Raw genomic sequence first — 115,343 nt, forward strand, 5'->3', positions numbered from 1 at the left:
CTTCAGGTTTTTTGTAATCCGCCAACAGGCGGTCTATGAGTTCGTTGCTTACGGTCATTTCTCTTCCTTTGAAGATGAAGGCAGTTTCCTGCCATTAGACCGTTTACACAAAATCTAGGACACGCCCTAATTGAAGGTTTCAAGCAAGGTGATTTCCCAAAGCTGGAAGTCTGGCGTTCGGCGGTTGATAAGTCGCCACTGTGGCCCACTTTGCCCGGTGTCATCGCCATGGCTACAGATGACACAGTAGCGCCATTAGGCATGCCTGTTTTGACGTTATCCGACATAACGCGCATTGCTGATTTCGTTGTCGAACATGCTGCAGTGAACATTGCATCCTGCATTCACTGAACTAGTCTTAATGAACTGATCGGTGCCCAGTATTGGCCAGTAGCAGGCAACCTTAAAACTTGGCCGCTCCTGATCAGCACAAGCGAATACAAATCCCATCCCGCCATGCACCGCTTTGGCGCATGTTCCTTGGCGCGTGTCTTGCTTGACTCAGCACATGTCCATACACGCCGCACTCCACCACGTCACCCACTACAGCTACGACCGTTTGGTTGAACTCGGCCCACAAGTCATTCGCCTGCGTCCCGCACCTCACTGTCGCAGCAACGTAATTTCTTATTCACTCAAAGTGGAGCCTGCGCATTTCATCAACTGGCAGCAAGACCCGTTTGCCAATTACCAAGCGCGCTTGGTGTTCCACGAAAAGACCACCGAGTTCAAAGTCACGGTCGATTTGGTGGTCGAAATGGCGGTCTACAACCCTTTTGACTTCTTTTTAGAGCCCCACGCTGAAAAGTTCCCGTTCAACTACAGCAAAGCCTCGGCCACCGAGCTGGCGCCCTATTTGGTCAAGCAGGGCTTGAAGCACAAACTCAAGGCCTACGTTGCATCGCTGGACCTCAAGGCCCTCAAACGCGCGCCCATTCGCACCATCGACTTTCTGGTCAAGATCAACCAAAAGCTGCACAACGACATTGCTTACACCATCCGCATGGAGCCCGGCGTGCAAACGCCCGAACAAACGCTGACGTTACGCAGCGGTTCCTGCCGTGACAGCGCTTGGCTGCTGGTACAAATGCTGCGCCACTGCGGCTTGGCGGCGCGTTTTGTATCGGGCTACCTGATTCAACTCGCCCCCGATTTGAAGTCGCTTGACGGCCCCAGTGGCACCGAGGTGGACTTCACCGACTTGCACGCCTGGTGCGAGGTGTATTTGCCCGGCGCAGGCTGGGTGGGCTTAGACCCCACCTCGGGCTTGCTGGCCGGCGAAGGCCACATTCCATTGGCATGCACGCCGCAACCGTCGAGCGCCGCGCCGATTGAAGGCTTGGTGGACGAAGCCGAGGTCGAGTTTGGCCACGAAATGAAAGTCACTCGCGTGCTCGAATCACCCCGCGTGACCAAGCCCTACACCGAAGAACAGTGGACAGACGTGCTGGCCCTGGGCGACGAGGTGGACCGCCGCTTGGTGGAAGGCGACGTGCGCCTGACCATGGGCGGCGAGCCGACCTTCGTCGCAGTGAACGACCGCGATGCACCAGAATGGAACACCGATGCCCTCGGACCGACCAAACGCGGCTTTGCCACCGAATTGGTGCATAAACTGCGCGCCGAGTACGGCGACGGCGGTTTCTTGCATTTCGGCCAGGGCAAGTGGTACCCCGGCGAGCAACTGCCACGCTGGGCGCTGGGCATTTACTGGCGCACCGATGGCCACCCGTGCTGGCACAACCCCGAGTTGTTTGCCGACGAGCGCGTGCCCAGCCACTACACCTCGGAAGACGCAAAGCGCTTCACCGAAACCCTATCGCACAAACTCGGCGTGGGCGATCAGCACATCACGCCCGGCTATGAAGACACCTGGTACTTCTTGTGGCGCGAGCGTCGCTTGCCCGTCAACGTCGATCCGTTTGACGCCAAGCTCAGCGACGAGATGGAGCGCGTGCGTCTGCGCCGCGTGTTCAGCCAAGGCCTCGACAAAACTGTAGGTTACGTGCTGCCCCTCAAACCCAGCGAAGACGGCCAAGGCCCACGCTGGACCAGCGGCCCTTGGTTCTTGCGCGACGAGCGCATGTACCTCGTGCCCGGCGACTCGCCCATGGGTCTGCGATTGCCGCTCGACTCCCTGCCTTGGGTCAGTGAGGCCGATTACCCCTACGCCATCGAGCAAGACCACTTTGCCGAACGCCAAGCCCTGCCCCATTCAGCCGCGCTGAAAGCCCAGTACTCGCACCACGCCCGCCACACGCATTTCAACGCCCACGTTGCTGGGGGCGGCATGGCACAAGGTGGCACCGTGGGGCTGCAAACCGGCATGGGCAAAGACAAGTTTGTGCCTGGCACCCCGCATGCCGTGCCCGCCAAAGACCAATCGGCCCACTGGATCACCCGCACCGCCATTTGCGTGGAAGTGCGCGATCCTGCACGTTCGAACGGCCCCTCGGTCGAACTCAAAGCGATGGAGAACCCTCAAGGCGTGATCTACGTGTTCATGCCCCCGCTGGGCAAGCTCGAGGACTATCTGGAACTGCTCAGCGCCATCGAAGCCACCGCCGAAGAACTGGACGTACGCATCGTTTTGGAAGGCTACCCACCGCCACGTGATGTACGCCTGAAAGTGCTGCAAGTCACGCCCGACCCCGGCGTGATTGAAGTCAACATTCACCCCGCGCACAACTGGCCAGAAATCGTCGCAAACACCGAGTTTTTGTACCAAACCGCGTTTGAGTCGCGCCTGTCCGCCGAGAAGTTCATGACCGACGGCCGCCACACCGGCACCGGCGGGGGCAACCATGTGGTGATGGGCGGGGCCACACCGTCCGACAGCCCGTTCTTGCGCAAGCCTGAATTGCTGGCCTCGCTGATCTTGTATTGGCACAACCACCCATCGCTGAGCTACTTGTTCAGCGGCATGTTCATCGGCCCCACCAGCCAAGCGCCGCGTGTGGACGAAGCGCGCAACGACCAAATCTATGAACTCGAAATCGCGTTGGCCGAAATCAATCGCAACCGCGAGAAGTTTGGCGCAGACATGCCCCCATGGATCGTGGACCGCACCTTGCGCAACCTGTTGATTGACGTCACCGGCAACACGCACCGCAGCGAGTTTTGCATTGACAAGCTGTACTCGCCCGATTCGTCCACCGGACGTTTGGGCTTGCTTGAGCTGCGTGCGTTCGAGATGCCGCCGCACGCCCGCATGAGCGTGGTGCAGCAGCTGTTGCTGCGTGCTTTGGTGGCCCGTTTCTGGGAGAAGCCTTACCAAGCCCCTGCCACGCGCTGGGGCACCGAGCTGCACGACCGCTTCTTGCTGCCGCACTTCGTCAAGGCCGACTTTGACGATGTGCTGACTGAGCTGGGCGACTGTGGTTTTCAGTTCGACCCCGAGTGGTTCGCGCCGCATTTTGAGTTCCGTTTCCCACGCGTGGGCGACTTGCAAACGCTGGGCATCAACCTCACGCTGCGCAACGCGCTGGAGCCGTGGCACGTCATGGGCGAAGAAGGCTCAAGCGGCGGCACTGTGCGCTACGTGGATTCGTCGCTGGAGCGCATCGAAGTACATGTGGCGGGACTCAACCCCAGCCGCCACACCATCACCGTCAACGGCCGCCCCTTGCCGCTGCAACCCACGGGTACCGTGGGCGAGTACGTGGCGGGTGTGCGCTACCGCGCTTGGGCACCGTCGTCGGCCCTGCATCCCACCATTGGCGTGCATGTGCCGCTCACGTTTGACGTGGTCGACACCTGGATGAAGCGCTCGGTTGGGGGTTGTCAGTACCACGTCGCCCACCCCGGTGGCCGCAACTACGACAGCTTCCCCGTCAACGCTTACGAGGCGGAAAGCCGTCGATTGGCGCGCTTCTTCCCACTGGGCCACACACCGGGCAAGTTGGATGTGCCGCAAGCCACGGTGGGTGTGCCCGCCAGCAAAGAGTTCCCGTTCACCTTGGACTTGCGACGCGCGTGAGCACCGCACATTGCGACCACGCGCCAGTGAGACAATGCCCCCACTGTGCCCACGCCTGACCCAACCCCCGCGGATGTCCCCTCTTCACCACGTTTGGTCGACGTGCTGAAGGGATTGGCGCACCCAGCCGCAGCGGGGCACTTCGATGAGTTGCAAGGCGCCTGCTCACCCTCACCCACCTTGCCCACTGGGCACGCCAAAGCGCCAGATGCCGAGGCCGCCACCCAAAGCCTTGCCGCCCCTTGGCAAACCTTTTTCGACCAGTTGGGCACTCTGGGTCTAGACGACCTCGACCGTCGCACCCACACCTTGGCCCGCCAAGTGCGCGACAACGGCATCACCTACAACGTGTACGCCAGTCAAGGGGGCCCGCAACGGCCATGGGCGCTAGACCTGTTCCCACTGATCATCACGCCCGAGAGTTGGCAGCAAATTGAAGTGGGCGTGCAACAACGCGCACGATTGCTCGAACGTGTGATGGCCGATGTCTATGGCCCACAGCAACTGCTGCGCGAAGCCCTGATTCCGCCCGCCTTGGTGCAAGGCCACCCCGGCTACTTGCGCGCCATGCGCGGCGTGACACCCGTGGGCGACACGCATTTGCACATTGCCGCGTTTGACTTGGCGCGTGGCCCCGATGGCCAATGGGCCGTGGTGTCGCAGCGCACGCAAGCGCCTTCGGGTTTGGGCTACTTGCTGGAAAACCGGCTGCTGATTTCGCGCCAATTCCCGCAAGCGTTTGAGGCCATGCACATCCAACGCTTGGCCGCGACCTACAGGGTTTGGGTGGAATCGCTCAAAGCGCACAGCCCTGCGGGCGTGAACGCCCATGTGGCCTTGCTCACGCCAGGCCCCTACAACGAAACCTATTTCGAGCACGCCTACCTCGCCCGCTATTTGGGTTTGAGCTTGGTCGAAGGCAGCGACCTCACCGTGCGTGACGAACGCTTGTACCTGCGCACCCTGCGCGGCTTAGAGCCCGTACATGTGCTGCTCAAGCGCTTGGACGACGAGTTTTTAGACCCACTGGAATTGCGCGCCGACTCCACCTTGGGCATCCCCGGTTTGCTGCAAGCCGTGCGGGCCGGCAACGTGGTGGTGGCCAATGCGCCGGGTTCGGCGTTTTTGGAGTCACCCGCCTTGCTAGGCTTCTTGCCCGCATTGAGCGAAAAGCTGCTGGGCGAAACCCTGAAATTGCCCGCGCTCGACACTTGGTGGTGCGGCGAGCGTGCCGCGTTGGCCTCGGTCTTGCCCCAGCTCGACAAAATGGCCATCAAGCCCACTTACCCCGGCATGGCCAGTCATGGCAGTTTTGATGCCGCCTTGGGCCGCACGCTGAGTCAAGCGCAACGCGACGAATGGGTGGGCCGCATCACCCGCCAGCCCGACCGCCACACGCTGCAAGCCTACGTGCCGCTGTCGCAAATGCCCACTTGGAAAGATGCACAAACCGGTGTGGTGCAGCGCTCGGTCATGCTGCGCGTCTTTGCCTTGCGAGACGGTGCCAACTCATGGCGGGTGCTGCCCGGTGGCTTGGCACGCATTGCCGCCCCCAACGCGCAAATTGCCTCCATGCAGCGCGGCGGCAGCAGCGCCGATGTGTGGGTGCAAACCGATGCCGATGTCGACCGAACCACCTTGCTTAACAAGAGCGCAACAGCCTCAACTTTCACGCATCGCCAACGCATGGTCACCAGCCGCGCCGCTGAAAACCTGTATTGGCTAGGCCGCTACACCGAGCGCAGCGAAAACATGGTTCGCTTGGTGCGACTGTGCCTCGAAGCCCTCAACAGCGAAGACCCCGCCTCGCCCAGCCTCTGGTCATGGCTGCAACAACTCAGCCGACGCCAAGGCCTCATTCCGGCGGGCGTTCCCTCGGCGCAAGGCTCGACCGCTGAGGACGCAGCCAATGCATCCACCCCTAGCATGGGCGCACGCCGACGCGTGTTTGAGCGCACCCTCATCGCTTGCCTCGACGACGACACGCATGCCACCAGCGTGGGCTACAACCTGCGCGCCTTGCAACAAGCCGCAGCGTCGCTGCGCGAACGTCTGTCGCCCGAACACTGGAACGCCATCGTGCATGGGGTCGAGCAGTTCAGCACCGACTCCGCGCACATCGTGAAGCAACCCGAGTTCTCGACCATCCAAGCATTGCAAGCCTTAGACGCTGCCAGCTCCGCCTTGGCTGCCATCACAGGCGCACAAACCGACCGCATGACGCGCGACGACGGCTGGCAACTGCTGAGCATTGGCCGCCATGTAGAACGCCTGGGCTTTTTATCTGCCGCGCTCGACTTGGCGGTGGAAGTGGGGGCATTTGAGTCGCCACACCACGACGCTGCGCTTCACATGAGTACGGAAAACAGCTCGCACTTCACCGCCTTGTTGAGCTTGTTTGACAGCACCATCACCTTCCAAGCGCAGTACCAACAAAGCCGCGAACTGGCCCCGTTGATTGAACTGTTGGTGCGAGACAACGACAACCCGCGCTCTTTGGCATGGGTCACGCGCAGCCTGCGTTCGCGCTTGTCCAAGCTCGCGGCCACGCCCATGGGCGAGCCCGATGCGCTGGCCCGCTTGGTGCCCAACTTGCAATCCAACAACGTGAACGATCTTCAATTGCCGAATTCGTTGGCGTATTTGTGCGAGGCAGATGCGCACGGTCACCACCCGCATTTACGCGCCACGCTGACCGAATGCATGCAAGCGGCGTGGCAAGTGTCAGACGCCATCTCGGCCCGCTACTTCAGCCACACACAAGACGGCGACAGCGTCGGCGCTTGAGCCCCAAGGCTTCTTTCACATGCTGCTGCACATCACCCACACCACCCGCTACCACTACGCACCGCAGGTGGAGACTGCGCAGCACATGGCGCATTTGCTGCCACGCAGCCTGCCCTCGCAAACCGTGCGTGCAACAGAGTTGGTCATCTCGCCCAGCCCGCACGCGCGCAGCGACAGCGTGGATGCATTTGGCAATGTGCGCACATTTTTCTCGCTGCCCCAGCCGCATGAGGTGATGCTGATTGAAGCGCGCAGCACGGTGGACACGCACTTCATGGACTACCCACCTGAAAACGCCCAACTCACCCCCGCATGGGAAAACGTGCGCCACCATTTCTTGTACCACTCCGGTTCCGCGTGGGATGCCGCGACGGAGTATGTGTTCGCTTCCACCTACGTCGAGCCCCACCCTGACTTTGCTGACTACGCCCGTTCCAGCTTTATGCCCGCCCGCCCCGTGCTGTTGGCGGCGGTGGACCTGATGTCGCGCATTCACCAAGATTTCACCTACGCCAGTGCCAGCACCGACATCAACACGCCCGCCTTGGAAGCCTTGGAGCGCCGAGAAGGTGTGTGCCAAGACTTCGCCCACATTCTGCTGAGTTGCCTACGCACCCAAGGTTTGGCGGCGCGTTATGTCAGCGGCTATTTGCTGACCGAAGTGCCTGAAGGCCAAACCCGTTTGATTGGCAGCGATGCCTCGCATGCGTGGGTGTCGGTCTATGTGCCCGACGCTTTGCCCGACGGCCACGAGGGGCACAAGCTGGGCCTGCTCGCCACTCAAGGCCAATGGTTTGACCTCGACCCCACCAACAACCGCTGGGGCTTGAACTCACCCGGCATCGACTACGTCACCTTGGCTCTAGGCCGCGACTACGCCGATGTGTCGCCGGTGCGCGGCGTGATTCACGGCGGTGCCAGCCACACGCTGGATGTTGGGGTCACGGTTCAACCGGCGACGGAGTTGGCCGCGAAATTAGCGACGGCGATGGGCGGGCAAAAGCAAACGCAAACGCAAACGCAGTCGCAGTCCCAGTACCAGTCGCAATCTCAAAATCAGAGTTCCAAGCTCTGAACGGTTTTGTGCGCTGCTTGAGTGCCATCAAGCGCTCATAAAATTGCGGCATTCAAAACAAGGAACCTTCCATGAGCGTGTACGACCAACTCCAAGCCCTGAACATCACTCTTCCGCCCGTGGCGATCCCCGCCGCAGCCTACGTGCCGTTTGTACAAACCGGCAACTTGGTGTTTTTAAGCGGCCACATTGCCAAGCAAGATGGCAAGCCTTGGGTGGGCCAGTTAGGCAAAACCATGCAAACGGCAGAGGCCACTCAGGCGGCACGCGCCGTGGCCATCGACTTGTTGGGCACCTTGCACGCGGCCGTGGGCGACTTGAACAAGGTCAAGCGCATCGTGAAAGTGATGAGCTTGGTCAACTCCAGCACCGACTTCACCGAGCACCACTTGGTGACCAACGGCTGCAGCGAGTTGATTGGCCAAGTGTTTGGCGACAAAGGCGCGCATGCACGCAGCGCATTTGGTGTTGCGCAGTTACCACTCGGTGCTTGTGTGGAAATCGAGCTGATCGCTGAACTGGGTTAATCAGCTCACTCGTCAAAGTCCCACATCTGGTGCAGGTCTAAGCGAATCAAGGCCTGCAACTCGACAGCCTCTAACTGCATACGCTGCGCTGCATGGAGGTTGTCGCTGGCCAAGCGGTCCATCATCAGCACGTCCGACAAAGTGCCCTCGCCCAAGGCATAGCCTTTGCGCGCTTTGTCTGCGGCTTGCGCTTGGCGGACAGCTGCCGATTTCAACAACTCGGCGGCGTTGCGCTTGTGCAGCAATTGCTGCCACATGCCGTCAAACGTGGCGCCCAGTTGTTGCTCCGTCCAACGCACTTGATCTTCAGCAGCTTGTGCATCGGCAGCAGCGGCCACGGCGTTGAGCGAACGTGCCTCGCCAGACAAAGGCATGGACAGCATGACGCCCGTCACTTGCTCAGAGCCCGCCCGCTCGCGTGCGGTGAACAGGCCCACCGTCGGATCGGGCAAGCGGTCACGCGAGGCCCGTTGCGCAAACAAGCGCAAACGCTGCGCATCGACGCGCAACATGTTGAGCTCGTGATTTTTCTCTAAAAACTCTTGGCGCTTGTCGGCCATGGCCACGTTGGCACCTTCGGGCCAAGCAGGCAATGCGGCAGGGTTGATCACAGCTCTGGAGGGGGTGCCCGTGGTTGCAGCGCGTGATTTATCGCCCAACTTATCGTCCGCTTCGGCACTCAAACTATTCATGTCCGAGCGAGGCAGTTCGATGGTCGGGTAGCGCCTAGACAGTGCAGAAGCTGTCGTAGCCAATTGCGCCTGCGCCACGGCGCGTGAGGCGCTGATGCGGTCTAGCTCGGCTTGGGCTAACTCGGCGTCCATCTTGGAAATTTCACCTTGCTTGAGTTGGCTTTGTGTGAGGCGCTGCATCTGCGCGGCCAAGGCGAAGGTGGTTTGTGCATTCTTCACATCAGCTTGCGCGCGCAAGTGTTCAAACCAAAGCTTGAGCAACTCGCGGCTGCCTTCGTGCACAGCATCGGCATAGGCAATTTCAGCCAAAGCCTGGGTTTGCGCGGCCAAATCAGCGTCCATGCCGCGCTTGCCCCAAGCGCGTATCGGTCGCTCCAAACTGAGCATGGACTCTTGCACACTCACGCCCGGCCCCACCTCACGGCGACGTTGCGCGGTGGCTCGCACCGTGAACTCAGCTGTACCCACCGCAATGCCTCTCGCCCGTGCAGTTAGCGCATCGCGACGCGCGCGCGCGCCTTCGATCAAAGGGCTTGCCAGCAACGCATCTTTCACCGCAGCTTCCATAGGCAAGTAAGACTGCAATACGGCATCGGCAGAAAGAGCGACCTGAGCTTGTGCTTGTGCTTGTGCTTGTGCTTGTGCTTGTGCTTGTGCCAAGCACATGCCAAGCGTCAGCAACACGCCCAACGCAGGGCGTGGCAAAGTGCGATTTTTTGCAAGATGTGTCAACGTCAACTTCATGACTTTCTCCAAGGCAACACGCGCGCCAAGCGCGACCAAGGCACAGATGCCACACCCCCAAAACGCTCAAACAATTTGGGCAACAACAACAAGGTCAGCAAGGTGGAGCTGAGCAAACCACCGGTCACCACAATCGCCAAGGGCCGTTGAATTTCAGAGCCCGGTCCGGTTGCAAACAGCAGCGGGATCATGCCTAAAGCAGTGATCACCGCCGTCATCAGTACAGGGCGCAAACGGCGCTCAGTGCCCAGGCGCACCACCACGTCCATGGCTTCGCCGTCGAGCAACCGCTCGTTGAAATGCGTCACCATCACCACGCCGTTGAGCACGGCAATACCCAGCAAGGCGATGAAGCCCACCGACGCCGGCACCGACAAATATTCGCCCGACACGGCCAGCGCCACCACACCGCCCACCAAAGCAAACGGGATGTTCAAGAAGATGATGCCCGCCTGAATGGCCGAGCCAAAGGTGAACACCAAGATGGTGAAGATCAGCACCATGGCCGCCGGAATGACCAGCCCCAAACGCGCAGCGGCACGTTGCTGGTTTTCAAACTGACCGCCCCAGACTACGCGCAATTCGGCGGGCAATTTCAAAGCCGCCACGGCCGCTTGCGCGTCTTGCACAAAGCCCGCCAAGTCGCGGCCATCGACCGACACTTGAATGCTGGTAAAGCGCGCGCTTTGCTCGTGGTTGACGCGAATGGGGCCATCGACCATGCGAATGTCCGCCAAGGCACTGGCAGCCCAGACACGGCCATCGGGCGCTGCCAACGGCAAGTTTTTGAACGCTTCCGCGCTTTGACGCGTGGCCTCGTTGCCTTTAAGCATGAGCGGCGTGCGCACCCCGTTTTGCAACACGTAGCCCAAAGCTTCGCCTTCGACTTGGTTTTTAAACGCCTGCTGCAAACCCTCCACGCTAAAGCCCGCTTGGCCGATCGCCGTGCGGTTCAACGCCACCGTTAAATATTGCAAACCTTCCGCCTTGGGTGCGATCACTTCGGCCGCGCCGGGCACTTGGCGCACGGCATCGGCAATTTGATGGGCAGCGGTGTTGATGGCAGTGAGGTCGGCACCAAAAATCTTGATGGCCACATCGCCGCGCGTGCCGGTGAGCATTTCAGAAACGCGCATTTCAATTGGCTGGGTGAAACCGTAGACCAGGCCAGGAAAACCATCCAGCACCGTGCGCAGGCTGTTGATGATGTCGTCTTTACTACCGCGCCACTCAGATTTAGGTTTGAGCACCAAGAAGGTGTCGGTCTCGTTGAGCCCCATCGGGTCCAGCCCCAACTCGTCTGAGCCCACGCGCGCCACGATGGACTTGACCTCGGGCACCGCTTGCAAAATGGCTTGCTGCACACGGGTGTCGATCTCTAACGACGCATCGAGCGAGATGGACGGCGTTTTCTCCAGCTGCACCAAGATGTCGCCCTCGTCCAGCGTGGGCATGAAGGTCTTGCCGATCTGGGTGTACAGCCCCGCCGCAACCACCAACGACAGCAGCGACACGCCATACAGCCACTTGGGCGAGCCCCACACGCGCTCACGCAAGCGCAGGTAGCCCGCGTGAATTTTTTGCATCAACCAGGGTTCGTGACCGCCCTCTTCTTTCAGCAGCATCGAGGCCAACGCTGGAATCACGGTGAACGCCAACAACAGCGACGAGCCCAGCGCCATGATGATGGTGATCGCCACCGGCGCAAACAACTTGCCCTCTAAACCTTCTAGGCTGAGCAAAGGCAAAAACACCACCGCAATGATGAGCACGCCCGCCACCACGGGCTTCACCACTTGACGCACCGCTGCCAGCAATATTTCAGTCTTTGACAAACCGTGGCCGGGCTGGTGCGCGGCAAATGCGGTTTCGATGTTTTCAACCACCACCACGGAGGCATCGACCAACATGCCCAGTGCAATCGCCAAGCCGCCCAAGCTCATCAAATTGGCGGTCAACCCAAAACTGCGCATAAGCACGAAGGTGGCCAACAGCGAAAGCGGCAAAGCCACCGCCACGACCAAGGCTGCACGCATGCCGCCCAAAAACACATACAAGGTGATGCACACCAACACGGCGGCTTCGATAAGGGCGTTGATCACCGTGTCGGAGGCACGGGTGACCAACTCGCCTCGGTTGTAAAAGGTTTTGACCGTCATGCCCTTGGGCAAACGTGGCTGCATCTCTTGCAACTTGGCGTCGACCTCTTCCACCAACTGACGGGCGTTCACGCCACGCATGCCGAGCACCAATCCCTCCACGGCTTCGCCGAGGCCGTCTTGAGTCACGGCGCCGTAGCGCGTGAGTGCGCCCAGCTTGACAGTGGCCACATCGTCGAGCTGAACGGTGCTGTGGCTGGCGGTGGTCAGGCGCAGCGTGCGCAAATCGTCCAGTGTTTGAATGGCGCCTTGCACGCGCACCACCAAGGCTTCGTCGCCTGCTGTGAGGCGGCCTGCGCCATCGTTGCTGTTGTTGGCCAGCAGCGCTTGACGCAAGTCGCCCATGCCAATGCCCAGAGCCGCCAATTTGGCGTTGTGAGGCACCACCTCAAAGGTTTGTACCTCACCGCCCAAAGCGTTGATGTCGGCCACGCCGGGGATGGTGCGCAACTCTGGGCGAATGACCCAATCGAGCACACGGCGCTTCTCGGCCAAGCTGAAGCCTTCGCCTTCTAAGGTGAACATGAACACCTCGCTCAGCGGCGTGGTGATGGGGGCCAAACCGCCGCTCACGCTGGCAGGCAGGTCGCGCAACATGCCATTCAAACGTTCGGAGACTTGTTGGCGCGCCCAGTAAATGTCCACGCCTTCGTCAAAGTCAATGGTGATGTCGGCGATGCCGTATTTCGAAATCGAACGCACGATGCGTTTGTTGGGAATGCTCAGCAGCTCTTGCTCAATAGGCTTGACCACGCGCTGCTCCACCTCTTCGGGGGTCATGCCGGGTATTTTGAGAATCACCTTCGCCTGCGTGGGCGAAATATCGGGAAAGGCATCAATGGGCAAATTCAGCCACGCGTGAATGCCCGCCACGAACAGCAAGCCCGCACACGCCAGCGTGAGACTGCGAAAACGCAGACTCCAACGGATGAGGGTTTCAAACATCACTCGTCCTTTTGCAACAAGGCGCGCAACGAGGCGATGCCCGTGGTGGCCACTTGCGTGCCTGCAGGCCAAGCCGCCTCAACCAGCGACACATCGTCGGTGGCTGAAATCACGTTCACAGCTTGCGCGTCAAACCCTTGTGGGTGGACCACAAAGAGCCACGGTTTGCCGCGCCACTGCGTGATGGCGCGCGAGGGTACCAACCATTGCGATTGCCCCGCCGTCAAAGGCTTGGATTTCGCGTGCACAGTGACCGCGACAAACTCGCCCACTTGCAAATTGCCGCGTTGCGTGACCACGGCGCGTGCGCGGGCCGATTGCGAAGCGTCCACCGCACGGCTGACGGCCAAAATTTTGGCTTTGGCGTCGCGTGTCGCTATGCTGACCTCGTCCCCCGCTTGCAGCTGCGCGGCTTTGTCGTTGGAGAGTTGCAACTCCAACTGAAGCTGACTCGTATCGGCCAATTTAAACAACACCGCGCCAGCTTCGACGCGCTGGCCGACCGCTGCAAAGGCCTCCAACACCACACCCGACAAAGGCGCATTCATGACCCCCGTGGCGTAACCGCCTGAGGCACCGTCAAAGCGCAGGCCCGACACAGCCAACTCGGCCTCACGCGATTTCAAAAGCGACAAGGCCGCCTCTTGTTTAGCGCGGCTCAGTTGCAAACGCACGGCAGGAATGATGCCTTCGTCCAACATGGCTTGGTCACGCTGCGCTGCGGCGCTGGCGGTTTTGTAGTCGATGCTGGCTTCGTTCAGGAGCCGACGCGCATCACCCAACATGGGGCTGGTGAACTGAGCCAGGGGCGCGCCGCTTTTCACCGCATCGCCCACACCGACCATCAAACGCGAGATTTGCCCGGCATAGGGAGCCGACACGGTGAAGGCTTTGCCAGGCGGTGTGACCACCGTGGCGCTGACCAACACTTGGCCTTTGCCAGAGGCTTGCACCGGTGCTACTTGTACCCCCAACGCCGCTTGCTGCTTGGCGTCCAACAAGAGACGCGTAGGCGGCAAAGACTTCTCGGCGGGTGCTGAACTTGGGACTTGCGCATGCACCATGGCACCCAAGACGCACAGCGACAACAGTGTTAATTTCAAAGGGTGGAGCATCACGTATTCGCCTCTACATGTTCAAATTTCAAAACACTGCACGCACCCCAACAACTGCGCGCAGACCGTCAATCACATGAAATGCAAAGGTGGCGCATGGGCCATGCGAGCCAAGGTTTGCTTTGGCACATACCCATTCTAAGTCTGCGTGTGACAGGGCGATGAAGTAGTATGGCTTGCCGCCTTGACTGATTTATGACTTCAATTCCCCTCTCCGCCTTCCTCAGTGTTTGCGTGGCGTTTGGCATCGGTCTTTTGATCGGCGCGGAACGCGAGCGTCGTAAAGGGGACGGCCCCAACCGCCGTGCAGCGGGCATCCGCACCTTCACCGTCAGCAGCGTGCTAGGGGCCGTGGCCATGCTGCTGGGTGACACCACGTTGCTGTGGCTCACCACCGCGTTCATTGGCAGCTTGATGCTGGTGGCTTATCTCAGAACACACACCGATGACCCAGGTGTGACCACAGAAATCACGCTGGTGATGTGTTGCCTCTTGGGTGGTCTAACCGTCACCGAACCGGCGATGGCAGCAGGCATCGCTGCTGGCATTGCCTTGCTGCTGGCCAATAAGCAGCAGTTGCACCGCTGGGTGGGCAGCTGGCTGAGCGAGCAAGAGCTCCACGATGTGCTGGTATTTTCTGCCGTCGCCTTGATCGCACTCCCTTTGGCGCCGAACAGATTCATGGGACCATTCGATGCCCTCAACCCACACGCACTCACGATGTTGGTGGTGTTGATCATGGCCATTCATGGCTTGGGTTATGTGGCCCTGCGTGCCTTAGGGCCCACGCGAGGTTTGCCTTTGGTCGGTTTTGTAGGGGGATTTGTGTCCAGCACAGCCACCATCTATGCCATGGGCTTGCGCAGCCGCGAACACACAGCCTCAATGCACACGGCACTAGCAGGCGCCACACTTTCGAATGTGGCAACCGTCATTCAACTGGCTGTTTGGACCCTTTTGATTGCGCCAAAAGTGATGCCTCACTTGGCTTGGCCCTTGGTTCTGAGCGCGGTGGTCTCCGTCGCTTATGGGGGAGCGTTTTATGCGCTGTCTAAAGAAAGCGAGGGGAATGGAAATGCACCGGTAAAACAAGGCAGAGCGTTTGATTTGAAATCAGCCGTGGCGTTCACCGGTTTGCTGACAGGCATCTTGTTGGTGTCAGCGGCTTTGCATGCATGGCTTGGATCGGATACTTTGTGGCCCACGGCTGCAGTAACGGGCTTGGCCGATGCACACGCTGGCGCACTTACCGCGTTATCTCTGGTGGCCAATCACAAAATCACGGAGGAGCAAGCTGTTTGGCCGATATTGATCAGCCTGTCAGCCAACGCTGTATCGAAGGCGTTGGTGGCTTTTCAAAGCGGGGGGTTGCCCTACGCGGCTCGGGTGGTGCCGGGGTTGCTGTGCTTGATTGGCGCAGCTTGGGCGGGAGTTGGGCTGGCTTAGATTAGGCTTTCGCAGCTCGGAAACCCGAGTAAAGACGCGATGCAGGACGGCTGCGTTGCTCTGCATCTTGCGCCAATTGCGCACGAATACGGTCAAAGGTGGCTTGAATGCCCGACTTTTCGGATGAAATAGATTTGAAACGACGCTCCACCGCAACATCGGGTGGCTCAATGCGAAACACTGACTTGTCCATCATGGCTCCTCAGAACTTAGTGAACAAACAACGCCTGACCTCGCTGTTCGGTGGACAGTTGGCATAAAAAAATTCAACTATTTTCAAAGCGCGTCTTGATGAAGACTTAAAAACGCTGTAAGTCATTGATTCATAAGGACCCACAGCGTCATGCTGAGCGCCAAGCGCTGAGACTTCTATAATTTTTTACTCACTTTGCGATCGCACGTCTTGTCTAAACTTATTTTTTCTCTTTTTAATCATAAAAATAGCGCCTTTTTGCCATGGATTTGGCTGCTGCTCTTACTGCATGTGGGTGTTTGGGTGTTGGCCCATGGCATCAGCGACACCAACCTCGATGGCTATGCCGACATGTTGGAAAACTTCGCCTGGGGGCAAACGTTTGAATGGGGCAGCGCCAAGCACCCGCCCCTGTTTGCGTGGATCACAGGGGCTTGGTTCAGCGTTTTTCCAACCTTGGATGCGGCCTATCACCTGCTGTCTTATGCCAATGCAGCCCTCGGTTTGTTGGGTGTGTACCGCTTGGCACAAGGCATTGGCCGAGATGATTTAGCACTGCCCTCTGTATTGCTGCTGTGCATGGCGTTTCCGTACAGCACACTGGCGGTGAAGTTCAATGCGAACGCGATTTTGCTGAGCCTTTGGCCTTGGGTCGCTGTGGCGTGGGTTCACAGCATTCAACGTGAGGGGCGACGTGGCTGGTGGTGGTCGATCGGACTAGGCGTGCTTAGCGCATTGGCGATGCTGGGAAAGTACTACAGCGGTGTTTTTTTGTTGGGCATCTTTTTGACCACCTTGGCCAATGCCGACAGCCGCCGCTGGTTCAAAACCGCAAAACCCTGGCTCGCTTTGATGGTGTTTGGTTTGTGTTTGATGCCACATGTCCGATGGCTGGCGGCCCATGATTTTGTGACCTTGCACTATGTCGGCGACCAAGGCGGCGAAGACGGTATCAGCTGGAGCATGGTGGCCAAGTTTGCGATCTCGCCCTTGGCCTATTGGCTTTTTCCGTGGATGCTGTGCACATGGTTTGTCGCCACCGGACAACCGAGTTTGAAGCAACGCGCCTTGACGTGGCACACACGCATGTGGCGCAGTTGGTGCGCACATGGCTGGGATGACAGTTTGTTTTGGTTCGCCATGCTGCCGTGGGCCATCACCTTGGTGTTTGGCGTGACCGGCTTTGTGGAGCTTTCCTTGCCTTGGGCCATTCCGATTGGCTATGGTTTTTCGTTGCTGTGGTTGCGCAATTTGAGCGTAGAGGGCACCGACCTGCCTTGGGCAACCGCACGGCTGCGACTCAGCGTGGCAGTTTGGTTGCTTTTGGTGTTGGCCATCAGCCCTTGGTATGCGTGGCATCAAGCCCAAAAAGGTACCGAAAACCACTACCTGCCACGCCGAGAAGCCGCACACGCAGTGCTCAAAGGCTGGCAAGAACGCCACCCCGATGTGCCTCTGAAATGGGTAGGTGGTCAATGGGCAGAGAACGCGTTGGTCGCTTTTTACGGGGACTCCCGACTGCGCGTGGTGTCAGGTGTGCCCGATCAATTTCCAGCCACCGTCAATCCGCTCGTAGGCTGGCAACAACAAGCGGGTGTGTTGCTGTGTCCTTTGGGTCCCATCGACAAAACGCAAGAAAGCAATCTGTGCGCGGAACAAATGGCATCGTGGCTCTTCAAGCAAGGCCAGCCACAAGACCCCATCGAAATCAAAGTAAAAAGCGAAGGTCTGCGCTTTCCTCTGAGCAAACCCTTCGCTTACTTGGTGTTTGACTACGTCCCAGGCCAAACCAAAGCCAAATAACAAAAGCCACCCGCAGGTGGCTTCTGAACTCAAGCGTCACAGCGCGCTTAGCGCACCACAGCGATTTGATCGCGCTTACCGGCTTTGTAGGTGTAGAGCGTCAAAGCACCATTTTTGATGTCGCCTTTGGCGTCAAACGCGATGATGCCGGTCACACCCTTATAGCCAGGGGTCTTGGCCAACTCGGGCAAATACTGCGCGGGGTTGGTCGACTTGGCACGCTGCATCGCATCCACCATTACATAGACGGCGTCGTACACATAAGGCGCGTAGAGCTTGACGTCATCGTTGAAGCGTTTTTTGTACTTCACACCAAACTCGTCCATGCCTTTTTTCTGGGCACCTTCTACGCCACCAGCCTCCGCGCAAATGACCTGGCCATCGGCCATGGCGTCACCGGCCAACTTGACCAACTCAGTGGTGCAAATGCCGTCGCCGCCCATGAACTTGGCGTTAATCCCCAGCGATTTCATTTGCTTGAGCATGGGGCCGCCCACAGCGTCCATGCCACCGAAGAAGATGATGTCGGGTTTTTTGCCTTTGAAGGTGGTCAAGATGGACATGAAGTCCGTGGCTTTGTCGGTGGTGAACTCATGGCCCACCAAGTTGCCACCTGCTGCTTTGACGGCTTTTTCAAACTCTTCGGCCACGCCTTGGCCGTAGGCCGTGCGGTCATCAATCACCGCAATGGCTTTGCCTTTGAGCTCTTTCACCGCATAACGGCCCAAAGTGCCGCCCAAATGCACATCATCGGCCACCACACGGAACGCGGTTTTATAGCCTTGGCGGGTGTATTTGGGGTTGGTCGCAGAAGGCGAAATCTGGGGAATGCCGGCATCGCTGTAAATGCGTGAGGCGGGGATGGTGGTGCCTGAATTCAGATGCCCTATGACGCCGCTGATGTTGGCATCCACCAACTTTTGAGCTGCCGCCGTGCCCTGCTTGGGGTCGGAGGCATCGTCCTCGGCCAGCAACTCAAATTTGATCTTTTTGCCGCCAATGTTCAAGCCTTTGGCATTGAGCTCTTCGATGGCCAAACGCGCGCCGTTCTCATTGTCTTTGCCCAAATGGGCAATCGCACCACTCAAAGGGCCCACATGGCCAATTTTGACAACTTGCTCTTGCGCCAGCGCCAAGCCACTGAGGGCAGCCAAGGTGGCCACAACGGTCAATTTGAAGGGGGTGTTCATACGGAAGGTCCTTATTGAGGGTGGATAAAAAGTCAGAAAAGTAAAAAATCAAACCAATTTCAAGCCGAAGATTCTTTCAGCTTCAAATCATGGCGTGTGATGGCATAACCCCGTTCGGTGTAATGCTTCCAACGCTGGCGGGCCAACTGGCGGTCTTGGTCGTCCAAGCTGACCACCTCAATGGCTCGCTCAAAACGCTCAAACCCCTCCGCCACAACGGTTCCCAAATTCAACAGAACTTGGTGATGCGGCAAATCAGGGCCACCGTCAATCTGCGGGGCCAGCACGATGGGCGATGCCATGCGCTGCTCGATGGGGCTGTCTGCACGGCAATGGGGCAAAAATTCGAGCGCTGAGAAGGTCCACAACTGTGTGTCCAAGGCCTGCAAACTGGCCGTACTGCCCGTCACCACCACCTTGGCACCGCTGCTCACCGCTTTGCGCAGCAAGCGGCAGGCGTAGGCCAACTTGTCGGGCGCGTTGAAATGAAAGGCGATTTCAGTCATAGCCGCGATCAAGCGGTCAACAAATATTGCAGCAACAAGCCCACGGGGCGGCCAGTCGCACCTTTGGCTGCGCCACTCTTCCAAGCCGAGCCTGCAATGTCTAAATGCGCCCACGGGTAGTCTTTGGCAAAGCGCTGCAAGAACTTGGCCGCCGTGATGGCCCCACCTTCGCGTCCGCCCACGTTGGCCACATCGGCAAAGTTGGACTTGAGGCCTTCGGCATACTCGTCGTCCAAAGGCAAGCGCCAGCAGGGGTCGAGCGCGGCTTCGCCGGCAGCCGACAGGGCTTGGGCCAACTCGTCGGAGGGCGAAAACAAACCGCTGCGCACATGGCCCAACGAAATCACGCAAGCACCGGTCAAGGTGGCGATGTCAATCACCGCGCGGGGTTTGAAGCGGGTGGCGTAGGTCAAGGCGTCGCACAAAATCAGGCGGCCTTCGGCGTCGGTGTTGAGCACTTCAATGGTCTGACCGCTCATGCTGGTCACCACATCGCCGGGTTTCAAGGCCAAGCCATCGGGCATGTTTTCACAGGTGGGAATCAGGCCCACCACGTTGATGTTGGGCTGCAACAAGCCCAGCGCCTCAAAGGTGCCCAGCACGCTGGCTGCGCCACACATGTCGAACTTCATCTCGTCCATGCCTGCGCCGGGTTTGAGCGAAATACCGCCCGTGTCAAAGGTGATGCCCTTGCCCACCAACACGGTTGGCGCAACAGTTTTGGCCGCACCGTTGTAGTGCAACACGATAAAACGCATGGGCTCACGCGAGCCACGCGCCACAGCGGCGAAAGAGCCCATGCCCAAGGCTTCGATCTCTTTGGGCCCGAGCACCTTACAGGTCATACGTTTGTGCTTGGCCAAGCCTTGCGCCACCTTGCCCAGATGGGTTGGCGTGGCCACGTTGGCGGGACGGTTGCCCCACTCTTTGGCCAAGGCCACGCCTGCCACTTGGGCGCAGGCTTGCTCAAAAGCGGGCTTGGCTGCTTTGGTCAGTGCGGCCGTGGGCAAGGCCAAGACCACGCGTTTCAAGACTGCTGCTTTGGCCGAGGGCTTGGTGGCAGTGTAGGTGTAACTGGCGTCGGCCACGGCTTGGGCTGCGGCTTGCAAGCTCTGGGCGTTGGCATCGGGCAGGCACACGGTGACGTGTTTGGGTGAGGCAGCTTTCAAGGCCCCCATCGCCGCCGTGACGGCTTGACGCACACGGGCGGCTTGGCCGTCACCGGTGGACACCAAGACCAAGCGAGTGGCTTGCACGTCTTGCGGATGCCACAAGGTCAGCAGCTTGCCGGCGGTGTCGTCCAGATCGCCCGCTTTGCGCGCATCGGCCACCCATTTGGCGAGTGCACCTGAGGCCAACTTGGTGTCTGCGGAAAGCAGGACAATCAGGGCATCGGTTTTGTGATTGGCAGCGGCCGCTGCATCCAGTGTCTTGAGCTCAAAGTTCATAATTGCCTCTTTATTCTGCTCTGATGTTATTCCATTCCTCCATTCGCAAAGAGCTGTCCCGCAGCTTCGGCGCCACGCTCGTTGTCTTGGTCACCATCGTGATGACCATGATGCTGATTCGCACCTTGGGCCAAGCCTCACAAGGCAGCGTGAATCCGTCTGAAGTGAGTCTGGTGTTGGGTTTCACCATGTTGGGGCACTTGCCCACCGTTCTAACCATGAGCTTGTTCATCGCCTGCGTCGGCACGTTATCTCGCACGTTTTTGGACAGCGAGATGGTGATTTGGCTGGTCAGTGGCCGTGGCTTGCGGGCTTTCCTCAAACCCATGTTGCACTTTGCGTGGCCCATTTTTCTGGGCGTCGCTGTTTTGGTTTTGTTGGTATGGCCGTGGTCTAACCAGCAAATCAGTGACCTGAAAGAACGGTTCGAGCGACGTGGTGACTTAGAGCGCGTCTCGCCCGGGCAGTTTCAAGAATCGGCCAATGGCTTGCGTGTTTTCTTTGTCGACAAAGACAGCGTCGAGAACAAACAAGGTAAAAACGTGTTCATCTCGTCCACCGACCACGGCAAGCAAGCCATGACCGCGTCCAAAGGCGGTCAGATCGATGTGATCGACGGCGAGCGATTTTTGCTCTTAAGCCTTGGCCAGCGGGTGGAGCAAACCGTGGGCGAGTCAGACCTCAAAATCAGCGAATTCAAAACCTACGGCACCCGCATTGGCAACGACGTCAAAGCGTCCTCCAACATCCCCGCCAAAGCTACCCACACGCTGCAACTCTTGCAAAACCCTACCCCCATCAACCAAGGTGAGTTGGCGTGGCGTCTGGGTTTGGCATTGGCCGCCATGAACTTTGTCGTGATTGCGCTCGCCATTACCAGCGCCAACCCACGCGTGGGACGCGGCGGCAACTTGGCTTTGGCGCTGTTCATTTTTGTGGTTTATTACAACTTCATCAACCTCGGCCAGAGCTGGATTTCGGCTGGCAAGATGCCTTTGCTGCCTTTCATGTTGGTGTTACACGGCGGCGTGTTAGCCGCAGCCGCGTTGTGGCTCACCGTGCGCCACAACAGCTGGACGTGGCGACAACTGCTGGGTAGCAGCAAGCCCCAAGGGGCCACTGCATGAAAACCATACGCCGTCTCATTTATGGTGAAGTGTTGGTCGCCGTGGCATTTGTGGCTGTTAGCTTTTTGGGCCTTTTTTTCTTCTTCGACTTTGTGGACGAGCTGCAAGCCGTGGGCAAGAACAACGGCCAATACCAACTCAAACACGCCCTGATCTTTGTGCTGTTGTTGGTGCCCAGCCACTTGTACGAGTTGATGCCCATCTCTGTCTTGATTGGCACCATTTTTGTCATGGCACGCTTGGCCCAAAGCTCCGAATTCACCATTTTGCGCACCAGCGGCCTCGGCCCGACCATGGCCCTGCGCAATTTGATGGGCCTCGGTTTGGCGTTTGTCGTGCTGACCTTTGCCGTAGGCGACTACCTCTCACCGCTGTGCGACCGGTATGGGCAACTGCTCAAGTCGCGCTACATGGGGCAAATCACCGTGGGACAAACGGGCGCATGGTTGCGCGAGCGCCAGCCCGAGCGCAGCTATGCCGTGAACGTGACCACCCTCACCCCCGAAGGCAATCCGCGTGGCATTCGCATTTTTGAGTTCAACAACGACGGCCAATGGGTGGCACTGACCAAGGCCGAAGTGGGCCTGCTCGACCATGAAAATGCGTGGGAGCTGCAAAAAGTCGAGCGCGACGAACTGGTGCGCAGCAAAACCGCAAGCACCTTGAACCGCAGTTACCGCGACACTTGGACTTGGCCCACCGGCATCACCTCTGAAATGGTGTCGGTCGCACTGCTCAAGCCCGACCGCATGGGCACCATCGACTTGTTTCAATACATCCGCCACTTGAGCGAGAACGGCCAAAGTACGCAGCGCTTTGAAATTGAATTCTGGAAAAAAGTGTTCTACCCCTTGAGCTGCTTGGTCATGGTAGTTCTCGCCCTTCCCTTTGCGTATTTGCACTTTCGCAGTGGCAACATTGCCAGCTATGTGTTTGGCGGCGTGTTGGCCGGCATCAGCTTTTTCTTGCTCAACAACGTGTTCAGTTACGTGGGCAACCTCAACAGCTGGGCACCATGGTTTGCCGCTGCTGCGCCTGGGTTGCTTTACTCCATGGCATCACTGGCGGCCTTTGGCTGGCTGGTGCTGCGTCAATAAGGTCTTGTCATGCACGCCATCATTTTGTTTGCCCACGGTTCGCGTGATCCGCTGTGGCACAAACCCATTCAAGCCGTGGCTCAGCGCATCGAACAGCGCGTGGCCCTTGACAGCGCGAGCACCGTGGTGCGCTGCGCCTACCTGGAATTGACCGTCCCCGATCTGCCCACGGTGGCTCAGCAACTGGTCGACAAAGGTGCCACCAGTTTGGACGTGGTGCCTATGTTTTTGGGCGTGGGCCGTCACGCACGCGAAGACTTGCCCGCCCTCATGCAAGCCCTGCGCGCGGCGCACCCCTCGGTCGACATCAGCTGCCAACCCGCCGTTGGTGAACGCGAGGCGCTACTGGATTTACTGGCCGACATCGCGTTAGGACACGCTGAATGAACCTGCACCAATTTCGGTTCGTCCAAGAAGCGGTGCGACGCAACCTCAATTTGACCGAGGTGGCCAAAGCGCTGCACACCTCGCAGCCCGGTGTCTCGAAAGCCATCATTGAGCTGGAAGAAGAGCTGGGCATTGAGGTGTTTTCGCGCCACGGCAAACGCCTCAAGCGGGTCACCGAGCCCGGCCAACATGTGCTGCGCAGCATTGAAGTGATCCTGCGCGAAGTGGGCAACTTGAAGCGCATCGGCGAGCAGTTCAGCGCTCAAGACAGCGGCACCTTGTCCATCGCCACCACCCACACACAAGCGCGTTATGTGCTACCCGTACCGGTGTCCAAATTGCGCGAGGCCTACCCCAAAGTCAACATCAGCTTGCACCAAGGTGCGCCCGCGCAAGTGGCGCAAATGGTGTTGGATGAAGTGGCCGAAATTGGCATTGCCACCGAATCACTGGCCGATTACCCCGAACTCGTCACCCTGCCCTGTTACGAGTGGGAGCACATGCTGGTGATCCCCAAATCGCACCCGCTGGCCTCTAAGGTGCGCATCTCACTGGAAGATTTGGCCGCCGAGCCCATCATCACCTACCACCCCTCGTTCACGGGCCGCACCCGCATTGACAAAGCCTTTGCAGCCAAACAACTCACACCGCGGATCGCCCTCGAAGCCATCGACTCTGACGTGATCAAAACCTACGTGCGACTGGGTTTGGGCGTGGGCATCGTGGCCGAAATGGCCGTCAAAGAAAGTTTGGACGACGACCTGGTGGCCCGACCTGGCGCGCAATTGTTTGGTAAAAACGTGGCCCGCGTGGCCTTCAAGCGCAACGCCTACATCCGCAACTTTGTGTACGATTTCGCCGCCTTACTGAGCGACCGCCTCGACCGCAATCTCATCCTCAAGGCCCTCGAAGGCCATGCCAACGACTACGACATGTAAACAGCCATGACCACACCGCACCTCGACACCAAATTCCCAAAAATCGGCACCACCATCTTCACCGTGATGTCGGCGCTCGCCACCGAAAAAAATGCCGTCAACCTCGGCCAAGGCTTCCCCGACTTTGACTGCGATCCCAAGCTTGTGGCCTGCGTGAACGACGCCATGACCCACGGCTTGAACCAATACCCACCCATGAGCGGGGTGGCCGTGCTGCGCGAAGCCGTGGCCGATAAGATCGAATCGTTGTACCAATACCGCTACGACCCAACCAACGAAATCACCATCACGGCGGGTGCGACCCAAGCTATTCTGAGCATCATTTTGGCCATCGTGCGCGCGGGCGACGAAGTGATTGTGTTGGAGCCCTGCTACGACAGCTACATCCCCAACATCGACATGGCCGGCGCCGTGGCCGTGCGCGTGCCGCTCACCCCCGGCACCTTTCGCCCCGACTTTGACAAAATCGCGGCGGCCATGAGCCCCAAGACCCGCGCCATCATCGTCAACAGCCCGCACAACCCCAGCGCCATGGTCTGGACCCGCGAAGAAATGCTGCAGCTGCAAGAGCTGTTGGCCCCCACCAACATCGTGCTCATCAGCGATGAGGTGTACGAGCACATGGTCCACGCGCCCATGCAGCACCTCAGTGCATCGAGCTTGCCTGGCTTGGCCGACCGCGCCTTCATCGTGTCGAGCTTTGGCAAGACTTTCCACGTCACCGGCTGGAAAATTGGCTACGTGGCCGCGCCTGCAGCGTACACCGCCGAGTTTCGCAAAGTGCATCAATTCAACGTCTTCACCGTCAACACGCCGGTGCAATACGGCTTGGCCACCTACCTCAAAGACCCTCAGCCGTATTTGCAACTGCCTGCCTTTTACAGCGCCAAGCGCGACCTGTTCCGTGCGGGTTTAACCAACACGAAGTTTGAACTCCTGCCTAGCCAAGGCAGCTACTTCCAATGCGTGCGCATCGACAAACTGGCCGTGCCCGAGAAAGACTTGAGCGAAGCCGACTTCTGCAAATGGCTGACCACCGAAATTGGCGTGGCTGCGATTCCGCTCTCTGCGTTTTATGCCGATGGCTTTGACCAACGCGTGGTGCGCTTTTGCTTTGCCAAAAAAGACGAAACCTTGAAACTTGCACTGGGCCGCTTGGCGCGACTCTGAACGCCCTGTTTCAACACTAACAAGAGATGCAAGCCTTGCTCAACGCCATCGCCACGATGGCCCTGCCCACAGACGCCCAACGGGTGTTTCACGGTCGAGGAGGCATGTACCCAGGTTGCGAACATTGGGCGCTCGACGCCTTCCCGCCCGCCTTTGTACTCACCAGCTTTCAACCAGCCAGCGAGGCCGAGTTGGCCGCTGTGCATGACACGTTGACGCAACGCTGGCAACAACTCGCCCCCGATCAGCCACTGAACTGGGTGTTTCAATGCCGGCACGACAGCCAAGCCGAAACGCGCCTCATGGCGGGCAGTGTGCCCGAGCCCCATGTGGTCACCGAGCAAGGCGCGCGCTTTCGGGTACATGTGCTCAAAGGCCAAAACCATGGCCTGTTTCTGGACATGGCCGAAGGCCGTCGCTGGGTGCGTGAGCATGTGGCCGCACACCCCAAACTCAAAGTGCTCAACCTGTTTGCCTACACCAGCGCCTTCTCGGTCGTGGCCCTACAGGCCGGTGCCAAAAGCGTGATGAACTTGGACATGAGCCAAGGCGCCTTAGCCATTGGCCAGCAAAACCACCAACTCAACGGCATCACTACCGGTGCCAGTTTCTTGGGTCACGACATCTTCAAGACATGGGGAAAAATTACACGAGGCGGCCCATACGGACTCATCATCGTGGACCCACCCAGCTACCAAAAAGGCAGCTTTGTCGCCACCAAAGACTACGCCCGTTTGATGCGCCGTTTGCCAGAGCTGCTGGCCCCCGATGGCCATGCACTTTTGTGCCTCAACGCGCCTGAATTGGGCTTGTCTTTCTTGCAAAACCACATGCAAGAACTGGCACCTGAGTTGCGCTACGTTCAGCGCATCGCCAACCCTGCGGTGTTTGCAGATGTGTCGGAGGAGCGGTCGTTGAAGGTGTTGGTTTATAAGTGCTCTGCTCTTAAGTGAGTTGAAGCACCGCGCAAAACATAGCGTTACTTCTTGAAATTCAGCATATAAAAAAGCTGTGGTGATACTTGCCAAGGCAGCAAGCATCAACCACAGTTCAGATGAGATTAAAGATTAAGGCTGAAAGGAGATTGGCCCTAAGTTGATGCCGTTAGGCGCATCCCCTTGCGTGTAGTAATTGGCCTTGTAAAGGCGAACACGCACAGAACCGATAGGTTGAGCCATGAAGGCTGACGTTGTCATCGTAGTTCCACAATTCTCGACAACAGTGAACGTGCTCAAAGCTACGTTGTAGGTAGCGGCATCTGCACCTGCACTGACAGGCGTCAGTGGCGTGCCTTCGGCTCTTGGATAACAACCATTTGTAGCTGCCAATTGGATCACTGGCGTAAAGCGTGGTGAGCCCACCAATTGATCGTTACCCCAAACAGCGATGCGAAGTTTCGTTTGGCCCGTAAGGGTAACTGTTGCGTTACTTGGTGCATTCACCCAACTTTCCATGTAGTCTTGATCTGACTTACCTTTGCCGCCCCAATAGAAGTTAGGAACTGCATCAGCAGAGGCAACGCCCGACCACCAGAAATCACTGCCACCCCATCCGTAAGTAGCACCGTTGGCAACAGTCCAATTGAACGCACCGCCCTGAGTCGTGAGGCCTTGATAGGCGTAACCCACATCAGCCGCATTTACGGCGGTATAACCACTTGCAAAAACGAGAGCCGCCGTGTTACTAGTGCTGTTATTGCCACCACCGCTTGCTTGGTCCGACAAAGCCAAATCGTCAAAGTAGAAAGTTTTAGCAGCGCTTGGTTTGCTACCGAAGTGCGGAAATACGCTAACTTTATTGAATGTGTACGCAAGATTTAGCGCCGCTGTTCCAGTGGCTTGCTTACTGAAATCGAAGCTCAGAGTTTCCCACTCGTTGGCTTTTGTGGTGCTTACTTCCACTTCAACGGTATGGGTGTTGTCAGATGCATCCTCCAACTTCAACCGAACGGGTAATCCGGCAGCAGGGCTATAGACACGAAGGGTCAAAGTCTTTTTGGTTTGACTCAATGGAATTTGAGTGACGGCTTGATTCGCGAGTGTAGACAAGGTCACACCTGCCCACGTCTCGTTTTCAGCCATTTTGACAACCTTGAGTACCTTTCCATTGCCACCTGCGGGATCAGTAACGATCGCCAACTGGTTAGCGCCTTCTAAGCCACCAAAGCCAGTCAAGGCAGCCGCCGTCGCCTCATCAAAACACAAGAGAACACCCGTAGAACAGCCCGCTGTAGAAGTACCGCCATTCGTCAAGGCGCCCACCATAGTGTCGAGATCAGCAGGCTTAATTGCAGTCGTAGACGCATAAGCGGTTTGAAGTGTGCTCGCCATCGCAGTCACACTGCTCAGCACCGCTGTCGCAGTTTTGTCACCCGTCAAGCTCAATTTGCGCGCCAGCACTTTTGCAACGTTGTGGGCTTTGGTGTCTTGTGTAGCAACAAAATCTTTGTCAAATGCAAATGAAGCGTCTGTGATGTTAAGGCTTGCTTTTGCACTGGCCTTGGCTGTGTTCATATCTTGGCCATTGCGCATGTGGCTAGAAACGACCGTTGTCAACGGCGAGACCACAGCCGCCATAGCGGCGGGTGATTGCAATTGATACTCCTTGCCTACAGCAGCACCGGTATCCTCATCAATCGCTGTTGCTGGCACCTTAGCAATCAAATGCAATGCGCTGACATCCAATTCTTTGGAAATTTCTAGTTTGTAGGCACCACGATCTCCCGTGGTTGCGGATGGTTCACCGGTATCACATGCGCCGTTTCCGTTTGTGTCCAAACAGACCGTTGCACCTTTCAGATAACCATCCATGACAGCACCAGACAAAGTGCTTCCTGTTGTACCGCCCCCGCCACAAGCGCTCAAAACGGCAGCCATCAAAACGCTCAATGACGTACCCATCGCACCGAAGCTACTGCGGGTAGCGCCCTTACTGTTGTTCACCATAGTTGTCCCCTTGATTCTTTGAAATTTGACCGTGGATAAAGCGCATCATGAAACCGCTTTCTGAAAGCGCTTTCATGAAATATAAAAGAAAGAACCAGAACCGTCAATATGAAATCTTAGGGATATACCCTTGCAGAACTTAAAAAGTACAGGTCACCCAAATTAAGACGTGCAGGATATGGATAACTTCGTCATCGAAAAAGGGCTTTGAGCAGTTGACTCTCTCACAATTAATTCGGCTTCAACGATCTGTGAAGGTGGATTTTTTTTGTTGATCAAATCGAACATAGCCTTTGCCGCAGACACCCCAATTTCATAAACAGATTGACGCACCGAAGTGAGAGGCGGTAGCGTAAACGCTGAATGTGGCAAGTCATCAAAACCAATGAGGGAAACATCTTCGGGCACGCTCAAACCAGCTTTGTGGAGTGCCAACCGAGCGCCATAGGCCATTTGATCGTTAGCAGCAATGATGGCCGTGAATTCTGTTTTATTGGCTAAAAGTGAATTAACCGCACGAAATCCACCTGACTCAAGGAAGTCACTCTCAATCACGAGGTTCTTGTCACTGAACATTTTCAAACGCTTCAATTCTTTTTTAAAGCCGTGTAGGCGTTGCTTAGCATCGGGGTGATCCAAGGGCCCCGATAAAAAGGCCACCTTTTGATGTCCCAAACGATTCAGATGCTTGACCGCTTGGGCCGCACCTTCGGCATTGTCGAAGTCAATACTGAATAAATTGATTCCGCTAAGTTGGCGACCTGTCACTACAACCGGAATTGACTTTGCGAGTTCAATCAGTGTGTCATCTGAGAGCTTGCCAGTTAAAACAATGATGCCATCTACTTTTCTATCAAGCAAAAGTTGGATGCGTTTTTGCTCTTCTGCCTCGTTCCAGTGACCACTTACAAAAAGCGGCGAGTAATGCGCATTGTTGAGCTCATCTTCAATCCCACGCAAAGCCTCACCGTAATAGGGGCTATCGATAAATTGCGTGAGGACACCAATGCTCATGGTGCGTCCGCCAGCAAGACTCCGCGCCGCAGGGTCAGGTCGGAAACCAAGCTCCTTGATCACTGCCTTTACTAGCGCTTTTTTATCATCACTGACCTGTGCTGTCCCATTCAGGATTCGAGACACCGTGCTAGGTGACACCCCAGCTTTTTTTGCCACCATACCCAATGTGGCGCGGGGAGTTATGGCTGTAGTTGAGGGCATGATCTATAAAATTGACAGGTTATGAGTTGCATGCGTTCTAAAGTTATGACTTTTGGAAGCAACACCTATTGTCAATCATGAAGGCGGTTGCCAAACTTTCACATAATCGACTTTCATGGTCATGTTTGGCAAGTCTCCAGCATTGAAAACGCCTCCTAAATTACCGCCTACGGCGACATTCAAAAGAACAAAAGCAGGCTGCGAAAAAGGCCAATTATCTGAAGTTGCATTTGCGGGCCTCTTAAATGAAAACGTCGGCGTACCGTCCACACCCATCAAAATTTCGTTAGCACTCCAATGCAATTGAAATTTGTGAAACTCGGTGCACATATTCGCAACGTTGGCCTTGGCATATAAAAGACCAGCCGAAGTACCCCAATGGTTGGTGGTCGAATGGACACCCGACTGAACTTGGTTAGGTTGTGCTGTGAATTGGCCGCCAAACCATTCCATGATGTCGATCTCACCGCGCGCAGGCCAAACTCCTGCCCTGCCCATCATCCAAATGGCTGGCCAAGCGCCTGCCACACATGGAACTTTTGCACGAATTTCATAGAACCCATACGGTGTTGAATTCAATGCCGCGAAATAACTAGGCGTATTGGTGTGCATTCGCGCTGAAGTGACGCTAACACCACGGGCTTGTATGGCGCTCAATACATCAGGTTGGTTAGCAGAGTCACCCTTAGCCATGTCATCAGCAGTAATTCCCACAACCGGCTGGATCACCAATTGACCATTTGCATCAATGAACGAGTTCTTAGCTTGAGCGGTGTAATACTGTTTTTCAGCATTCCCCCAAACCGATCCACCCAATAATGGGGATCCAATGTCATAAGACCAAGTACTACTCGGACTTCCGGGCAATGAAAACTCATCAGACCATTTCAATATATAGGCACTGGGAAGCGTCAGATCAAGACTAACAGCTGTGATGAGATCACCACCACCACCACCACCACCACAAGCTGTCAAACTTGCAAGGCTGAGAATTGCGAGCTTAAATTTAGAACGTGTAAACAAGACCCACCCCTGCCCAGTTCCCTGATTTAGCGACGCGTGAGTCGACACCTGTGAAAGCTGCGTGCCCGGGCATGCTCAAAGGTGCTAAACCTTTGTGGCCGAAATTCACCATGCCACCAAAACCGTAGACAGAGAATCCTGGTTCAATTTCGTAACCAACACCTAAAGTATTGAGCATCATGCTGTTCGATTGGCCACGTTCGACCGGGTTGCTGGTGTTGGCTTTACCCAAATAAACCACGCCTGTATTCACGGACCACTTGGGCATGAACTTGTAAACAACACCCAAGCTGAAGTCGGTGGACGTCGCGCTGTAACTCGGTCCTGTGAGGCTGCTGATGTTGAACATGTCGTTCCACAAGTCATTGCCTTGTGCATCTTGACCTAACCATGTCGCTTTGTTTCCGCTCCAGCGATTGAAACGAATGCCAGTCAAGACCTCGGTCTTGGCGTTCATCTGATAGCGAGACATCAACATCACAATGGATTGCTTGTTGCCCTCGGCAATCAAATTTTCTTTCGAAGCATCATTGGTGATGCCTTTGAAAGGTCCATGCCCCCAAGCCATGGGCATACCGTTCGTTGCAGACTGTGCTGTGGCATCCAAAATCAACGGACCATTCACGTATTTGGCATAAACCTCGTAAAACTGTGGTTTGTGCTTTGAATATCCTGCACCGCCTTGGTCGTAAGTCAGCTCGAGGTGCAAGTCACCGCCGTTGACATCCATCAGTGGCAAACCGTAACGAACCGCATTGGTTAACAAACCATACCCGGCACCACTAGAAGCCCACGGATCTGCAACACCAAATTTTGTCCCATAAGGAAAGTCCGCAACGCTCCATCCTCTGGTGGGAAATGCACCAACTTGCAAACTGCCATAGTCTTCGTGCAAAAGAGTGGCATTTTTTTCGTACCAGACGCCAGGAATGTCGACCTTGCCATCACGCCAACGTTGACTGAGCAGCCCTTTGACTTTGAAGCCCTGCCCCAAATCAAACTCTTTGGTGCCGATATAAGGTTGTGCGAGGCTGACGTTCCCCCCCTTGGTTCCATACACTTTGCCATTGGCAATCTCATCAGCCCAAGGGCGGTGGCGGGCTTCGTTTGGAAACAATTGACAGTCCGAACATTGATTAGTCGCACGGGATGTTTCAATTTTGACAAATCCATTGAGAGTCAATGGCCCAATGTCGACCGCACCAACAAAGGCTGGAATAGTCAGTGCTATGACCCCAGAGATTTTTTTATAGAGTAAATTCATTTTTTTCCTTAATGAAAGCGCTTTCATGGAAACATATTTGAGCGCAACAAACTTGTTAGAAAGATTGTGGTTTTCCCTTAATTCAGAAAGTATTTCAGGGTGAAACCGTGAGAACTAAAGGTAGAGCTTTCAAGACTTGCCCATCGCTGAAACGAACATCCACAGGCGACCTTGTCGGGTTGTAAGCCATGTAGGTGCGCTTGCCATTGGCTGCTTTAAAACTGGCATAAAACTTGGTGTTCGCCGTGATGCCCAAGTCAGGTGTACCCACTTCATTCAGAAAAAACAACCAATGTTGCGCATGCGTTCGGGTGTCTCCAAGCTCGATAGAACCCCATTCTTTCCAGAGCTCAAGGCCTTTTTTAGGATCGACCAGCGCAACGTATTTGGCAAACAAGTCTTGCCAAATATCGTCGGGCTTTGCGCGCTTACCCCTGCCCTGATAAATGTCAATTTCTTGCTCCAAGGCCGCCATATTTTTGTGCGTAAAAGCAGGACTCGCAGCCAGGTAAGTCGACGATGCGGTCAACGGCAACAAATTGATGCCGTGAATTTGTCGTGGCTCATCAATCCACCATGTGTTGTGCGCCAACTTGCCACCAAACAGCATGCTGACTTCGACGTTTTTGTACTCAGGCGGTAAGGTCAAGCCATGGATGTCAAACCAGTAGTGGTTGATGGATTGAATTTCCGTGGCGTACAAATAAGTGCCCAGATCAACCAAATCTTGACGCCCCTGCAAGCTACCCCACAACATCAACCCCACCCACGCATTGATGGCTTCAGACGATGACTCTTGGTTGTTGCCATCGGGTGACATCCCCGTACCCGACGCCCAAGAGTGCCCTTCATACGGGTCAAAGTTACGCAAATAAGGAAAGTCTTTTCGGCCACGTTGTGCGGTTGCGATGTCGGCCACCAGCAGATCGATCATGCCGCCCCACTTCTCTGCCTTGATCCACTCAGGGTCTCGCATGCCAATATCGGCTGCTGCACGAATCCAGTAACCGTAGTGGAAATGGTGGTCATTCATGTCCTTGACGGCATCGTATTCCTCGGGATAACTCGCCACCGTGCCCAGTGTTGGGCTGTAGTGAAAGTAAGTACGGTCGCTTTGCCCTGACAGCCATTCTTCCGCACGTTTTTTAATGAGCGCTAGTAATTTATCGCGGGTTGCCGTTTCGCCTTGCACATCGGCCACCGTCATCAACTGGCTGATACGCTGAAGACCCTTGCCTTGCCAATAGGGACCTTGACCGATTTCAAGCATCATGCGTCGCGCACGGCTCGATTCTTTGGACAAGTTAGACACAATCGCTTGGCTACTCTTCGGGTCTTTGACGCCCGGCCAATACGGCACAAAGCCCTGAGAAACATGTCTCGTTGTGAAACTATTTGAGGCATAAAACTTCAACTCACCACGAATGCTGGGCAATGTACCAACTGCAACGGACGGAAGCTCTTTGTTGCCAAAGTAATGGTGCGGATAGAGACCTACGATGGTTGGCGCTTGTGCGCCTTCTTTGGTTTGAGTCTCTACATGAAATGAAGTCACCACTTCGCTCTTGTCTTGGTCGACACGAAACTCTGCTTTGGTGTTGCTGATGTGGCTGTAAGCGCTAGCCAAGAACTGATGCACTGTGCCGTCAAGCTCATTGGGCATGACCGCTACAGACATGTAGCGTTTGGCCGCTGGCAAATTCAAAGTCCAAGCTCGCCCTCCCTGTTGCCAGGTACCCCCCGTGGGGGCAAAAGCAGCATATGTTTTAGATCCGCCCTTGATGATCAAGACGCGCGCATCTTTGGACCAAATATGTGCTTGCAAATCAGCACCGAAATCTAACCCCAAATCACCCTGACTCAAAGTTGCAAACACGAACGGACTGCCATGCGCAATCGTCGTTGTGAGCGACTGATCTTTGCTGGGGAAACGAATGTCAACGGACCAGTCACCATGGCCCGCTAGCAATGCCGCTTCAGGTTGAAAGCTCAAAGGTCTCAGCGTGATGTCTGCTGCATGCGGGTAAGTCACCTCAACGTCTTTGCGGTCTGTTGGCGTGATGACCTTTTTAGGGAACCCAATCTCTAGGCCCTTCTCCGTTGCTTTGGCCGTCAAAGGCAAAGCATGCAAGACCTCAGACCAGCGTGTGAACATCACCGACGAATACCACTGGTTTGTGGGCGCGGCGCGTTGCAGCATCTCTGGGGTGCGAAATGGCGCTTCAGGTACTTTTTGATCGGCTGTACTGGTCTGAGTTCGCCAGCCACCCGCTCCCACCTGAACGACACCTGTGGAAGCATGAGAAAGCGCGGCTGTCAATAACAGCGTCGCCACGAGTGCATTGAGTTTTTTCATCACGGTATGTTTTTCCAATGTTGGCCAGGTCAATGCACCAAGCATCCCTGTGCATCAAAGACCAATAAGTTTTTCCAATCCGGGGACAAGTGAATCGTCTGCCCCATGGACATGGCGCCGGCGTCATGTGTGAGCTTGACAGTGAGGAGTTCTGGCAAGTGAGGCATGCGCACATAGACAATCGTGGCGTCGCCTAGGTTCTCCATGAACTCAATCACTCCTTTCAAACCTGTGTCGGCAATCGTGAGGTTCTCAGGCCGAACACCCAGCTTTGAACCTTGCATCAACTTGTGTTTGATCACAGCGAAGTGCGCATTCGCAGCCAAGACGTCTGCTCCGATCTGAATTACATCGAGAGATGTATCCAAGGTGTAGGGCAGCAAATTGATTTTGGGCGTGCCCAAAAATTGGGCCACAAACGTGTTGGCTGGTGAGGCATAGAGCTCCATAGGACGCCCAACTTGCTCAATGCGACCTTGGTTAAACACAGCAATGCGGCTGCCCAATGTCATGGCTTCTGTCTGATCGTGCGTCACGTAAATCATGGTCGTCTTGAGATCGGCGTGCAGCTTGGCCAACTCAATACGCATCTGAACGCGCAGTGCCGCATCCAAATTAGAAAGTGGCTCATCAAACAAGAAAACCTTGGGCCGTCTCACGATGGCGCGACCAATCGCCACCCGCTGGCGTTGCCCTCCAGACAACTGCTTGGGATAACGCTTGAGCAAGGGGGTCAGGCGCAATTTTTCGGCCGTGCTCAACACCAACTCTGAAATGGCGGCTTTTGACAAACCTGCCATTCGCAAACTAAAACCCATGTTTTCTTCCACTGTCATGTGGGGATACAAGGCATAGCTTTGAAACACCATCGCGACCCCACGGTCAGACGGGCTCTTTTGATTGACGATGTCACCACCAATCAAAATATCACCCGATGTCATGGACTCAAGACCGGCAATCATGCGCAGCATGGTGGATTTGCCGCAACCTGATGGCCCCACAAACACCATGAACTCCCCGTCCTGAACCTGCAAATTCAGTTGGGGAATGACCACGGTTTCTCCAAAACTTTTGGAGATATTTTTCAGTTCAATGTGTGCCACTTTAGTTACCGCCTAAAAACTTTTGGTACCACAGCGCGCTGTTTTTCAAGGTTCGCTTCTGAGTGGTGTAGTCCACATAAACCAGTCCAAATCGCTTTTCATAGCCACTGGCCCATTCAAAGTTATCCATCAAACTCCAAGCGAAATAGCCAGTCACAGGGACGCCTTGCGCCATGGCGTCTTGGGTTGCAGCAATGTGGTCGTGAAAGTACTTCACGCGTGATGCGTCGTCGACCACACCATCAACCAATGCATCTTTGAACGCAGCACCGTTCTCGGTGATCATCACGTCAGGCAGTTCGTAGTCCTTGTGCAGGCGACACAGCAACTCAGTCAACCCTTGCGGATAAACCTCCCAACCCATATCAGTCACTTCATTGCCCGTGCTTTTGACATCCCAAGGGTTGCCTGTCGACGAGAAATTACGTGTGTAGTAATTCACGCCAATGAAGTCGAGCTTTTGGTGAATCATGGCCATGTCACCCGCTTGCACTTCTGGCATGTCACTGCCCAAATGCGCGATGACATCCTCTGGATAAAAACCCCGACTTAAGGGGTCCATGTACCAGCGCAAATTCAGACCGTCATCCAGATGAGCTTTCGCGACATCAGCAGGATCAGCACTGGCTGGGTAAATCGGCGATAGATTGAGCACAATCCCCAAGGGGGTTTGAATGCCCATTTCGCGCATCGCTTTCACAGCCATGCCGTGGCTGAGCAACAAATGGTGCGTGGCCATCATCGCAACAGCACGCGATTTAATGCCCGGCGCAAAGATGCCATGTTCGTGCCCCAAGATGGCCACCACCCAAGGCTCGTTGTGCGTACAGATACTGTCGACCAGATGCGAAAAACGACGCGCAACTTCTGTGGCATAGCGAACAAATTTTTTGCAAATCTCCCGATTGGCCCAACCGCCCTTGTCTTGCAAGGCTTGCGGCAAATCCCAGTGATTGAGGGTGAGATGTAGCTCAACACCGCGGCTTTTGAGTGCGGTCATCAAGTTCTCATAAAACTTAAATCCAGCCTCGTTCCACTCGCCCTCACCATCGGGTTGAACACGGGGCCAAGACATTGAAAACCGATAGGCGTTCACCCCCAATGAAGCGATCATGTCCACATCTTGTGGCCATAGGTGATAGTGGTCGCACGCGAGGTCACCGTTCGATTGATCGGCAATGTTTTTGGGGTCTTCACAAAACGTGTCCCAAATCGACTTGCCCTTGCCATCCGCTTGGTGAGCACCTTCAATTTGAAAAGACGAGGTCGCAACCCCCCATTTAAATTCAGCTGGAAACTGACGGCGATGAATGGTGTTTTTATACATTTTGAAATGACTAAGGTTCAACCGCGAACCGCGCCAGACGTCAATCCGTCGATGAGTCTGCGCGATGAAAAAACAAAAATGATGAGCAGAGGAATCACCGCAATGGCAGAGCCCGCCATCAACGCGCCCCACTCCGTATCAACGGGGCTTTGCACGCTGCGCAAGGCAAGAGGAAAGGTGTACATCTCAGGGGAACGCATCACCACCAGCGGGCCAATAAAGTTGTTCCAAGAGGCAATGAACGCAATCAAACCTAACGTGCCAAAGGCTGGGCCAAGCAAAGGAACAACCACACTCCAATAGATGCGCAACTCGCCACAACCGTCCATCCGTGCGGCTTCGATCAACTCTTTAGGAATCGCTGAAGAGATGTATTGACGCATCAAAAAGATACCCATCGCTGGTGCGGCGCCCGGCAAGTAAAGCGCTCGTGGTTGGTCGATCCAGTGGAGCGCATCCATGATCAAAAACGTGGGGATCATGCCCAAAAAGGCAGGCACCAACATCGTGCCCATCACCAAGGAAAACAAGGCGTTTTTGAACCGAAACTCGTAGACTGCAAACGCGAAACCCGCCATCGAACAAAACAGCAACGTCAAGCCCGTGCTCATGATGCCCACGTAAAGCGACCAGCCTAGGTTGGTCCAAAAAGGGATCTTCTTCATCAAGATCCCCATATTCGTGAAGAAATGGTCGCCAAAAAACAGGGGCGGTGGCACGCTGAAAATCTCGCTTCTAGGCAGTGTGGCAAACACAAACATGAAATAAAACGGGCCAAGCATCAGGGCCGCACCCAGCAAAAGCGCAATCCACCCGCCCCACCCCAATGTGCTGTCATCGCTTTGTTGCACATGACTCATGACTGCCCCTCTTTGCTTTTGAATGCCCGGTTCGTCAAGACGGTCATGGCAAGAATGATGATGAACAGCATCCAAGAAATAGCGCTCGCTAGTCCATAGTCGTTGTAATCAAACGCCGTTCTGAACATGTACATCGCGGTGGTCATGCCTGCGTACTCCATGCCGCCCTTGCCTCCCGTCAAGATGAACGGCTCTTCAAATAACTGCAAGCCACCAATGATGGTGAGCGTGACCCCAAAAAACATGATGGGCTTGAGTTGAGGCAATGTGATGTACCAAAACTGCTGCAAGCTTTTCGCACCATCCATGCGTGCTGCCTCGTATTGGTCGCGTGAAATGGCTTGCATCGCAGCCACATACAAAATCACGTTGAACCCGAGATACCGCCAAAACACGACAAAAGCAACAATCGGCTTGATGGTGCGCGGATCGCCCAGCCAATCCACATTTGCGCTGGGCAAGAGATGTTCAAAAACCTGTGACTTAGCCAGAGATGTGAGCATGGCATTCACCATGCCGTAATCCGTAGAGAACAAGGTGCTGAACATCATGGCAATCGCCACCGTTGAGGTGATGTAGGGCAAGAAATACGCACCCATCACCGCGTTGCGCCATCGACCTAGCTTTTCGTTGATCAGATAAGCCAACGGGATCGCAACAAGGTGCTGCGGCAAACCCGAGACAACCGCGAGCCAAAGGGTGTTGCCCAGCGAGGTCCACACCAAAGGATCTTCCAGAGCAAAAGACACATTCTCAAGCCCCACAAACTCCATCGATGCCAAACCTTTGACCGGGTCCCAACTGTGAAACATCAGCACAAAGGAAAACAAAATGGGGAACAAGCCAAACACCAAAAACAAAATGATGAATGGGCTGATCAGCACATAGGGCGCAACCGCGGGCTTGATGATGGGCTTCATCAGCGTCTCGCACGGCGTTGAATTTGGCTGTCTGCATCTTTGATCGCCTGCTCCACAGCTTTGCCTTTGGTCAGCACCAAATCCAACTCAGCGTTGACGATTTCTTCTGCAATCGTGTCGTTCTTAAAAACGCGTGTTGGCTTGATTTGCGCCGCAGTGCTGCGCCACTCCATGCGTGCCTTTTGTCCGCCTAAAAAGGCAACAGGTTGCTCAAAAAATGCGCCAGATTGCGCGTCAAGTAATGCAGGAAATGCGTTGAACTTTTCAAAAGCCAACTGCTGCTGCTGACGATTGAGCGTGAGATAAGCAATCAAATTCCAAGCCAACTCTTTGTTTTGTGCTTTTTTTGGAATGGCATAAAAGGTCCCACCCCATGAGGTGGCCGCCCGCTCGGGCAGCACCGTAGAGCGCCACATGCCAGCCGTGTTGGGTGCCAGCCAGTTGGCTAAATGCCCACCCAGCCACGCACCCATCATTTGCACTGACACCGTGCCACGCTTGAGTGACTCGCCCCACTCACCTGACCATGCATTGACTTTCGCATCCAAGCCCTCGGCCCTGATTTTTTTAGCCAACTCAAAACCTTTTTTGAAGCGCGGAGATGACCCCACCACCGACTGCCCCTTCGCATCAAAGTAAACCCCTTCATCCGCTGGAATACCCGTGCGAATGACGATATCTTTGACATCACGAGCATGCGCCACCAAATAAGCACCTGTGGCTGACTTGATCTTTTTGCCACTCTCAATAAAGCTGTCCCATGACTCGGTCAGATCGGTATCTTTCACCTTGGCTTTTTGGGCGAGATCGTGTCTAAAAAACATGGCACCGGGACCAATATCAGTGGGCATGGCCGTTTGACCTTGGCTGTCTGTATGCCCTTGCGCCATCGCAAAAGATACGACTTTTTTAGACGCATCCAGGGCGCGATAAGGCGGCTGACTCAAATCCTCCAAGGCTCCGCTTTGCGCGAAACGCCCCAAGTAACCATATTCAATCGTCATCACATCCGGCAATCCTGTGGCGGTTGCCAACGCCGTGGTCATCGCCGTGTGATGGTCCGCGTACTCACGCCCCACCACTTTGACATCGACATCCGGGTGGCTTTTTTGCCACGTCACTAGCGCCGCCTTCACGATTTCATCCACCGCTGGGTAGGCCGCAACGGTCAAGGTTTTTCTCTCAGCATGTGCGCTAAAAACCAGCAGCATGGCAAGAATGGACAACGAAAATTTTTTCATACAACCCCAAAATGAAAGCGCTTTCATTTTAGACGATTCAAGAAAAAAATAGTCCACGTTTACCCTGAGGATGGGTAGAGAGTTGCTAGCGACACCTAACGCAGTCAAGTCGCAAAATTAGCGGTCTTGGGTATGGTCTGAATCGATCAGAAGTTAGTAACTCAACTGCCCCCAAGCCTTATCCAGCCGCTTCACACTCACAGGCTGGGGCGTACGCAACTCTTGCGCGAAGAAGCTCACGCGCAGCTCTTCCAGTAGCCACCTGAACTCTTGCATGCGCGCGTCGGTCACGCCTTTGCGCTCAGCCACCAAGCGCCAATATTTTTGATCCAGCGGTTTGAGTTCGGCCAGTTTGGCGGCGTCGCGTGCGGGGTCAGCGCGCAGTTTGTCGAGGCGCAAAACCACGGCTTTGAGGTAGCGGGCTAAGTGTTGCAGTTGGGCGAATGGGGTGTCGGTGATGAAGCGCTTGCCCACCAAGCGTTGCAGTTGCTGGGCAGCGTCGGCCACGCTGTCGGGGCTGGTTTTGGTGTCTTTGACTTTGCGGTTGGCGGCGGCGAACTCGGTCAGCACGATGGCGGCCAAGCGGGCCACTTCGTTGGCAATGAGGGTGAGTCGGCCACGGCCTTCGTCGAGGCGGCGTTTGAAATCGGCCTCGTTGGCGGGTAAGGGGTCGAGCAAGAACGCACGGTCCAAGGCCACGTCCAAAATTTGCTGTTTCAACTCTTCGGCCGTGCCACCGCCCGAACCATCGGGTAACTTGCCGACCAACATGTAAGCGACCGAGATTTTTTGCAGGTCGGGTAAGTTTTTCTCCAAATACTTGAGCGCATCTTTGATCTGCATGGCAAACAAGCGGCGCAGGCCCGCGCGGTGTTTGGTGGCTGCCACTTCGGGCTCATCAAAGACCTCAATGCACACAGCATCACCCACATCCACCAAGGCGGGAAAGCCAATGATGGTTTGGTTGCCTTTGGTGATTTCCATCAACTCGGGTAACTCACCAAAGCTCCACGTGGTGTAGCGCTGCTCGGCGGGGGCTGATTTTTGGCCTGGGCCTGGTGCAGCACCATTTGCGCCACGCGAAGCGTTAGCCGGGCCACGCACAGACGCAGCAAAGCCCTGCCCCTGCGCGCCCGAAGCCTGCGGCCCACCTTGACCCGCATCCGTCCCGTCAGACGCCACCGACAACGTGCCCACGCCTTTGAGCGCCGCCAACGCCTGAAACGCGCCACGTGCTTGAGTGCCCAACTCGGCCTTCAACGCGCCCAGGTTGCGGCCGTGGCCCATTTGCCGACCGTGCTCGTCCACCACCCGAAAGTTCATGAACAGGTGCGGGGCCAGCATGTCGACTTTGAAATCTGCACGTTTCACGTCTACCTGCGTGGCGTCGCGCACCAGCTTGAGCAAGGCGTCCACCAAGGGGCCTGAGCCAAACGCCACATCAGAAGACAAGGCCTCGGTCAAGCGAGCGGCGCTGTCAGGCAAGGGCACCAAGCGCGAGCGGGGGCGTTGGTGCAAGGTTTTGAGCAAGGCATGAATTTTTTGGTTCAGCATGCCCGGCACCAACCACTCAGCGCGTTCTTCGCTGACTTGGTTCAACACAAACAGGGGCACGGTCACGGTCAAGCCGTCTTTGGCATCGCCGGGTTCGTGCAAATAGTCGGCCGGGCAGTCCACACCGCCTAGGCGCAGCGTCTTCGGGAACGCTTGCGTGGTGATGCCGGCTGCTTGGTGTCGCATCAGCTCTTCGCGGCTGAGGTGCAGCAGTTTTGGCTGGCGTTTCACCTCTTCGCTGTACCACGTTTCCAGCGTCACCAAACCGCACACCTCGGCGGGCAGTTGCTGGTCGTAAAAGGCGTAAATCAGCGCATCGTCGACCAGCACGTCTTGCCGTCGCGACTTGTGTTCCAGCTCTTCCACTTGCGCGATGAGCTTTTGGTTGGCGGCCAAGAACGGCAGTTTGGTGTCCAGCTCACCCGCCACCAAGGCTTCGCGAATGAAAATTTCGCGGGCACCCGCCAAGTCCACTTTGCTGTAGCTGACGCGGCGGCCGTTGTAGACCACCAAGCCATACAAGGTGGCGCGTTCTAAGGCTTTGACTTCGCCCGCTTTCTTCTCCCAATGCGGGTCGAGCAATTGCTTTTTGAGCAAATGGACGCCGACTTGCTCCAGCCACTGCGGCTCGATAGCGGCGATACCACGACCAAACAGGCGCGTGGTCTCGACCAACTCGGCCACCACCACCCAGCGCCCTGGCTTCTTGCGCAAATGCGCGCCGGGGTGTGGGTAAAACTTGATGCTGCGCGCCCCCAGATATTCGTAGCTGCTGGTTTGTCCTTGGGCGGGCTCAAGCTTGAAACCCACGTTGCCCAACAAACCCGCCAACATCGACAAATGCAATTGCTCGTAGCTGGCGGGCAAAGGGTTCAAGCGCCACTTGTGCTCGGTCACCACGGTCAGCAATTGCGAGTGGGTGTCGCGCCATTCGCGCACACGACGCACGTTGATGAAGTTTTGTCGCAACAGCGCTTCGTATTGGCGGTTGCTCAGCTTGTGCTCGGCATGCCCAGTGACACCCACGCTGGGTTTGCCTTTATTGGGGGTCAGATCCCGATTATTTAATTGGGATCTGACCCCGATTAATGGATTTGCCGCAGTTGGCAGGTGTTGCTTGCCACCGCGTGAGTTGTCTAGCCACTTCCACAGGTTGAGGTAGCCGCTGAATTCGCTGCGGTCGTCGTCAAACTTGGCGTGGGCTTGGTCGGCGGCGGCTTGCGCTTCCATGGGCCGGTCGCGCACGTCTTGCACGCTGAGGGCCGAGGCGATGACCAGTACTTCGTCCAAGGCGTTGCGGTCACGCGCTTCCAAAATCATGCGGCCAACACGGGGGTCTAGGGGCAGTTTGGACAGCTCGCGGCCCATGGGCGTGAGTTCGTTGTCGTCGTCCACCGCGCCGAGTTCGCTCAGCAGTTGGTAGCCGTCGGCGATGGCTTTGGGGCGCGGGGCCTCCAAGAACGGGAACTGCTCCACGTTGCCCAAGTGCAGCGCCTTCATGCGCAAAATTACACCGGCCAGCGATGAACGCAAAATTTCGGGGTCGGTAAAGCGCGAGCGGCCGTTGAAGTCCACCTCGTCGTACAAGCGAATGCAAATGCCGTTGGCCACACGACCGCAACGGCCTGCGCGCTGGTTCGCCGCAGCTTGGCTGATGGGCTCGACCATCAACTGCTCCACCTTGCTGCGCCAGCTGTAGCGCTTGACGCGGGCATTGCCAGCATCAATCACGTAGCGAATGCCAGGCACCGTCAGCGAGGTTTCGGCCACGTTGGTGGCCAACACAATGCGGCGTCCGCCACGGGTGTCAAACACGCGGTCTTGCTCGGCGCTGGACAGGCGTGCAAACAGCGGCAGCACCTCGGCGCTGCGCATCACGGGCGAGTGGCTCAGATGGGCGCGCAGGTGGTCTGCCGCTTCGCGAATCTCACGCTCGCCGGGCAAGAACACCAAGATGTCGCCCTGCTGCGAGGGGTTGCTCCACAGCTCGTCGACGCCGTCGGCGATGGCGTTGTTCAAGTCGTAATCACGGCTTTCTTCAAACGGGCGGTAACGCATCTCCACAGGGAAGGTTCGGCCCGAGACCATCAAGACCGGGGCGGGGCCTTTGGCAGAGGCGAAGTGTTGGGCAAACCGGTCGGCGTCAATCGTGGCCGAAGTGACGATGATTTTGAGGTCCGGCCTACGCGGCAAGATTTCGCGCAAGTAGCCCAGAAGGAAGTCAATGTTCAGGCTGCGCTCGTGGGCCTCGTCAATGATGATGGTGTCGTAGGCCTTGAGCAGCGGGTCGTTTTGCGTTTCGGCCAACAAAATACCGTCGGTCATCAGCTTGACCGAGGCGTCCTTGCTCAGGCGGTCTTGAAACCGCACCTTGAAACCCACCACATCACCCAAGGGCGTGTTCAGCTCTTCGGCAATGCGCTTGGCCACCGAGCTGGCAGCAATGCGGCGCGGCTGCGTGTGACCAATGATCTGGCGGCGCGGCCCACGCCCCGAGGAATTAGAAGAATTGGGGTCAGAACCCAATTGTTGTGAAGCCTGCTTTTGCCCGCCACGCCCCAGCATCAACGCCATCTTGGGCAGCTGCGTGGTCTTGCCCGAACCTGTTTCACCACACACGATGATGACTTGGTGCGCCTGCATGGCGGCCATGATTTCGTCGCGCCGCGCCGAGACGGGCAAGCCCTCAGGAAACTCTATCTTCAGCGGCTTGGCCACGCGAGCGGTCTCAGCCGCAGGCGTTGAAGGCGGGGTGGCGTTAAGTGGCAGTGAATTCGGCGAGGCATTCAAAGGTGAATTCGGCAATGCGTTCGGAGTTAAGGGGTTGGACAAAACAGGCGATAACTTGGGTGACAATCCGCAATTATCCCAGCCCGACCCAGCTGGCACCCTCTTTACCCCCACACGCCATGTCCGCTGTTTTTGATTTCACGTTTGTGCCTTGGTTTCGCTCGGTGGCACCCTACATTCACACGCACCGTGGCAAGACGTTTGTGGTGGGCATTGCTGGCGAAGCGATTGAGGCGGGCAAGCTGCCGAACTTGGCACAAGATTTGGCGCTCATCCAAAGCATGGGCGTGCGCATTGTGCTGGTGCACGGTTTTCGCCCCCAAGTGAACGAACAGTTGGCCGCCAAAGGCCATGTGCCGCAATATTCACACGGCATGCGCATCACCGACGGCGTGGCCCTCGACTGCGCGCAAGAAGCTGCCGGCCAATTGCGCTACGAAATTGAAGCGGCGTTCAGCCAAGCCCTGCCCAACACGCCCATGGCAGGTGCCACGGTGCGGGTGATTTCGGGCAACTTCATCACGGCACGACCCGTGGGCATCTTGGACGGCGTGGACTTTCAACACTCTGGGCTGGTGCGCAAAGTGGATGTGGCGGGCATCACCCAAACGCTCGCAGCGGGCTCGATGGTGTTGCTCTCGCCATTTGGCTTTTCGCCCACCGGCGAAGCGTTCAACTTGACCATGGAAGAAGTGGCCACCTCGGTCGCCACGGCCTTGCAAGCCGACAAGCTGATTTTTGTGACCGAGACACCGGGCATTCGCATCCACCCCGAAGAGCCAGCCAGCGAAGACAACCCGATCGACACCGAGTTGCCTTTGGACGCCGCAAAAAAACTCCTGGCCACCCTGCCCGCCACGTCCAACCCCTCAGACATCGCGTTCTATTTGCAGCATTGCGTGAAAGCCTGCGAAACGGGTGTGGAGCGTAGCCACATCTTGCCCTTTGCGGTGGATGGCGCGCTGTTGCTGGAGGTCTACATGCACGACGGCATCGGCACCATGGTGGTGGACGAAAAGCTCGAAGAGCTGCGCGAAGCCACGCACGAAGACGTGGGCGGCATCTTGCAACTGATTGAGCCATTTGAGAAAGACGGCACCTTGGTCAAGCGCGACCGCAACGAAATCGAGCGCGATGTGGGCCAATACACGGTCATTGAGCATGACGGCGTGATCTTTGCCTGCGCAGCGCTCTACCCCTACCCCGAAGCCAAAACGGCAGAGATGGCCGCGCTCACCGTGTCACCCATGTCGCAAGGTCAAGGCGACGGCGAAAAGATTTTGAAACGCATGGAGCAACGCGCACGCAACAAAGGGCTCAAGAGCTTGTTTGTGTTGACCACGCGCACCAAACATTGGTTCTTAAAGCGCGGTTTTGTGCAGGTCGATCCCGAGTGGTTGCCCGAAGCGCGCAAGCGCAAGTACAACTGGGACCGCAAGAGCTTGGTGCTGGTCAAGCACCTATAAACGGTACCTCTTCTTTTTTGCCGTTCGCGTCAGCGTCTGCGCTGACGTCTGCACTGGCGTCTTGCAAGCCATCCTCCCCCAAATCTAATGGCGCCCGCATGGCTCGCCAAGTGGTCAACAGCGCCAGCACGGCCATGGCACTGAACGCCACAAACGACCAGTTGGCAATCGAGCCACCCAAAAACGTCCAATCCACCTTGGCGCAATCACCGCCACCTTTGAAAATCATGGGGATGGCGCGCTTGAGGGGGAAGGTTTCGATCATGCCGTAGAAGTCGCGGCCACACGACACCACCTCGGGCGGGTACCACTGCAACCAGCTTTGACGCGCCGCTACATACGCACCGCCCACCGACAACAGAACCAGCCAGCTTCCCACGATCAAACTGGTTTTACGTCCCGGCAAGCACACGCCCAACAGCGCCAGCAAAGCCACCAAAATCATGGCGTAACGCTGCACGATGCACATGGGGCATGGTTCTAAGCCGACGACGTGTTGCAGGTACAAGCCGAACGCTAGCAGCCCCAGACAAGCGGTGAACAACAAGCCCCAGACACGACGCGGTTGATTCAAAAGTTCTAAGGTCATTTGCAGCTCCTACGTGACAAGTTTGACATTGTCGCTGTGAAACAATTGCGCCATGACGCTCAGCTTGCCCTCTCTCGCTCACACGCCCGATTTGCAGTCCTTTGTCTCGCAGATGAAGGCCTTGCTGGCCACACATGCCGACGAAACCACGGTCCTTCAACAAGGTCAGGTGCTGCTCGAAAACTTGCTCAAAAAAGACGATTGGCTACCCGACGAATTTGCCCAACCCAACCCCGAGCGCTACCAACAGTACCTGCTATACGCAGACCCTGACGACCGCTTTTCGGTGGTGAGTTTTGTGTGGGGCCCCGGCCAATCCACCCCCATCCATGACCACACCGTGTGGGGCTTGGTGGGCGTGTTGCGCGGGGCAGAGTTGGCACAGCCTTTTGCTAAGAATGCACAGGGCCAATGGGTGGCCAGCGGCCCCCAAACGCGGATCGAAGCGGGACACGTCGAGGCCGTATCGCCCACGATTGGCGATGTGCACCGCGTTTGGAACGCTTTGGCGGACAAACCCTCCATCAGCATCCATGTGTACGGTGCCAACATTGGCAAAGTCAGCCGCCATGTGTTTTTGGAAGACGGCACAGAAAAGACCTTCATTTCGGGCTACAGCAACGCCACCTTGGCAGACGCTGCGCAACCAGCCCCAGAGTTTGCGGAACGCCCCTTTGCCGACATTCGCCAAACGCTGCTGAACCGCGAAGAAATCGCCATTCTGGATGTGCGCGAAGAAGACCCGTTCGCCCAAGCTCACCCGCTGTTTGCAGCCAACATGCCCTTGGGCCGCATTGAGCTTGAAGCATGGTCACGAATTCCAAGGCGCAACACCCCCATCGTGGTCTACGGCGACTCACCGACGGGCGACGACTTGGCCTTGCCCGCCGCACGCATGCTGCGCCGCTTGGGTTACACCCACGTCACCCTGCTGGCAGGTGGTTTGCAAGGTTGGCACAACGCGGGCGGTGAGTTATTCCGCGATGTCAACGTGCCGAGCAAATCGTTTGGTGAGCTGGTGGAGTCCAAGCGCCACACGCCCTCGCTGTCTGCCAAGCAAGTCAAAGCACTGATCGAAGCCAACGCCGATTTGGTGGTGATGGACGCACGCCGTTTTGACGAGTACCAAACCATGAGCATCCCTACGGGCATCAGCGTGCCTGGTGCTGAGTTGGTGCTGCGTGCGCGCACGCTGGCCCCTAATCCGGCCACGCGCATCGTGGTGAACTGCGCGGGCCGTACCCGCAGCATCATTGGCACGCAGTCGCTCATCAACGCGGGCATTCCCAACCCCGTCACGGCCCTGCGCAACGGCACCATTGGGTGGACGCTGGCGGGTCAAGAACTGGTGCAAGGCGCCAACCAACGCTTCCCTGAAGTGACTGAAGAAAACCGCCAAAAGGCAGCGGCCATCGCGCAATCGGTGGCCATACGCGCGGGTGTCAAACGAGTGCTCATGGATGAGCTGCGCACTTGGCTGGCAGACAACACGCGCACCACTTACTTCTTTGATGTGCGCACGCCCGAAGAGTTTTCGGCTGGTCACATCGCTAGCGCACGCAGCGCCCCAGGCGGCCAACTGGTGCAAGAAACCGACCACCAAGCAGCCGTGCGCGGCGCACGTTTGGTGTTGTGCGACACCGATGGCGTGCGCGCCAACATGTCAGCCTCTTGGTTGGCCCAAATGGGCTGGGAGGTCGCCGTGCTGCAAGGCGCCGCGCCCGAAGACTTCAACCAACGCATGCTCAAAACCCCAAGGCCCGAGCCTTTAGAAACAGCTCCTTACGCCACCCCCGAGCAACTCAAAGCATGGCTGGCCGACCGCAACAGCCACACCGTGGTGCTGGACTTCAGCACCAGCGCCCAATTTGTCAAAGGCCACATCCACAGCGCGTGGTGGGCACTGCGTTCGCAGCTGGCTGAAAGCGTGAAGCGCGCTTACAAAGGCAACCGCTATGTACTGACCTGCACCGATGGCAGCTTGTCACGTTACGCCGTGGCCGAGCTCAAGGCATTGGTCAAACCCAGCGTGGAGATACTGCTGTTGCAAGGTGGCAACCAAGCGTGGGGCTACGCGGGCAACAAACTGCAAGTCAGCGAACACCAGCTGGGCGCCGAGCGGATTGACCGCTACCGCCGCCCGTATGAGGGCACCGACAATCCCGTGGCCGCCATGCAAGGCTATTTGGACTGGGAATTCGGCTTGGTCGAACAACTGGGCCGCGACGGCACCCACCATTTCAACGTGCTGTGAGCCCCTGCCCGTCAAACGGGCAGAGAAAAATTGCTACAGTCCCACCCCAATTGCAACGTTTATTTCAAAGAAAAAAATCACCATGGCACGCACTGTTCAATGCATCAAACTCGGCACCGAAGCTGAAGGCCTCGACTTTCCGCCCTACCCTGGCGAGCTGGGCAAACGCCTGTGGCAATCGGTCAGCAAACAAGCGTGGGCTGAATGGATGAAACAACAAACCATGCTCGTTAACGAAAACCGCCTCAACTTGGCAGACCAACGTGCCCGTGACTACCTCAAGCGCCAGATGGAAAACCATTTCTTCGGCGACGGCGCTGACGCCGTGCAAGGCTACGTGCCCCCCAACGCCTGATTGGGCGTGACGCCCACGCCTCCACAAGCTTCGTTGGCCCAAGCTTGGCACGCGAAGTCTGAGCATGGCCATGCTTGGCAAGGCCACACCAGCTGGTGCGTGGCGCAAGGCGACCTCAACCTTCCCGCTTTTTTAGCAACATGGCACGCTTGGACGCTGGACCCGCAGCGGCCCACCCATTTGCATGTCTTGGCACTGAGCCACAACGCTGCATCTGTCCACGCAGCGTGTCGTGTTGCAAGAACCACGATAGCCGCCTACGCCCCCCCGATTGGTTTGGCCTCTGCCATTGCCACCCACTCAAGCAGTGGTCAAGCTTTCCATGCACTCGCTGACCTGCTGCAACAAGTGACAGATCAGTGCTGGGGCTTGCTACCCGGCATGCACCGGCTGCGTTTTGCGCATGGCCACGTCACGCTGACACTGTGTGTCGGCGATTCCCCAGAATATGCAGCGCTCATGCGTCAACACCCCACGGGACCTTGCTTGCCCCCTGCTGATTTAGGTTCTGAAACAGCGCGCACCGTCACCGTCATTGGCTCAGGCATTTCTGGTGCAGGCACCGCACGCGCTTTGGCCGAACGCGGCTGGCAAGTCACCGTGTTAGATGCTGGCAGCACACCCGCCGCAGGTGCTTCGGGCGTGCCCGTGGGCGTGATCGCCCCGCACACCTCGCATGATGACAGCACCGTCTCGCGCCTCACTCGCGCAGGCGTGCGCTTGATGCGCCACACCTTGCAAACGTGGTTGAACGAAGGTAACGATTGGGTGTCGACTGGGGTGCTCGAGCGTCGCTTGCCCGGCAAAACGCGGCGCGGTGGCGTGCCTTTGAGTTGGCTGAACGAACTCGCTGAAGTGGCCCAAGACTGGACCCACAAAGCGCCGCATCCTGCCCCAGACGATGCCTATTGGCACGCCAAAGGCGCATGGCTGCGGCCTGCACAGCTGGTGCGTGCGTTGCTCGACCACCCGAACATCCGTTGGCAAGGTCACGCCAAACCGGATGCCTTGAAGTACGTGGCTAGCCATTCAAACGGCACAGCACTGGGCGACGAAACGCCATTTCCGGCAACATGGCAGGTCCTGCAAGCGGGCACCGTGCTGGCGGAGGCTTGCCGCGTGGTGATCGCCGCAGGTCCGGGCTCTGCCGCCTTGGTCGCCAGCGCCACCACAGACGGCAGCAGTCCACTCATCAACCCTGTACGCGGCCAAATTTCGTGGGGCTTGATGGCCGATTTACCCCATGGCACGCCGTTGCCTGCTTCGCCCGTGAACGGCAATGGGGCTTTTGTGCACAGCGTGTCCACCGATGAAGGCCCTGCTTGGTTTGTCGGCTCCACCTTTGATCGACTCAACGACCAACCTGATGTGCTGGCTGACGATCACCAAGAAAACCACAGCCGCCTTGCAGCCTTGCTGCCCGACACGGCACACGTGCTCGCGCCGCTGTTTGGCGTGCCCAACACCGCACAAGGCGAGCCCACACACGCAGTGGCCAACGGACTCAAGACCGCACCTGACGCCCCATACACCGTCCGCGGCTGGGCTGGCATTCGCTGTGGCACACCCGACCGGTTTCCGGTGGTGGGCGCCGTGCCTCACGCGCCCGAGGGTTTGTGGATCAACGCCGCCATGGGCTCGCGCGGCCTGACCTTGGCCCTGCTGTGTGGCGAGATCTTGGCCGCCCGCTGGCAAGGAGAGCCGCTGCCTGTGGAAGCCAAAATGGCCAAAGCCATGGACGCCGCGCGTTTCACATTCAAGCCATAAACGGCTTGACCGACGGTTACCCGCTCCCCACGCGATACTTCTGGCATGACCGATTCCGCAAAGCCCACAACCTCGCACCAAACAGCGCCAGCCCCCGTGAGCTTGGCCGAAGGCTTTTGGTTTTGGCTCAAGCTCGGCTTCATCAGTTTTGGGGGCCCTGCGGGGCAGATTGCCATCATGCACCAAGAGCTGGTCGAGCGACGCCGTTGGATTTCTGAGCGTCGCTTTCTGCACGCGCTGAACTACTGCATGGTGTTGCCAGGGCCTGAGGCGCAGCAGCTGGTGACCTACATAGGCTGGCTCATGCACAAGCGCTGGGGCGGTGTGGTCGCAGGCGCGTTGTTTGTGTTGCCCTCGTTGTTCATCTTGATCGCGTTGTCTTGGGTGTACATCGCGTTTGGCGAGGTGAGCGTGGTGGCCGGTTTGTTCTACGGCATCAAGCCTGCGGTGACAGCCATCGTGGTGCAAGCGGCGCATCGGATTGGCTCTAAAGCTTTGAAAAATCAGGTGTTGTGGGCCATCGCAGCGGCTTCGTTTGTGGCCATCTTTGCGCTCAATGTGCCGTTCCCGTTCATCGTGGCTGGTGCCGCGTTGGTGGGCTATGTGGGCGGACGCTTGTCGCCCCACACCTTTGAAATCGGCGGTGGGCATGGCGCGAGCAAAACATCGTCCGGGCCTGCGCTGATTGACGACCACACTCCCACGCCCGACCACGCGCGCTTCAGCTGGGCGGGCTTGATGCAGGTGCTGGTGGCGGGTGCCGTGTTGTGGAGCGTGCCGATGGGCGTGTTGTGCGCCGTGTTTGGCTGGGACCACACCTTCACGCAAATGGGCTGGTTTTTCACCAAAGCCGCCTTGCTGACCTTTGGCGGCGCCTATGCCGTGCTGCCTTATGTGTACCAAGGCGCGGTAGACCAATTTGGCTGGGTCACCCCCACGCACATGATGGACGGCTTGGCCTTGGGCGAAACCACACCCGGCCCGCTGATCATGGTGGTGGCCTTTGTGGCGTTTGTGGGCAGTTACCTCAAAGCGCTGCTGGGGCCAGACCACCTGTTTGCGGCTGGCGCTTTGGCAGCGTGCTTGGTGACGTGGTTCACCTTTTTGCCCTCGTTCATCTTCATCTTGGCGGGCGGCCCGCTGGTCGAGAGCACGCACCGCAACCTCAAATTCACCGCGCCCCTCACCGCCATCACCGCCGCCGTGGTGGGCGTGGTGCTGAACTTGGCGCTGTTCTTTGGCTACCACTTGTTGTGGCCCCAAGGCTTTGGCGGCGCAGACGCGCAAGCGTTAGGCAGCGGCCAATGGCAAGACCCGCTGTGCATGGGCTTTGACTGGCGCTCGGCCTTGATCGCCTTGGGCGCAGCCCTGGCCCTTTTCAAATACAAACGCAGCGTGATGCAAGTGATCGGCGTGTGTGCCTTGATCGGTCTGGCCATCAAAACCCTGACACTTTGAAGCTTTGACCATGCACACCCTCTCGCAACTCCGGGCTGGAGAACTCCACGGCATTACCCGACTGCAATTGCGCGAGGGTTTGACCACGTTCCCACCTGAGATTTTTGAGCTGGCCGACACGCTGGAAATTTTGGACCTGTCGGGCAACCAACTCACCGCCCTGCCCAACGACTTGCCGCGCTTGCACAAGTTGCAAGTGATCTTTGGCTCGGACAACCCGTTCACCGAATTGCCCGAGGTTCTGGGTCAGTGCCCCAACCTCACGATGGTGGGTTTCAAAGCCAACCGCATTCGCCACGTCTCGGCAAAGGCGTTGCCGCCGCGTTTGCGCTGGTTGATCTTGACGGACAACCAGATCGACACCCTGCCTACCGAACTCGGGCACTGCACCGATCTGCAAAAACTCATGCTGGCTGGCAACCGCTTGAGCCAGCTGCCTGAGACGATGGTGAATTTGCAGAAACTGGAATTGCTGCGTATCTCGGCCAACCAATTCACCGCCCTGCCCAAATGGCTGCTAGAACTGCCGCGTCTGAGCTGGCTGGCGTTTGCGGGCAACCCGTTTTGCGCGGACCTTGAAGCTTCGGCGCTGGCCAATGCGGCGACCCAAGCCATTGACTGGGCCGATTTAGAGGTTGAAGCCTTGCTGGGTGAAGGCGCATCGGGCTTGATTTACCGAGCAAACTGGACACCCGCCAAAGCGCATCCAACGCGCTCGCAGCACGTTTCATCGAGCGCGACTATTTCCACTGATTTGGCCGCGCCTGTTTCTGCATCAACACCACTGGCGGTCAAAGTGTTCAAAGGCAGCCTCACCAGCGACGGTCTGCCCTTGAGCGAAATGGCGGCCAGCTTGCATGCGGGCAGCCACCCCAGTTTGGTTGCGGTACACGCGACCGTGACTGGCCATCCCAACGGCAAACAAGCTTTGGCCATGCCTTTGGTGACGCCTGATTTTCAAAATTTGGCGGGACCGCCCAGCTTGGCGTCCTGCACCCGAGATGTTTACGCCCCTGAGACCCGCTTCACTTGGGACGCCTTGTTGCGACTGGCGCACCACATCGCTTCTGCGGCACAGCACCTGCACGCGCGCGGTCTTCACCACGGCGATTTGTACGCACACAACATCCTGTGCACCACAGACGGGCGTGCCTTATTGGGCGACTTTGGTGCTGCTGCATTGACTGACCCGCATCAACCCGAAACGGCCTTAGCCCTGCAACGACTGGAAGTGCGTGCTTTTGGTTGTTTGCTAGAAGAGTTGTTGGATCGTACCGACTTGGCTCATCCGAACACAAACTCGGCACACGCACAACAGCAACAGCAACAGCAACAGCAAATTTTGCAAGCCCTCCAAATCGCCTGCATGCAAGCATTGCCCAGCCAACGCCCTTTGTTTGTGCAAATCTCGCACACCTTGAACCAACTGGTGAGCGCTTAAGGCAAGCGGCCGAAATACGCGCACCAAACCGGGTCAAAAACCCTCCGAAGTGGCACCATGCGCATGGCCCAGCCCTTGCTAATTGGATTGAAACACCAGTTAATTAAAGGGCAAGCACCATGAACCGCAAGGACGTGACAGAAAAAATCATTGGCACCAAAGTGTCCAAAGGCATCAAGTGGGAAGATGTGGCCAAAAAAGTGGGTCTATCCAAAGAATGGACCACCGCCGCCTGCTTGGGCCAAATGACCTTGGATGAAAAACAAGCCAAAGTAATTGGCAAGATCTTTGGCCTCAACGCCGAAGAACAAAAGTGGCTGCAAGTCGTGCCCTACAAAGGATCGCTGCCCACGCCCGTGCCCACCGACCCCTTGATTTACCGTTGGTACGAGATCGTCAGCGTGTACGGCACCACCATCAAAGAGCTGATTCACGAAGAGTTTGGCGACGGCATCATGAGCGCCATCGACTTCTCCATGGACATCGTGCGCCAACCCGACCCCAAAGGCGACCGCGTGAATGTGGTGCTGTCGGGTAAGTTTTTGCCTTACAAGCAGTATTGAGCGCTAGACCAAATAAAAAACCCTCACTACATGACGTAGTAAGGGTTTTTTAGATTGAAAAACTGTGACGGATTAGCGAGGCAATTCGCACTTTTGCTGCATCATCATGTTGGTTAGGTGAACTTTACGGTTGTCAGCAGCTGAGATAGCCTCGTTTGCATTCATGTGCGTCCCAACGATGGCAGGCCAAAACAGCAAGCGCGCAACGTTGCCACCTGTTACGCCTTTTTCAGCATCGGCTTCTTTCTTGAAGCGCTCAGCTTCTGCAAGCTCGTTTTGTAATTGAGGACACGTCAAAGACGAATCGTTGGGTTTGATGGTTTGAACCACAGTGGGCGAAGCGCAACCTGCTAGAACGACCAACAATACTAAAGTTAATTTTTTCATGATACTTTTGTGTTAAAAAAATTTAGTATATATCTTTAAATTAATTTCTTTTAGTCCAAATTAAGAAAAAAGGGGCTGACCCCCAACGGTGTCAGCCCCTTTGTCGCATGCGGCAATCGGTTTATTTGTAAAACGCTTCCACTTTGCCCTTGATCTTAATAACCAGCGGGTTGCCCTTGCGGTCACGGGTTTTAGCCACAGGCACGCGGACCCAGCCTTCGCTGATGCTGTATTCCTCCACGTCAAAGCGCTCTTTGTCGTTGAAGCGAATGCCAATGTCGTGCTCAAACACGGCGGCAATGTGGTGGGGGCTGCGCGGGTCGACAGACAGGCGGTCGGGCAATTCGGGGCGGGTGGTAGGTTCAGTCATAACCGTTGATTTTCCATGATTTACAGGCCTACTTAGCCGCAACCGCCAAGCCTGCCAAGCCCCTTATTCTCCAAAAGCATATATGTACAACGAAAAAATCGTTTGTTTTGGCATAAAGAGCCCCTACAGTCCGTGCCATGCAAGATTTTGGATTTGTCTTTGCCGGCTTCTTTGTCGGCCTCATCGTGGGTTTAACAGGCGTGGGCGGTGGCTCATTGATGACGCCGATTTTGATTTTCTTCTTTGGCATCAAGCCTTACATGGCCGTGGGCACCGATTTGTTGTTCGCGGCCTTCACCAAAGCGGGCGGTACCTTTAGCTTTGCGCGCCAACGCTTGGTGCCTTGGCGCGTAGTGATGGCGTTGTGCGCTGGCAGCTTGCCAGCCTCTGCAGCCACACTGTGGGTGCTACACAACGTAGGGCCGTCTGACCCCGCCGTGCAAAAAGTGATGACCTTCACCCTCGGCCTAGCGCTGTTGTTGACTGCCTGCGCCATGCTATTTAAGGTGATTCGCGGCAAACAAGCCCCGGTGGTGCTGGCCGAGGAAAACTTAAACGCAGCCACCCAACCCCGTCATTGGGCCCTGCCCCTGTTGTTTGGCGCTGTGATCGGCACTTTGGTGACCCTCACGTCTGTCGGCGCAGGAGCCATTGGCGTGACGGTGCTTATGATCCTTTACCCGCAATTGCCGCTGTCCCGTATCGTGGCCGCTGACATTGCTTATGCCGTGCCACTGACTTTGGTCGCTGGTTTGGGCCATGCCTCGTTGGGCTCGGTGGATTGGTCGTTGTTGTCGCTCTTGTTGGCAGGCTCTTTGCCCGGCATTTGGGTGGGTTCACGGCTGATGCACAAAACCCCCGAGCGGGTGATTCGTTCCATCCTTTCTGTGTTGCTGGCTTGGGCTGGCAGCAAACTGGTTTTCGCTTAATTTTTTGCCTGAGTTTCAGATGTACCAATACACCGACTTCGATCAGCAGTTCATCCAAGCCCGCGCGGCGCAGTACCGCGACCAATTGAGCCGCCACTTGGCTGGCAAATTGCCAGACAGCGACTTTCGTCCTTTGCGCTTGCAAAACGGCTGGTACGTGCAACGCTACGCCCCCATGTTGCGCGTGGCCGTGCCTTACGGCGAACTCAACAGCGTCCAATTGCGCGTGTTGGCCCAAATCGCACGCGACTACGACACGCCTTCGGCTGAATTGATGGAACGTGCCCAAAGCACACAAGACAAGATTGGTGGGATTGACGCGCCGAAGCTGACCACCAACTACGGCCACTTCACCACCCGCCAAAACGTGCAATTCAACTGGATTCCGTTGGACAAAAGCGCCGACGTGATGGAACTGTTGGCCAGCGTCAACCTACACGGCATCCAGACCAGCGGCAACTGCATTCGCAACATCACCAGCGACGAACGTGCCGGCATTGCGGTGGACGAAGACGTCGACCCACGCCCCTACGCCGAAGTGCTGCGCCAGTGGAGCACCTTGCACCCCGAGTTCGCCTACCTGCCTCGTAAATTCAAAATCGCCATCACCGGCGCCAACGAAGACCGCGCGGCCATCGAGTGGCACGACATTGGCCTACGCTTGCTGCGTGACGACGAAGGCAACGTGGGCTTCAAAATTTTCGTGGGTGGCGGCATGGGCCGAACGCCCATCATTGGCACGGTGATTCGTGAGTTCTTACCTTGGAACCAAATCATCAATTACCTTGAAGCTGTGGTGCGCGTTTACAACGGTTGGGGCCGCCGCGACAACATCTACAAAGCGCGTATCAAGATTTTGGTGAAGGCCGAAGGCCAACGCTACTTTGACGAAGTCAATGAGGAGTTTGACCGCATCTTGGAAAGCGGCGCCCACCACACCATTCCACAAACCGAGCTGGACCGCGTGACCGCTTGCTTCGTCTCGCCCCCTGTCGACGTGGTGTCCGACGAAGCTCAAGAAAAAGCCGAGCAAGCCTTGTTGGCACAAGCCAAGGCCGACAAAGAATTCACCCGCTGGTTGCAACAAAACGTGACCAGCCACCAGAACCCTGGCCTGCGCGTGGTCACCCTGTCGTTCAAACGTTTGGGCCAAGCCCCAGGCGACGCCACCGCTGACCAACTGGCCACCGCCGCTGACTTGGCTGAGAAGTTCAGCGCCGGCGAAGTGCGTGTGAACCACGATCAAAACTTGGTGCTGCCTTGGGTGCGCATTGACCAATTGGCCGATTTGTACCAAGCCGCCAAAGCAGCTGGCTTTGCCCGCGCCAACGTGCATTTGCTGACCGACATGATTGCCTGCCCTGGCGGCGACTACTGCGCCTTGGCCAACGCCCGTTCGTTGCCCATCGCAGCGGCCATCACCGAGCGTTACCAAGACCTCGACGAGTTGTTTGACTTGGGCGAGATTGACTTGCACATCAGTGGCTGCATCAACTCGTGCGGCCACCACCACAGCGGCCACATCGGCATCTTGGGTGTCGATAAAGACGGTCAAGAGTGGTACCAAGTGACCCTCGGCGGCTCGGACGGTTCGTTCTTGAGCGGCCCCTCCAAAGCCGGCAAAGTGGTCGGCCCCTCATTTGCCGCTGCCGAAGTGGTGGATGTGGTGGAAGCCATTTTGGACGTGTACCGCGACAAACGCGAGGGCGCAGAAACCTTCGCACGCACGCTGAACCGCGTCGGTATGGACGACTTCAAAGCCGCCGCCAACGCTGCCCGTAACACCACGGCGCGTGCTCACTAAACAAGCGGTCTAGAAATACACGACCTGAACCCGATCAATAGAATTGCCATGACCCTGCAAATCATCACCCATCACACGTCTGAAGGTGCCAACGCCCGCGCTTTGGCCAACGACGTAGACGTGCAAACCCTAGACCTCGAAGGCTTGGAACGCATCGACCTGAACTTTCCGAAATTCACCGATGGCCGTGCTTTCAGCCAAGCCTTTGTGCTGCGCCGTCGTGGTTTCACAGGCGACATCCGCGCCCACGGCGATGTGTTGATTGACCAACTGCTGCAAATGCAACGCAGTGGTTTCTCAAGTGCCGTGCTGCGCGAAGACCAAGACGCCCTCCACGGTGAAAAGCTGTTGGGCTTGTACACGCGCTTTTACCAAGGCGATGCGGTACACGCCACACCACTCTTTGCGGACGCGTCCTAAGCACGGTCACCCTTTCAAATTTCACGCACCCAGTGTTGGGGCCCGCAGCTTTCGCGGTGCCCTCAGCCGCTGTATTGCCCATTGAAAATTTTATGAGCACCTCCTCTTTTATCTCTGCGGGCAACGCCTCCAAAGCCACCACGCTGAACGCCCGCGCCAGCGACGACTTCGCCGCCAAATTGGCCGAAACCCAAGCGCTGCTGCAACGTGCAGCGGCGGAGTTTGCCCCCGTCACGCAAGCCTCCAGCCTCGGTGCGGAAGACGTGGTGATCACCCATCTCATCAACAGTTTGCAGCTCGACATTCCTGTGTTCGTGCTCGAAACTGGCGCGCTGCACACCGAGACTTTGGCTTTGCTGGAGCGTACCGAAGCCACCTCACGTGCGACCATCAACGTGTATCGCCCTATGCATGAATCGGTCATTCAGTTCGTGCGCACAGAGGGCCAAGACGCGATGTATAAAAGCATGGAGCTGCGCAAAGCCTGTTGCGGCATTCGCAAGATGGAACCCCTCGCACGCGCACTCAAAGGCCAACGCGCCTGGATCACCGGTTTGCGCCAAGAGCAATCGAGTGCCCGCGCCGATGTGCCCTTGCAAGACGACAGCGAAGTCGCTACCAAGAACTTAAGCAAATTCAACCCCTTGGCCAAGTGGACATGGGGTGATGTGTGGCACTACATCGCCACGAACCACGTCGACTACAACCCACTGCATGACCAGTTCTTCCCCAGCGTGGGCTGCGCGCCTTGCACACGCGCCATCGCCATGGGCGAAGAGTTTCGGGCGGGTCGCTGGTGGTGGGAAGACGAAGCCGCCAAAGAGTGCGGCTTGCACGTGAAGAAATAAAAAAGAACTGAGAACCGTATGAACGCCACGACACAAACTGAGTTGCACAGCCTTAGCAACACCCACCTCGACGCGCTGGAAGAAGAAACCATCTTCATCTTGCGCGAAGTTGCCGCCGCTTTTGAACGCCCCACCCTGTTGTTCTCGGGCGGTAAAGATTCGTTGGTGATGCTCAAGTGTGCTGAAAAAGCGTTTGGTGCGGGCCGCATCCCTTACCCATTGTTGATGATCGACACAGGTCATAACTTCAAAGAAGTAACCGACTTCCGTGACTCACGCGCCAAAGAGTTGGGTGCTGAACTGATCGTTCGCAGCGTCGAAGACTCGATGAAAAAAGGCACGGTGCGTTTGGCTCACCCCGGTGAAAGTCGCAACGTGCACCAGTCGGTCACGCTGCTTGAAGCCATTGAAGAGTTCCGCTTTGACGCGTTGATTGGCGGCGCTCGCCGTGACGAAGAAAAGGCGCGCGCCAAAGAACGCATCTTCAGCCACCGCGACAGCTTTGGCCAATGGCAACCTAAGGCACAACGCCCTGAGTTGTGGACCCTGTTCAACCACAAGTTGCAGCCCGGCGAACACTTCCGCGTGTTCCCCATCTCCAACTGGACCGAGCTGGACGTGTGGCAATACATCGCCCGCGAAAAAATCGCACTGCCTTCGATCTACTACACACACAAGCGTGAAGTGGTCGACCGCCGTGGCCTGTTGGTGCCCGTGACCGAACTCACCCCACCCAAAGACGGCGAGGAAGTGGTGGTGCGTGACGTACGTTTCCGCACCGTGGGCGACATCACGTGTACGTGCCCGGTGGAAAGCACCGCCGCCACGCCCGAGCAAATCGTGATCGAAACCTTGGCTGCCGATGTGAGCGAGCGGGGTGCGACGCGCATGGACGACAAAACATCTGAGGCTTCGATGGAGAAGCGCAAAAAAGACGGGTACTTTTAATATGCAAAATTCTGAACATTCCTCCGCCCTGAAATTCATCACCTGCGGCTCGGTGGACGACGGCAAAAGCACCTTGATTGGCCGCTTGTTGGTCGACACCAAAGCCGTGCTGCAAGACCACTTGGCGGGCGTGCAACGCTCGGGCGAGACCGACCTCGCTTTGTTGACCGACGGCCTCTCAGCCGAGCGCGAGCAAGGCATCACCATTGATGTGGCCTACCGCTACTTCAACACCGAAGCCCGCAAGTTCATCATTGGCGACGCCCCCGGCCACGAGCAATACACCCGCAACATGGTGACTGCTGCCTCCAGCGCTGACGCTGCCGTGGTGTTGGTCGACGCTATCAAGCTGGATTGGAAGAAGCCCGCTTTGGAGCTGCTGCCCCAAACCCGCCGCCACTCCCTGTTGGTCAACCTGCTGCGCGTGCCTTCCATCGTGTTTGCCATCAACAAACTCGACGCGGTGGACGACCCTGCGCTGGCCTACCAAAACATCGAAGCTGCCTTACGCAAGTTCGCCACTGAGGCGGGCATCACCATCACGGCCATGGTGCCTGTCTCCGCCCTCAAAGGCTGGAACGTGGTGGACACCACCAACGCCGATCAAGCCGCTTGGTGCGGCTACACGGGCCCTAGCCTGCTGAGCATCTTGGAAGCCTTGCCCAACACGCCTGCTGAGACTGAGGTGGCCTTTAGCTTCCCCGTGCAGTGGGTGGAAAAATTCCACGACTCCGGCGTGACCACCCAAGGACGCCGTGTGTTCTGGGGCCGTGTGGCCACGGGCAGCGTCGAGCCAGGCCAAACCGTTCAAGTCTTCCCAAGTGGCCAAACCGCTGTGGTGTCGCAAGTGCTGTCCGCTACACGTGAGCCGCAAAACAAAGCCGCAGGCCACAGCGCAGGCATCGTGCTGGACCGTGAAGTCGATGTGTCGCGTGGCGACTGGCTGCTGGCAGAACTTGGCTCGCCCGAAGGCCAACGCCAGCTCAACACCACCATCGCCTGGATGGACGATGAGCCTTTGGTCGCTGGGCGTGTTTATTGGGCTTTGCACGGCCACCGCTGGGTCAAAGCCAAAGTGCAACGCGTGGAGCACCGCCTGAACGTCAACACCTTGGCCAAAGAAGAAGCCACCGAATTGGCCCCCAACGCCATTGGCCACGTCACTTTGGCGCTGCAAGAGCCTTTGGTGACGCTCCCGTTCAAGCAGTCGCGCATCTTGGGCGCTTTGGTGTTGGTCGACACGGCCACCCACAAAACCTCGGGCGCAGTGTTGGTGAACTGAGCGCCAGCCCAGCCCCCAAACCAAGCCGTTTAAAATCTGGGGTCGCGGCCAGAGCTTGGCTCTGACGCCCACCCCTTTCCTTACTGATTGAATTGTCATGACGCACGTTGTCACCGAAGCCTGTATCCAATGTAAGTACACCGACTGTGTGGACGTTTGTCCCGTCGACTGCTTCCGCGAAGGCCCCAACTTCCTCACCATCGACCCCGATGAGTGCATCGACTGCGCGGTGTGCATTCCCGAATGCCCCGTCAACGCGATCTACGCCGAAGAAGACGTGCCAGACGGCCAGCAACACATGACCAAGCTCAACGCCGAGTTGTCCTTGATCGGCTGGCCCAGCATCACCAAGCGCAAAGCCCCCATGGCCGACGCCGACTCTTGGAAAGACAAGTCCGGCAAACTCGCCGAACTCAAGCGCTAAGCAGCGCTGCACGCGCGCGCACCCCGATGTCGGCTCTACCGATTCACGCCGACGCCGTCATTGTGGGCGCAGGCCCTGTGGGCCTGTTTCAAGCTTTCCAGCTGGGCCTGCAAGACATTCGTTGCCACATCATTGACGCCCTCCCCCACGCGGGCGGCCAGTGCATGGAGTTGTACCCCGACAAACCGATTTACGACATTCCCGGCATCCCGTTGTGCACGGGCCGTGAGTTGGTGGCGCAGCTGCAAACCCAAATCAAGCCCTTTGCCCCCACGTTTCACCTCAACCAAGAAGTGACAGAAGTCACGCGCTTGGACAATGGCTTGCTGGCCGTGCACACCTCTGCCGACCAACACTTTGTGTGCAAAGTGTTGGTCATCGCGGCAGGCGTGGGTGCCTTTCAAGCCCGCAAACTGGCTGTTGACGGTGCGCCTGCCTTAGAAGGCACACAGGTGCATTACCGCTTGGGCGACACATCGCGCTTTACGGGGCAAGACGTGGTGGTGCTGGGCGGCGAAGAATCTGCCGTCGTGGCGGCGTTGCAACTCATCCATGCAAGCCAAGTCAACGTGTCAACCCAGTCCCTTACCACATTTCAGGCTCCACGCAGCGTCACGCTGATGCACCGCCGCGATGTGTTCACCGCTGACCCCGTACTGCTTCAAGCCATGCGAGACGCGGTGGCTGACGAGAGCATGCAATTGCAAATTGGCCAGCCGACAGGTTTACTCGTTACCGATGGCCGCCTTCACGCGCTGCAAATCGCAACCCCTGATGGCAGCACCGTGGAACGCCCCGCTCAGCAACTGGTCGCCCTCTTGGGCCTCTCGCCCAAACTCGGGCCCATCGCCAACTGGGGTTTGGCCATGGAGCGCAAGCAGCTGGTGGTCAACACCGAAACCTTTGCCACCGATGTGCCCGGCATCTTTGCCGTGGGCGACATCAACACCTACCCTGGCAAAAAGAAACTCATTTTGTGTGGCTTCCACGAAGCCACACTCGCCGCCTTTGGCGCAGCCGCCATCGTGCACCCGACCCGCAAGACCTTGCTGCAATACACCACCACATCCACCGAACTGCACCGGCTTTTGGGGCTGGTTTAAAATTCATACCGCGTTAGAAGTAGCGCATTCGCTAGGGGTGTTGAAGCCGTCACCGACTTCGACTGAGAAAGTCCCTTTGAACCTGATTGAGGTAATCCTCGCGCAGGGAAGCTGGTCTACACAGAGCAAGCACCGTTCATGGGCTCGCTCAGGCCTCGCCGAACTGCCATTTACTTGAGACAAGCAATGGCAAACACCTCACACATCATGTCGGCCCTCGCATGAACGGCCTCATCTCCGAACTGTTGGCGTTCATAGCACGCCCCACGGTCAGCGATGAAGACTTCAACGCCCTCTCGCTGAAGCTGTTCGCGCACCAGTTTGAACACAACCGCCCGTTTCAAAAGTTTTGCCAAGGCCGTGGCAAAACACCACGCGTGGTGAAAAGTTGGCAAGACATTCCTGCCGTGCCCATCAATGGCTTCAAAGACCTGACGCTCAGCTGCGTGCCACCCGAGACATGCGCACGCACTTTCATGACCAGCGGCACCACCCGCGGTGATGTCAAAGGCCGTCACTACCACCCGAGCATGGCGGTGTACGACGCTTCTATGCTGCGCAACTTTGCGCAACATGTCATGCAAGGCGATGCCAAGCTGCGCATGGGCATTTTGTTTCCTGACGAGGTGTTGATGCCCAACTCGTCGCTGGCTCACTACCTCGCGCTGGCAGTCGAACACTTTGGCACACCAGACAGTGCCTACTACTTGGACGACCAAGGTCTGCGCATCGACGCTTTGTGCGAGGCCCTGCAAGACGCCCAAAACGCGGGCGAACCCTTTGCGCTTTTGGGTGCCAGCTACAGCTTTGTGCACTTGATGGACGCCCTGCAAGCGCGTGAGCTGCGCTTCACGCTGCCCCAAGACAGCCGCTTGCTCGACACTGGCGGTTTCAAAGGCCAATCGCGTGAAATTCCGATGGACGCGTTTTACGAACAACTGAACGCCACCTTTGGCGTCAGCCGTGATCAGTGCCTCAACATGTATGGCATGACCGAGTTGAGCACCCAGTTCTACGACGCGGGCAACCGCACCGTGCCCTCGGTCAAACGCGGCCCGCACTGGATTCGCTCACGATTGGTCGATCCACTCACAGGGCACGAGGTGCCCACTGGCGAGCGCGGCATCTTGGCGCACACCGACTTGGCCAACTTCAATTCGGTGGTCACCATCCTGACGGAAGACGTGGGGTTGGCCACCGAAGACGGTTTCGTGTTGCTGGGCCGTGCTGAAGGTGCTCAGGCCAAAGGCTGCTCCATGGCTGTGGACAACTTTTTGAAGGCAGCCCAAGCATGACCCACAGCGTGTTCAAAGCGGGCTACCTACCAGGCTTAACCGATGCCGACGTGTCGTGGCATCGCTTGAGTGTGGGCACGGGCACAAGCACGGGAATCCCTGAGCGAATGAACACGGACATCAGCTTGGGCACCCAGCCAGCGCCATTACAAGTCGATGTGCCCCAACTCACCACAGCGCAAATGAAGGCGCTCGCGCAACGTGTGCAAGACGCCAGTCGCAGGCATTTGAAAACCATGCCCGTCTCCGACATCATTCGCGTGCTCGACAAAGCCACGGCCCGTTTGCTGGATGCCAACGACAGTTATCGGCAACAGCTAGAACGCCTGCTGCCCCAAGCCACAGGCTTTGACGCCGAGATGGTGCGCCTAAACTTGAACGCTTATTTGCAAACCTTTCGCGGCTTGCAATTGCAACGCTTTGTGGCCGAAGACTTTGCCAACCCCAAAGTGCTGGACGAATTTCAGCCTCGCACCCAAGGCGGCTGGACACGCGCCTTTGGTCCTGAGTTGCTGGTGCATGTGTGGGCTGGCAATGTGCCCGCCTTGCCAATGTGGAGCTTTGTCTCTGGGCTCTTGGTCAAGGCAGGAAGCATCGGCAAAGTCTCTAGCGCCGAGCCGGTGTTTGCCACGTTGTTCGCCCGCCTGTTGGCCGAGGTCGAACCGCGCTGGGCCGATTGTTTTGCCGTGGTGTGGTGGCCCAGTGGGACATTGGCGCAAACGCACAACATCGCTGAACATGCGCCAGACTCAGCCGAGGTCTTTGCCACGGAGCGAACCACATTCGCCTTGGCAGACGTGGTGCTGGCCTATGGCGGCAACGAGGCTTTGCAGGCCATGCAAGCCCATGTGCCCGTGACTACCCGCTTTTTGCCACATGGCCACAAGCTGAGTTTTGGCATGGTGTCGGCCGCCGCGCTATCGGTGCACAAGGCTCCAAGCGTAGCGCGTCAAGCAGCGTTGGATGTAGCGCGCTACGACCAACAAGGCTGCTATTCACCGCATGTGTTTTACGTGCAACGCGGTGCGCCAGTCAGCCCGCATGACTTTGCGCAACACCTGGCCCACGCGCTGGCAACCTTGCAGCACAAGCTACCCCGCCGTGTGTTGTCGCTGGAAGAAGCCGCCCAGGCGGGTACTTGGCGCGAGGCCCATGAGTTCGCATCATTCAATGACGACGCGCAATGCCACACGGAGAACAGCAGCACCGTTTTCAGCGACACCCCCCTGAACGACAGCGCACCACACGCGCCCTTGCATGCCGTGCTGGGCAGCACCGAGGGGCTCAGTACCAGCACTGTGGTGTTCAGCGAACGCCCCTTACCTCTCAACGCAGGCCCGCTGAATCGCCATGTGTTGGTGGTTGCCGTGAACACGTTGGATGACGTGATGCCCCTGATTGCGCCACAACGCGATTACCTGCAAACCGTGGGCCTAGCAACGGCCCCCGAAGAGTTGTTGCATCTGAGCAGCAGCTTGGGCCAAGCGGGTGTCACACGCATTTGCGCGTTAGGCAGCATGACCTCCCCCGAAGCCGGTTGGCACCACGACGGGCGTTTCAGCTTGCTGGACTTGGTGCGCATGGTGGACATCGAAGCTTCCACCGAGCGTGAGGCCGAGAGCTTCACGTCCTACGAGGTGTGATGCTTTGAACACTTTCGCTGTGAACACGTCACCCATGCACTTCTTGCAACTCAACGCGCTGCACTTCGCCTACCCCGACCGGGGCGAGGTGGTGCGCGATGTGAGTTTGCACATCGCACCCAGTGAAATTCATTGTTTGATTGGCCGCAGTGGCTGCGGCAAAACCACGGTGCTCAAACTCGCGGCGGGCTTGCTCACGCCACAACAAGGCCAAGTCCAACTCAAGGGCCAGACTGTGCTGCAACCCACTTCAGACATGGGCTTTGTGTTCCAGTCCCCCACGCTGCTGCATTGGCTCAGCGTGCTTGACAACGTGTTGCTGCCGCTCAGCTTGCACGGGGCCGTCACACCCGCCCAACACGCGCATGCCGAACAGCTGCTGGCGCAAATGGGCTTGGCAGCTTTGCGTGACGACAAACCTCATCAACTCTCGGGCGGGCAACAAAGCCGCGTAGCGATAGCCCGTGCCTTGATCACCCAACCTGCGGTGTTGTTCATGGACGAACCATTTGCCGCCCTAGACGCCATCACGCGCGAAGACTTGCAGCGCGACTTTTTGGCGTTGTGCCAAGCCCACGGCACTGCGGTGCTGTTTGTCACGCACGACATAAGCGAGGCCGTGTATTTGGCCGATCACGTCAGCCTCATGCACCAAGGTCGGATGCAAGCGCCGCTGCACATCGCCTTGCCGCGACCGCGCCAAACTGAGATGCGCTACACCCCCGCCTTCAACGCGCTGTGCGAACAGCTGCGACACGCCATGGACGCCACACTTTGATGAAACGCGACGCCTTTTTCTCTGTCGTTTTAGGCCTCGCGGTCTTGCTCGCTTGGGAAGTGGTTGTGCGCGTGGGCCACACCTCGGCTTTGGTGCTGCCTGCACCGTCTGTAGTGGCGCTGTCCCTTTGGCAAGGCTTGGACAGCGGGTACTTGTGGCCGCACATCCTGCACACGCTGACCGAGGTGGTGTTGGGCTTGTTGCTGGGCGCCTCGATGGGTTTTGTGGGTGGCGTGCTGCTGGGCGAGTCGGCGCGTTTGCGAGGCATCTTGATGCCCTATGTGGTGATCAGCCAAGTGGTGCCCAAGCTCGCGCTGGCCCCACTGTTCATTGTGTGGTTTGGTTTTGGCATGTTGCCCACGGTGGTGATGACCGCTTTGATTTGCTTTTTCCCCTTGCTCGAAAACACCGCCACCTGCATGCAACAAGTTGATGCCAACAAGCTGGAGCTGTTTCGCATGCTGCGCGCCAGCCCTTGGCAAACCTTGTGGCGCTTGAAGCTCCCTGCGGGCTTGCCCAGCATCATGGCGGGCTTGCGCGTGGCCGTGGTGCTGGCTTGGGTGGGCGCGGTGGTGGGCGAGTTCATCGGTGCCAGCCGTGGTTTGGGTGCCTTGATCATCGCCGCGCAAGGCTCGATGGACACGCCGCTGATGTTTGCGGTGCTCACCGTCATCACGGTGCTCGGGCTCATGTTTTACAAAATTTGCGAATGGCTAGAGCGCCGTTTGCTCGGTACCGCTTCAACACTTTCAACAAAGATTTCGTCATGACTTGTCGCAACACTTCGCATACATCCAGCCCTTGGTTGCACCGCCTCACGGCGCATTTACGTGCCGATCTTCGCGCCAACGTCAGCACCAATTTACGCGCCCATTTAAACGCTCACGCACGAGCCCTTGGCGTCATTTGCGCCTTGGCGCTCTCGGTCGTCACCCCTACCACGGGCTGGGCACAAACTGCACCAAAGCTCGACAAAGTGGTGGTGGCGGGTTGGAGCAAGCCCATCACCGAAATCACCAACTTGCTGGTGGAAGAAGACAAAGGCTTTTTCAAAGCCCGCGGCATTGACCTGGGCTACGTGCCGGGTACTGGCGGTGGCGACGCGTTGCGCAACTTGCTCAGCGGCCAAGCCGATGTGGCCTTCACCGACCCGGGCTCCTTCTTCACCGCGCTAGACAAAGGCGAGAAGCTGCGCGCCATTTACGACATCTACCCACAAAACGTGTTCAACGTCGTGTCCCTCAAATCGCAAAACATCCTCAAGCCCGCCGACCTCAAAGGCAAGCGCATTGGCGTCTACAGCTTGGCCAGCGGCACGCGCCAAAACTTGCAGGTGCTGTTGAACCAAGCCGGGCTGACCGAAGCCGATGTGACCGTGGTGGTGACGGGCTTGTTGAACTTTGCCCCCCTCATGCAAGGCCAAGTCGATGCCACAGCCGCCACCGACACCGGCTTGCTGGTAGGTCGCCAAAAGGGTTTGGGCGGCGTGAACGTGATGGAAATTAAAAATCACCTCAATATTTCCAGCGACTTCTTTGTGGTGCGTGAAGACACCTACCAGCAGAAAAAAGAAGTGCTCAAACGCTTCTTGCACGCCTACCAAGACAGCGCCAAGTGGATGATGCAGTCACCTGAAGAAGCGGCCAAGCTCGCTGTGAAGCACGCCATCGACGGCCAAAACGCCAGCATGAACTTGGACATCATTCGACTGCGCAACGAGTCCAGCGTGTCGGCCATCACCGACCAACGCGGCTTGGGTGCTTTTGATATGGCTGGCCTGCAAAAAGGTGCCAACGCCTACAAAGCGTTTGGCGTGATTCAGCGCGACATCAAAGTGAGTGATGTGGTCAGTCAAGACTTGCTGCCAAGCCACACCCAACCTGTAGCGGCCAGCGCGAACAAAGCCGCAAAAACCAAAGTCACGTCACAACCCAGCGCCAAAACGGCTGTCCAGCAATGAACCCGACACCCCGCAACTTTGCAGGCCAAGTGGTCTTGGTCACAGGCGCCAGCCGCGGCATTGGCGCGGCCATTGCCAAAGCGTTTGCACGCGAAGGTGCGATGGTGCTCGTGAACTACCTGAACAACCATACCGCCGCCGAAGACGTGGTGGCCCAATGCCAACAACTCGGCGGCGATGCGTGGGCGCTGTCAGCCGACGTGCGCGCGCCCGAAGCGGTGAACGACATGGTGGCGCAGGCCTTGCGCGAAACTGGCCGCATCGACGTGGTGGTGAACAACGCGTTCAGCCCCTACACCTTTGACCCCGACCACCGCCAACGTTTTGGCGATGTGTCTTGGCAGTCTTACCAAACCCAGTTTGATGGCGCGGTGCATGCGGCCTACAACGTGTGTCAGGCCGTGTTGCCGCACTTCAAACAACGCGGGCAAGGCAGCATCGTCAACTTGAGCAGCGACTTGGTGGACCGACCCAGCATCGCCTACCACGACTACACAACGGCCAAAGCCGCACTCGTGGGCTTCAGCCGCAACCTGGCCGCCGACTTGGGGCCCTTGGGCATTCGTGTGAATTGCGTGGCGCCGGGCTTGGTCAGCCCCACCGACTCCAGTCGCGCCACCAAAGAATCGGTCAAAGACTTGCTGATCGCGCAGACCCCACTGGGCCGCCTAGCCACACCCGACGATGTGGCGGGGCCGGTGCTGTTTTTGGCTTCGAACTGGAGCCGTTTTGTGACCGGTCAGGTGTTGACGGTCGACGGCGGATTGGTGATGCGATGAAGCGGCACAGGCGCAAACCCATGATTCAACGGACCATGGCCTTGGCCCGTGGTCACGTCTGCACCTTGCGCAATCGCGCCCAAGATGAAGGTGCGTGCCAGGCGCACTGCGTCGCTCAAGCCATGGCCCAAAGCCAAGTGCGCCGCAATGGCCGACGACAAGGTGCAGCCGGTGCCGTGCACATTGCGGCTGGCAATACGCGTGGACGCCAAGCGTTGCGAAGGGCCGTTGGCCTGCACCAACAAATCGACCACCTCATCGCCCGCCAAGTGCCCGCCTTTGAGCAACACAGCGTTCGCGCCCATGGCGAGCAAATCTTGCGCGGCCGTGTCCAAGGCTTGGGCATTGGGAATGTCGCGGCCCAAGAGCAAAGCGGCTTCATCCAAGTTCGGCGTGATCACACTAACGCGCGGGAACAACTCGCGCACCAGCACTTGCACGGTCTCGCTGGCAATCAAGCGGTCGCCGCTGGTGGCCACCATGACGGGGTCGAGCACGACATTCTTGAGTTGGTAATGGTCGATGGCCCAGGCCACCACGTCCACAATGCCGGGCGCATGCAGCATGCCGATCTTGATGGCGTCGACACCGATGTCGTCCAGCACGGACTGAATTTGCGCTTTCAAAAACTCGGCGGGTACAGCGTGAATGCCTTGCACGCCCACGGTGTTTTGCGCGGTCAAAGCGGTGATGGCGCTCATGCCGTAGCAGCCCAAGGCCGCAAAAGTTTTCAAGTCGGCTTGAATGCCGGCACCACCGCCACTGTCAGAGCCAGCAATGGTGAGCACGCGTGCGTAGCGGTAAGAATTGTTCATGGGCGGCATTATCCGCAAATCACAAAGGACCTCATTCAATGAGCGCACAACTTTCAAGCGTGGTGCTAGGCGCGGGCCTGATGGGCCGTTTGCTGGCCCACACCTTGGCGCAACTCGGCCACCACGTGACGGTGTACGAAGCCCAAGGCCCTGATGCCCAAGGTGCAGCGGCGCGTGTGGCGGCGGCGATGTTGGCACCACTGGCCGAATCGGCCATCACCGAATTGCCCGTGGTGCAGATGGGCCAGCACGCGCTCAAGCGTTGGCCCGAGTTGATCGCGCCGTTGTCGGAGCCGGTGTTCTTTCAGCAAAACGGCACGCTGGTGCTGTGGCACCGGCAAGACGCGGCCGAGGCCAAACGGTTTGAACAACTGCTGCACCGCACGCAGCAACAACTGCCCAGCTTGCCTGCGGCGCAAACGTTGAACGCAGAAGGTTTGCTGCAACACGAGCCTTCGTTAGAAAACCGTTTCAACCAAGCCCTGTACTTACCCGGTGAAGGCCAGCTCGACAACCGCCAACTGCTGGCCGCCTTGCTCAAAAGCTTGGAGCAGCAAAACGTCGCCCTGCACTGGAACAGCCCCCGCGCGCCCGAAGATTTTCAACCGGGCCAGATTGGCCAACCCGATTGGGTGTTCGACTGCCGCGGCTTGGGCGCACGCACCGAATGGACCCAACTGCGCGGCGTGCGCGGTGAGGTGATTCGCTTGCATGCCCCCGAAGTCACGCTGGAGCGCCCCACCCGTTTGATCCACCCCCGCTACCCCATCTACATCGCGCCCAAAGAAGACCATGTGTTTGTGATCGGCGCGACCGAGATCGAGACCGAAGATTTATCGCCCGCGAGCGTACGCTCTACGCTGGAGTTGCTCAGCGCGGCTTACACCGTGCACAGCGGCTTTGCCGAGGCGCGCATCCTGGAAGTCGCCACACAAGCACGCCCGACCTTGACCGACAATTTGCCGGCCATCCGCTGTTTGGGCGAGCGCACTTTGCAGATCAACGGTCTGTACCGCCACGGTTTTTTGATCTCGCCCGCCATGCTCGACGTGGTGATGGAGTGGGTGCACCACCACACCACCACTTTGGCAGAACAATTCCAATTGAAGTTTGAACATGTCTGACACGACCCTCGAAGTGCTGATCAACCACGCACCGCACACCTTGCCGCAAGGCGCCACATTGGCCGATGCCGTGGCCGTGTCTGGCATTCAGCCCCCCTTTGCAGCCGCTGTGAATCTGCAGTTTGTGCCGCGCGGGCAATATGCTGCGCACGCGCTATGCGACCACGACAAAATTGAATTAATCTCCCCCATCACAGGCGGATAAATAGACCATGACCACACCCACACTGCACGCCGATCCACTCACGCTGTACGGCGAAACATTTCAAAGCCGCTTGATGCTGGGCACCTCGCGCTACCCATCGCCTAGCGTGTTGCTGCAGGCCATTGAGCGCTCGCAACCGGCCATGCTGACCGCCTCGCTGCGCCGTCAAACCGGCAGCGGGGGTGAAGCCTCACAAAGTTTTTGGAACCTGCTGCGCGAAGCCAAAGTGCCCGTGTTGCCCAACACCGCCGGTTGCCACAGCATGCAAGAAGCCATCACCACCGCCGAGATGGCGCGTGAGGTGTTTGAGACCGACTGGATCAAACTCGAACTGATTGGCGACGACTACACCTTGCAACCCGACACACTGAACTTGCCCGAGGCGGCCAGCCGCCTGATCAAGGCTGGCTTCAAAGTGCTGCCCTACACCACCGACGATTTGGTGCTGTGCCAACGCTTGGTCGATGTGGGCTGCCAAGCCGTGATGCCTTGGGCCGCCCCCATCGGCACGGGCAAAGGCCCTATCAACCCGCACGCCTTGCGCACCCTGCGTGACCGCTTGGATGTGCCCATGATCGTGGACGCGGGCTTGGGGCTGCCCTCGCACGCCTGCCAAGTGCTGGAGTGGGGCTTTGATGCCGTGCTGCTCAACACCGCCGTGGCCTTGGCGCAAGACCCCGTCAGCATGGCCGGTGCCTTTGCCGATGCCGTCAACGCAGGACGCGCCGCCTACCGCTCGGGCGCCATGCAAGCGCAAGACAGCGCTCAGCCCAGCACGCCCGTTCTGGGCACTCCGTTTTGGCACCAAGCATGAGCTTGCACTTGAACACTGCACAAGACATTGCCCAAGCACTGGCCACCCAACACGCGGCCATGTTGGCGGGCGATGCCTCGTCCTACGCACAAGCCGTGCACACCTCCGATGCGACGCTCAGCACACAAAGCGCAGGCGTGCTGCAAGGCTGTCGCATGCTGGGATTTTTAGAGCATGACGCGCAGTGCGTGGCGCAAGCTTGGGGCCTTCAAACGAAACGCACAGGACAGTTCTCGGTCAACGACTGGCCTTGCACCCCGCAAGATTTCGGCATTGCGCCCAGTCCTCGTGCCAACGCATTCCCCACCTGCCCTCACGCGCTGGGCCTGTACGCCGTGCTACCCGACGCCCAATGGGTGGGCCGCATGGCGCGTGCCGGTGTGCCCACGGTGCAACTGCGCTTCAAGTCAGAAGACGCAACAGCCATTCGCCAAGAAGTTCGCGCCGCGGTGCAAGCCGTGCAAGGCACAGGCTCGCTATTGTTCATCAACGACCATTGGCGAATCGCCATTGATGAGGGCGCTTACGGCGTGCACCTCGGCCAAGAAGACATGGACGACGCCCCGATTGAAAAAATACGTGCTGCTGGCCTTCGGCTGGGTTTGAGCACCCACGGCTACGCCGAAATGATGCGTGCCGATGCGGTCAGCCCCAGCTACATCGCTTTGGGCGCGGTGTTTCCCACCACCCTCAAACGCATGCAAACCGCACCGCAAGGCACGGGCCGCTTGTATGCCTACGCCAAGCTCATGCAGCACAGCCCCTTGGTGGCCATTGGCGGCATCGATGAAGCGCGCATTCCTGTGGTGATGCAAAGCGGCGTGGGTTCCATCGCCGTGGTGCGCGCGATCACAGGAGCCGACCACCCAGAAGCCGCTGCACACACTTTGCAAGACTTGATGCGATGAATCCCTGCGCACAACACCACGCCCTCCACCACGTTCACAGCGCAACAGCCGTGGCGGTAGCCCTGCTTTTGAGCACGGGCTTGGGTTCTGGTTTGGCTAGTGCGCAGACGGCCTTGGACGAAGTCACGGTCACCGCACAACCGCCGTTGGGTGTTTCTGGGTTTGACGATGTCCCCGCCTATGCCTTGCCTCTGAGCGTCAGTACCTTTTCTCAAACCGACTTGCGCGACATCGGTGCGCAACGCGTCAGTGATGCGATGCTGCTCGACGCCTCTGTGAGCGAGAGCTACAACTTGCCCGCCTACTGGGACCAGCTCAGCGTGCGTGGGCTCACTCTGGACAACCGCTACAACTTCCGACGCGATGGCTTGCCGATCTCGGCACAAACCATCATCGGACTCGAAAACAAAGAACGCATCGAACTGCTCAAAGGCACCAGCGGCATACAAGCAGGCACCAGTGCGCCGGGTGGCTTGGTGAATTACGTGGTCAAGCGCCCCCCCATGCGTGACACCCAAAGCATTCGCAACGTGACGCTGAGTTACGGACCTGGCGACACCCGATCGGTAGCCCTTGACTTGGGCAACCGATTCGGCGAGCAAGCGCAATGGGGCTACCGCCTAAATGTGGCGCACACCGATTTGAACCCTGTCATCCGCGACACGCAAGGTCAGCGCGAACTGGTCGCCTTGGCCATGGACTGGCGCTTAGATGCAAAAAACCGGTTGGAATGGGAGTTTGAACAAAGTCATGTCGAACAAATTGGCGTGAACTTTTACAGCTTGCTGGATAACGGTCCGAACGCCACGCCCACCCTGCCAGCCCCTGTGGATGGCACACGCAACATCACGCGCCAACCCAACGCCCGCCCCGGTGTGTTTGATGGACTCACGGGCAGCCTGCGCTTCAAACACCAGCTGGAGAACAACTGGTTGTGGACCACGCAGTACGCAGTGCAACGGCTGCGTGCAGACGATCGTTTGATCTATGCCTCGGGCTGCAGCGCCACGGTGCAAGACCGTTTTTGTGCCAACGGCAATTTTCAGATTTACGACTACAACACAGAGAACGAGCGACGCAACAACGATGTGGTGCAGACCGCGTTGAATGGTCAAATCAGCTGGGGCGGCTTGGAACACGATGTCACCTTGAGTGTGATGCGCCAACGTTTGGTGGATGACATGCCACCCACCCAAACCAGCCCGCTGCTGGGCACAACCAACAGCATCAGCGGAGGTCTCACGCCCCCTGTCCAAGCCGCAGACAGAAGCGGCTTGATGAGCAACACCCGCGACGCCAGCACCGAATGGGCTTTGAAAGACCGCATCAAACTCAATGACCGCACATCGACCTGGCTGGGCGTTCGCTACACACAACTCAAACGCCAAACAGCGATGACCGATGGCTCATTGCCCACACAAGACCAACGCAACTTCATGACCCCTTGGTTGGCCGTGAGCCACCAGCTCGATGCAGGCCCCATGGTGTTTGCCAGTGCGGGGCAAGGCATTGAATCAGAGGTGTCGCCCAATGCACCGTGGACCAGTTACAGCAACGCGGGCCAAGCACTGCCCACGTTACGCAGCCATCAACACGAAGTGGGCATCAAGAGTTTTGCCTATCAAACCAACTGGCAAGCCACGTGGTTTGACATCACCCGTCCCGTGTCGGGTGACTCCGCAGGATGCAGCAACGGTGGCACTTGCGTGCGCCAAATGGATGGCCAAGCCCATCACCGAGGCCTAGAGCTCAATGGGCGCACGGTTCAGGGGAGCTGGACTTGGGGTGGTTCAACCACCTGGCTGCATGCGCGACGTGAAAACGCGACCAGTGACCCCACCCTCAATGGCGAACGCCCCATCAACGTGCCCAGGTACATCATGCGTGGCTTGGCCGAATACCGTTTTACCGGCATCGCCGGACTGCGTACTGGCTTGCGTGTATCGCGCGAAGGCGATCGCAACGCGATGGAGCATGGAGAAATCGTGTTGCCCGCATGGACCACGCTAGATTTGACTGCCCACTACGACACCCGCTCTGACCGACAGCCAACGACTTGGACATGGGCAATTCAGAACTTGACCAACAAGCACTACTGGCGTGAATCGCCGAAGGCGCATCATCAATATTTTTTAAATCCGGGAGCGCCCAGAACCCTTCGTGCCAGTGTTCAGTGGCACCTCTGAAAATGGCGTAAAAATGCTGACGTTGGTAATTTTTTCTGGATTTAAAAAAGTATGAACGACAAAAACGGAAAGTATTTAGGAAGTCTTCCAAAGTTCTCGCGGGCAGCCGTTGTTCGGGAGTTTGGTAAGCCACTGGAAATCAAAAACGTACCCATCCCTGACAAGGTGGAGCCACGCGCACTGATTGTCAAAACCACCGCATGTTCTATCTGTGGGACAGATGTGCACTTATCGCGTGGCAATCTTGCGCTCAAGGTGGATCTTCCAGTGATCCTCGGACACGAGATGGTTGGCAAAGTGGTGGCCATCGGCGAGGGCGCCGACCGTGACAGCGTGGGGCAACCCGTGCGCTTGGGCGATCGCATTCTTTGGACGCATACCTCTTGCGGCTCATGTTATTTCTGCACGGTCGCCCAGCAGCCCACGTTGTGCGACAACCGTCGTGCGTATATGTACGAGAGCAGTGACAAGTATCCGTATCTCTTGGGTGGATTTTCTGAATACGGGTATGTGCTTCCCGAGTCTGGTCGGGTACGTGTGCCCGACAACGTGGACGATGCCGTCGCCAGCCTGTGCAGCTGCGCCTTTCGTTCCGTGATGAATGCCTTCGACAATTTAGGCCCGATCGATCCGAGCGAACACGTGGCCATTCAGGGGGCAGGTCCGCTGGGGATCTTGGCTGCTGCAGTGGCGCGCGTTGCTGGTGCACGTAGCGTGACGGTGATTGGCGCACCTGCGAATCGACTGGCCCTGGCCAGTGAATTTGGTGCCACCCATACGCTCAACATTGAGTCCACAACGCATGAAGAACGCCTGCAGAAGATGAGAGAGATCACGGAGGGCCGAGGGCCAGATATGGTCTTGGAATTCACAGGCTTTCCAGGTGCTTTTAACGAAGGCCTTGATCTCGTGCGAAAAGGCGGTCGCTACCTCACCGTTGGACAACTTGGGACGGGCACCACCACTTTCAGTCCCTCCATGATTGTGAAAAAAAACATCCGGATCATTGGCTCTTTTTCTGGTGATGTGAAGTCCTATTGGAAAGCCCTGCAATTTGCATCCGCGCACATGGACCGCATCCCATTCCGAAAAATGATATCTGGCCAATACGCTTTAGAAGATGTCAACATCGCTTTGGACAAGATGCATCGTCTGGAAGAAATCAAACCATTGATCTTGATGGAGCCTTGAGGCCATGCGCGTCGAGGTCTAGACAGTGACACCCCAAAAATGCCTGGCATCGGCTTTTAAAAATGGTGATTTCTTTGCTATACTATCGATCTCTGTGAAGCGTTGAACGCTTTACATACCGAATATTCCTCGATAGCTCAGTCGGTAGAGCGCCGGACTGTTAATCCGTAGGTCCCTGGTTCGAGCCCAGGTCGAGGAGCCAAATAAAAGCCCTTGCATTCAATTGCAAGGGCTTTTTTCTTTTCTGGACAGTTTTCTATCTCCCAACGAGCCAGGGAGCGTCAGACTGCGCTACGAAACGTGTCTGGAGGTACTAAGGAATGCCACTAGCCTAAATCAGAGGACCAAGGTTCCGTTACAGTCTGAGTGGGTGCTGTTTTATTTCAGCAGGTTCATGCGAAGGTCGGGCCGCCTCGCGGATCTTTTTATGCACAACCTATGGTCAATATCCAAAGCCCTTTATCGGCAACCTTCGAGCGTTTCTTCAATTCGGAGAAATCCAGTGGAATTCTGATTCTGCTCTGCACCCTTGTTTCACTGGCCATTGCCAACTCGCCTTTCAGCGAACCCTATTTGCATTTCTGGCATCTCCAAATTCTTGGCCTTAGTGTTGAGCAATGGGTCAACGATGGCTTGATGGCTATTTTTTTCTTGTTCATCGGCCTTGAACTTGAGCGTGAGTTGTACAGCGGCGAACTGTCGGACTTCAGAAATGCCTTGTTACCCATTTTTGCCGCTGCAGGTGGCATTGCACTACCAGCGCTCATTCACTTCGGCTTGAATATGGGCATGCCAACTCAGGTTGGCATGGGTATCCCAATGGCTACAGACATTGCATTTGCACTGGGTGTTCTGGCGTTGCTAGGAGGCCGCGTTCCTGTCTCGCTGAAAATTTTTCTAACAGCTTTAGCGGTCATGGATGATCTGGGCGCGATCATTGTTATTGCCGTGTTTTACACCAAAAGCTTATCAACCGCGCATTTAATGGCTGCCATTGGGGTCTTTTTCTTAATGGTTTTAATGAACCGCACACTGCGAATCATCGCCCTGCTGCCCTACTTAATTGGTGGAGCAATCATGTGGTACATGATGTTGAAATCAGGCGTGCATGCAACGATCGCCGGTGTGATGCTTGCATTTGCAATTCCATACTCAATCAAGCAGGAGGATAGAGAGTCGCCCTCTCACAAGCTTGAGCATCTTCTCCACAAGCCAATAGCCTTTTTTGTATTGCCGATCTTTGCCTTAGCAAATACTGGAATCGTCATCGGCTCAAGTTGGGCGGAAGATCTAAGTAGTGCAAACAGCATAGGGATCGTGTCTGGTTTGGTCATTGGCAAACCTTTGGGAATCACACTGCTTGTCTTCATAGCTGTATTGCTCGGGATCTGCCGGCTTCCATTCGGCATGAATTGGAAGCATGTATTTGGCGCAGGACTGCTGGGTGGCATAGGCTTCACGATGTCAATTTTTATCACCAATCTGGCCTTCACTGGTGAGGCTGAATTGATCAATGCATCAAAGATTGCCATATTGCTGGCATCTGTGACAGCGGGCAGCATTGGATTTTTGTGGCTTACGCTGTTTGGGGGTAACGCCAATTTGTCATCTAAGCAACGCGACCCAGCGCCCTAGATAACGTTGATGGGCTGGAATAACCAGTTCGCGTTGCAATTTGCTTCAGCCCGATACCGGTGTCAACCAATTGCCGCGCAATAGCTAAGCTCAAGTTTTCTAAATACTTTCCTGGTCATCGTGCAGCTTGCGCGTCCTGACGTTGAATGCTAAACTTCATTAGCATTAATGATGAAAAGCCTAATATGACTAGCCTAATTGACGAGTTGCAAGGCGTTCGCACGCAGTTGGGCATGACTCAAGCGGACTTAGCCCACGCGGCCGGCGTGAACCGAATGACGGTATCCCGAATCGAGGCGGGTTACGACCCGCGCTTGTCCACGTTGAATGAGCTCATCAGAGCTTTGGGCATGGATGTCTTGTTGGTCCCCAAGGAACTCAAACAAGAAGTCAAAGGCTTCATCCAATCAGGCGGACGTGTCATTGGTCAAGCGCCTGGGATTGACGCGCCCAAATCTGTCGTGGAATTGTTGGCTGAGCCTTTGCGCAAATGAGCACCCAAATCAAATACCTGAGGCTTTACCTCCACAAGCCGGATGGTGCCAAAAGGGCCATCGGGTATCTGTCTGCGTACGGAGACATCTTGCGGGTGTCTTTTGATGACGACTACATCCAAGACGCACAGCGCCCCGCCTTGTCGCTCAACTACCGAGGCGCCACAGAGCCAGACACCCGAGCAATCTTGAGCGCGCCACGCGACCGACGCTTGACCAGCAACGACGGACGCTGGCCCGCTTACTTTCAAAACTTGTTGCCCGAAGGCCACAACCGCGACCGCTTGGCCAAAGAGCGCGGGTGCGACAAAGACGATGAGTTCGAATTGTTGGCGGCAGCAGGCCATGACCTGATGGGGGCGATTGAAGTTGAGCCTGTACCTCGCGACGAGAGCATTCCCCAGAGCGTTCACCATTGGCACGTTGCCATGGGTTTGGATGTTTTGGAGCCTGGCTTTGTTGAGTTTCCGGTGGAAGACGCGGCTGCCCTGCCGGGTGTAGTGACCAAGTTCTCGGCCATCCAGGAGGGGCGGCGCTATGTCGTCAAGCGGCATGGTCGTGCAGGCAGCTACATCCTGAAGTTGCCCAGCACTCGCCACCCTGACTTGGCTGAGATTGAAGCCATGGGTTTTGCGCTGTGTAACAGCTTGGGCCTCGATTGCGCACACGCCCAACTCATCTCGCGAGAGCAGGTTCAATTGCCAGAGCACATCCAGTTTGAGCACTTGCTGGCGGTCAAACGTTTTGACCGCACCGATGATGGCCGGCGCGTGCACATGGAAGAGTTTGCACAGGTGCTCGGCTACACACCCAAGCAAAAATACGGCACCGACATGTTGCGAGACTACGGCCAGATGTTGCGCGTGTTGGACCAGTTTTCCAGCCACCCGGCTCCCGACACAAAGGAGTTTTTGCTGCGCTTTGTGGCTTACATCTTGATGGGCAACACGGATGCGCACCTGAAGAACTGGGCGCTCATTTATCCGGACGGCACAACGCCTCGGCTTGCACCGGTCTACGACCCGGTCAGCGTGTCGAGCTTTTTTGCGGGCGCCTCACCGCAGGACTATGCGCTCAACCGGGCGATTGACGCCAAGCTGAGTGGCCTGTCTTGGGCGGATGTTGAAGGACTCATGAAAGTAGGTGGTTTGCGGCGAACCAGCAATTTGCTACGGCAATGCAAGGCTTTGGTTGCGCAAGCCAAGGCCGACTGGCCCGCCATACTCAAAGATGCACCACCCGCTATGGCGGCAGAAGTGGTGGCGCGTTTGGGCGGGAAGGTGGTGGTGTGTGGTTAAAGAAGATCAGTTGGAGAGGCACAAACCCTGGCAATCAGGAGGCCAAGCACCTGTCAATGGCTTCAATTAGGCACGACAAAAACTGGGGTTATTCCTATAGAGCGTCGAGTTCCAAACAGCGATAGTCAGTCGGTTCTTGACTCAAAAGTACCCTCATGAAACTCAATTCCATCAGCCTTCTGGCTCTTGGTGTCATTGGCGCCACAACAGCTTTGGCGCAACCCGCAGAAACCATCCTGACACAGGGCAAGATCATCAGCGCCAACGAAAAAGAGACTATTTTTCAGGCCTTGGCCATTCGAGATGGAAAGATTGTGGCCCTAGGCAAGTCCACTGAGATGAAATCTTGGCAAGGCCCGAACACGCAAGTCATCGATTTGAAAGGTAAGACTGTCATTCCAGGGCTGATTGACTCTCACATGCATGCCATTCGTGCAGCCCTCAGTTACAGCACAGAGGTGCATTGGTTTGGCCTCACTTCTATCGATGCGGCGCTGGGCAAGCTCAAACAAGCTGCAGCGCTAGCTAAACCGGGCGAATGGCTTGTCGTGGCAGGAGGTTGGACCGAAGAGCAATTCAAAGAGGGACGCCGCCCCACGCAGGAAGAACTGATTCAAGCGGCACCCAACAATCCGGTTTATGTGCAATGGATGTATGAATGGGTCATGCTGACGCCTGCTGCCTACAAAGTTTTGAACATCCAATCAGAATCTGATTTACCTGGTGGCGGCAAGTTTCAACTTGATGCAAATGGCAAACCCACGGGAGCAATTGTGGGCGGCATCGTGCCCTTGTTTGACAAATTGCCAAAGCCCACTTTTGATGACAAAGTCACGGGCACACAAAAATTCTTTGGCGAACTCAACCGCGTGGGCGTCACGGGTGTGATCGATCCGGGCGGTTTCAACATGGCGCCATCCGAATATGCCCCACTCTTCAATGTGTGGCGCAATAACAAGCTAACTGTCCGGGTGAATTACAGCTACTTTGCACAAAAGCCGAACAAAGAATTTGATGAGTTCAAGGAGTTGACACAACTTTTGCCCATGAAATTTGGCGATGACATGTTGCGCTTCAACGGCATTGGCGAACGCGTGACTTTCAGTATGTACAACAACGACAAAGCCACACCCGCAGACCAAGCCAAGTTATACGAAGTGGCACGGTGGGCCGCTCAAAATGGCTACACGATCACCCAGCATTGGCATGAAAATGCTTCAGTAGCGTCCTTGTTAGACGTATTTGAAAAGGTGAATCAAGAATTCCCCATTGCAAAACTTCGCTGGTCTATTGCTCATTTAAACAACGGGACCGAGGCCACCTTCAACCGCATGAAGGCCTTGGGTATTGGCTGGGCCATGCAAGACGCCATGTATTTAGATGGTGACAAAGCACTCCATCGCCATGGCGAAAAGAACCTCGAGCGCATGCCGCCCATCAACACGGCACTCAAAGTGGGCATCCAAGTTGGTGCTGGCACGGATGCGCATCGCGTTGCCGACTACAACCCTTTCATTGCACTGCGGTGGATGCTAGATGGGAAATCGGCATCTGGCCGAAAGCTCAGGGGCAATGAAGAAATTCCGACCCGCATGCAAGCTTTGAAAATGTACACATCAGGAAGTGCTTGGTTGGCACATGATGAAGCCAAGCGCGGCACGCTGGAGGTAGGCAAGCTGGCCGATTTGGCGGTGTTGAGCGAGGACTACCTCACCGTACCGATTGAGAAAATGGCCAATATTCATTCAACACTCACCATGGTGGGTGGAAAAATTGTTCACCAAGAAGTCGGCAAATAACACTCAAATTTACCGAGTTGAATTTTTTGCGCGCCCTACTTTCACGCTGAAAAATAATTGAGAGAGGAAGAAGCTGTGCAAGTCAAAACCTTTGTTTCGGTCTTGGCGTTTGTTACTGCTTCGGCACAAGCCGTTGAATGGCAACTCATCTCCACCAGTTCGGATTTGGAAAAGAAAACCTATTGGTATGTTGACCCAGCTAGCATCGCCATTCAATCGAATGTCGTGCAAGCTCGGCTTCGTACCGTTTGGTCCACCATGCAGTTCGGGCCCGACCGCATTGGTTATCAGTCCACCACTTACCTGAATTATGTGGATTGCAAGCATCGCACCATTGCGTTTACAGGCAACACCTATTTCCAAGATGTGGCATCAACAAGTGAGCCAGTTCACCGGGAAGTCGAACTACCACTGAGTGAGCTGAAATTTATTCCTGTCCGACCCGGTTCATCTGGTGAAGTACGGGTGAATTACCTGTGCCGTTCGCGCAGCGAATCGTCAAACAGTTTGACTTAAGCCTACTGCTCATCCAATCAAAATCCTGCTGCTTACAGTGCTTTGGAAACGCAGTATTTGGGTCATGTAGGGTCAGGTCATTACTTACAAATACTCAATGACAGTTGCGTCCCAAGGCGCGCGGGCTTGGAGGGTGTCCTCACTCGCTAAGATATGGCCAAATTCATCAAATGTGAGACTATTCATTGATCTTCCCAACCGATCTTGCCTCGTTCCTTGAGTTGTTGCGACTGCACGGTGATGAGGCCTACGGACTGATTTTTGCGTTCGCTTCTTCGCACAGCTTGCTGCTGACGCTTTTTGCTGGCTATGCCTCCAGTTCAGGCGCGCTGGATCTTGGCACCCTCATTGGCGTCGTCTGGGCAGGCAGTTTTCTGGGGGATGCGTTCCGGTTTTGGATCGGACGTCGTTTCGGCAACCAATGGCTGTCACCCTTTCCACGGCTTCACCGCACCAGCGAGATCGTGGTGCGGTTGGTCGATCGCTACTACGTTTGGCTGATTCTGTTTCATCGCTATCCGCACGGCATTCGCGGCGTCGCAGGTTTTGCCTACGGCATGTCTCAGCTATCTTGGCCGACCTTCATGGCGTTCAATTTCGTCGCTGCTGGACTTTGGTCAGGTGCCATCATTTCGGCTGGTCATGCGTTTGGCCAAGTTTCGGAAAAGCTGATGAGCGATGCTTTCTCGGGCCTTGGCATGGTCATGCTGCTTGTTTTCCTCGTGCTGTCGTGGGTTCTGAGCAAAAAACTAGAACGCGTTGCCGAGCAAAGTTAGGCTAATCACTGAGGGCTCTGCGCTCTAACAGCACCAGGTTGTTCTACCAACAAATCCGCCACCACTTTCAAAAATTCTTCGTAGCGAATAGGCTTGGCGATGTAGGCGTCGCAGCCAGCTGCCCGTATTTTTTCTTGGTCCCCGCGCATGGCAAAAGCGGTCAACGCCAAGATCTTGATAGGCTGTGTTGCAGCGTCGGCCTTCAGTAAGCGCGTGGCTGCCAGACCGTCCATTCCCGGCAATTGCACGTCCATCAAGATCAAAGCGGGCAAGCGCTGGCGGGCGATACGAATACCTTCCTCGGCGTCGGACGCTTGGAGCACGTCGTAGCCTTCTTTTTCGAGCAGGAACACTGCAAGCTTCATGTTCGAAGGGTTGTCCTCAATGACCAAAATGGACCCCATATCAGCCGCCTTTGCCCCGCATCGCCCGCTTGACCTCATCGATGAATAGGCCGTGCTTGAACTCCGATTTTTGGATCACCTTGAGCACGGCGCCCTTGAGGATGGCGCGGTCTTCGGCGGTAATTTGCTTGGCTGTGACGATCACGATAGGAATGCTGGCCGTGCTCACATCGCCCTTCAAAGCCTCAACGACCTCGAAACCACTGACCTCCGGCATCATCAAGTCCAACACAATCAAATTCGGGCGCTGCTGACGGGCCACATCAATGCCTTCTTGTCCGCCAAAAGCTGACAGCACCCGGTAGCCGGCTGGGGTGAGGTAGGCGCCAATCAACTGCACCGCCTTGGGGTCGTCGTCCACCACCAGCACGGTACGCTGGTGCTTTTCGGTGTCGGGCTCCACAGGAAAGCCAATGGCGGCAAGCGCCCGGGAAAATTCTTCGCGACTGACTGGCTTTTGCAGCACTTGGCTCGCGCCCAAAGACAGACCTCGGCCTTTGTCGGCCACGATAGAGACGATGACCACCGGCACGCCGGCAAAGCGCTCTTGGCTCTTGAAGCGTTCTAAAAACTCCCAGCCATCCATGCCAGGCAAGTGAATGTCCAACGTGAGCAGATCAGGAATCTCCAGCGCTGCCAGCTCCAGTGCGGCTTCGGCAGCGGCCGTGCGCACGACGCGAAAGCCGGTGCCTTCGAGTTGAAGGCGCAGCAGCGCAGCAGCGCTGTCATCGTCCTCCACCACCAGTGCAAGAGGTTGCTCACTGCCCGCCGAACGGACGGTTGCGTCTGTGCCGGTCACAGCAGCAGGCGTTGGCAACGCCACGGGATTCTCCACAGCGATCGGCGCGTCTGCTTGCTTACGCCAAGGCAACCAAACCGTGAAGGTCGAGCCTTTGCCCAATTCGCTGTGCAGACCGACGGCGCCGCCATGCAACTCTGCCAAGCGCTTGACCATCACCAGGCCCAAGCCTGTGCCTGCGTATCGGCGCGCCAGGGTGCTGTCTATTTGGATAAAGGGCTGGAACAAGCGCGCTTGGTCGGCCACCGCAATGCCGATGCCGGTATCGCGCACGCTCAATTCGAGGTAATGTTCAAAGCGTGCGTTGGGGACGGCTTCGCCCCCAACCTGTCGCGCCTTGATATGCACTTCTCCACCATCTGGCGTGAACTTCACAGCATTCGACAAGAGGTTGTAAAGGATTTGCTTGGCCTTGCGCTCGTCCAGCCAGATGTCGCCCGGCCCGTCCAAACCCGACGCCAGTGGGTTGGTGATCTCGCTGAGCTCGGTCAGCAGGCGAATGCGGTGGGCAATCGCCTTTTCTCGCACCACCTGCAGACTGGACTGCATGAGCGCATCCAACTGAAGGGGCTCAAGTTCGAGGGTCATCTTGCCGGCCTCGACTTTGGAGAGGTCAAGGATGTCGTTGATCAGCGACAACAGATGGGTGCCGCTGGTGAAGATGTCGGTGACGAATTCTTTTTGCTGGGGTGCCAGTTCACCCAACAGGCCGTCGCGCATCACCTCGGAAAATCCGATGATGGCGTTCAGCGGTGTGCGTAACTCGTGCGACATGTTCGCCAAAAACTCCGACTTCATGCTGCTGGTTTCTTCGAGTTGGCGGTTCTTGATCACGATCTCTTCGCTGCTGGCACGCAGCCGTTGCGCCAACAGCTTGAGGTCGTTGTACTGGCGCAAGTTGTCCAAGGCGACACCCAAGGTCACAGCCAGTCGCTCCAAAAACACCCGATCGCCCTCGACCAACACATGACTGGCCGCCACCACCAACACCGCAAGACGCCGCTCTTGGTAGCCGACCGGCACCATCAAAACTTGAGCCGGGGCGAAGTCACCCAAACCGGTTTGCAGCGACAGATCGGCGCAGTCCAAAAGCGTTGATTGATCGTCGCTGGCCGCTTGGCCGAGCATGCCCTCGCCCAGGGCGAACGCGCGCGTAGCCGCGCCTGAAAGCCCGTGTGATGCCTCGCACTGATAGCGACCACTCCATTCGTCAAAGCCATAAATGGCCGACACAGGTAACGCGTGCTGGCTGGCCAGCAGCTTCAGCAAACCATCCAAAATTTTGCTGCGGTCAAAGCCGGACGCAAACAAAGCCAAGGCCCGTGCATGGGTCTCGTCAAAGCGCGCCGTGGCCAGCATGTGTTGTTCGCTGCGCTTGAACGCTGTCACGTCCACTTGGACGGCCAGCGCACTGACGGTGTGACCTGCCAAGTCGCGAATGGGCATGGCGTGGCTGGCAATGGTCTTGCGTGTGCCGTCAAAGCAGCGGATGTCCATCAACTCGTCGCGCACAGTTTCACCCGTCTTGATGGCGCGATGTAAGGCCCATTCTTCAGGCGCCAGTCGTTGACCGGTCTCCGGCCAGTACGCGACGTAATCGCCATACAGCACCCCCTCCCCGCGTTGCACGCCACCCCACAGGGCGCGGGCGGCGGCGTTGATCTGCGTGACTTCGCCCACAGCATCGGTCACAAAGACACCCACTGGCAGAAGATTGATGATTTGCTTGAGCAAGTCGCTTTCGTGCATCAGCGCGTCCGCCTCTTGGCGTGTTTGCATCTCACGCCGGATACGCCACCACAACACGGCCAAGCCGATGAGGGCCAGCACGACCACCAAAGCCCCTACAGCCTGCGCTTGACGAGCATTGCTTTGGGCCTGGGCGATGCGTTGCAACAAGAGGGCGCGCTCCTCTTGCTCAAACAGGGTCGACTGCTTCTGCAAGGCCTCCCTGCTGAGCAGTGGAACAGCGGTCTTTAAGCGCTCGCGCGCTGCGACAAAACCCTCGCTGCGGTAGATGGCGACATTTTTGTCCAGGATCAACAGGCGATCTTCGACCAATTGGGTCAGCGTTTTGATGCGCGATTGTTGGTCAGCACTGTCATCCGTCAGCGCCACGATGTCGCTCAAGGTCGCACGGATGCTTTCCAAAGCTTGTTGGTTGTCCGCCAGATAGACCGTTTCACCTGTGATGATGTAGGCGCGTTGGCGGCTCTCCAAGTCGTAGAGTTCCAGCATGGTGCGGTGCAGCGCGTCCAGCACTTTGTACGATTGCGTAACCCAGCGTGCGGTCTCGTCGTAACCTTGCAGACTGCGGAACATCTGCGCGCCAGACAGCAGCAACAGCAGCAAGGCGATGGCAAAGCCACCCGCCACCCGGTAGCCAATGCTGAGCTTTTTCATGCCGTGCCGCCCTCCAGCGCATCGGATTGGATTGGATTAGACATTGGCATGGCTTTCGTAAATTTCGGCAAAGCGCTCGGCCTGCGTGGAGAAACAAGCCAACACCTTCGGGTCAAAATGACCAGGATGGGTGCGCCCGTCTCCCTGCTGAATGATGGCCACCGCTCGCGCATGGTCCAAGGGCGGCTTGTAAGGCCGCCTGCTGCGCAACGCGTCATAGACATCGCAGATTTGCATGACGCGTGCAGCCCAAGGAATGTCCTCGCCTTTGCGACCCGATGGATAGCCGCTGCCGTCCCAGCGCTCATGGTGGTTGAGCGCAATCTCAGCGCCCATGCGGGTGTAAGGAGACGTGCCGCTGGAGAGAATGCTGGCACCCAGCGCGCAGTGGGTTTTCATGATGGCCCACTCCTCGGGTGTGAGGCTGCCGGGCTTGAGCAACACATGGTCAGGGATGCCGATCTTGCCAATGTCGTGCATGGGGCTGGCATCGCAGATGGTGTCTTGCAACTCAATCGGTACGTGCATGGCGGCAGTCAATGCCCTGCAGTAGTGGCTGATGCGCCGCACATGTTGGCCGGACTCCGCATCTTTGCGTTCGGCGGCTCGCACAAGGGTGAACATGGTGTCGCGGTAGGCTTCTTTGAGTTGCGCTGTTCGCTCTGAAACCTGCTCTTCCAAAATCTGGTTGTGATCGGTGAGGAAGTCGCTGTATTCCTTGAGCCGCAGCAGGTTACGTACCCGCACGCGGAGTTCAGAGCTTTGCACCGGCTTGGACAAAAACTCTTCCGCGCCCGCTTGCAAGGCCCGCAGTTTGGATTCGCGGTCATCCAGGGCGGTGACCATGATCACAGGCACGGGCTGTGTACGCGGGTCGGCTTTGAGGCGCGCCACCGTCTCAAACCCATCCATGTCCGGCATCATGATGTCGAGCAGAATCAGATCCGGTTTGTTCGCGACCGCAGACACCAAAGCTTCCTTGCCGTTGCTCGCGGAAATCGTGGCGTGCCCGTCGGCATGCAGCAGCGTCTCGAGTAGTTTGACGTTACGTACTTCGTCATCAACGACCAACACGAGCGCCGAATGGGGCAGATGGCTGGTATTCATGTCATGGAAGTTCTTTGTGGATGGATCGTGTCTGCATGGGATGGCTGGGATCCGAGACTATTTGAAAATCCATTTGCCATCTGTGCGCTTGCGCACTCACTTGAATCACGTTTCACTTAGACTTGGGCGCTCATCAATTCAAGATTGCCTATGAAATTCAAAATGGCTGAAAAGTCGCTCTTTGCCGCCTTGTTGCGTTCTCCGTGGTGGGTCAGTTTTTTAGTGATGCTGGCCGTCGCCTTGGTCGCTGGCGCCTTATTGCCCGATCCCTACAAAGTAGTGGGCATGGTGAGTGGATTCCCGTTTTTGGTGATTGGCGTGATTGCGGCATGGCAACAACGCAACGCGTTGTCCCCTGAACGCCTCCAAGCTTTGACTGAGCAAGCGCGCAACTTGGGATGGACGGACTTTTCCAGCTTGATTGAAAAAGGTTTCAGCCGGCAAGGGTTTGTAGTGCAACGTCTTCAAAACAGTGCTGCAGATTTCCGGCTAGAAAAAAATGGGCGTATCACCTGGGTCAGCGCCAAACGCTGGAAAGCAGCCACTGTCGGCGCAGAGCATGTGCGAGATTTACTTCAGACGCTCGAACAGCATGAAGCCGGGTCGTGCACACTCCTCAGCCTGGGTCAACTCAGCCAGGCTGCCATCACCTTGGCGAGCCAAAACCATGTAGATTTAATGGGTCCCAAACCTATTGCCCAGCTCGTGCACGATGGATTGAGCCCTCAAAAAAATTAGGGCTCCGTTTACTCATCAGCCTCGGTTTCTAAGCAAAGAAATCGACCCATTCGCTTGCATCAAAAAACAGCATGCTCGCCCCTGTCTGGCGCGGCTTGGCCACTGACCCACTTCTCATACGCCTCAAATAAAGTGTGCGTACCGTGTGAAGGGGTGAGATCGGCGTCATAACGATGCGTCGAAGGATTCCACACCAGCATGGACTCTGTCGCGTAATAACGACCGATTCGAGCGAACTCTGCCTTATCCGCTGCGGCAGGAATGAGTTTGCCAACCCAACTCAGCGTCCCGATGATGAGGTCCATGAAACCGACGGGCACGCTTTTGAAACGTGGTGCCTTGCCCAGCAGCTGAAACAGGTACTCACCTTGCTGGCGCGGGGTGATGGCAGGACCAGGACCGCCAATGGGCAAGATTTGGTTATGGCGGCTCGGCTCAGAGATGCAGCGCGCGATGAAATCACCCAGATCATCGTCACTGATCGGCTTGCAGGCTGTGAGCTGGCCGTCACCAAAAATCAAAAAGGGTTTGCCTTTTTTGACTCTTTCCAGTTGCCCCGACAAAGACTTGAAAAAGGCGGTCGGTCGCACGATGGTGTAGGTCAATCCTGAGTCGATCAATGCTTTTTCAAAAGCAAGTTTGGCATGCTGAAATGCCAACAACGGTTTTTGAACACAGATCGCCGAAAGCAACACAAAGTGCTTAACCCCAGCAGCTTGCGCCGCTTCGAGTGCGAAAACATGCGCTTGGTGATCCACGCGCCAAGCATCTCGTGGGGTACCCGTTCTTGAAGCCATGCATGAAATGACCGCATCAAAACGATCGTTGGCAAAACCATCTCGCGCAAGAGAGGTTGCATCGGTGGGGTCACCGTGACGGATCGTGACGCCCTCTAAACCAGATAACTTGAGGTTTTTTGAAAGCTCTGCCTTTGCACCTGGGCGAGGACGAACCAAACACACCACGTCATGCCCTAGTCGCACAAGGGCTCGCGCCGTTGCCATTCCGATGGTGCCCGTGGCACCTAGTAAGAGAACTCGCTGGGATGGGGCAACTGTCCACTGAGAAGGCAACTCTGTCGCGGTCATGGCCTTGGCTCTTTCATCGTTCAGTCAAAAAACCTTATCCAGCAAACTGTAGGGCGGCCAAACTGGCATACAAACCACCGCGTGCAATGAGCTCGGCATGCGTGCCCTGCTCCACCATGCGCCCTTTGTCCAGTACCCAAATGCAATCTGCACGTTGTACCGTGGCCAAGCGGTGCGCGATCACCAGCGTGGTTCGTCCCAGCATGGCGGTTTCAAGCGCCGCTTGCACCATGCGTTCGCTGTTGGCATCTAAGGCGCTGGTGGCCTCGTCAAGCAACAGGAGTGGAGGGTTTTTCAAGATGGCCCTAGCAATGGCAATGCGTTGGCGCTGCCCGCCTGACAAACGCACACCACGGTCCCCTAAATAGGTGTCGTAGCCCTGTGGTAAGTCGGCAATGAATTCTTGCGCAAATGCAGCGTTGGCTGCGGCCATGACCTCGGCCAGCGTTGCATCGGGCTTGCCATATCGGATGTTCTCCAACACGGTGCCCGAAAACACCACGGCCTCTTGCGGCACCACGCCAATGCGCTGACGCAAGGCATGCAAATCCATTTTTTCAATCGGTACACCGTCTAACAAGACGTCGCCTTGCTGGGGCGCGTAAAAACGCATCAGCAAAGAAAACAAAGTCGTCTTACCCGCACCACTTGGACCCACAATCGCCACCGTTTGGCCCGCACGAACTTCGCCAGTCAGTCCATTCAAGGCCTGCTGGGTGGGCCGGGAGGGATAATTGAAATCAACACCACGCAACACCAAGCTCGAGCCATTCGCAGGCCACGGCGCTTGTTGGGGGTGCTGAGGCGAGCTCACATCTGAGCGGGTGTGCAGCAACTCCATCAAACGCTCGGTGGCGCCAGCGGCACGCAGCACATCGCCATACACCTCACCCAAAACAGCAAAAGCACTGGCTAACAAAATGACATACACGATGGTTTGACCCAACTCACCCGCGGTGGTGTTGCCGGCACGCACCGACAACGTGCCCAAATACAAGCCCCATAAAAGCGCAGCACTCGAGGCCATGATGATGAAGCCCACGAGCAGAGAGCGCGCACGCGTGCGGCGCAACGCAGTGCCCAACGCTTGCCCCGTGGAGGCCGTGAAGCGGTCGGCTTCTCGTTTTTCTGCGGTGTAGCTTTGCACCACCGAAATGGCGTTGAGCACCTCAGACGCGATTGCGCTGGAGTCGGCTACCCGGTCTTGGCTGGCCCGCGACAAGCGACGAACCCGACGCCCCAAATACACACTCGGAAAGACGACCACCACCAAAACGCCGATCACTTGCAACATCAGCATCGGATTGCTCCACACCAACATGCCAATAGCGCCCAAGCCCATCACCAAATTACGAAGGCCCATGGACAAAGAAGATCCCACCACGGTTTGAACCAACGTGGTGTCGCTGGTCAGCCGCGACAGCACCTCACCGGATTGCGTGGTTTCGAAAAATGTGGGGCTTTGTTCGAGCACATGGGCATAGACCTTGTTTTTAACGTCTGCCGTGATTTTTTCACCCAGCCAACTGACCGTGTAAAAACGACCCGCCGAAAACAAAGCCAATGCCGCAGCCACCAAAAACAATTCAAAAAACTTTTCGGCCAAGGCATCGGAACTTGACCCGGCCACCAAGCCTTGGTCAATCAAGAGTTTCAGGGCCAATGGAAAGGCCAATGTGGTTCCCGCAGCGAGCAATAAAAACAAACCCGCCAACACGACCTGCGTGCGGTAAGGACGAATGAAAGGGCGTAAACCTGATAAAGATTTGGGAGAGGATGTCATAGGTCCAGTTTATCTCTGCATGACCTGAGAAAACTGGCGACGGATTGAAACAACCAATGGGACGTAATCAGGTTTTGGCCATGCCAAAAAGGTGTGCCAAATCTTTGAAAAAGATACGCACGTGCGCCATGGGTTTTTTCCTCACCAACACTTTGTTCATGTAAGACTCAAACGTGAGTTGCTGCACGTCTTTGTCTTCGCAAATGGTGACAAATTTTTCTCGGCGCTTGTCGTTTTGGTACCAGAAATATTGCATGATGCCCAGCACCCAAAACACCGTGCCATGCTGTTTCATGAATGTTTTGCGTGCTTTTTTAAGACAAGACACATTGCCAGTCTTCAAGGCCTCTTCGACCGCCTCCGCAGCCATTCGACCGCATGCCATGGCGTAGTAAATGCCTTCGCCAGAAGCTGGAGCCACGACGCCTGCGGCATCCCCAGCCAAGACCACATCTTTGCCGTTGTCCCAATGAGGCAGGGGCTTCATCGGAATGGGGGCACCTTCGCGACGAAGCGTTTCGGCGTTGTGCAAGCCTGCAGTTTCTCGCAGTCTTGCCACAGCCCCTCGCAAGGAAAAACCTTTGTCAGCACTACCCGTGCCAATGCTCATGGTGTCGCCGTGTGGAAATACCCATCCATAAAAATCTGGCGACAAGGCACCGCGGTAATACACATCACATCGGTCCGCGTCGTAACCCGCTTGCTGGGTCGGGGCGCGCACAATTTCGTGATACGCGAACACGTACTTGGTACGCTCAGCGCCTTTGACAGTTTGGCGCGCCACCTCGGACTTGGCGCCGTCTGCACCAATGACGAATCGCGCCCGAATACTCTTGGTTTCAGGGGTGAATGAATAAGCTGCAGACAAAGACGGCGATTGCAAAGAAATGTGAATGCGTGCAATGCCATCGTCATCACGGGTGAGTTTTTCGAATGAGCCTCTCAACCGTTCGGCGCCATGCGAGCGAGCGCGTTCACGCAACCATTCATCAAACTCATTGCGGTTGACCATGCCCACAAAACCGTTCTCAATCGGGATGTCGACTTTGTTATCTCCGGGTGAAATCATGCGAGCGCATCGGGCTTTGGCCACCAACAAATGGTCCGGAATTTCAAAGTCTTTGATCAATCGTGGCGGAATCGCACCGCCACATGGTTTGGTGCGACCTTGGCGGTCTAACAACAACACATGCCAACCGCGGCTTGCGAGATCATCGGCCGCAGTGGCGCCAGAAGGCCCGCCACCGATCACGACAACATCAAATGTTTCAGTACTCATGGCTCAAGTCCTTTCTGTGGCCAACACCAAATTGGTGTGCCGTTGCTCGACAGTTTTAAGGTCATACCGACCCACCCAAACGGCGCACGCTGCAGCCATGACAAACATGACTGTTTCAAAACCAAACACACAGGCATAGGCAGTGCCTTGCTCGCCCAAAACATAGTGCGCCAAGTCACTGGCGGCTGTGCCAAGCAAGCCGCCCAGACCAAAGGCAATGGCTTGAGAGGCTCCCCACAAGCCCATGCGCGTTCCTGCATGCTGCTCGCCACCCTGGGTAGCGAGGCGCATCATGGTGGCAATGGCCGCAATGGAAAAACTGCCATTGGCAACGCCAAGTAAAAATACATTGGCTTTCAGTGGCCAGGGCGGACCATAGGCAGCCGCCAAGCACAAGCCCAACATCCCCAGGCCCGAGACCAAGCAACCGCCCACCATCCAACTTTGAATAGACCCTAGGCGTCCCGCCACTCGTCCACTTCCAGCCAAGGCGACAGCTAACATGCCGCATAAAACCGCGGAGTGGTGCAAGCCCGACAACTGGGTGGTCTCACCCGGCGTGAGTCCAAACAAAGCGCCAGCAAAAGGCTCCAAGATCAAGTCCTGCGAGCTGTAGGCCAGCATGGAGAGGAAAACAAATACGGTGAAGGCCTTGGCCTGTGGTTCTGACCAAACCGTCTGTAACGTTTTCTTGAAATCGAGTTTCTGCGCAGGCTGCACCTCATTGAACGACTGGGCGCTTGACGCCTCCGCCACCGTCACCCGCCCTTCTAAATTCCAAAGGCAAACGAAGGAGATGAACACCACCAACACGCTGAGGCCGCCACTGATCTCCAGCAAACGCTGCGGTGTGTAGGGATCGAGCAACTTACCCACCGTGATCGCGGTGACGGCAAATCCAACAATCATCATCATCCACACGGCAGTCGCCGCGGGTGCGCGACGCGTGTCGGCGACACGCTTAGACATCAACACCAACAGCGAAGTGCCGCATGCACTGACCCCGAACCCAATCAACATGAATGCAAAAACCGCCAAGGCAATGCCTTGGCTCAGTTCCTGAGCCATCCAAACCGTGGCAAGGCTTGCCAAGAAGCCACCGAGCGCCAGAACAGAGATGCCGCCTAACATCCAAGGAGTACAGCGCCTGCCTTGATCTGCGCCAAAACCCATGCGGGGGCGCACCATTTGCACCAGGTAATGAAAGCCGACCAAAAAGCCTGGCAGCAAAGCAGGAAGCGCCAACTCCACCACCATGATGCGGTTGAGCGTTGATGTGGTCACCACCACCACCGCGCCCATACAAGCCTGAATCAGACCTAAGCGTGCGATGTGCAACCAACCGAAAAAAGGTAACGCGTTCATAAAGCTGCCTCCTCAAGCGCCCTCAAGGCCCAAGCACTCACCATCATGCCGCTGACAAACAAGGGCACGCCAAAAGCACTGACACTCAGCGCCTTTTCAACGGGACTTCGCACAAAGCGGATCATCAATGGCAGTTGGCAAAGACTCAACACCAGCACAGCCAAAGCAGACAGGGGTGAACCCCACACCCACAACAAGATGGCCACAGCCCACTGCGCCACCAACATGAAGGTACATGCACTGCACGCTGCATGGGTCACGCCCAATTGAACGGGCAATGAGCGCACACCCATCTGCGCATCACCCTCCACGGCTTTGAAGTCGTTCAAAGTCATGATGCCGTGGGCTCCCAAGCTGTAAAGCAAGGCGAACACGATCGTCTTTTCAGCGGGCATCTCACCCCCCAACATCACGGCCGCTCCAGTGACCCAGGCCAAGCCTTCATAACTCAACCCACAAGCCGCATTGCCCCACCAGCCATTGTTTTTCAAGCGGATCGGCGGCATGCTGTAAGCCCATGACAACAACAAACCCAAACAGGTCGCCGCAAAACCCCAGGTCCCGAGCGGCCAAGCCCAAAGCAAGGACAACAGGGTCCACAACACAGCGATATAAAACCCCCAACGGCCTGGCATGCGTCCCGACGGTATGGGTCGGTTGGGCTCATTGATGGCATCGACATGCCGGTCAAACCAATCGTTCACGGCTTGACTGCTGGCACAGACCCAGGGACCGGCTAACAAAATTCCCCAAATGATCAAAAACCAGTTGTCTGCAAGCGGCTTACCTGAGGACACCACACCACACGCAAATGCCCACATCGGTGGAAACCAGGTGATGGGCTTGAGAAGCTCTGCGACAGTCGAAAGTTGAGGGCGGTCCATGTGCTAATTTTGTCAGGACCACCAAAAGTGTCAACTAGGGTTTACACCTTTGAATGTCATATTAAACCTTCAAAAACATTTGCTGGATCGCATGGCGCGTTGTGTCGATGTGCGCACTTTCAGCGTTGTGAAGTTCTCGCAAAGGTCCATTCAACATTTTTTTCATCAACCCCAAGGAGAGCGACTCCAGCACGGCTTGCAAGTCGTCACCTCTCTCAATTTGTTTTCGCGCTTTACCCAATTCCGTCTGCCTCCAAGCATCGGCTTGTAAATTCAATTCACGAATCAAAGGCACATGCCGTCGGTGTTCAAGCCAAGTCATGAATTTTTGAACCCCTTCGTCAATGATGACTTCTGCATCCAAGACGGCAGCTTGGCGATGAGACTGACCACTGTGAATGATGTCTTTGAGGTCATCCACGGTGTACAAATAAACATCGTTCAACTTTTTTACTTCTGGCTCAATGTCGCGAGGCACCGCAAGGTCGACCATAAAAATAGGCCGATTTTTCCTGGCACGAAGTGCGCTTTGAACAGCCCCCAAACCAATCAAGGGCAAGGTGCTGGCTGTACAGCTGATGACCACATCGAATTCGTGCAGCTTTTTAGGCAGGTCTGCCAATGCAATGCATCGTCCGCCATGCAGCGATGCCAAAGCCTCTGCACGTTGCGCCGACCGGTTGGCAATGGTGATAGAACGTGGGGACTTGGACGCGAAATGGGCCACGCACAGTTCAATCATTTCCCCCGCACCGACAAACAAAATATTGGTGTCTTTGATGTTCTCAAAAATACCACTGGCCAAACGCACACACGCAGCCGCCATGCTGATGGAATGGGCACCAATTTCAGTGCTGGTCCGCACTTCTTTGGCGACCGCAAAAGAGCGTTGAAAGAGTTGGTTCAGCGTGGTGCCCATCGACCCAGTGTCTGTGGCCAACTTCACCGCATCTTTGAGTTGTCCCAGAATTTGAGACTCGCCCAGCACCATCGAGTCCAGTCCGCTGGCCACCCGAAAGGCATGGCGCGCAGACGCATCGCCTTCGAGTCGATAGGTGTGAGAGGCCAGCACATCGATTTGTGTTTTTCCTGCCTCTGCGAGCCAAGCCAGCGTTTGAGGCAAGTGCGTTTCATCGCCCGCGCAGTAAATTTCGGTCCTGTTACAGGTCGACAGAATCGTGACCTCTTTGTGCGTCTCAAATTTTTGACGCAAACCCTGCAACGATTGTTCTAACTTTTCTGAGGCAAAAGCAAAGCGCTCACGCAAATCAATGGGGGCAGTGCGATGGTTCAGGCCCAAGGTCCAGACAGCCATTCAAACGACCCTTCTTAGGATGGGGGATGCCTCGGCCGCAGGCCAACGCGCCTCGATGCGCTGTTGTATCCCGCTTGCAGTGAGCCCGTATTGCTGCATCAGCACACCAGGGTCGCCATGCTCAGTGAACACATCTTCAAACCCCATGACCAGCACTTGGCGAGAAATTTCCATGTCTTGCAAAGCCTCGATCACCGCTGAACCCGCGCCACCCATGCGCGTGCCGTCCTCCAGCGTGACCAGCCGCTCATGCGTCAAGGCTATTTTGCGCAGCATTTGTAAATCAAGGGGCTTTGCCCAGCGCATGTTGACCACGGTGGCATTCAACGCTTGCGCCACTTTGAGACCCTCATAGAGCAGAGGACCAAAGCACAGAATGGCAAGACCCTCCCCCTCTCGCACGACCTCCGCTTGCCCGAAAGGCAGCGGCGATAAGTCCTCTTGGACAGGCGTTCCCACACCTGCGCCGCGAGGATAGCGAACGGTGACCGAATGGTCTTGCGCATAAGCCGTGCTGAGAAGCTGGCGGCACTCGTTTTCGTCCGCTGGACAAGCCACGCTCATGTTGGGAATACAACGGACAAACGCAATGTCAAACATCCCTGCATGCGTGGGCCCATCGGCGCCCACCAACCCAGCCCGGTCCAATGCAAAAACAACGGGTAAGTTTTGCAAGGCCACATCGTGAATCAGTTGGTCATAGGCGCGTTGTAAAAATGTGGAGTAGATGGCCACCACGGGCTTCATCCCCTCGCATGCCAGACCGGCTGCAAAGGTCACGGCATGTTGCTCAGCGATGCCGACATCGTGGTAACGATGGGGAAACCGTTGGCTGAACGCCACCATGCCAGAACCCTCTCGCATGGCGGGCGTGATGGCCACCAATCGCGGGTCTTTGGCCGCCATGTCACACAGCCATTGGCCGAAGACCTGGGTGAATGTGGTTTTTGAATTGACCGCACCCACCACCCCGACGGAGGGATTGAATTTTCCGGGGCCGTGGTACGTGACCGGATCCATTTCGGCCTTTGCATACCCCTTACCCTTGCGCGTGACCACATGTAAAAACTGTGGTCCTTTGGCTTTGGAAATTTTCTCCAGCGCATCCACCAACCCATTCACGTCATGGCCATCGATGGGTCCCACGTAGGTAAAGCCGAGCTTTTCAAAAATGGTGTTCGAATGCACCAGCGTCTGTGTTTGTTGCTCAATGTGTCTGGCCAAAGCAAACAGGGGTGGCGGTGCATTGCGCAACATCTGCCCACCTAATTTTTTCGCCTCAGCATAGAAACGACCCGACATCAATTCAGCCAAATATTGGTTCAAAGCACCGACGGGTGGGCTGATCGACATGTCGTTGTCATTCAAAATCACCAACACATCGGTGTTGCTGGCGCCAGCGTTGTTCAAGGCCTCGTAGGCCATGCCCGCAGTGAGCGCCCCATCACCAATGATGGCGACGGCCTTGCGCTGACTGCCTGTGAGTTGTGCGGCGACGGCCATGCCCAAAGCCGCAGAAATACTGGTTGATGAATGTGCCGTACCAAATGCGTCGTAGATACTCTCCTCACGACGTGGAAAGCCGCTCAAGCCGCCTTGTTGTCGGATGCTGCCCATCTGCGCATTACGACCGGTCAAGATTTTGTGCGCGTATGTTTGATGACCGACATCCCAAATGAGTCGATCTTCAGGCGTGTTGAACACATAGTGGAGCGCGATGGTTAATTCAATGGTCCCCAAGTTGGAGCTGAAGTGGCCACCTGTTTGCGACACAGTCTCGATCAAACGTTCACGCAACTCAGCAGCGAGTCCAGGCAAACTCTCACGTGAATGCTGCCTCAGGTGCGAAGGCGATTGAATCCGTTCCAGTAATGCGTCCATGATTAACTTGGTGCGAGGGTTGACGATGCCTTAATTTAACGGGATTACAAAAAACGTCAAGTTAAATTGACACTTTTTATAATTTTTAAGTTGACATTCTGGAAAAATTAGCGTTTTCCCTAGTTTTTAAATGAAAATTAGCCGAGAACCACGACCATAAAGACACGGAGTGTAAATTTAGCTTGACAGTTAAAGAGCGTCTTTGGATGATGTGCTTTAGAGAACTTCGTGGATGAAAAGAAATCAGTTATGGCAATTACGTTTCCCTTTGCAGCGATCGTCGGACAGGACGAAATGACACTGGCCATTCAAGTGGTGGCCATTGACCCCTCCGTAGGAGGTGTGCTGGTCTTAGGCGACAGGGGCACGGGCAAATCAACCGCCGTTAGAGCTTTGGCTGATTTGTTACCGCCGATTCAAGTGGTCAAGGGTTGCCCCTACAAGTGTGACCCCACAAAACCTGCTCAAGCCTGCCCCGTGTGTCAGCCTGAAAAACCCTTGAACGCGCCAGCATCCGGCAAATTGGTCACAGAAAGTAGGCCTGTGGCTGTGGTGGACTTGCCGTTGGGCGCCACAGAAGACCGCATTGTTGGTGCGCTCGATTTAGAAAAAGCCCTCTCGCAAGGCATCAAAGAATTTTCACCGGGCCTGCTCGCCCAGGCCAACCGTGGCTTTTTGTACATCGACGAAGTGAATTTGCTGGATGACCATTTGGTCGACCTCTTGATTGACGTCGCTGCTTCTGGTGAAAACTTGGTAGAGCGCGAAGGTTTGAGCATTCGTCACCCTGCCCGTTTTGTCCTGGTGGGAAGTGGTAACCCAGAGGAGGGTGAGCTCCGTCCCCAACTGCTGGACCGATTTGGCTTATCCGTCCAAGTCAAAACGCCCCAAGAGATTGCGCTGCGGGTGGAGGTCATCAAGCGCCGCGACGCCTTTGACAAAGACCCCGTTGCCTACAAAGCCCAATGGCAAGAAGAAAGCGACAAACTCCAAAAACGCATTGTCAAAGCACGCAAATTGCTGGCATCGGTGACGGTTGACGATGACATGCTGACCCTGTGCGCCAGACTGTGTCAGCAGCTTGGCACAGATGGCTTGCGTGCAGAGCTGACCCTGTTGCGCGCCACCCGCGCACTGGCAGCCATGCAAGGCAGTAAAAAGGTCAAACCCGAGCACCTCAAAACCATCGCGCCCTTGGCTTTGCGCCACCGCATGCGTCGCAACCCGCTAGACGACACCGACTCAGGAGAGCGCGTCAACAGATGCCTTCAAGATATTTTGGCTGCTTGAGGCGTTTGAATGGCCGATGACCTGAAAGGACTGGAGACCTGGAACGATGCCATGACATCGTTGCAACTGCTGCAAATTGATCCCCATGGCTTTGGTGGCATTTGGTTGCGTGCGCCCTTTGGTCCCGTGCGCGAGCAGTGGTTGCGGCATCTGTCGCAAGCAGGTTTGAACACCGTCAAGTTACCGGGCAACATCGATGTGGAGCGCTTGTTAGGCGGTATTGATTTGTCGCTCACGCTCCAATCAGGCCGTTTGCACATGCAATCGGGTTTGCTGCAGCAAGCTGACCAAGGTATTGTGCTGATCAGCATGGCAGAACGTTTTGCCCCAGCCCTGATTGCACCCATGACACAAGCCATGGACAAGCAGTCATTACCGCCGTTGAAAAACGACACACAAACAGGCGGTCCAATTCGCACTCAGTTTGGCGTGGTCGCATTGGACGAGTCCATGTATGACGACGCCCCGATGAGTCCAGCACTTCAAGAGCGGCTGGGCTTGTGGTTTGATCTGCAAGAGCTGTCGCCGTCAGACATCACAGGCGTCTCACTTGAGGCGTTGGATCTGCACAACGGACAAGACGCAGTCAGTATCAGAATCGAACCGGCTGACTTGGCCCGTATGCAGCTTTTATGGCCTCACATTCAATGGACCGATGAACAAGCGCTGGCCGTTTGCAGCACGGCGCAAGGATTGGGCATTGACTCCTTGCGCATCCCCACCTTGGCACTGCGCGTGGCGAGTTGTCATGCGGCTTTGCATTTGCGCAACGACGTGACGGACGAAGATTTAGCTTTTGCGGCCCGCCGCGTCTTGGCGCCACGCGCTACCCAGTTACCTGCCCCAAGCGCTTCAGAGACGGAACCTCAGAACAGCACAGCGCCCGACTCAGAGCCTGATCAAACCCCAGAGGAAGCAAACAACCCGAATCCGACCGAGCCCCCGGATACGCCAGAGCCGCCCAAGGAGGCAGTAGACACTCCGCCGACAGATGACTCCCAAGAAAACGCGGACACACAAGATGAGGCGCCCCCAAGCACACCCTCCCCTGAGAATCTACAAGAGATGATGGTTGCTGCGGCCTTGGCCAGCCTGCCACCCGACGTGTTGGACGGCTTGCTGACAAAACCTGGTCGCAACTCAGGCAACACGTCGGGAAGAAGTGGCCAATTTCGCTCGGGCATGCAACGCGGAAGGCCTTTGCCCGCCCGCCCTGGTCGGCCGGGCGGACATGCGCGCTTGCATGTCTTGGCCACCTTGCGCGCTGCAGCACCTAAACAACGCTTGAGGGATGGCCATCAACAAGGCCGCGTGGCCATTCGAAGCGAGGACTTTCATGTTCATCGCTACCAACAACAAAATGCAAGCTGCCTGATCTTGGCGCTCGACGCCTCAGGCTCGGCCGCGCTACAAAGACTGGCCGAAGCCAAGGGGGCCGTGGAGCTTTTGTTGCAACAGTCTTACGCCCGAAGAGACAGCGTGTGCATTGTGGCGTTCAAGGGCGCACAAGCACAATTGCTGCTGCCCATGACGCGGTCATTGGTGCGTGCCAAGCGTGCCATGACGGGCCTGCCCGGCGGTGGCGGAACGCCCTTGGCGCTGGCCTTGAAAATGGCATGCGAACAAGGCAAGCAACTGCAACGACAAGGGGTGACCCCCATCTTGGTGGTACTCAGTGATGGCCGCGCCAACGTGAACCTGCAAGGTGTTGGGGGGCGCGCACAAGCGCAAGCAGATGCCCAGCAATGGGCGGCGCAGTGGCGACAGACAGGCCATCGCTCCCTGTGGATCGACACCTCACTTCAACCCGATGCACAAGTGCAAAACATGGCGCAGATCATGGGGGGAAGTTATATGCCGATGCCCCAAGTTCAGGCACAGCGCATGGCCACAGCCATGGACAATTTGCGTCGACAACCGGCGTGAGCGGCGCAAAAGCACGAACGACAGCCCTCACAAGATAACCCTTCAAGGACCTTCAAGGACCTTCAAGGTGTTGGCTGTTGCGTGCCAATGTCCTCTCGCGCTCTCTGGGTCCAAAGCTGGATGCCAAAGCGCCTTCAGATGCCAAACCTTGGAGGTAGGACTGCTCAATCTCAGGCGCGGCTTTGAGAAGCTCGCGCTCAGCAAATGGCAGGTGAAGTAGCGCTCTGAGAGCAAATAAAATTTGCAACCAACCCGGTATAAAAATAGCGCGTTGGCGCTTGGCGATGGCGCGAACAATGCAACGTGCTGTATCTTGCGCCGAAGTCTCTTTGTTCAAAAACTTGGGCATGGTGGCTCGCAGTCGAACAAAGCCAGGATGCAACGCCCCCTCTTCGACCAGCGGCGTTCTGACCCAACCTGCATACATCACACCAACGCCAACTTGATGGGCCGCAAGCTCCAGCCGCAGCACATTGCCCATGGCCTCCACAGCCGCCTTGCTAGCTGCATAGGCCGACATGGCCGGCGGGTGGGCAAACGAAGATACCGATGCATTGATCAGCACATAACCCCGCTGTTGCATCAAGGCGGGAAGCGCCGATCGCACCGTGTTGAAAACGCCCATGATGTTCACCTCTACACAGCGTTGCCAAGCTTGTGTGTCCACATACGCCACAGGCCCGAATGCAGCAACGCCGGCATTGGCAAACACCACATCAATGCGCGACACAAGAGAGAGGGTTTGGGCCACCACGTCTTGCATGGCTGAGAGTTGCGTCACATCGGCAACAAAAGACAAAGTGCCCTCACCGCACTGCGCGGCCACGCGCGCAAGGGGTTGCGCATCACAATCCACCAAGATAGGAATGCCGCCTTGACTCACCACTTCTTTGGCGGTCGCAGCGCCAATGCCAGAGGCTGCACCTGTGATCAAAACAACCAAACCCGCAAGGGACACTTTTTTTGTATTTTTGGACTTTGGCCACATCATGAAAGGGCCAGACTCACGCGTTTTTGGTAACCATGAAATACACAATGGGTAGAGGAAGCACGGTGGCAAATGCACCCGCAATTTGCCAAATACGTGACAGCCGCCAATACGCTTCACACACCGTGTCCGTGTTTTGCAACAAAGCACGCTGTTTCAATTGGATGGGCACCAAAACAAACAACCAAATCAAACCGGAAAAGCTAAGCAGAAAATAAGACCATTGAATCCATGGATGCCCTTCTGCGCCGCCAAAGTTTTCCGCCATGCCGTGGCCTGTCCAAACGACACCGAGGGAACCCATCAAGGTAAAAAGCACATCGGTGATCAGCACCATGCGGTTGCTAAATTGAATGATGGCGTGGTTACGCGTACGCTCGGCCATCAAAGCCCAAATGCCGCTCACGATGACGTTGCCTAAAAATAAGCAAGCGCACGCCAAATGAATGAACTTCAGATTAGCTGACATCGGGGCCTCTGGTTTGTGTGGCGCTCGCTTGCTCTGCCTCGCGCTGCTGTCGGGTCACCTCACGGGCACGACGCAGATCGCGAAACTGCCAAACTACAAAGCACACCCCAGCCAAAATCAAAACCAGTACTTCAAAAAGTTTCAGCATCACACGTGATTAACGGCTGATTCTTTCGCGCTGCTCCAAACGGCCGATCAAATCCACCATCCATTCCACACGCTGATCAAAACTGCGAGAAGGCACTGTCCAAGGTTTTGGGCTGGCCAATGGATGATGCTCACGACTCACGATATCCACCAAGTAATGAATGGCGGGGACGGGACTCAAAGGCACATCGGGTGCGGTAGGCGCTTTCAAGGCGACGGCAGTGGCTCGCGCAATCAAAGCCAGTTTGCGGGGCGTAGACACCACCGTACGGTGATTGACCGAATTGAGCCCTTCACGGTCTAATTGCTTGCCGATTTCGGCATAAACCAAGCGTGCAGCTTGGATGGCCGGGCGACAGTCCCAAGGCAGTTCAGACAAACCAAACTCGCCACGGCGGTAAAGCGCGTCTGCGCGCAACAGCAAACGCTGTGTGAAACCCGCAATGCGCGCATCAAAGACGGGATTGGCCAACCAAGCATCTGCGTCCATGCCAATTTCACGAAACCAAGCGCGAGGGATGTACAAGCGGCCCATTCGCGCATCATCGCCAATGTCTCTGGCAATGTTGGTCAGCTGCATCGCAACGCCCAGTTCGCTGGCGCGCGCAATGGCCGTCTCTGAGCTAGCGCCCATGATGAGCGACATCATGGCCCCCACGGTACCCGCCACTCTGGCGCCATAGGCCTCAACATCGGCCAATGTTTCATAACGACGACCTTGTGAATCCCACAAGAAACCATCTAACAAAGCCTCTAACAAGCCAATCGGAATGCCATAGCGATGAACCACAACAGTCAAAGCCCGGTCAGCGTCCTCGGCACCAGGACGTCCTGCGTAAATAGCCGCTAGGCGCGACTTCAAATCAACCATGGCTAAGGCCGGGTCATCGCCATCGTCAATGGCGTCGTCGGCCAAACGACAAAATGCATACAAGGCAATGGCGGGGGGTCGAACTCTCACCGGCAACAAACGTGATGCGGCGAAAAAGGACTTGGACCCACCTCGCATCAATTCTGTGCAGGCTTCCAAGTCGTAAGACATGGCTGAAAGAACAGGATTGGGTGTGGGCGATGAAGCGCCCGCTTGATCACGCGAAAGATTTGACATCGGGTACCACCGTTTCTAACATTTTTGCGGACATCAAGACACTGGGAACACCTGCACCGGGCTGGCTGCTGGCACCCACCATGAAAAGTCCATCCACATCTTGGCTTCTGTTGTGTGGTCTGAACCAAGCGCTCTGAACCAGGATGGGTTCCAAACCAAAACCCGCGCCTTTGTAAGACCACAAGCGGTCTTGAAAATCTTGTGGCGTGGTGATCTTGGAAGACACCACATGTTTTTTTAAATCAGGCAAAACGCTCTCTTGCAACACCGTGGCAATGGCATCTCGGTATTGCTCTTGGACAGCCTGCCAATCTGTCTCGCTGCTGAGGTTAGGCACAACGGACAGTGCATAAAAACTGTCGCACCCTTCAGGTGCCAAGGAAGGATCAGTCGCAGTGGGGCGATACAGATAAAGACTGAAATCTTTGGACAGGGTGTGATTTTTAAAAATGTCCTGCAACAAACCTTTGTAACGCGGGCCCAACACCATCATGTGGTGGGGCACGTCTTTGTACTGGCGATTGGTTCCGAAATACCAAACGAACAAACCAGACGAGTATTTGCCTTTGGCAATCCGCTTGTCGGTCCAATGCTTGCGGTGCTGCGGTGCGACAAGGTGACGGTAAGTCCAAGCCGCATCGCCGTTGCTCACGACGATGTCAGCCGGTAAGAACTCACCACTCGCAAGTTCGACACCCTGCGCGCGGCCATCTTTGATGCGAATTTGTGTGACGGGTGCGTTGTAACGGATAGGCACATCGCGCTCATCCAGCAGTTTCACCAACTCGCGCACGATGGCACCTGTGCCGCCCATGGCGGAATGCACGCCCCAGCGTCGCTCTAAAGAGTGAATCAAGGCGTAGACGCAGGTCACGGAGTAAGGGTTGCCGCCAATCAGCAATGGGTGAAAACTCATCACGATGCGCAGCTTGGGATGCTTGATGTGCTTGGCGACCAAGCTGTAAATGGAGCGCCATGCCTGCATGCGCACCAAATTTGGCATGGCCTTCACCACATCACCCAGCGTTTCAAAGGGCACCATGCCCAGTTCCACAAAACCCAGCTGAAAACATTTCTCGGAAGCCACCATCAGGTTCTTAAAACCTTGCACATCTTCAGGACTGAATTTGGTAATTTGTTCGAGCATCTGCTCGTCGTTGTTGCTGTAATCAAAGTGCGTGCCATCGTCAAACCGTATGCGGTAGAAAGGCGACATCAAGCGCAGATCGACATGGTCTTTCATCTCTCGGCCACACAAGGTGAACAGCTCAGCGATGAGATGCGGCAAGGTGATGATGGTGGGCCCCGCATCGAAGGTGAACCCATCTTGCTTGTGCACATAGGCGCGCCCCCCAGGCGCATCGAGTTTTTCCAACATTTGAACGCGATAGCCTTTCACGCTCAAACGAATGGCTGCAGCAAGGCCGCCAAAACCTGTGCCAATCACGATGGCAGTGGGTGCACGAGCGCCGAGTTCAGCGCCTGAACCCCTAGGAGGGGTTGGATGCCCTCCACCGCCATCTGCGCCACCATCGGTGTTAATTGACTTGTAAAGATTTGTCATGAGGATCCAAATGAGGTGCCAACGCAGCAGGCACACGCGCGTCAAAAGCTACGGCAGTGTTTGACTTTTGTTGTTGACGAATAGCCCAACGCCACAAGGCTGTGGTGTCGAGGGGCAGCACCAGCATCAGATGCTCCAAAATAGCCAAAGCCAGCATGGTGCCAACCAATACAGCACCGACCAGCTGCGACGGCGTGGTCAAGGGCTGGCTGGCATAGTCGACCAGCAGCCACAAACAAAAACTGGCAATGGCCACAGCAAAAGGGAAGAATGCATTCATGCGGCGGCGTTTGAAAAAACTTTCCAAATAAGCCAAGTGCGTGGGCAAAAACTCTTCACTCAAATTACGCACGCCAAAGAACAGGTTTAACTTGGCACTGGTTCGCATGATCCACAAGACCAAATAAGTACCTGTACCCACTTGGTTAGGCGCATCCCAGGTGATGAGGACAATGGCCACGCCAACCAAAAGGATGGCGATTTCATGCCAAACCACGGCATTAAAAGAGGCCCGGAACCTGAGCCAACCTTGCGTGCTTTTAGGGATGGCCGTTTTCTGGGGCCCGGTGATCCAGCCTGTGAGAAAACTCAACTCATTCCACCCCCACGCCAGCAAGGCACATGTAAATGCGCAATACGCCCCAGTGACACCCGTTTGATAGGCAGTGTGGGACAAGCCCACCAAAGCCCCGATGCCCAGCAAGGAAGAGATGACCAAACTCAACGTGATGGCTGTCTTCGACATGCGATTCAACAGAATCACAATACCGGTGCTTGACCACCAAATAAAAATCGCAAACCCTAAGGCAACGAAGGTATCTGTCATCCTTAGCTTTCTGTGACGGTTGGCTTCGCAGTTACCAAGCAGGCACCATGCGTACCTGCTCGGGCAACGCTTGATGCTTCACAGGCAAGAAGTACAAGCGCACAAAGGTCAAGGCACCCGACAAAGCCCAACGCCCGCGCAAAAGCAAGCCCACCAAACCACCCCGAGCTTTGGCCGCATCCATTTGCGTTTGAGCCTCAAACAAATGCGCCAAACCTTGCCTGAAAGCAGGGTTGTCGATGTCCAAACAGACGGGGAACACTTGCTTGGTGATTTCATTGGTGATGCGGAACACTTCGTAGTCATACGTCGACGATTCCAGCCCCATTTCTTGGTGCAACATTGGACGACAGTGGTCGCGCACATACATGGTGGCGTAGACCGCCAACAAGAAAAAGCGAATCCAGTACACATTACCTCCGCGCAACAACTGCGGGTTGGCGCGCATGATCAAAGCAAACGACTCACCGTGGCGAAACTCGTCATTGCACCAACGCTCGAACCAACGAAAGATGGGATGAAAACGTTTGTCTGGATTTTTTTCTAATTGGCGATAAATGGTGATGTAGCGTGCATAACCAATCTTTTCAGACAAGTAAGTGGCATAAAAAATGTACTTAGGCTTGAAGTAGGTGTACGCCTTGGTACGCTTCAAATTCCCCAGATCGATTCCAAGGCCAAAGTCTTTCAACGACTGATTGATGAAACTGGCGTGCCGCGATTCATCCCGGGCCATGTAGCGCATGAGTTGCTTGATATCCGGATTTTCAACGTTCTTGAAAATCTCGTTGTACAAAATACAACCGGAAAATTCAGACGTCAGGGAGGAGATCAAAAAGTCTAAAAACTCCTGACGCATTTCAGGACTCACTTGCGAGAAACGTTCTGCCACTTCTTTGGCAAATTCCTCGTCACGCTGAAAGTGGTCGTGGTTGTTGTCACCTTCGTATTCGGCCATCATCTTGTCCCATTCGGCACGCATGGGAGAGACATCGAGTCGATCCATCGCCGCAAAATCGGTGGTGTAGAACCGCGGGCTAAGCATGGTGCTCTCCACCGCCTTTTGGGATGCTTTTTCAGCACTGTCAACCGTTGAGGTGGCTTGCATAAATGTGACTCCGACTTTTGGGTATTGATAAAAACTGCTAAGCGTTATTCAGGCTGCATGGCGAAGAACCTTGCAAACTCAGCCGTGTTGGTAGGACCGAAGGACTCCAAGTCCACCCGCTGCCCAGTGCTGGGATCGAATAAGGTGACACGACCATCGACACGGGCGATCAATTCAAAAGGAACGCTTGAACCAATACCGCGTGAATACCGCTCACGGGACAGAGCACGCAACGCACCACGAACAAAGCCTTGTTCGCCGTGCAAGACGGTCAAGGTTTCACCCGTCACACCATCGCCAACACGGACGCCACCATCTTTGTGATCTTCAAACACGAGCGATCGCTGCAAGGTAGCCGCCGCAGCTTTTTGATCCGGCCCATTGCCTGTGATCCGAACCAGGCCCACAGAAATGAGCGAGAACGCCAGAATTCCCGCCGCACAATACAAAACCCAACGCGGGAAATGATCTGCCACAGGGGGGTGCGTCAAGCCAGGTGCGTGCGCGTGGTTCATGTCAAACTCACTTCAAAGTTATCAGAATGGGGATGGCTACTTTGAACGTCAGTCGTTGCGTTAGCGGCCAAGCCTGTTTTTTGGGTCCAAGCGTCACGCAATTTGACGGCGACCTCTTGCACGTTGGGAATCGCGCGTAATGTCGGTTCAGGCTTGCTGATTCGCCATGGACGCACGCTGGGCCACAGGTGAACCCACGCAATTCGGTCCGACCCCTGCAATGCCAGCGTAATGTCACCAAAACCGCCATCGAGCATGCGTACATCTGCTGAGGCAACTTGTTTCAAGGGCAAATTGAAAGTGACAGTGAGCACAATGCCCAAACGCATGACCACGCGTTTGTTGGTCAAGGTATAGACCGTCGTGCGGGCTGTCAGGTAAGCCAGTATCCACAAAGAGGTCAAGCTGATGACAGCAAGCGGCGCAATCCATTTGATGCCGTTCAGCACCGCCATGACGCCCGCGCCGCTCTCTAAAGCAGGCCAAGCGCACAAAGCAATCAGAGCGATGAAATAAAGTGTCAGCTTTTTCATATGAAAGGCTGAAGAGGCCAATGCACCAATATCGGGAGAGCCTTGCCAAACAATGAATTCATCCGAAGGCAACCGCTCGGGCAGGCCGTGCTGGGGCTCAAACTCATACTCGTGGCCAAGATTTTCGATGGGCATTTTTTTCCTCTACAGCGTTTCATTCAACATTCAATTGCAGCGCGGTGAATTTTTAAATCAAAGGCTCGCTGCGTTTGGCGTCTGCATACAAAGTGCCGCCACCGTAATACGCACTGATTTTTTCCTCTTCCAATTTGGTGACTTGGTCAGGGTTTTTCAGAGCGGGAACAGCTGCAAAATGTTTCGCATACAGAGCATGCACTTCAACTTGATTTCTGCGAATCAGGGAAAACGTGATGGGCAATAAAACAGTGCGACCACCGGCAATTTCGACTTCCAAATATCGGAACATCATTTCAGCGGAATCGATCCAAAGGTCTTTGACCGTGCCACCTTGTTTGCCGTCACCCGCCATAACAGGCAGGCCGCGTGGATCCACATCTTGCGAAGCGACAGAGAATTCGCTGGCAATTCGCAAAGGTTGAATCAGGGGCACACCGTGTGAGGTTCTTTCGGGCACATCTTCGCGATTGGAATAAGCGCCAGCGCCAACGCCTGCCGTCATGGCATCGCCTTTGGGTTCAATGGGGGAACCCAAACTTGGAATAGAGGCCACAGCGCTGTAATCCGGCTCTCTGCGCTTGAGATCGGGCACCGTGACGCTTTTGCCGCCATCGAGCAAGAATGTTTTAGGGGCTGGAATTGGGAAACCTTTGACCACAGCACGCCCCCTGCCGCTGGTCTCCATGGGGTAGCCCTCGCGGTGATTTTCCATCGCCAGATACCAAATTAGGCCTGCGAAAAATATCCAAAATACATAGAGCAGTATTTGTGCTAGGTCGATATAACCAGTGATGTTGCCTACTGTTTGCATGGTGACTTCTCCTTTGAACAACTAAATGCGTGACTCATTCAAGCCGAGGGTTGAGGGAACAACAAGTGAAAAAGATGTGCTGCGTTTGACCAAGGGTCCTACAGCAATCAGGGTTAGAAATAACAAAAGCATTTCAATGTGGTAGACCATGCTGTAGGCCACAGATGGGTCCGTCAAGCCAGTGCCCAATAAGCCTTGCGCGGTGAGCGTATTGACGGTATCGCGCAAGGCGCCGCCAAAGAACATGGACAAACCAGCCGCAGCAGCTTGCACAGCGCCCCAGGCACCCAAGGCCAGACCCACATAAGCGGCCTCTAGCCGCATAGCGGTGAACAAGGTACCTACCGCAAACATGCCGCCCCCAAAGCCAATACCAAATGCGCCAAATCTGAAGAGCCAGCCCGCGTCAAGTGGCGCAGAAAAAATCACCGCTGAAAAAGCAGGCAAGCCAGCCAAAGCACCATACGCAGCCAAGCGCATAGGGTCTATCCCTTTGGCCAACTGACGACCGGCAAAGTAAAAACCCAACAAGCCGCCAGCTGACAGCATCGCGGTGAGTGCACTGGTAGCACCCACACTCAATTTCAGAATTTCACCGCCATAGGGCTCCAGCACAATGTCTTGCATATTGAATGCCATGGTGCCCAAAGCTGTCGCCACTAAAAAGCGCTTGGCATTGGGCAAGGCAATGAACTCATTCCAAACTTCTTTGAACGGACGACGGATTTCTGTTTTCTGCGCCAAGACACGTTGAGGGTTACGCGGCTCTTGCTTCCACAGGGCCACACCGTTGAGGAGCAACACCACCAACGCCGTGCCCTGCACCACTTGAACCAAAATTTCAGGGGTGAAGCTAGCCAGTAAAACGCTGTAGACCAAGCTGCCAAACACGGCGCCCACCAAAAGCATGCTGTACATCAAGGCCACGACACGAGGACGCGTGTCTTCGCTGGCCTGATCGGTTGCCAGAGCGAGACCTGCGGTTTGTGAAGTCTGCAAACCCGCACCTACCATCAAGAAAGCGATGGCAGCAGCCCCCTGACCCACCCAGTCAGGCACAGCAATTTGCCCGCCACCGGACAGCACCAACAACGCGAATGGCATCACGGCCAGTCCCATGAATTGAATCAAAGTGCCTCCCCACATATAGGGCACCCGACGCCAACCAAATGCAGAAACATGCACATCCGACTGATAGCCAGTGACCGCCCTGAACGGGGCCACCAGCAGAGGGAGCGCCAGCATCATGGAGACCAACCAAGCTGGCACCAATAATTCAACAATCATGACCCGGTTCAGGGTACCGATCATCAGGGCGGTTGTGATGCCCATGGTGAACTTGAACAAGGACAAGCGCAGCAAACGGTGCATCGGCAAACCCGGGCTGGCAGCGTCCGCAAACGGCAGCCAATTGACAGGCATTTGCTTGGCAAATTTGGCGAATGTTTTGCCTCTCATGAGCGCACCCACTCCATCGCTTTGGATTTGTAAAAACCACTGCTCACTTTGTGCGCGCGCGCGCATTGCCAGTCGTTCAACGATTCGTGGGTTTTCATCAGCTGCGCAATGCGTGTCTCAGCCATGGGTTCAAGCCAAGGTGCACGGTCACTTCTAGGCAACAAACGACCCACAGAAATCATCATGGCCAACATCGGTGTGCGCGGTGCAAACGTGAAGATGATGGACTTGCTTGTGCGTTCAGCCAACTGAGCAAGCGCATGCACAGCATCGTCGGTTTGATAGTGAATGATGGAGTCCATTGCCACCACATGGTCAAAGTGACCCAAACCTTTGTCAAGCATGTCTCCGCTGTGAAACTCAACCAAGTGCGCCACATCAGCCGGAATTCTTTCACGCGCCAAGTCGACCAAGGTGGGTGACAAATCAATGGCCACGACTTCAGCGCCCAGCCGAGCGGCTTCAACAGCCAACGCACCCGTTCCGCAGCCTGCGTCCAAAATCCGCTTGCCCTTAAGGTCTTGCCCTAGCCATGACACCAAGGTCGAGCGCATTTGATCGCGTCCCGCACGCACCGTGGCACGAATGCGGCCCACGGGTGCATCAGAGGTTAATTTAGCCCACGCGGCCGCAGCCGTGCGATCGAAATAGTTTTCGATTTGGCCGCGGCGTTGTTCGTAAGTGATGTCACTCATGATTCAAAACCTCAATCAAAGCCCAATAGATCAAAAATATCGCGGTCTTTCATGGGCACTGCGGAATAGGCCTCTCCGCCCAACCACATATTGGCCGCGAGTCGCATGTACTCTTTTTGCACAGCCTCCAGCTCGGGCGAGTGCTCCATCTCAAAAAGTGTTGATTTTTTCAAGCGACTGCGACGAATCACATCCAGATCTGGGAAATGTGCAGCCAGCTTCAAACCAATACGGTCGTTGTATTTGTCAATCTGGTCCGTAGCGGCACTGCGGTTGGCAATGACACCGCCCAAGCGCACGTTGTAGTTTTTGGCCTTAGCACCAATGGCTTGCACAATGCGGTTCATCGCAAAGATCGAATCGAAATCATTGGCGGTCACGATCATGGCGCGATCGGCGTGCTGCAGTGGTGCGGCAAATCCACCACACACCACATCGCCCAGCACATCAAAAATCACCACGTCGGTGTCTTCTAACAAGTGGTGCTCTTTGAGCAGTTTCACCGTCTGACCGACCACATAACCACCGCAGCCTGTGCCTGCGGGTGGACCGCCGGCTTCCACGCACATCACACCGTTGTAGCCCTCAAAGACAAAGTCTTCGACACGCAGTTCTTCGGCATGAAAGTCAACCGTCTCCAGCACATCAATGACCGTGGGCAGCATCTTCTTGGTGAGTGTGAATGTGCTGTCATGCTTAGGGTCACACCCAATTTGCAGCACCCGTTTTCCCATTTTGGAAAAGGCGGCTGATAAATTGGAAGAGGTGGTGCTCTTGCCAATACCGCCTTTGCCATAAATGGCAAAAACTTTGGCATTGCCAATCTTCACATCCGGGTCAAGTTGAACTTGCAAACTCCCCTCACCGTCCAATTTGGAATGGCGTTTGACCGTGGGGAACGGTAGGGTTGCGACTGTCATACGGGAGCTCCTTCATAAACGCCTTCAAGGCGATCTTCTAATTCTTCACTGGCTTGGCGAAGCGCTTGCAAGGTCTGGGCATCAGGCTGCCAATAGTTGCGTTCAAACGCTTCGATCAAACGGTTGGCTACACGTGCAGAAGCCGTCGGATTCAATTTCGCCAAGCGTTCACGCATGTCGGGGTCGAGCATGAACGTTTCAGACAGTTGTTTGTAAACCCAAGGTTGCACTTGACCCGTGGTGGCGGACCATCCCATGGTGTTGGTCACGTGTACCTCGATTTGCCGCACGCCTTCGTAGCCGTGCTCGAGCATGCCCTCGTACCATTTGGGGTTGAGCATGCGGGTGCGGGTTTCAATGGAGACTTGCTCTTTTAAAGAGCGAACAGCCGCATTGCCTTTGGTTTGATCGCCAATGTAGACCGGCGGTGTTTTACCGCCCTTGGCTGCCTTTACCGCTTGGGTGATACCACCCAAGGTGTCAAAGTAGTTGTCCACCGTGGTGACCCCCAACTCAACGGAGTCGAGGTTTTGGTAGGTCAGCTGCACATCGGCCATTGCGGTTTGCATGAGGGCAGTTTGTTGCACGGCACGGCCCGTGCGACCGTAGGCAAAACTCTTGCGTCGTTTGTAGGTTTCGGCCAGTTCACCCTCATCACCCCAACGGCTGCTCTCGACCAAGTTGTTGACGTTGGCGCCGTAGGCACCTTCGGCATTGCCATAGACCCGCAAAGAGGCCGTCTCTAAAGTGCAGCCGTGCTCTTGCTGATAGGCGAGCGCATGTTTGCGAATCCAATTCAACGCCAGCGGTTCGTCTGCAGACGCCGCCAAAAAAGCGGCCTCGGCCAACAGCTTGATCTGCAATGGCATGAGATCGCGGAAGATGCCTGACAGGGTCATGATCACGTCGATGCGTGGGCGTCCTAATTCCTCTAGGGGTATGAGTGTGGCACCTGCAATTCGACCGTACGTGTCAAAGCGTGGCATGGCGCCCATCAAGGCCAAGGCTTGCGCAATCGGCGCGCCTTCGTTCTTCAGGTTGTCACTTCCCCACAGCACCATGGCAATGGATTCTGGCAAAGGGTTGCCATCGGCACAGTGGCGGTCAATGAGCAACTGCGCTTGCACTTTGCCATCGCGTACGGCCATCGCACTTGGAATTCTGAAGGGATCAAAGCCGTGAATGTTGCGGCCCGTAGGTAACACAGCCGGCGTGCGAAGAATATCGCCGCCAGGTGCAGGACGGATGTAGCAAGCGTCTAAAGCGCGCAGCATGGCGGACACTTCGGTGTCAACGGCCAGATGCGCCTGAGGCTCCACCAGTTCACGCAAAACGCTCAGGCTGGCATGGTTGCGCGGCAAGCCCGCAGCTGTCAAAGCACGCTCTGGCGTGTGGCCTTCTACCAAGGCCTCGACAGCCGCACGCTCTAATTGCATGCCGTGATTGGCATCGGCCATGGCTAACAACATATCCACCTGTTGAGCCGGGCTGGGGGCACGACCGGCCACATGCAAACCGTGTGGAATGAGGGTGTATTCCAACTCGAGCATTTCTTCGCCCAAGCGCATCACTTCTCGATCCAAATCGGCGCCCATGGTGGCAACGTCCCAAGCGGGGTCTGCAGGCACCAAATCAAGCTCGACCGCTTGGGCTTGAATGACAGGAGCGAGGGCGGCCCGCTCACTGTTGCCACTCTCTAATCCGCGCCAGCGCTCCAGCGATGACTTCAGCTCATTCAGACCTTTGTACAAGCCTGCTTGTGCAATGGGCGGTGTCAAGTAGCTGATCAAGGTCGCACCCGAACGGCGCTTGGCAATGGCACCTTCTGATGGGTTGTTGGACGCGTATAAATAGATGTTGGGCAAATCGTCAATCAAACGATCGGGCCAGCAGGTGCCACTCATGCCAGATTGCTTACCCGGCATGAATTCGAGTGCGCCGTGCGTGCCAAAGTGCAACACCGCATGCGCTTTGAAATCTTCGCGCAAGTAACGATAAAAAGCTGAGAAGGCATGCGTGGGTGCCAAGCCTTTTTCAAACAACAACCGCATGGGGTCACCTTCGTAACCAAACGAAGGCTGCACACTGACCAGCACATTGCCAAACTTCTTACCCAAGACAAAAATTGAACTGCCGTTGCTCAATTGACGACCGGGGGCTGGACCCCACTGCGCTTCAATCTCTTTGAGCCAGCGTTCGCGCTTGACGTGATCGTCAGCAGAAATCAAGGCATGCACATTGGCGTCAGCGCCATATTGCGGGGCGTTGCCGTACAACAAGGCATCGCGCAAATCATCCACAGTTGCGGGCACATCAACTTGGTAGCCTTGCGCCTTCATGGCGGCCAGGGTGTGCCACAAAGACTCAAAAACAGACAGAAAAGCAGCCGTGCCTATGTTGCCCGCATTGGGCGGAAAGTTGAACAACACGATGGCCACGTTGCGGTCTTGTCGTTCACTGCGCTTCAAGGTCACCAACTTGCTGACCCGCGCAGCCAACATGATGGCGCGCTCAGGACAAGAATGCATGTCTTGTGCGTTGGTACTTTCACCAAACGTACACGCGTGGTGACAGCCGGAGCAGGTCACGCCCGCAGCGCCAGGACGCCCGCCAAACACCATGGGGCTGGTCGAACCGTCGAGTTCTGGAATAGCCACCATGATGGTGCTTTCAACAGGCAGCAAGCCGCGGTCGGAACCACCCCATTGGTCGAGCGTTTGAAACTCAACGGGGTGCGCTGCAACATAAGGCACATCCAATTTGGCCAACACTTCTTCTGCGGCTTTGGCGTCGTTGTAGGCAGGGCCACCGACGAGCGAAAAGCCACTGAGAGACACCACAGCATCGACACACACTTGGCCATTTTTGATGAAAAATTCATCGATCGCTGGGCGCGAATCTAAACCCGCCGCAAACGCTGGAATCACGCGCAAACCTTTGGCCTCTAGGGCAGCAATCACGCCGTCGTAGTGCCCTGCATTGCCCGACAACAAATAAGAGCGCAACAACAAAATACCAACCGTGCCTTTTACGGCAATACCTGCTGGCAAAGGCAATGCATGCACGTCTTCACTGAACTTTCCGCTCATGCGGGGGTGGTACACACCCACTTCAGGGTAATCAACCGGCGCTTCCACCTTGACCTTGCCACGCAGAGATTTACGAGGGCCATCGGCCCCGCGGTCAATCAGGTGTCGCACCATGTTCAGCACGTTGTCGTCCGAGCCGCCCAACCAATATTGCAGCGT

94 protein-coding genes, 1 tRNA gene, 2 pseudogenes and 1 riboswitch (1 of these 98 running past the window's edge) are annotated in these 115,343 nt (G+C 56.5%); of the genes and pseudogenes, 51 read left to right on the top strand and 46 right to left on the bottom strand.

The features are described from left to right. The first annotated feature begins 129 nt into the window (after window positions 1-129). From B9Z42_RS16505 to B9Z42_RS10300, 5 genes are all read left to right on the top strand, one after another. Window positions 130-351 (top strand): hypothetical protein, encoded by a 222-nt coding sequence (locus tag B9Z42_RS16505; protein ID WP_369806869.1) that lies wholly within the window; start codon window positions 130-132, stop codon window positions 349-351. Window positions 352-508: 157 nt separating this feature from the next. Beyond that, window positions 509-3,979, top strand: coding sequence for a DUF2126 domain-containing protein (locus tag B9Z42_RS10285; protein WP_100133299.1), 3,471 nt, complete (start codon window positions 509-511; stop codon window positions 3,977-3,979). 45 nt (window positions 3,980-4,024) lie between these two features. Next, window positions 4,025-6,766, top strand: coding sequence for a circularly permuted type 2 ATP-grasp protein (locus B9Z42_RS10290; protein ID WP_100133300.1), 2,742 nt, complete (start codon window positions 4,025-4,027; stop codon window positions 6,764-6,766). Between the two features lie 19 nt (window positions 6,767-6,785). Next, window positions 6,786-7,841: a transglutaminase family protein gene (locus tag B9Z42_RS10295; RefSeq protein WP_100133301.1), complete on the top strand. Its 1,056-nt coding sequence runs from the start codon at window positions 6,786-6,788 to the stop codon at window positions 7,839-7,841. Window positions 7,842-7,912: 71 nt separating this feature from the next. Continuing rightward, a complete protein-coding gene (locus B9Z42_RS10300; protein WP_100133302.1) occupies window positions 7,913-8,368 on the top strand; it encodes a RidA family protein in 456 nt (151 codons plus the stop codon). Between the two features lie 5 nt (window positions 8,369-8,373). Here B9Z42_RS10300 and B9Z42_RS10305 read toward each other — a convergent pair whose 3' ends face one another. From B9Z42_RS10305 to B9Z42_RS10315, 3 genes are read right to left on the bottom strand one after another with little or no spacing between them, the layout of a single operon-like run. Continuing rightward, window positions 8,374-9,804 carry a TolC family protein gene (locus B9Z42_RS10305; RefSeq protein WP_143474074.1) on the bottom strand — a complete coding sequence of 477 codons (1,431 nt, stop codon included), beginning with the start codon at window positions 9,802-9,804 and terminating at the stop codon, window positions 8,374-8,376. Next, entirely contained in the window at window positions 9,801-12,908 is a 3,108-nt protein-coding gene (locus B9Z42_RS10310; protein WP_100133304.1) for an efflux RND transporter permease subunit, read from the bottom strand. The genes B9Z42_RS10305 and B9Z42_RS10310 overlap by 4 nt, the downstream gene beginning before the upstream one ends. Beyond that, window positions 12,908-14,011 carry an efflux RND transporter periplasmic adaptor subunit gene (locus B9Z42_RS10315; protein WP_233203602.1) on the bottom strand — a complete coding sequence of 368 codons (1,104 nt, stop codon included), beginning with the start codon at window positions 14,009-14,011 and terminating at the stop codon, window positions 12,908-12,910. Before B9Z42_RS10315 ends, B9Z42_RS10310 begins: the two co-directional genes overlap by 1 nt. A gap of 207 nt (window positions 14,012-14,218) precedes the next feature. Between B9Z42_RS10315 and B9Z42_RS10320 the strand changes: the two genes are divergently transcribed. Further along, window positions 14,219-15,469: an MgtC/SapB family protein gene (locus B9Z42_RS10320; RefSeq protein ID WP_100133306.1), complete on the top strand. Its 1,251-nt coding sequence runs from the start codon at window positions 14,219-14,221 to the stop codon at window positions 15,467-15,469. Between the two features lies 1 nt (window position 15,470). On the opposite strand, the gene B9Z42_RS10325 is transcribed toward B9Z42_RS10320, so the two are convergent. Continuing rightward, a complete protein-coding gene (locus B9Z42_RS10325; protein ID WP_100133307.1) occupies window positions 15,471-15,665 on the bottom strand; it encodes a hypothetical protein in 195 nt (64 codons plus the stop codon). Between the two features lie 255 nt (window positions 15,666-15,920). Here B9Z42_RS10325 and B9Z42_RS10330 point away from each other — a divergent pair, with 255 nt between their 5' ends. Beyond that, window positions 15,921-17,465, top strand: coding sequence for a glycosyltransferase family 39 protein (locus B9Z42_RS10330; protein ID WP_100133308.1), 1,545 nt, complete (start codon window positions 15,921-15,923; stop codon window positions 17,463-17,465). Between the two features lie 47 nt (window positions 17,466-17,512). Here the strand turns inward: B9Z42_RS10330 and B9Z42_RS10335 are convergent, their stop codons facing one another. The 3 genes from B9Z42_RS10335 to B9Z42_RS10345 are packed head-to-tail and all read right to left on the bottom strand — an operon-like array spanning window position 17,513 to window position 20,609. Then, entirely contained in the window at window positions 17,513-18,655 is a 1,143-nt protein-coding gene (locus B9Z42_RS10335) for a branched-chain amino acid ABC transporter substrate-binding protein (RefSeq protein WP_100133309.1), read from the bottom strand. Window positions 18,656-18,714: 59 nt separating this feature from the next. Continuing rightward, window positions 18,715-19,161, bottom strand: a complete 447-nt coding sequence (locus B9Z42_RS10340; protein WP_100133310.1) for a DNA polymerase III subunit chi — start codon at window positions 19,159-19,161, stop codon at window positions 18,715-18,717. Between the two features lie 8 nt (window positions 19,162-19,169). Further along, window positions 19,170-20,609 (bottom strand): leucyl aminopeptidase, encoded by a 1,440-nt coding sequence (locus B9Z42_RS10345; protein ID WP_100133311.1) that lies wholly within the window; start codon window positions 20,607-20,609, stop codon window positions 19,170-19,172. A 23-nt stretch (window positions 20,610-20,632) separates the two neighbouring features. On the opposite strand from B9Z42_RS10345, the gene lptF reads away from it, so the two are divergent. From lptF to B9Z42_RS10375, 6 genes are read left to right on the top strand one after another with little or no spacing between them, the layout of a single operon-like run. Further along, window positions 20,633-21,736 (top strand): LPS export ABC transporter permease LptF, encoded by a 1,104-nt coding sequence (gene lptF, locus B9Z42_RS10350; RefSeq protein WP_100133312.1) that lies wholly within the window; start codon window positions 20,633-20,635, stop codon window positions 21,734-21,736. Continuing rightward, window positions 21,733-22,833 (top strand): LPS export ABC transporter permease LptG, encoded by a 1,101-nt coding sequence (lptG, locus tag B9Z42_RS10355; protein WP_100133313.1) that lies wholly within the window; start codon window positions 21,733-21,735, stop codon window positions 22,831-22,833. The genes lptF and lptG overlap by 4 nt, the downstream gene beginning before the upstream one ends. Window positions 22,834-22,842: 9 nt before the next feature. After that, window positions 22,843-23,220, top strand: a complete 378-nt coding sequence (locus tag B9Z42_RS10360) for a sirohydrochlorin chelatase (RefSeq protein ID WP_100133314.1) — start codon at window positions 22,843-22,845, stop codon at window positions 23,218-23,220. Then, on the top strand, window positions 23,217-24,158 hold the full coding sequence (locus tag B9Z42_RS10365; RefSeq protein WP_100133315.1) for a CysB family HTH-type transcriptional regulator: 942 nt from the start codon (window positions 23,217-23,219) through the stop codon (window positions 24,156-24,158). The genes B9Z42_RS10360 and B9Z42_RS10365 overlap by 4 nt, the downstream gene beginning before the upstream one ends. Window positions 24,159-24,164: 6 nt before the next feature. Continuing rightward, window positions 24,165-25,328, top strand: a complete 1,164-nt coding sequence (locus tag B9Z42_RS10370; RefSeq protein ID WP_100133316.1) for a pyridoxal phosphate-dependent aminotransferase — start codon at window positions 24,165-24,167, stop codon at window positions 25,326-25,328. 26 nt (window positions 25,329-25,354) lie between these two features. Further along, window positions 25,355-26,281: a class I SAM-dependent methyltransferase gene (locus tag B9Z42_RS10375; protein WP_100133317.1), complete on the top strand. Its 927-nt coding sequence runs from the start codon at window positions 25,355-25,357 to the stop codon at window positions 26,279-26,281. A gap of 114 nt (window positions 26,282-26,395) precedes the next feature. Here the strand turns inward: B9Z42_RS10375 and B9Z42_RS10380 are convergent, their stop codons facing one another. The 11 genes from B9Z42_RS10380 to hrpA form a co-directional block, all read right to left on the bottom strand. After that, window positions 26,396-28,273 (bottom strand): hypothetical protein, encoded by a 1,878-nt coding sequence (locus B9Z42_RS10380; protein WP_100133318.1) that lies wholly within the window; start codon window positions 28,271-28,273, stop codon window positions 26,396-26,398. 162 nt (window positions 28,274-28,435) lie between these two features. Beyond that, window positions 28,436-29,449 (bottom strand): LacI family DNA-binding transcriptional regulator, encoded by a 1,014-nt coding sequence (locus B9Z42_RS10385; protein ID WP_233203603.1) that lies wholly within the window; start codon window positions 29,447-29,449, stop codon window positions 28,436-28,438. A 117-nt stretch (window positions 29,450-29,566) separates the two neighbouring features. Beyond that, on the bottom strand, window positions 29,567-30,514 hold the full coding sequence (locus tag B9Z42_RS10390) for a family 16 glycosylhydrolase (protein ID WP_143474075.1): 948 nt from the start codon (window positions 30,512-30,514) through the stop codon (window positions 29,567-29,569). Beyond that, a complete protein-coding gene (locus tag B9Z42_RS10395; RefSeq protein WP_143474076.1) occupies window positions 30,498-31,805 on the bottom strand; it encodes a hypothetical protein in 1,308 nt (435 codons plus the stop codon). The genes B9Z42_RS10390 and B9Z42_RS10395 overlap by 17 nt, the downstream gene beginning before the upstream one ends. A 67-nt stretch (window positions 31,806-31,872) precedes the next feature. After that, on the bottom strand, window positions 31,873-34,134 hold the full coding sequence (locus B9Z42_RS10400) for a glycosyl hydrolase (RefSeq protein WP_158235941.1): 2,262 nt from the start codon (window positions 34,132-34,134) through the stop codon (window positions 31,873-31,875). Window positions 34,135-34,163: 29 nt separating this feature from the next. Beyond that, window positions 34,164-35,237 carry an ABC transporter ATP-binding protein gene (locus B9Z42_RS10405; protein ID WP_100133323.1) on the bottom strand — a complete coding sequence of 358 codons (1,074 nt, stop codon included), beginning with the start codon at window positions 35,235-35,237 and terminating at the stop codon, window positions 34,164-34,166. Window position 35,238: 1 nt separating this feature from the next. Beyond that, window positions 35,239-36,564 (bottom strand): GH1 family beta-glucosidase, encoded by a 1,326-nt coding sequence (locus B9Z42_RS10410; RefSeq protein WP_100133324.1) that lies wholly within the window; start codon window positions 36,562-36,564, stop codon window positions 35,239-35,241. A 17-nt stretch (window positions 36,565-36,581) separates the two neighbouring features. Continuing rightward, window positions 36,582-37,424, bottom strand: coding sequence for a carbohydrate ABC transporter permease (locus B9Z42_RS10415; RefSeq protein WP_100133325.1), 843 nt, complete (start codon window positions 37,422-37,424; stop codon window positions 36,582-36,584). Further along, complete coding sequence (locus B9Z42_RS10420) at window positions 37,421-38,344, bottom strand: carbohydrate ABC transporter permease (RefSeq protein WP_100133326.1); 924 nt, start codon at window positions 38,342-38,344, stop codon at window positions 37,421-37,423. Before B9Z42_RS10420 ends, B9Z42_RS10415 begins: the two co-directional genes overlap by 4 nt. Continuing rightward, window positions 38,344-39,555, bottom strand: coding sequence for an ABC transporter substrate-binding protein (locus B9Z42_RS10425; RefSeq protein ID WP_233203605.1), 1,212 nt, complete (start codon window positions 39,553-39,555; stop codon window positions 38,344-38,346). Before B9Z42_RS10425 ends, B9Z42_RS10420 begins: the two co-directional genes overlap by 1 nt. Window positions 39,556-39,738: 183 nt before the next feature. Beyond that, on the bottom strand, window positions 39,739-43,791 hold the full coding sequence (gene hrpA / locus B9Z42_RS10430) for an ATP-dependent RNA helicase HrpA (protein WP_100133501.1): 4,053 nt from the start codon (window positions 43,789-43,791) through the stop codon (window positions 39,739-39,741). Between the two features lie 257 nt (window positions 43,792-44,048). Here hrpA and argA point away from each other — a divergent pair, with 257 nt between their 5' ends. Further along, entirely contained in the window at window positions 44,049-45,395 is a 1,347-nt protein-coding gene (gene argA / locus B9Z42_RS10435) for an amino-acid N-acetyltransferase (RefSeq protein WP_100133328.1), read from the top strand. Between the two features lie 94 nt (window positions 45,396-45,489). On the opposite strand, the pseudogene B9Z42_RS10440 reads toward argA, so the two are convergent. Next, window positions 45,490-45,984, bottom strand: a pseudogene (locus B9Z42_RS10440) (disulfide bond formation protein B); the annotation flags it as partial. 112 nt (window positions 45,985-46,096) lie between these two features. Between B9Z42_RS10440 and B9Z42_RS16365 the strand changes: the two are divergent. The 7 genes and pseudogenes from B9Z42_RS16365 to cynS all read left to right on the top strand — a co-directional run. Further along, window positions 46,097-46,519 (top strand): annotated as a pseudogene (locus tag B9Z42_RS16365) (cysteine dioxygenase); the annotation flags it as partial. A 93-nt stretch (window positions 46,520-46,612) separates the two neighbouring features. Then, entirely contained in the window at window positions 46,613-48,238 is a 1,626-nt protein-coding gene (locus B9Z42_RS10445; RefSeq protein WP_199172045.1) for a rhodanese-like domain-containing protein, read from the top strand. 82 nt (window positions 48,239-48,320) lie between these two features. Then, entirely contained in the window at window positions 48,321-48,593 is a 273-nt protein-coding gene (locus B9Z42_RS10450; protein ID WP_100133331.1) for an oxidative damage protection protein, read from the top strand. Between the two features lie 6 nt (window positions 48,594-48,599). Further along, complete coding sequence (locus B9Z42_RS10455; RefSeq protein WP_143474077.1) at window positions 48,600-50,360, top strand: FAD-dependent oxidoreductase; 1,761 nt, start codon at window positions 48,600-48,602, stop codon at window positions 50,358-50,360. A 45-nt stretch (window positions 50,361-50,405) separates the two neighbouring features. Further along, window positions 50,406-51,818 (top strand): chromate efflux transporter, encoded by a 1,413-nt coding sequence (gene chrA / locus B9Z42_RS10460; RefSeq protein ID WP_100133333.1) that lies wholly within the window; start codon window positions 50,406-50,408, stop codon window positions 51,816-51,818. 10 nt (window positions 51,819-51,828) lie between these two features. Next, window positions 51,829-53,259, top strand: coding sequence for a leucine-rich repeat-containing protein kinase family protein (locus tag B9Z42_RS10465; protein ID WP_100133334.1), 1,431 nt, complete (start codon window positions 51,829-51,831; stop codon window positions 53,257-53,259). 119 nt (window positions 53,260-53,378) lie between these two features. Then, window positions 53,379-53,822 (top strand): cyanase, encoded by a 444-nt coding sequence (gene cynS, locus B9Z42_RS10470; RefSeq protein ID WP_100133335.1) that lies wholly within the window; start codon window positions 53,379-53,381, stop codon window positions 53,820-53,822. 72 nt (window positions 53,823-53,894) lie between these two features. Here the strand turns inward: cynS and B9Z42_RS10475 are convergent, their stop codons facing one another. Next, the gene (locus B9Z42_RS10475; protein WP_100133336.1) at window positions 53,895-54,209 is read right to left on the bottom strand and encodes a hypothetical protein; all 315 of its coding nucleotides are present in this window, start codon (window positions 54,207-54,209) and stop codon (window positions 53,895-53,897) included. Between the two features lie 121 nt (window positions 54,210-54,330). After that, window positions 54,331-54,579, bottom strand: coding sequence for a DUF3297 family protein (locus B9Z42_RS10480; protein WP_100133337.1), 249 nt, complete (start codon window positions 54,577-54,579; stop codon window positions 54,331-54,333). Window positions 54,580-54,716: 137 nt separating this feature from the next. Between B9Z42_RS10480 and B9Z42_RS10485 the strand changes: the two genes are divergently transcribed. The 14 genes from B9Z42_RS10485 to B9Z42_RS10550 all read left to right on the top strand — a co-directional run bounded on the left by B9Z42_RS10485 (window position 54,717) and on the right by B9Z42_RS10550 (window position 68,792). After that, window positions 54,717-55,508 (top strand): sulfite exporter TauE/SafE family protein, encoded by a 792-nt coding sequence (locus B9Z42_RS10485; protein WP_100133338.1) that lies wholly within the window; start codon window positions 54,717-54,719, stop codon window positions 55,506-55,508. 19 nt (window positions 55,509-55,527) lie between these two features. Beyond that, window positions 55,528-57,312, top strand: a complete 1,785-nt coding sequence (locus tag B9Z42_RS10490) for a nitrite/sulfite reductase (RefSeq protein WP_100133339.1) — start codon at window positions 55,528-55,530, stop codon at window positions 57,310-57,312. Between the two features lie 48 nt (window positions 57,313-57,360). After that, window positions 57,361-57,732 carry a DUF934 domain-containing protein gene (locus B9Z42_RS10495; protein WP_100133340.1) on the top strand — a complete coding sequence of 124 codons (372 nt, stop codon included), beginning with the start codon at window positions 57,361-57,363 and terminating at the stop codon, window positions 57,730-57,732. 92 nt (window positions 57,733-57,824) lie between these two features. After that, the gene (locus B9Z42_RS10500) at window positions 57,825-58,580 is read left to right on the top strand and encodes a phosphoadenylyl-sulfate reductase (RefSeq protein WP_100133502.1); all 756 of its coding nucleotides are present in this window, start codon (window positions 57,825-57,827) and stop codon (window positions 58,578-58,580) included. 18 nt (window positions 58,581-58,598) lie between these two features. Beyond that, window positions 58,599-59,528: a sulfate adenylyltransferase subunit CysD gene (gene cysD / locus B9Z42_RS10505; RefSeq protein ID WP_100133341.1), complete on the top strand. Its 930-nt coding sequence runs from the start codon at window positions 58,599-58,601 to the stop codon at window positions 59,526-59,528. Between the two features lies 1 nt (window position 59,529). Then, window positions 59,530-60,810 (top strand): sulfate adenylyltransferase subunit 1, encoded by a 1,281-nt coding sequence (locus B9Z42_RS10510; protein WP_100133342.1) that lies wholly within the window; start codon window positions 59,530-59,532, stop codon window positions 60,808-60,810. 97 nt (window positions 60,811-60,907) lie between these two features. Next, complete coding sequence (gene fdxA / locus B9Z42_RS10515) at window positions 60,908-61,234, top strand: ferredoxin FdxA (protein WP_100133343.1); 327 nt, start codon at window positions 60,908-60,910, stop codon at window positions 61,232-61,234. A 26-nt stretch (window positions 61,235-61,260) separates the two neighbouring features. Then, window positions 61,261-62,337: an NAD(P)/FAD-dependent oxidoreductase gene (locus tag B9Z42_RS10520; RefSeq protein ID WP_100133344.1), complete on the top strand. Its 1,077-nt coding sequence runs from the start codon at window positions 61,261-61,263 to the stop codon at window positions 62,335-62,337. A 23-nt stretch (window positions 62,338-62,360) separates the two neighbouring features. Then, window positions 62,361-62,463, top strand: a riboswitch (TPP riboswitch). A 95-nt stretch (window positions 62,464-62,558) separates the two neighbouring features. Then, window positions 62,559-63,632 (top strand): AMP-binding protein, encoded by a 1,074-nt coding sequence (locus B9Z42_RS10525; protein WP_100133345.1) that lies wholly within the window; start codon window positions 62,559-62,561, stop codon window positions 63,630-63,632. Then, on the top strand, window positions 63,629-65,275 hold the full coding sequence (locus tag B9Z42_RS10530; RefSeq protein WP_100133346.1) for an acyl-CoA reductase: 1,647 nt from the start codon (window positions 63,629-63,631) through the stop codon (window positions 65,273-65,275). Before B9Z42_RS10525 ends, B9Z42_RS10530 begins: the two co-directional genes overlap by 4 nt. Window positions 65,276-65,309: 34 nt before the next feature. Further along, window positions 65,310-66,053 carry an ABC transporter ATP-binding protein gene (locus tag B9Z42_RS10535; RefSeq protein WP_100133347.1) on the top strand — a complete coding sequence of 248 codons (744 nt, stop codon included), beginning with the start codon at window positions 65,310-65,312 and terminating at the stop codon, window positions 66,051-66,053. Further along, window positions 66,053-66,823 carry an ABC transporter permease gene (locus tag B9Z42_RS10540; RefSeq protein ID WP_100133348.1) on the top strand — a complete coding sequence of 257 codons (771 nt, stop codon included), beginning with the start codon at window positions 66,053-66,055 and terminating at the stop codon, window positions 66,821-66,823. The genes B9Z42_RS10535 and B9Z42_RS10540 overlap by 1 nt, the downstream gene beginning before the upstream one ends. After that, on the top strand, window positions 66,820-68,013 hold the full coding sequence (locus B9Z42_RS10545) for an ABC transporter substrate-binding protein (RefSeq protein ID WP_233203606.1): 1,194 nt from the start codon (window positions 66,820-66,822) through the stop codon (window positions 68,011-68,013). The genes B9Z42_RS10540 and B9Z42_RS10545 overlap by 4 nt, the downstream gene beginning before the upstream one ends. Further along, entirely contained in the window at window positions 68,010-68,792 is a 783-nt protein-coding gene (locus tag B9Z42_RS10550) for a 3-oxoacyl-ACP reductase (protein ID WP_100133349.1), read from the top strand. Before B9Z42_RS10545 ends, B9Z42_RS10550 begins: the two co-directional genes overlap by 4 nt. Here the strand turns inward: B9Z42_RS10550 and thiD are convergent. Then, on the bottom strand, window positions 68,753-69,616 hold the full coding sequence (gene thiD / locus B9Z42_RS10555) for a bifunctional hydroxymethylpyrimidine kinase/phosphomethylpyrimidine kinase (RefSeq protein ID WP_100133350.1): 864 nt from the start codon (window positions 69,614-69,616) through the stop codon (window positions 68,753-68,755). The two genes, B9Z42_RS10550 and thiD, sit on opposite strands and share 40 nt — an antisense overlap. 29 nt (window positions 69,617-69,645) lie before the next feature. On the opposite strand from thiD, the gene B9Z42_RS10560 reads away from it, so the two are divergent. The 13 genes from B9Z42_RS10560 to B9Z42_RS10620 all read left to right on the top strand — a co-directional run bounded on the left by B9Z42_RS10560 (window position 69,646) and on the right by B9Z42_RS10620 (window position 82,553). Further along, entirely contained in the window at window positions 69,646-70,731 is a 1,086-nt protein-coding gene (locus B9Z42_RS10560) for an FAD-dependent oxidoreductase (RefSeq protein ID WP_100133351.1), read from the top strand. Continuing rightward, on the top strand, window positions 70,724-70,936 hold the full coding sequence (gene thiS, locus B9Z42_RS10565) for a sulfur carrier protein ThiS (protein ID WP_100133352.1): 213 nt from the start codon (window positions 70,724-70,726) through the stop codon (window positions 70,934-70,936). The genes B9Z42_RS10560 and thiS overlap by 8 nt, the downstream gene beginning before the upstream one ends. 7 nt (window positions 70,937-70,943) lie before the next feature. Beyond that, a complete protein-coding gene (locus tag B9Z42_RS10570; protein ID WP_100133353.1) occupies window positions 70,944-71,750 on the top strand; it encodes a thiazole synthase in 807 nt (268 codons plus the stop codon). Then, window positions 71,747-72,658 (top strand): thiamine phosphate synthase, encoded by a 912-nt coding sequence (gene thiE / locus B9Z42_RS10575; RefSeq protein ID WP_100133354.1) that lies wholly within the window; start codon window positions 71,747-71,749, stop codon window positions 72,656-72,658. The genes B9Z42_RS10570 and thiE overlap by 4 nt, the downstream gene beginning before the upstream one ends. Then, window positions 72,655-74,844 carry a TonB-dependent siderophore receptor gene (locus B9Z42_RS10580; protein ID WP_100133355.1) on the top strand — a complete coding sequence of 730 codons (2,190 nt, stop codon included), beginning with the start codon at window positions 72,655-72,657 and terminating at the stop codon, window positions 74,842-74,844. The genes thiE and B9Z42_RS10580 overlap by 4 nt, the downstream gene beginning before the upstream one ends. 51 nt (window positions 74,845-74,895) lie before the next feature. Next, on the top strand, window positions 74,896-76,035 hold the full coding sequence (locus tag B9Z42_RS10585; RefSeq protein ID WP_100133356.1) for a zinc-binding dehydrogenase: 1,140 nt from the start codon (window positions 74,896-74,898) through the stop codon (window positions 76,033-76,035). A 126-nt stretch (window positions 76,036-76,161) separates the two neighbouring features. Next, window positions 76,162-76,237: transfer RNA gene (locus B9Z42_RS10590), tRNA-Asn, on the top strand. A 236-nt stretch (window positions 76,238-76,473) separates the two neighbouring features. After that, on the top strand, window positions 76,474-77,670 hold the full coding sequence (nhaA, locus tag B9Z42_RS10595; protein WP_100133357.1) for a Na+/H+ antiporter NhaA: 1,197 nt from the start codon (window positions 76,474-76,476) through the stop codon (window positions 77,668-77,670). A gap of 185 nt (window positions 77,671-77,855) precedes the next feature. Beyond that, complete coding sequence (locus B9Z42_RS10600) at window positions 77,856-78,164, top strand: helix-turn-helix transcriptional regulator (RefSeq protein ID WP_100133358.1); 309 nt, start codon at window positions 77,856-77,858, stop codon at window positions 78,162-78,164. Next, a complete protein-coding gene (locus tag B9Z42_RS10605) occupies window positions 78,161-79,462 on the top strand; it encodes a type II toxin-antitoxin system HipA family toxin (protein WP_100133359.1) in 1,302 nt (433 codons plus the stop codon). Before B9Z42_RS10600 ends, B9Z42_RS10605 begins: the two co-directional genes overlap by 4 nt. A 155-nt stretch (window positions 79,463-79,617) precedes the next feature. Continuing rightward, a complete protein-coding gene (locus B9Z42_RS10610; protein ID WP_100133360.1) occupies window positions 79,618-81,261 on the top strand; it encodes an amidohydrolase in 1,644 nt (547 codons plus the stop codon). 75 nt (window positions 81,262-81,336) lie between these two features. Next, the gene (locus tag B9Z42_RS10615) at window positions 81,337-81,777 is read left to right on the top strand and encodes a surface-adhesin E family protein (protein WP_143474078.1); all 441 of its coding nucleotides are present in this window, start codon (window positions 81,337-81,339) and stop codon (window positions 81,775-81,777) included. A gap of 185 nt (window positions 81,778-81,962) precedes the next feature. Continuing rightward, complete coding sequence (locus B9Z42_RS10620; RefSeq protein ID WP_100133362.1) at window positions 81,963-82,553, top strand: DedA family protein; 591 nt, start codon at window positions 81,963-81,965, stop codon at window positions 82,551-82,553. A gap of 5 nt (window positions 82,554-82,558) precedes the next feature. Here the strand turns inward: B9Z42_RS10620 and B9Z42_RS10625 are convergent, their stop codons facing one another. Genes B9Z42_RS10625 through B9Z42_RS10635 form a run of 3 tightly spaced genes read right to left on the bottom strand, consistent with a single transcriptional unit; the run spans window position 82,559 to window position 87,266 of the window. After that, complete coding sequence (locus B9Z42_RS10625) at window positions 82,559-82,957, bottom strand: response regulator (RefSeq protein ID WP_100133363.1); 399 nt, start codon at window positions 82,955-82,957, stop codon at window positions 82,559-82,561. Between the two features lies 1 nt (window position 82,958). After that, the gene (locus B9Z42_RS10630; protein WP_100133364.1) at window positions 82,959-86,159 is read right to left on the bottom strand and encodes a response regulator; all 3,201 of its coding nucleotides are present in this window, start codon (window positions 86,157-86,159) and stop codon (window positions 82,959-82,961) included. A gap of 36 nt (window positions 86,160-86,195) precedes the next feature. Then, a complete protein-coding gene (locus B9Z42_RS10635; RefSeq protein ID WP_100133365.1) occupies window positions 86,196-87,266 on the bottom strand; it encodes a two-component system response regulator in 1,071 nt (356 codons plus the stop codon). 150 nt (window positions 87,267-87,416) lie between these two features. Between B9Z42_RS10635 and B9Z42_RS10640 the strand changes: the two genes are divergently transcribed. Beyond that, a complete protein-coding gene (locus tag B9Z42_RS10640) occupies window positions 87,417-88,004 on the top strand; it encodes a restriction endonuclease (RefSeq protein WP_100133366.1) in 588 nt (195 codons plus the stop codon). A 59-nt stretch (window positions 88,005-88,063) separates the two neighbouring features. Here B9Z42_RS10640 and B9Z42_RS10645 read toward each other — a convergent pair whose 3' ends face one another. From B9Z42_RS10645 to dxs, 7 genes are all read right to left on the bottom strand, one after another. Continuing rightward, window positions 88,064-89,092: an NAD(P)H-binding protein gene (locus tag B9Z42_RS10645; RefSeq protein WP_100133367.1), complete on the bottom strand. Its 1,029-nt coding sequence runs from the start codon at window positions 89,090-89,092 to the stop codon at window positions 88,064-88,066. Window positions 89,093-89,126: 34 nt separating this feature from the next. Further along, on the bottom strand, window positions 89,127-90,875 hold the full coding sequence (locus B9Z42_RS10650) for an ABC transporter transmembrane domain-containing protein (RefSeq protein ID WP_100133368.1): 1,749 nt from the start codon (window positions 90,873-90,875) through the stop codon (window positions 89,127-89,129). Between the two features lie 67 nt (window positions 90,876-90,942). After that, a complete protein-coding gene (locus tag B9Z42_RS10655; RefSeq protein ID WP_100133369.1) occupies window positions 90,943-92,154 on the bottom strand; it encodes a geranylgeranyl diphosphate reductase in 1,212 nt (403 codons plus the stop codon). Window positions 92,155-92,157: 3 nt separating this feature from the next. After that, window positions 92,158-93,519: a BCD family MFS transporter gene (locus tag B9Z42_RS10660; RefSeq protein WP_100133370.1), complete on the bottom strand. Its 1,362-nt coding sequence runs from the start codon at window positions 93,517-93,519 to the stop codon at window positions 92,158-92,160. Further along, window positions 93,516-94,403, bottom strand: coding sequence for a chlorophyll synthase ChlG (chlG, locus tag B9Z42_RS10665; protein ID WP_100133371.1), 888 nt, complete (start codon window positions 94,401-94,403; stop codon window positions 93,516-93,518). The genes B9Z42_RS10660 and chlG overlap by 4 nt, the downstream gene beginning before the upstream one ends. 61 nt (window positions 94,404-94,464) lie before the next feature. Then, window positions 94,465-95,718 carry a glutamyl-tRNA reductase gene (gene hemA, locus B9Z42_RS10670; protein WP_100133372.1) on the bottom strand — a complete coding sequence of 418 codons (1,254 nt, stop codon included), beginning with the start codon at window positions 95,716-95,718 and terminating at the stop codon, window positions 94,465-94,467. Beyond that, window positions 95,719-97,599: a 1-deoxy-D-xylulose-5-phosphate synthase gene (dxs, locus tag B9Z42_RS10675; RefSeq protein WP_100133373.1), complete on the bottom strand. Its 1,881-nt coding sequence runs from the start codon at window positions 97,597-97,599 to the stop codon at window positions 95,719-95,721. It lies immediately after the preceding gene. Window positions 97,600-97,848: 249 nt separating this feature from the next. Here dxs and bchI point away from each other — a divergent pair, with 249 nt between their 5' ends. Next, window positions 97,849-98,889 (top strand): magnesium chelatase ATPase subunit I, encoded by a 1,041-nt coding sequence (gene bchI / locus B9Z42_RS10680; protein ID WP_100133374.1) that lies wholly within the window; start codon window positions 97,849-97,851, stop codon window positions 98,887-98,889. A gap of 9 nt (window positions 98,890-98,898) precedes the next feature. Beyond that, the gene (locus B9Z42_RS10685; protein WP_100133375.1) at window positions 98,899-100,815 is read left to right on the top strand and encodes a magnesium chelatase subunit D; all 1,917 of its coding nucleotides are present in this window, start codon (window positions 98,899-98,901) and stop codon (window positions 100,813-100,815) included. Between the two features lie 52 nt (window positions 100,816-100,867). Here the strand turns inward: B9Z42_RS10685 and B9Z42_RS10690 are convergent, their stop codons facing one another. The 14 genes in view from B9Z42_RS10690 to B9Z42_RS10750 are tightly spaced (at most 52 nt apart) and all read right to left on the bottom strand, a layout consistent with a single transcriptional unit that may run on beyond the window. Next, on the bottom strand, window positions 100,868-101,806 hold the full coding sequence (locus tag B9Z42_RS10690) for a short-chain dehydrogenase/reductase (protein WP_100133376.1): 939 nt from the start codon (window positions 101,804-101,806) through the stop codon (window positions 100,868-100,870). Window positions 101,807-101,819: 13 nt separating this feature from the next. Next, the gene (locus B9Z42_RS10695; RefSeq protein ID WP_100133377.1) at window positions 101,820-102,272 is read right to left on the bottom strand and encodes a DUF2269 family protein; all 453 of its coding nucleotides are present in this window, start codon (window positions 102,270-102,272) and stop codon (window positions 101,820-101,822) included. Continuing rightward, window positions 102,262-102,420, bottom strand: coding sequence for a hypothetical protein (locus B9Z42_RS16275; protein ID WP_158235943.1), 159 nt, complete (start codon window positions 102,418-102,420; stop codon window positions 102,262-102,264). Before B9Z42_RS16275 ends, B9Z42_RS10695 begins: the two co-directional genes overlap by 11 nt. Window positions 102,421-102,429: 9 nt before the next feature. Further along, window positions 102,430-103,527 (bottom strand): phytoene/squalene synthase family protein, encoded by a 1,098-nt coding sequence (locus B9Z42_RS10700; protein ID WP_233203607.1) that lies wholly within the window; start codon window positions 103,525-103,527, stop codon window positions 102,430-102,432. Next, the gene (locus B9Z42_RS10705; RefSeq protein WP_100133379.1) at window positions 103,508-105,091 is read right to left on the bottom strand and encodes a phytoene desaturase; all 1,584 of its coding nucleotides are present in this window, start codon (window positions 105,089-105,091) and stop codon (window positions 103,508-103,510) included. Before B9Z42_RS10705 ends, B9Z42_RS10700 begins: the two co-directional genes overlap by 20 nt. Continuing rightward, a complete protein-coding gene (gene puhE, locus B9Z42_RS10710; RefSeq protein ID WP_100133380.1) occupies window positions 105,066-105,917 on the bottom strand; it encodes a putative photosynthetic complex assembly protein PuhE in 852 nt (283 codons plus the stop codon). Before puhE ends, B9Z42_RS10705 begins: the two co-directional genes overlap by 26 nt. Window positions 105,918-105,948: 31 nt before the next feature. Then, window positions 105,949-107,025, bottom strand: a complete 1,077-nt coding sequence (gene acsF, locus B9Z42_RS10715; protein ID WP_100133381.1) for a magnesium-protoporphyrin IX monomethyl ester (oxidative) cyclase — start codon at window positions 107,023-107,025, stop codon at window positions 105,949-105,951. A gap of 44 nt (window positions 107,026-107,069) precedes the next feature. Further along, entirely contained in the window at window positions 107,070-107,540 is a 471-nt protein-coding gene (gene puhC, locus B9Z42_RS10720) for a photosynthetic complex assembly protein PuhC (protein ID WP_100133382.1), read from the bottom strand. Continuing rightward, a complete protein-coding gene (gene puhB / locus B9Z42_RS10725; protein ID WP_100133383.1) occupies window positions 107,537-108,208 on the bottom strand; it encodes a photosynthetic complex putative assembly protein PuhB in 672 nt (223 codons plus the stop codon). The genes puhC and puhB overlap by 4 nt, the downstream gene beginning before the upstream one ends. A gap of 52 nt (window positions 108,209-108,260) precedes the next feature. After that, on the bottom strand, window positions 108,261-109,022 hold the full coding sequence (gene puhA / locus B9Z42_RS10730) for a photosynthetic reaction center subunit H (RefSeq protein ID WP_100133503.1): 762 nt from the start codon (window positions 109,020-109,022) through the stop codon (window positions 108,261-108,263). A gap of 21 nt (window positions 109,023-109,043) precedes the next feature. Next, entirely contained in the window at window positions 109,044-110,480 is a 1,437-nt protein-coding gene (locus tag B9Z42_RS10735; protein ID WP_100133384.1) for a BCD family MFS transporter, read from the bottom strand. Beyond that, window positions 110,477-111,175, bottom strand: coding sequence for a magnesium protoporphyrin IX methyltransferase (gene bchM / locus B9Z42_RS10740; RefSeq protein WP_100133385.1), 699 nt, complete (start codon window positions 111,173-111,175; stop codon window positions 110,477-110,479). Before bchM ends, B9Z42_RS10735 begins: the two co-directional genes overlap by 4 nt. Window positions 111,176-111,186: 11 nt before the next feature. Further along, window positions 111,187-112,095 carry a ferredoxin:protochlorophyllide reductase (ATP-dependent) iron-sulfur ATP-binding protein gene (bchL, locus tag B9Z42_RS10745; protein ID WP_100133386.1) on the bottom strand — a complete coding sequence of 303 codons (909 nt, stop codon included), beginning with the start codon at window positions 112,093-112,095 and terminating at the stop codon, window positions 111,187-111,189. Then, on the bottom strand, window positions 112,092-115,343 hold the 3' portion of the coding sequence (locus tag B9Z42_RS10750) for a magnesium chelatase subunit H (RefSeq protein ID WP_199172038.1). The gene runs 510 nt beyond the window's last position; the window shows 3,252 of its 3,762 coding nt (coding positions 511-3,762); its start codon lies off the right edge, out of view; it ends in the stop codon at window positions 112,092-112,094. Before B9Z42_RS10750 ends, bchL begins: the two co-directional genes overlap by 4 nt.

This window comes from Limnohabitans sp. B9-3, assembly GCF_002778325.1.
In the GTDB taxonomy this organism is placed as follows: domain Bacteria; phylum Pseudomonadota; class Gammaproteobacteria; order Burkholderiales; family Burkholderiaceae_C; genus Limnohabitans; species Limnohabitans kasalickyi.

Bases quoted from the DNA above. Each gene is read 5' to 3' on its own strand.
- B9Z42_RS10285 (WP_100133299.1), top strand. From the start codon at position 509: ATGTCCATACACGCCGCACTCCACCACGTCACCCACTACAGCTACGAC.
- B9Z42_RS10295 (WP_100133301.1), top strand. From the start codon at position 6,786: ATGCTGCTGCACATCACCCACACCACCCGCTACCACTACGCACCGCAG.
- B9Z42_RS10300 (WP_100133302.1), top strand. From the start codon at position 7,913: ATGAGCGTGTACGACCAACTCCAAGCCCTGAACATCACTCTTCCGCCC.
- B9Z42_RS10305 (WP_143474074.1), bottom strand. From the start codon at position 9,804: ATGAAGTTGACGTTGACACATCTTGCAAAAAATCGCACTTTGCCACGC.
- B9Z42_RS10310 (WP_100133304.1), bottom strand. From the start codon at position 12,908: ATGTTTGAAACCCTCATCCGTTGGAGTCTGCGTTTTCGCAGTCTCACG.
- B9Z42_RS10320 (WP_100133306.1), top strand. From the start codon at position 14,219: ATGACTTCAATTCCCCTCTCCGCCTTCCTCAGTGTTTGCGTGGCGTTT.
- B9Z42_RS10325 (WP_100133307.1), bottom strand. From the start codon at position 15,665: ATGATGGACAAGTCAGTGTTTCGCATTGAGCCACCCGATGTTGCGGTG.
- B9Z42_RS10335 (WP_100133309.1), bottom strand. From the start codon at position 18,655: ATGAACACCCCCTTCAAATTGACCGTTGTGGCCACCTTGGCTGCCCTC.
- B9Z42_RS10340 (WP_100133310.1), bottom strand. From the start codon at position 19,161: ATGACTGAAATCGCCTTTCATTTCAACGCGCCCGACAAGTTGGCCTAC.
- B9Z42_RS10345 (WP_100133311.1), bottom strand. From the start codon at position 20,609: ATGAACTTTGAGCTCAAGACACTGGATGCAGCGGCCGCTGCCAATCAC.
- lptF (WP_100133312.1), top strand. From the start codon at position 20,633: ATGTTATTCCATTCCTCCATTCGCAAAGAGCTGTCCCGCAGCTTCGGC.
- lptG (WP_100133313.1), top strand. From the start codon at position 21,733: ATGAAAACCATACGCCGTCTCATTTATGGTGAAGTGTTGGTCGCCGTG.
- B9Z42_RS10360 (WP_100133314.1), top strand. From the start codon at position 22,843: ATGCACGCCATCATTTTGTTTGCCCACGGTTCGCGTGATCCGCTGTGG.
- B9Z42_RS10365 (WP_100133315.1), top strand. From the start codon at position 23,217: ATGAACCTGCACCAATTTCGGTTCGTCCAAGAAGCGGTGCGACGCAAC.
- B9Z42_RS10370 (WP_100133316.1), top strand. From the start codon at position 24,165: ATGACCACACCGCACCTCGACACCAAATTCCCAAAAATCGGCACCACC.
- B9Z42_RS10375 (WP_100133317.1), top strand. From the start codon at position 25,355: ATGCAAGCCTTGCTCAACGCCATCGCCACGATGGCCCTGCCCACAGAC.
- B9Z42_RS10380 (WP_100133318.1), bottom strand. From the start codon at position 28,273: ATGGTGAACAACAGTAAGGGCGCTACCCGCAGTAGCTTCGGTGCGATG.
- B9Z42_RS10385 (WP_233203603.1), bottom strand. From the start codon at position 29,449: ATGGTGGCAAAAAAAGCTGGGGTGTCACCTAGCACGGTGTCTCGAATC.
- B9Z42_RS10395 (WP_143474076.1), bottom strand. From the start codon at position 31,805: ATGAAAGCGCTTTCATTAAGGAAAAAAATGAATTTACTCTATAAAAAA.
- B9Z42_RS10400 (WP_158235941.1), bottom strand. From the start codon at position 34,134: ATGAAAAAACTCAATGCACTCGTGGCGACGCTGTTATTGACAGCCGCG.
- B9Z42_RS10410 (WP_100133324.1), bottom strand. From the start codon at position 36,564: ATGTATAAAAACACCATTCATCGCCGTCAGTTTCCAGCTGAATTTAAA.
- B9Z42_RS10415 (WP_100133325.1), bottom strand. From the start codon at position 37,424: ATGAGTCATGTGCAACAAAGCGATGACAGCACATTGGGGTGGGGCGGG.
- B9Z42_RS10420 (WP_100133326.1), bottom strand. From the start codon at position 38,344: ATGAAGCCCATCATCAAGCCCGCGGTTGCGCCCTATGTGCTGATCAGC.
- B9Z42_RS10425 (WP_233203605.1), bottom strand. From the start codon at position 39,555: ATGCTGCTGGTTTTTAGCGCACATGCTGAGAGAAAAACCTTGACCGTT.
- hrpA (WP_100133501.1), bottom strand. From the start codon at position 43,791: ATGGCCGCCATGCAGGCGCACCAAGTCATCATCGTGTGTGGTGAAACA.
- argA (WP_100133328.1), top strand. From the start codon at position 44,049: ATGTCCGCTGTTTTTGATTTCACGTTTGTGCCTTGGTTTCGCTCGGTG.
- B9Z42_RS10450 (WP_100133331.1), top strand. From the start codon at position 48,321: ATGGCACGCACTGTTCAATGCATCAAACTCGGCACCGAAGCTGAAGGC.
- chrA (WP_100133333.1), top strand. From the start codon at position 50,406: ATGACCGATTCCGCAAAGCCCACAACCTCGCACCAAACAGCGCCAGCC.
- B9Z42_RS10465 (WP_100133334.1), top strand. From the start codon at position 51,829: ATGCACACCCTCTCGCAACTCCGGGCTGGAGAACTCCACGGCATTACC.
- cynS (WP_100133335.1), top strand. From the start codon at position 53,379: ATGAACCGCAAGGACGTGACAGAAAAAATCATTGGCACCAAAGTGTCC.
- B9Z42_RS10475 (WP_100133336.1), bottom strand. From the start codon at position 54,209: ATGAAAAAATTAACTTTAGTATTGTTGGTCGTTCTAGCAGGTTGCGCT.
- B9Z42_RS10480 (WP_100133337.1), bottom strand. From the start codon at position 54,579: ATGACTGAACCTACCACCCGCCCCGAATTGCCCGACCGCCTGTCTGTC.
- B9Z42_RS10485 (WP_100133338.1), top strand. From the start codon at position 54,717: ATGCAAGATTTTGGATTTGTCTTTGCCGGCTTCTTTGTCGGCCTCATC.
- B9Z42_RS10490 (WP_100133339.1), top strand. From the start codon at position 55,528: ATGTACCAATACACCGACTTCGATCAGCAGTTCATCCAAGCCCGCGCG.
- B9Z42_RS10495 (WP_100133340.1), top strand. From the start codon at position 57,361: ATGACCCTGCAAATCATCACCCATCACACGTCTGAAGGTGCCAACGCC.
- B9Z42_RS10500 (WP_100133502.1), top strand. From the start codon at position 57,825: ATGAGCACCTCCTCTTTTATCTCTGCGGGCAACGCCTCCAAAGCCACC.
- cysD (WP_100133341.1), top strand. From the start codon at position 58,599: ATGAACGCCACGACACAAACTGAGTTGCACAGCCTTAGCAACACCCAC.
- B9Z42_RS10510 (WP_100133342.1), top strand. From the start codon at position 59,530: ATGCAAAATTCTGAACATTCCTCCGCCCTGAAATTCATCACCTGCGGC.
- fdxA (WP_100133343.1), top strand. From the start codon at position 60,908: ATGACGCACGTTGTCACCGAAGCCTGTATCCAATGTAAGTACACCGAC.
- B9Z42_RS10520 (WP_100133344.1), top strand. From the start codon at position 61,261: ATGTCGGCTCTACCGATTCACGCCGACGCCGTCATTGTGGGCGCAGGC.
- B9Z42_RS10525 (WP_100133345.1), top strand. From the start codon at position 62,559: ATGAACGGCCTCATCTCCGAACTGTTGGCGTTCATAGCACGCCCCACG.
- B9Z42_RS10530 (WP_100133346.1), top strand. From the start codon at position 63,629: ATGACCCACAGCGTGTTCAAAGCGGGCTACCTACCAGGCTTAACCGAT.
- B9Z42_RS10535 (WP_100133347.1), top strand. From the start codon at position 65,310: ATGCACTTCTTGCAACTCAACGCGCTGCACTTCGCCTACCCCGACCGG.
- B9Z42_RS10540 (WP_100133348.1), top strand. From the start codon at position 66,053: ATGAAACGCGACGCCTTTTTCTCTGTCGTTTTAGGCCTCGCGGTCTTG.
- B9Z42_RS10545 (WP_233203606.1), top strand. From the start codon at position 66,820: ATGACTTGTCGCAACACTTCGCATACATCCAGCCCTTGGTTGCACCGC.
- B9Z42_RS10550 (WP_100133349.1), top strand. From the start codon at position 68,010: ATGAACCCGACACCCCGCAACTTTGCAGGCCAAGTGGTCTTGGTCACA.
- thiD (WP_100133350.1), bottom strand. From the start codon at position 69,616: ATGCCGCCCATGAACAATTCTTACCGCTACGCACGCGTGCTCACCATT.
- B9Z42_RS10560 (WP_100133351.1), top strand. From the start codon at position 69,646: ATGAGCGCACAACTTTCAAGCGTGGTGCTAGGCGCGGGCCTGATGGGC.
- thiS (WP_100133352.1), top strand. From the start codon at position 70,724: ATGTCTGACACGACCCTCGAAGTGCTGATCAACCACGCACCGCACACC.
- B9Z42_RS10570 (WP_100133353.1), top strand. From the start codon at position 70,944: ATGACCACACCCACACTGCACGCCGATCCACTCACGCTGTACGGCGAA.
- thiE (WP_100133354.1), top strand. From the start codon at position 71,747: ATGAGCTTGCACTTGAACACTGCACAAGACATTGCCCAAGCACTGGCC.
- B9Z42_RS10580 (WP_100133355.1), top strand. From the start codon at position 72,655: ATGAATCCCTGCGCACAACACCACGCCCTCCACCACGTTCACAGCGCA.
- B9Z42_RS10585 (WP_100133356.1), top strand. From the start codon at position 74,896: ATGAACGACAAAAACGGAAAGTATTTAGGAAGTCTTCCAAAGTTCTCG.
- nhaA (WP_100133357.1), top strand. From the start codon at position 76,474: ATGGTCAATATCCAAAGCCCTTTATCGGCAACCTTCGAGCGTTTCTTC.
- B9Z42_RS10600 (WP_100133358.1), top strand. From the start codon at position 77,856: ATGACTAGCCTAATTGACGAGTTGCAAGGCGTTCGCACGCAGTTGGGC.
- B9Z42_RS10605 (WP_100133359.1), top strand. From the start codon at position 78,161: ATGAGCACCCAAATCAAATACCTGAGGCTTTACCTCCACAAGCCGGAT.
- B9Z42_RS10610 (WP_100133360.1), top strand. From the start codon at position 79,618: ATGAAACTCAATTCCATCAGCCTTCTGGCTCTTGGTGTCATTGGCGCC.
- B9Z42_RS10625 (WP_100133363.1), bottom strand. From the start codon at position 82,957: ATGGGGTCCATTTTGGTCATTGAGGACAACCCTTCGAACATGAAGCTT.
- B9Z42_RS10630 (WP_100133364.1), bottom strand. From the start codon at position 86,159: ATGAAAAAGCTCAGCATTGGCTACCGGGTGGCGGGTGGCTTTGCCATC.
- B9Z42_RS10635 (WP_100133365.1), bottom strand. From the start codon at position 87,266: ATGAATACCAGCCATCTGCCCCATTCGGCGCTCGTGTTGGTCGTTGAT.
- B9Z42_RS10640 (WP_100133366.1), top strand. From the start codon at position 87,417: ATGAAATTCAAAATGGCTGAAAAGTCGCTCTTTGCCGCCTTGTTGCGT.
- B9Z42_RS10645 (WP_100133367.1), bottom strand. From the start codon at position 89,092: ATGACCGCGACAGAGTTGCCTTCTCAGTGGACAGTTGCCCCATCCCAG.
- B9Z42_RS10650 (WP_100133368.1), bottom strand. From the start codon at position 90,875: ATGACATCCTCTCCCAAATCTTTATCAGGTTTACGCCCTTTCATTCGT.
- B9Z42_RS10655 (WP_100133369.1), bottom strand. From the start codon at position 92,154: ATGAGTACTGAAACATTTGATGTTGTCGTGATCGGTGGCGGGCCTTCT.
- B9Z42_RS10660 (WP_100133370.1), bottom strand. From the start codon at position 93,519: ATGAACGCGTTACCTTTTTTCGGTTGGTTGCACATCGCACGCTTAGGT.
- chlG (WP_100133371.1), bottom strand. From the start codon at position 94,403: ATGGACCGCCCTCAACTTTCGACTGTCGCAGAGCTTCTCAAGCCCATC.
- hemA (WP_100133372.1), bottom strand. From the start codon at position 95,718: ATGGCTGTCTGGACCTTGGGCCTGAACCATCGCACTGCCCCCATTGAT.
- dxs (WP_100133373.1), bottom strand. From the start codon at position 97,599: ATGGACGCATTACTGGAACGGATTCAATCGCCTTCGCACCTGAGGCAG.
- bchI (WP_100133374.1), top strand. From the start codon at position 97,849: ATGGCAATTACGTTTCCCTTTGCAGCGATCGTCGGACAGGACGAAATG.
- B9Z42_RS10685 (WP_100133375.1), top strand. From the start codon at position 98,899: ATGGCCGATGACCTGAAAGGACTGGAGACCTGGAACGATGCCATGACA.
- B9Z42_RS10690 (WP_100133376.1), bottom strand. From the start codon at position 101,806: ATGATGTGGCCAAAGTCCAAAAATACAAAAAAAGTGTCCCTTGCGGGT.
- B9Z42_RS10695 (WP_100133377.1), bottom strand. From the start codon at position 102,272: ATGTCAGCTAATCTGAAGTTCATTCATTTGGCGTGCGCTTGCTTATTT.
- B9Z42_RS16275 (WP_158235943.1), bottom strand. From the start codon at position 102,420: ATGCTGAAACTTTTTGAAGTACTGGTTTTGATTTTGGCTGGGGTGTGC.
- B9Z42_RS10700 (WP_233203607.1), bottom strand. From the start codon at position 103,527: ATGTCAAATCTTTCGCGTGATCAAGCGGGCGCTTCATCGCCCACACCC.
- B9Z42_RS10705 (WP_100133379.1), bottom strand. From the start codon at position 105,091: ATGACAAATCTTTACAAGTCAATTAACACCGATGGTGGCGCAGATGGC.
- puhE (WP_100133380.1), bottom strand. From the start codon at position 105,917: ATGACAGATACCTTCGTTGCCTTAGGGTTTGCGATTTTTATTTGGTGG.
- acsF (WP_100133381.1), bottom strand. From the start codon at position 107,025: ATGCAAGCCACCTCAACGGTTGACAGTGCTGAAAAAGCATCCCAAAAG.
- puhC (WP_100133382.1), bottom strand. From the start codon at position 107,540: ATGAACCACGCGCACGCACCTGGCTTGACGCACCCCCCTGTGGCAGAT.
- puhB (WP_100133383.1), bottom strand. From the start codon at position 108,208: ATGCCCATCGAAAATCTTGGCCACGAGTATGAGTTTGAGCCCCAGCAC.
- puhA (WP_100133503.1), bottom strand. From the start codon at position 109,022: ATGCAAACAGTAGGCAACATCACTGGTTATATCGACCTAGCACAAATA.
- B9Z42_RS10735 (WP_100133384.1), bottom strand. From the start codon at position 110,480: ATGAGAGGCAAAACATTCGCCAAATTTGCCAAGCAAATGCCTGTCAAT.
- bchM (WP_100133385.1), bottom strand. From the start codon at position 111,175: ATGAGTGACATCACTTACGAACAACGCCGCGGCCAAATCGAAAACTAT.
- bchL (WP_100133386.1), bottom strand. From the start codon at position 112,095: ATGACAGTCGCAACCCTACCGTTCCCCACGGTCAAACGCCATTCCAAA.